Source organism: Brachybacterium equifaecis (assembly GCF_023509525.1).
Lineage (GTDB): Bacteria > Actinomycetota > Actinomycetes > Actinomycetales > Dermabacteraceae > Brachybacterium > Brachybacterium equifaecis.
In genome coordinates this window covers 1-111,728 of sequence record NZ_JAKNCJ010000007.1, presented here as the reverse complement: position 1 = coordinate 111,728, position 111,728 = coordinate 1, and the positions used below count along the sequence as shown (strand labels likewise).

The following is a 111,728-nucleotide window of genomic DNA, read 5'->3' as shown; positions in this document are numbered from 1 at the left end:
CGAGCATCGCGGAGGAGATCAACAACCGGCCCCGCCGCCGACTCGGCTTCCTCTCACCGAAAGAAGCCTTCACCCGCCTCCTCGCCGGCGAACCCCATGTTGCTACGACGCCTTGACGCCACCGAGGCCGATGAACTCTCGACCCGCATAGCGTCGCGTCCAGATCCCCATCTCCAGGGCATCGAGGGCGAGATCAGTCCGCAGAGACTTCAACACCTGCCAGCCGACGACCCGGCGGGAGAACATGTCGACGACGATCGCGGCATACACCCAGCCCGAGAACGTGCGGCAGTAGGTGATGTCCGCGACCCACAGCTGGTCCGGCGCGGTCGCAGAGAAGTTCCGCTGCACCAGGTCAGGATGCGATTCCGGGCCACGGCCAGGGATCGTCGTCCGCGGGCCCTTCGCGCGAGTTACTCCGCGCAGGCCCTCGGCGCGCATCAGTCTCTCGACCGTGCACCTCGCGACAGGGATGCCCTCTCGATGGAGCTGAGCATGCACTCTCCTCGCGCCATACGCGCCGAAATTCTCCGCATGGACGCGTCGAATTTCGACAGCCAGACGTGCTTCGCGGACAGCTCGCTTCGACGGCTGCCGGGAGTTGAATGCGTAGTAGGTGCTCGGTGCGATCCGCGTTCCCGCGTCCGTCAGCGTTCTGCAGATCGGCTCGATACCGAACTCGTGCTTGTAGTGATCGATGAACTTCACGATCAGCGCTGTGGGCGGTCGAGCTCCGCCGCGAAAAAAGCCGAAGCCGACTTCAGGATCGCATTCGCCCGACGCAGTTCACGGTTCTCCTTCTCCAGCTCCAACAGGCGCTGGGACTCGCTGCTCGTCGTACCCGGGCGAAGACCGTCATCAATCTGGACTAGGCGGACCCGGGTTCGCAGAGTCTCCGGGTGGATCCCAAGGTGCTCGCCGACGCGCTTGAACGCCCCGGCCCTGGTCGCGGGGTCCTTCCGGGCCTCCACAGTCATCCTCGTTGCTCGCTCCCGAATCTCATCGGGGTACTCCCTCGGTGCTGCCATGTCTCTCATCCTCCCGTGGGATCAGAGCCTCCACCAAACCCGGGGCGATACACCTGTCCCGCTGGAGCGCGGCCGACCTGCGGGCACTGGCATACACGTTGAACAATCGCCCCGGGAAGCCTCTCGGGTAGAAGACGCCCACAGAGGTCTTCCACGAGCATCTAGAATCACTGGATCAAGCCGGTGTTGCATCGATCGATTGAACCCGCCCTGACGGGCGCGGGCGACCTCAGAGCCCACCTCCGGACTCCTGGAGATAGCAAGATATCGGCCACAGAGTCACAACATTCGCCTCGCGTCCTTACACGATCGATTCCAGGACCAAGCGCCCACTTGACCCCCTCCCGGCAACACGAACCCGGTTGCCCACACTCAAGCATCGCCGGCAGTGGGCTAAAGTGAGCTGCATGACCAGGACCATCCTCACACAACTAACGTTACTCATCGCTTTCATCGCAGGCGTTTTCTTGGCCGGTGACATACGGGAAGTCTTTTCATCCGCCGCCAACACAATCATCGTGATCGCGGCCCTCGTGTTGACAGTAGCTTCGGCTGTTTGCGAAATAGTAGGAACCGCCCAAGATCTCCCCCGGACATTTAAAGGGAGAAAGAGGGATGCAAAAATTCTCAAATACATGACTCGCCTCTTGAGCACAAACGAGCAATGTGTCATTTCTTCAAATGACTTGAGTTGGGTAAAGAATGAAGCCGAAATTGCCCTAATCAATAAAGCGCGAGATGGATCTCTACATCTCCTGATGCCCGCACCAAATAGCCTGAGCAAAACCCTCACATCCCAGGGCGCCGTCGCATATTATTACGGCACTGACGGAAATAGGTTTCGCAGCCGATTTACACTCATTAACCCGGGTCGGTCCGATGCGCGTGTCGCAATCGGGTACGGAACCAAAGACGCGCATCGCATCCAAATCATCCAAGCTAAAGACAATCCCGCCCTGCACCTCGTTGAGGACCTTTACGACTTCATTAAGCGGACTCAGAGTTAGGGTCTTCCTCATGCCGCAAAAGATTACGTTTTTCTCCCGGAAAACGCAGGAGGACCTGAATCGCGAGTGGGACAAGATTGCACCAATAAGGGACTCGCAAGTAGCCGCGGAGGCCGACCGTTCATTCAATGAGGTCCTCGAACCTTGGATCCTCAATCGCCTGAACTCCGCAAACACAGTACTTGATGCGGGCTGCGGTACCGGTCGGCTCACGAAGAGCCTTCGAAAGCTTGCAACTGCGGTAACCGGGATCGACCCAAGCGAGGAGAGTGTGAAGATCGCCCGACGGAACGACCCTACGGGCACCTATGAAGTTTCAACAATAGAGAACTGGGCGGCCTCCCGGCATGATCCTCGTTTTGACCTGGTTGTCGCGAATATGGTCCTTATGGATGCGCTTCACTTAGACGAGGTGTGTGCCTCGATAGCAACGCTCGCACGCGGGGGTCGTCTAGTAGCAACCATCACACACCCGGCGTTTTGGCCCATTTACTGGGACTACGCGAGCGCCGCCGAATTCAATTACTCGAAAGAACTAATAGTGCAGGCTCCATTCAAAACCAGCTCACTCGATTACTCAATGAACACAACCCACATCCATCGACCCCTTGAGACATATCTGGAGACATTCAGGAGCAGTGGACTTCGACTCACACGCCTCGACGAGCTTCGCGGGCCGGAGACAGTATCCACTTTCCCCTTCCCGCGATTCATCGGAATGGAGGCCGTGGTCGAGGCCCGATAACCACCCCGCTACCTAAATATATGTGCAACAGGTTTTTGAAAGAGCTCCGCGCTCCGCGTTACCTACCGAGCGTGCAAGCCCGGGGCACACCCCTCGAGATCCATTATTTTCTCCTAATCCACGGACCACCGCCAGAGCCAAGCTTTAGTTCGTAATGGCGTTGTCGACGCTGGCGCGGAGCCGTGAGCCCGGGGGTGGTCGCCGCGGGCAGAGTGGGGCCGGAGGTAGTTGTAGTGATGGGCCCGGTGCTGTCAAGGCGTCGAAGCAACATGGGCTTCGCGGCGCGGCGACGAGCGAATTCCTCTTTCGCTGAGAAATACCCGAGGCGGCGATGGGTCCGGTTGCTGATCACCTCCGCCATGCTCGTGACGTAGGGCTAGCTGTAGTCGGACATGACGTTGTCGACGCAGGTGCGGAGTGTGCGGCCGGGGGCTGGTCGCCGGCGGTGGTGCGGCGTCGATGGTACTTGTCGTGATGGATCCAGATCGTGATCGCCTCGCCGCGATGCAGCGCCGCCAACGATCCGGGCGAAGTCACTCGCACGGTGGGTCACGGACCGGGTCTCCTCCGGCGGAAGAATCGCTTCAACACCACCCATTGTGCCGGCCGGGAGCCGATCCATTCATCCCCTGATCGGCGACAACCACGCCATGACCAGCCACATCACCAGCGGGTCGGCCTCGAGCGGAGCTGAGCACCTGGCCACCCCAACTCATTCGGCCAGGCCCGGAGAAACCCAACTCGAGCCGTACCTCCGCCGGTATCCTCGTGAGGGTTGGCCTGCCTGGGCCATAGAGCGAGGGAGGACCAGCGTGGCTCAGCCGTGGGTGTCCGCAGACGACATCGCCGCCCACCTCGGGGTCACCAAAGACACCGTCTACACCTAGATCGCCGAGAAGGCCATGCCCGCCCACAAGGTCGGACGCCTCTGGAAGTTCAGAGCCAGCGAGATCGACGGCTGGGGGCGACGAGGCGGCGCTGCCGCCGACCCCGAACCCTCCCCGCCAGGGTGAACGCGTCGCTCACTTCGAGCCGCCGCTGACACTTGTCGGCGGCACCCCATATCCTGATCCACTGCCCGACACTGGAAGGAGGCACCAGATGAGCATCGCGTCTCAGGAACATGACCGATACGCCCTGTCCTTCACGAGCGGTGCCCTCCTGACTCGGGAGGCGGTGATCGCCGCGCCGCTCTTCCTGGAAGCTCGTGACTGGGGTCTGGTTCGAGACCAGCTCCGCTCAGAGAACTTGCTCCAGGCGCGAACCGCCTCCTCCGGATTCCGGTTGGCGCGCGAGGTCGCGCAGCGATTAGCGGCGCTCACGGACCCGGAGCTGGAGTTGCTGCGAGACGCTAGCCCCAGTGAACGTGGGCACCTGATGTGGGTCGCCGCTTGCCGACGCTACGCGCTCATCGGCGACTTCGCGGAAGAGGCCGTGCGCGAGCGCTTCCTCCTGCTCACTCCCACCTTGGGCTACGAAGACTTCGACAGCTTCGTTCGTGGGAAGGCACTGTGGCACCCTGAGCTCGCAGAGGTGAAGGACTCGACGTTGCAGAAACTGCGGTCGACCGTGTTCCGCATGCTGACCGAGGCTGGACTGCTTGCAGGCGGCGAGATCGTCAACGCGGCGCCATCAGAGCGTGTCCGGGACGCACTCGACGCTCAGTTACCAAGTGACCTCCGCTACCTTCCAGCCCGTGACAGCAAGGAGGTCTCGTTGTGACGCCCCATGAACTTTCCCGCCAGGAGGAGCATCTGTTTGCGGTGCTCAGTGGCGAGCGCTTCCTGAAGATGGAGGGCTTGTCCAACGAGGTCCCGTTCTTCATCTATCCCTACGAGCCGGAGCACGCGCTTGATGTGGCCAAGGCGAAGAAGCGAGTCAAGAACCGTCTGGCCGGCAAGGGCATCGAGGTACGCGAGATCAACCTCTACGATCTGTCGGTGGACGTACTCAAGGAGCGCGGCGACTGGGACGAAGTGCTTGAGGTCGAACCCGAGCTCGACAAGGCCGAGTTCACCGAGATGTTGCAGTCCATGCTCAACCCGCAGCAGCACCTGGCTCCCGCGATCCGGGGGCGGCTGGCTGATGGCGAGTTCGACATCGTGTTCTTGACCGGGATCGGCGAGGTCTTCCCCTACATCCGATCCCACAACGTGCTCAACAACTTGCAGAGCGTTGTGGTGGGCCGGCCGATGCTCATGTTCTTCCCCGGCCGCTACGAGCAGTCCGACACTCTCGGCTCATCGCTGGTGCTGTTCGGCAGGTTGAAGGACGACCAGTATTACCGCGCCAAGAACATTCTGGAACAGGAACCGTGACCGTTATGCAGCTCACCGAGATTTTCGCCAAGGACGTCCAGCGACCCATCGAGGGCGTCATCAAGGCCGACGACGTTGCGCACCTGGGCACCGAGGTCGACGAGTACGTCCTGACCAACGAGGCCGCCAAGGGGCTGGAGTTGCTGCTGGAGGCGTACACGAATTACACCAACGCGAACGGCGTGTGGATTTCGGGCTTCTTCGGCTCCGGTAAGTCGCACCTCTTGAAGATGCTCGCGCACCTCCTCGGCGATGTGGAGGGTGACGACTTCCCTCGCGCGCGTGTTTCGGAGAGCTTCCGCGCCAAGGCGACGGATGCGTTCTTGCCGCCGTTGCTTGACAAGGCTGACCGCATCCCGGCGAAGAGTCTTCTGTTCAACATCGACCAGAAGGCAACTCTGATCAGCAAGGATCAGACCGACGCGCTGCTGCGGGTGTTCGTGAAGGTGTTCGACGAGTCCCGTGGCTACTACGGCGATCAGGGTCACATCTCCCGGTTCGAGCGACAGTTGGAGGACGAGGGCCAGCTCGTCGCTTTCAAGGACGCCTTCTTGGCGGTGTCGGGTCGAGACTGGGTTGAGCGTCGGCCGAGCTTCGGGCTTCCGACCGTGCGCCGTCAGGTCAACGAGGCGTACGCGCAGATCACTGGGGTGGACGCGGCGACCGTGCCCGACATCCTGAAGACCTATCAGGACACCTACTCGGTGTCGATCGAGGACTTCGCCGACGAGGTGCGCGCATGGCTGGATAAGCAGTCGGCCGGCTACCGGCTCAACTTCTTCGTCGATGAGGTCGGGCAGTTCATCGGCTCCAACACTCACCTGATGCTGAACCTTCAGACGATCGCCGAGTCGCTGAACACGAAGTGCGGCGGACGGGCCTGGGTGTTCGTTACCTCGCAAGAAGACATGGACAAGGTGGTCGGCGACCGCACCAAGCAGCAGGGCAACGACTTCTCGAAGATTCAGGCCCGGTTCAAGACGCGCGTGAAGCTCACCTCCGCCGACGTGGAAGAAGTCATCCGCAAGCGCCTGCTGGAGAAGAACGACAAGGGCACTCAGGTGCTCGACGCGGTCTACGCGCAAGAGTCAGCGAACTTCAAGACACTGTTCGACTTCGTTGATGGCGCCAAGACCTACCGAAACTTCACCGACGAAGCCCACTTCGTCGGCACCTACCCGTTCGTGAGCTATCAATTCCCGCTGTTCCAGGCCGCGATCGAGGGTATCTCTGATCACAACGTGTTCGAGGGCCGCAACAGCTCTGTCGGTGAACGCTCCATGCTCGGCGTCGTCCAGCAGGTCGCTAAGGACATCGGCGATGTCGAGATCGGGTCGCTGGCAACCTTCGACGCCATGTTCGCTGGCATCCGCGCGTCGTTGAAGTCCGCAGCACAGCGTTCGATCGACCGCGCCGAGCGTGATCTCCCCGACAGCGGCTCACCGGTCACCGAGCTCGCGGTGCGGCTACTCAAGGCGCTCTTCCTGGTCAAGTACGTCGAGAGCTTCCAGGCCACTCCGCGCAACCTGACCGTGTTGGTTTACGACCGGTTCGGGCTCGATCTGCCAGCGCTGTCCAAGCAGGTCCAGGAAGCGCTGACGCTGCTGGAGACGCAGACCTACGTGCAGCGCAACGGCAACGTCTACGAGTACCTGACCAACGAAGAGCAGGTGATCGAGGAAGAGATCAAGAACGTCGAGATCGACTCCTCCGAGGTCTCCACCCGGCTGAACAAGATTCTGTCCGGCGATGTCGTCAAGACCTCCAAGCTCCGCTACGCCAAGAACGGGCAGGACTTCCCGTTCGGGTACAAGCTCGACGACCAGGCATTCGGCCAGCAACGTGAACTCTCGCTGCACTTCATCACGCCCGAGTACCCGTACGGTCCGGAAGAGGTTCGGATGCACTCGGCAGGCAAGAACGAGCTTCGTGTCATCCTCGCGCCCGACGATCGGGTGCTGGCCGACCTTCGGCTGCTCATCAAGACCGAGAAATACACCAAGCGCAAGCAGACCAGCTCGCTGTCACCGGTCGAGGAGCAGATTCTGCGCGCCAAGGCGACTCAGAACGCTCAGCGGGAGAAGGAACTTGTCGAGCGCATCCGACGGGCCGTTGGACGTGCCGATCTCGTGATCAATGCCGCCGACCTCACCGTGGCGTCGCAGGATGCGATCACGCGGATCACTGACGGGTTCCAAGACCTCATCGCCCGGACCTACACCCAACTGAGCCTCCTTGACGGGCGCACCTACTCCGAGCAGCAGGTTGCCGGGTTCGCGAACCCTGACCAGTCCGGAATGATCGACGACGACTCGATCCATGCGCTCGCAGCACCAGCAGACGAGGTGCTGTCGTACCTGCTGCAGCGTGGCCGGCTCGGCGAGCAGGTCACGGTCAAGAAGATCGTCGAACACCTCCAGGCCAAACCTTACGGCTGGGACCTGGCCTCCATCGAATGCGTCACAGCCTGGCTGGTCGGCACCTCGAAGATCACCCTCACCGTCGACTCGAACATCCTCAAGCGCAGCGAAGTGGCTTCCGCACTTCGCAACACGCAGAAGCACTTCCACGCCGTCGTCGCTCCGCAGAAGACATTCGACCAGCGCAAGATTGCGGCACTGCGCGCGTTCTGCACGGACTTCTTCGACGAACCTGCCGTGCCGAAAGACCCACTCGAACTTGCCCGGCACACCAGCGAACGCCTCCGGGCAAAGTGCGAGGAACTCAAGGCGCGAATGAGTGGCTCGAAGTACCCATTCGTGGCTCAGCTCGAAGCGCCGATCGCGCTGCTGGAGTCCGTCGTTGGCAAACCCGACGACTGGTACCTGACCGACTTCGCTATCGCCGACGATCTACTCGATGCCAAGAGCGACCTCATCGACCCGATCCAGGCATTCCTCGGCGGTGCCCAGCGCAAGATTTACGACGAGGCAACCGAGCTGCTCGTCAGCAACGCGAGCAACCTGAACTACCTGCCCTCCGGCAGCAGCCAGGAAGTGGCGCAGCTTCTCGCAGACCCGCAGGCCTTCCGCGGCAACCGGATGACCAAGCTCAAGGCCGCCACCGTCGACCTCCAAGCCCGCATCCACGAGGCGCTCGCGGCGAACCGCGACGAAGCACTCTTAGAGATCGACTCCCGATGGGCACCGCTCCAGACCAGCACGATCTATCTCGAAGCAACCGGCGAAGCGCAGCATGGCGCGACACAGAAGGTCAGCGCGGTCCTCGACCGGATCGACCGAGAAGACCAGATCGCAGTCGTCCGCGAGATCGCGAACACCTTCGAGGAATTCATCTACCCGGCCATCCTTGACCAGCTCGCCGCTTCCCCGCGCAGCGCCGAGGCGGACGGCGGCGATGAACCCGCCCCTGCACCGGCCAAGAAGCAGACTGTCTCGGTCAAGAGCATCAACGCTCAAGGAATCCACGGCGTCCTTGAAACAGAGGACGACGTCGATCGCTACCTCGACGCGCTGCGCACGGCCCTGATCCAGGCCCTCAACGACGACAAGCGCATCGCGCTGTAGGAGACAAGACGCATGGAAATCGCACCGCTGAAGAGCTTCGCCACCTGGGCCAGACGCGAACTCATCACTCAGGTCAGCGCCCGCCTGACCGCCGTGCTCGCACCCGCATCGCCGGAGCGAGTCGAGAACCAGCGCGCCGTGACCATACTCGAACGCGACATCGCGGCGGCCGGCGGCGGAGCCAAGGGCAAGAACGCGATCGCCGACAAGGTCGCCTACACCTGGTTCAACCGCATCATCGCCCTCCGCTTCATGGACGCCAACGGCTACACCGGCATCGGGGTCGTCTCGCCAGCCCACGGCCAGCAGACCGGACAACCAGAGATACTCGCCGACGCCAAGCGGGGCAGCATCGACCCTGCTGTCGTCAGCAACAAGCGCACCCTCGACGCCATCACTGGCCTCCTCGACGGAACCCGCCCCAGCACAGACGCCCATGGTGAGGCCTACACCCTGCTACTCGCCGAGTACTGCCGCTACTGGAACCGCTCAATGCCGTTCATGTTCGAGCGCGAGGGCGACTACACCGAACTCCTCATCCCCGCCAACCTTCTCGCCGCAGACTCCATCCTCAGCAAGGCCGCATCGACGTTCACAGCAGCAGCCTGCCGCGACGTTGAGGTCATCGGCTGGCTCTACCAGTTCTACATCTCCGAACGGAAAGACGAAGTCTTTGCCGGGTTCAAGAAAGGCAAGAAGGCCGGCGCCGCTGAGATTCCCGCCGCGACCCAACTCTTCACCCCACACTGGATCGTCCGATACCTCGTAGAGAACTCCGTTGGCCGCCTCTGGATGCTCAACCACCCGTCCTCTCGGCTCATCGAGCAGATGGACTACTACATCGCCCCTCTTAACGAGGAGACAGACTTCCTCACGATCAGCAGCCCCGAGGAATTGAGAATCATCGACCCGGCCTGCGGCTCTGGTCACATGCTCACCTACGCCTTCGACCTCTTCTACGCGATCTACGAAGAAGAGGGCTACGCGCCCTCCGAGATTCCCGAACTGATCCTTACCCACAACCTCTACGGCACCGAGATCGACCCGCGTGCAGGTACCCTCGCAGCTTTCGCACTTACGATGAAGGCACGGGCCAAGCAGCGTACGTTTCTTGGTAAGCAGGTCAAGCCCAACATCTGCGTGCTCGAACCGATCTCGTTCAGCCCTGACGAGCTGGATTACCTCGTCACCGAGGATGGCGACAAGCACGCAGAGGGACTGTTCTGGAACCAGTTCGCTGAGGCCGACACCCTCGGGTCGCTCATTGAGCCTGACCCCTATCTGACAGTACGGCTCGCACGCCACCTCTCCACGCTCCACGCCCGCGGCGACCTACTTCGCGCCGACGCGCTCGACTGGGCCAAGCGCGTCATCGATCAAGCTGAGTACCTGAGCCAACGGCATCTTGTCGTGGTCGCGAACCCTCCGTACATGGGCTCATCCAACATGGCCGGTCTCCTAGAGGACTTTATCCAGCGCATTATGCCTGACGCCAAAGCCGATCTCTTCGCGACCTTCATCCAAAGAGCGCAGACGCTCGCCGTTCGCGGCGGCATCGTCTCGATGATCGCAAAACAAAACTGGCTCTTTCGCCCGGCCTTCGCTGCGCTTCGCAGCAAGCTCTTGGCAGCTCACCAACTTGAGCAAGTTCTTCACTTTGGAGCCGGGGCTTTCGACAGCCTGAGCGGCGAAGTTGCCTCGACTGCGGCGTTCGTCTTGAGACTTCACGACTCGGGTCGAGAGTGTTGGTTCGCCCGGCTCGTCGATGGTGAGAATGAGGCGGCGAAGGAGCTCGCGCTGCTTGGAGCCATCACGGCATCGCGCAGGGTGTTCCGTCGTAGGCTCAGCGATTTTCTCGCGATCCCTGGCGCTCCAGTTTGTTACTGGATGTCAGAGGCGGGGCTCAAAGCTCTTGCCTCAGGTCCGCATCTGGGAGACGTGCTCAACCCCAGGGAGGGGATGGCTACGGGGAACAATGCTCGATACCTGCGCTTCTGGTGGGAAGTCGCAGCGTCTGCCACGAACCGGTGGGCAGAGAGCCGTGAATCCGGGAAGGAGAGCAAAAAACGCTGGTTCCCCTACAACAAGGGAGGCGGTCCAAGGCGTTGGTATGGTCACGATGAGTTCGTCGTCGACTGGTACAACGACGGAGCCGAGCTCCAGACGACCCTCCACCCGAGTGGCTCGCGTGTATGGGCGCACAATTTCAACCTTGAGTTCATCTTCAGGGAAGCCGTCTCGTGGTCCTCAATCACGAGTCGTGGTCTTGCTCTGCGGTACTACCCGCCAGGATTTCTCTTCGACGCAACCGGCCTGTGCGCGTACCCGCGCTCCGAGCGAGAGGCAATGTTTGCGGCGCTGGCCCTTGTCAACACCAAGTACGGGTCAGAGTTCGCGGACCTTCTGAACCCGACTCATCACTTCAAGGCAGGTGACTTTGCTCGGCTTCCACTTCCGAACGTCGATCCTCAGCAAATTGAGCGTCGGGCCACTGACGCGATCGAGATCGCCAGAGAAGACTGGCTGACGCAGGAGACCGCGCCAGGATTCACTGCTCTTCCGTCCGAATTTAGCCCAGGCACGCTGGAGTCGTGGATTGATCGCTGTCGTTCGCTGGGGCAGCAGCGTACTGCAAACCTTCTTTCGATCGAGCAGCAAATCCAAGACGCCATTGGTGAGGCCTTAGGCGAGGCGAGCGAGGGTACCGCGTCCGTGGCGCGTTCCAGTATTACGCTCCTCGGCAACGCGGAATACGCATTCGCGACTGCCGATGATCCCGAACGTGCGGCTCGGCGCGAACTCGTTGTTGATCTGGTTTCGTTCGCGGTCGGCTGCATGTTCGGTAGGTATAGCCTTGACCGCCCGGGGCTCATCCTCGCCGACCAGGGGACGACGGTACAGGACTACCTCGCGCAGATATCCTCACCGACGTTCACCCCGGACGAGGACAACGTGATCCCGATCGTGGATGGCGATTGGTTCGAGGACGACATCGTCGAACGTTTCCGCCGATTCCTACGCACGACGTTTGGTGAGCGGCACTTCGAGGAGAACCTACGCTGCGTCACCGAATCGCTCGGCGTGAGGAGTCTACGTGACTACTTCGTGAAGGCGTTCTACAAGGATCACGTCCAGCGGTACAAGAAGCGCCCGATCTACTGGCTGTTCTCCAGCCCGAAGGGATCGTTCAACGCGCTGATCTACATGCACCGCTACACGCCGTCCACGGTCTCAACGGTGCTGAACGAGTACCTGCGTGAGTTCGAGTCGAAGCTGGAGGCGAACCTCCAGCACCAGGAGCGTCTCGCCGCCGGGGAGGGTACGCCTCGCGAGAAGGCAGCGGCGCTGAAGGAAGCCGAGCGGCTCCGCAAGGTGCTGGTGGAACTCAGCGAGTACGAACATGACGTGCTCTACCCGCTGGCGTCTCAGCAGATCGCCATCGACCTCGATGACGGGGTGAAGGCCAACTACCCGAAGTTCTACCCGGCCCTCAAGAAGATCGCAAGTTTGGACGCGACCGATGACTGAGATCGCTCGAAGCAGCGGGGAGGCAGAGCGAGACTTGCTCGCTCGCGCCTTAGAGGTGATCGAGAAGGGGCAGGCTGCGGCTGCTCGTCAAGCCAACCTGGCCCTGACGCTGACCTTCTGGCGGCTCGGCCGCCTCGTTGGCGAGGAGCTGCTCGGCTCGGAGCGAGCCGCCTACGGGGAGCAGATTGTCGTGTCGCTGGGACGACAGTTAGTGGAGCAGTACGGGCGCTCGTACGAGGAGAAGAACCTCCGCCGCATGATCCAGTTTGCCCAGCAGTTCCCGGACGAGCAGATTGTCGTCTCGCTGGGACGACAATTGAGCTGGACGCATTTCCGGGCGCTGCTTCCCCTGAAGACCCCCGAGGCCAGAGCCTTCTACGTGCAGGAGGCCGTGAGCCAGGGGCTGAGCGTCCGCGGCCTGCGGCAACTAATCGCGCGGAAGGGCTACGAGCGCCGCGAGATCGCCAACGCGCAAATCGTTGGCGAGAGCGCTGTCCCGCGAGATGTGTTTCGCGACCCCTACCTGCTGGACTTCCTCGGCCTGGAAGACACGTTCCTCGAACGCGACCTTGAAGCCGCGATCATCCGGGACATGGAGGCATTCCTGCTCGAAGCGGGGAACGGCTTCGCCTTCGTCGAACGACAGAAGCGAATGATCATTGACGACGATGACTACCATCTCGACCTGCTCTTCTTCAGTCGGCCTCTGCGACGCCTCGTCGCCGTCGAACTGAAGATCGGCAAGTTCAAGGCCGCTTACGAGGGCCAGATGAAGCTCTATCTGAAGTGGCTCGACCGCCACGAACGCAGGGAGGGAGAGGAACCGCCGATCGGCCTGATTCTCTGCACTGCGGCGAGCCGCGAGCAGATCGAACTACTGGAGATGCATAAGGACGGAATCGCGGTGGCGGAGTACTGGACGGCGCTGCCGCCGAAAGCTGAGCTTCAGGCCCGAATCCAGCAGGTTTATGAGGCAGCAGCCGAGCGCGTCGCAAGTCGCGAGCTCGAAGCTTCCTCAGAACGGGAGGACGCGGAATGAGTTCGCTCAGTGCTGTCCTGCCATACTTGGAGCAGAGGTTCGAGTCAGAGCGCCTGGTGTTCTGGCACGACGCTGACGGCGAGTACGCCGTCGAGCTCGACGCGCTTGATCTCAAGGGTGTGACCACTGTGCGAGTGGAGAACAACGAGTACGCGTTGAAGAGCCGAGTGCTCCACGACGAGCCGGTGGGCAAGTTTCTCCTGTACCGAGGCGCTCCTGTGCCTCCGGGCATTGGCAACTGGTTGCTTGATCTTGAGTTGGCCTATGGGGTCTTCACCGCTGACCGGACCGCGCTCGTGAGCCAAGACCTTGGTCTCAGCGGTAGCGGGATCGACGAGGTGGTGCGAGAGCACGAGAAGTTCTTCCGAGCCGTCAAGCGAGTCCAGAGCCTCAAATCCCTCCTCGCGACCAACGATGACGCCGACAGGTTGCGAGCGAAGATGTCAGCAGTGGTGCTTGGCCAGCGCGAGCACAGCATGCTGGAGCTCACGCGTGCGTTGCTGATCGAGAACGCGCGGGGCGCGCACACCAAGTACGCCGCGCTGGTCGAGCAGGGTCTCGATGGCTTCCACTGGGCCGGTGTTGCCAAGATTTACGGCTACGAAGCAAGTGAGCCCAGCGTCGATGACTTCGTGCTGTGGATGTTCCGCCAGGCGATCAACGGGTTTGCGTCCGACACGCCCGGAGCCCTGCGCAATATCCAGCTTGACTTCTCGAGTCTGCGCAACGACCGACGCAGCGCCGATGCGCTCGCCACGTTGGCTCGGCGCGCAGCTGAAAGTCTCGACTACGCCAACACCATCGAGGATGCCGAACTGGCTGAGCTTGTGGGAAACGATCTTTTCGAGGACGTGGAGCGCAAGATCATCAGCGCGCTGGTGCACGCGATCGTCGAGCGGACAATGAGCGCACGCGAGGTGTCCGAGGTCATCCGTTCTCGACAGAGCAGCGTCTGGGTTGATGGCTACCGGGAACTCTACGCGGCGCTCGCCGCTGCCTCTGACCTGTTGAGTGATCTCGCGACTGCGAGGTTCGAGATCGCGTCGTTCGATGACGGACTCGACCGGTACCGCAAGCACTGGTTCCGCATCGACCAGCTGTACCGACAGTTTCACTTTGCCGCCCGCACAACCGAGTATGCAGGCCCGCTCGAAGCGCTCCGGGTCGAGGTGGAGAAGCACTACGCGAACCGATACCTCTACGAGCTAGGCAACGCCTGGCAGCAGCAGGTCGATGCCGTGTCTGACTGGCGATCAGTCGCACTCCGCCCGCAGGCAAGGTTCTTCACCGATCACGTCAAGCCCATCATCAGAAAGGGCAGCCGGAAGGCCGTCGTCATCATCTCTGATGCGCTGCGCTACGAGGTCGCCGACGAACTGGGTTCACGTATCCGTCAGGAAGACCGCTTCGACGCGGAGCTCGACGCGATGCTCGGCGTGCTACCGAGCTATACCCAACTCGGCATGGCCGCCCTGCTTCCGCACAAGACGCTTGCCCACTCACGCGATGGTGACCCGGTGCTCGTCGACAGCCAGCGTTCCGACGGGACGGCGAACCGCAACAAGGTGCTGGCTCCGGTGGACGGGTTCGCGATCCAGGCTGAGGACGTTCTCGCGATGCCGCGCGGCGAGCTGCGCGAACTCTACGGAGCGCACCAAGTGCTGTACGTGTACCACGACCGGATCGACGCCGCAGGCGACAAGGCCCGCACCGAACGTCAGGTGTTCGAGGCCGCCAACGACGCGCTGCGCGAACTGGTCGACCTCATCAAACGCCTCACCAATGCGAACGCCACGAATATCCTCGTGACCGCCGACCACGGCTTCCTCTACCAGGACACCGCGCTTGCCGACGCCTCCTACCTCTCGACCAAGCCGCAGGGCGACGAACTTGTCGTGACGAACCGCCGGTACGTGCTCGGCCGAGGGCTCAAGGATGATCCCGCGTTCCGAAAGTTCGAGCCTGAACAGCTCGGGCTCAGCAGCGACCTTGAGGTGCAGCTTCCCAAGTCGATCCATCGACTCAAGCTGCCGGGCGCGGGCTCCCGGTTCGTTCACGGCGGTGCCGCGCTCCAGGAAATCGTCGTGCCGGTGCTCACCGTCAACAAGAAGCGCAAGAGCGACACTCGGCCCGTCAACGTCGAGGTGCTGCCCGAGACGGACAAGATCACCACCGGCCAGCTCGTCGTGAAGCTCTTCCAGTCCGAGCCGGTTGGCGAGAAGGTCCAGGCTCGCACGCTACGCGGCGGCCTCTACGTCGGCGAGACCCTGATCTCGAATCAGCCCGAGCTGCTCTTCGACCAACCCTCCGATGACAAGCGCGACCGCTACCAGAGTGCACGGATGCTCCTCAGCCAGGACGCCAACGAGTTCAACAACCGCACGGTCGAGTTCCGGCTCGAAGAGCAGATACCCAACACCACCCAGTGGCGCGTCTACCAGCGGGCTCAGTACCTGCTCAAGCGCTCGTTCACATCGGACTTCGATTTCTAGAGGAAGCAGCAGCCATGACGGACACCGAGAGCCACTCCGGCGAGGAACGCAACACCGAGTCAGCCACACCGCAGCAGAGCGATCTTGACTACAAAATCAACCTGCTGTTCGGTGGCTCCGTCGTCCGCAAAGACCTCGTGAAGGCCGTCAAGGGCAACGCGATCGTCCCCTCCTACGTGTTGGAGTACCTGCTTGGCCAATACGCCGCCTCCGACGACGAGGCAACGATCCAGGCCGGTATCGATGCGGTGCGCAAGATTCTCGCCGATCACTACGTGCACCGCAACGAGTCGGAACTGGTGAAGTCCACCATCCGTGAGAAGGGTCGCCACCGGATCATCGACAAGGTGATCGTGACGCTGAACGACAAGCAGGACGTGTACCAGGCCTCGTTCGCCAACCTCGGGCTCACCGGCGTCATCGTCGAACCTGCAACAGTGAAGGCGAACCCAAAGCTGCTGGTCGGCGGCGTCTGGTGCATCTGCGACATCGAGTACTTCCACAGCGACGACGCCCGCGTCGTGCCCTGGATTCTGGGGAGCCTGAAGCCCATCCAGATGTCGAGCTTCGACTACGAGGGCTACCTCGCGTCGCGCAAGGGGTTCAACACCGAAGAGTGGATCGATCTGCTGATCCAGTCCATCGGGTTCAACCCTGAGATGTTCGGACGACGGGCCAAGCTGCTGCAACTCGTCCGTCTCATCCCGTTCGTCGAGCGGAACTACAACCTGGTCGAGCTGGGACCGAAGGGCACCGGCAAGTCACACATCTACTCCGAGTTCTCACCCCACGGCATGCTGATCTCCGGTGGCGAGGTCACCGTTCCGAAGCTCTTCGTGAACAACGCCAACGGTCGCATCGGCCTTGTCGGCTACTGGGACGTGGTGGCCTTCGACGAGTTCGCCGGCAAGAAGAAGCGCACCGACAAGGCGCTCGTCGACATCATGAAGAACTACATGGCGAACAAGTCATTCTCCCGCGGCGTCGAGACACTCGGAGCTGAAGCGTCGATGGTGTTCGTGGGCAACACCTCGCACAACGTGCCCTACATGCTCAAGCACTCTGACCTGTTCGACGAGCTACCGGAGGCCTATCACGACTCCGCCTACCTCGACCGGCTCCACTTCTACATCCCCGGCTGGGAGGTAGACACGATCCGCAGCGAGATGTTCTCCTCCGGGTACGGCTTCGTCGTCGACTACATCGCCGAAGTGCTGCGATCCATGCGGAACACCGACTACTCCGACCGCTACCAGCCGCACTTCACGCTCGGCTCAGACATCTCCACACGAGACCGCGACGGCATCCACAAGACCTTCTCCGGCCTGATGAAGCTCATCTACCCAGGCGGCGAGGCCACGCAAGAGGAGATCGAGGAACTGCTGCGCTTCGCCGTCGAAGGACGTAAGCGCGTCAAGGACCAGATTCTTCGGATCGACACCACAATGGCCGCCGTCAACTTCGGCTACTCCGACAAATCAGGCACCTGGAGTGGAGTCACCACACTGGAAGAGGACGAGTATCCCGACCACTACGAGGCTCGCCATCTCGAGGCCAAGGGGAAAGTAGGGTCGTCGGCGGAGCCTGGGTCCGCGCAAGCAGAGGTCGCAGTTGCGACTCCAGTTGCTCCCGAGGTGGCGGCGTCCTTGTTCGAAGGGCACCGCGAGTTCCAGGAGAACCAGCGTGGGGTGTCGTACGAAACGCTGCTCATGCCCTACCTGCGCGATGCCACCAGCATCACCATCGTTGACCCCTACATCCGGCTACCGCACCAGGGACGCAACCTCGTTGACCTGTTGGCTCTGCTGGCAGCGGCAAAAGACCCTGCCGACGAGATCGCGGTAACGCTGGTGACCAAGGAAGACCGCAGCGAATACGCACAGCAGCACCTCCTCATGCTCCGGGACATCCAGGACAGCACCGCAGCCGTCGGTATCAAGTTCACCGTCATGTGGGACGAAACCATCCACGACCGATCGATCCGCACGAACCACGGCTGGAAGCTCGTTCTGGGACGTGGTCTCGACATCTTCCAGAAGGGCTCCGGCGGCCAGTTCGACCTCGGCTCCCGCCGCCAGGAGTTCCGCCAAGTATTCGCATTCGGCATCACTTACATCAAGGAGGGGTGAACAGTATCGGGCCGCGCCCTGCCGCTCGCCAGTATTCCCGTCGGCCATCCTTGAATCAAGCATTCAGAGCTGGCCGTCGCGCCGCCCCGATTTGTCGGTCTCACCTCCCAGACGTTCGCGCAGAGCGACCTTCTGGACCCCGCTCTTCGTCGCCACGACCAGACCGAGCTTCTTCGCCATCACGGGGTGGTTGTCGCTGAGGCTACGGAAGATGGCGGTGGACCTGACCCGCGTGGCCAGCTCCTGGAGGAGCACCAGCTCGAACGGGGCGACCTCGGTCCAATCGACCACACGTCGGTACCCGACGACCGCGCGGGCCTTGGTCATCTTCGCGAACTCCATGAGCTCCTTGTCGCCCGCCTTCATCGTCGAGCAGGAACCGAAATAGATGACCCGGCCGGCGCAGAGGCCCTTCAGGGCTTCCCCCAGCTCTGCGAGAGTGACCTCATCGCCGCCGAGGTGGATGGTCTCTCGATCTCCGTGCATTGCGAGGTAGAGGATTCCGAAGTTCTGGTACCTGTCTTCCTGCCACTTGTCCAGGTAGTACCCGAAGTCTCCTACCGTCGCGACATCCCTGTGGATCGACTGCGCGATCTCGAGGCTCTCGAGGAGCTCCAGCAGCGGGCGCACGCTGAGCCGGCTCTGCAGGTCATCGCTCCACTCGCCCTCCAGGCAGAAGATGCCGGGGAGTTCCCGATCGGTGCTGTTCATGGGCGCTCATCCGTTCTGAAGGGGGAGGTCAAAGGTCCATCTGGGTTCGGGCCATTATGTCTCATCAGGAGCAACTCGCCTCACCGTCGCTGACGGCGTCGAATAGTCCTACCCCTCCCGTACTCTCGGAGAGCCCCGGCGCTGGGCCGGATTCGGCTGGCCCAGCGCTTCCAACAGGCGACCCGTAGAGGCGCGCCCTCGCATTCATCTCCCGAAGGACCCCCGTGGAACCCGACACCGACGTCGCCCAGCAGCTCATCGCGCAAGCACGAACGCTCCATGAACGCATCGAACGTGTGCTGAGCGATCGTCACGCGATCACGCAGAAGGCCCAGCGCGCAGCCGAAGCACTCCTCCCCCCAGGGAGTCCCCGCTCTCCGTCGGACTTCACCTGGAGCTTCCTCACCCCCGAGGATGAGTCAGGCGTCGCCGCGCTGCGCCGTGATCAGGCACAGCCCAGCCCCACGCCCGAATCCGCCGTATGGATGGAGGCGATGCGCACGTCCCTCCCCACCGCGATCAGTGACGCAGAGCCGAAGCCACGAGGATTCCTCGATCGCATCCTCGGCGGGCGCCCTCATGCCCAGGTCCAAGCGGCCGCCCTCACCTTCCTCCAGAACGAGATCGCGACGTCGCAGCACCCCGACGCTGCCCGCGCCTTGCAGCTCCCCTTCGAGGTTCCCGTCTCCCGCCCCGCTAGCGCCGCCGAGCTGTGCCGCACCATCGAGGTCGCAAGCCCCACGCGCACGCATGCCGTAGTCGCGCTTTCGTCTGAGCTCACCCTCCGCATCCGCTCTGCCCTGATCACTCTGCTGAGCGCCGAAGTACGCACGGAAGATGCCACCGCCGCAGCGGATCTGGCGGCCCGAGCCGTCCTGGTCGCCGATACGCAGCGCGCCCTCGCCGACATCGACATGGACCACTTCCGCAGCCAGATCACTGGGCGCTTCCCCACGAGCGCGCTGGCCGGCGCAGGGATCCGCACCGTCGCGGACATCCTCGCCACCGGCACGCACAGACTCGGCACCATCAACGGCATCAGCAACGCCATGGCGACCACACTCATTCGCGAGGCCCAGGGACTCCAGGCCCGGGCACGTGAGCAGGCCCAGATCGACCTCACTCGCCTGGAGGATCCGGCGATCCAGCATCTGGCCGCCCTGCTCCATGATGTACAGCGCCTCGAACTGATCCACCGCGACGATGCCGAGGATCTCCACTTTGCTCACGAGCTCGGTGCCGTACCAATGCCTTCCGCCTCGAGAACAGACCCCCGGGACCTCTTCGCTCCCGAACTCGGGTCCTCCCCCTCGCTCATCATCGCGGGCAGTGGGGGAGTTGCGCGCGGCGCAGCTCAGCGGCTCATCGACATCGCCGATCGGATAGAGCGGAACCACCGCGGCGAACACCTCGACGAGACCGCCCGTGCGCGTCTCTCCGCTGATCCCACTCAGGACCTCGCGGAGAACACCGCGCTCTACGTCGCCCAGCTCAGCGCGATGGGCTTTGAGAAGCGGATCGTCACGAACACCCACGGCGATCTTCCCGAGCCGCTCATCCGCCTCATCGAGGACGTCGACCTCGACACCACCCTGCTCACGCTGCCGAGCCTGCGGCGCTACCAGCAGTTCGCCGCCCGCTTCGCGCTCCTGCAGAAGCGCGTCATCATCGGTGACGAGATGGGACTCGGCAAGACCGTCGAGGCGCTCGCCGCGATCACCCACCTCCACAAGCAAGGGCAGGACCGCACGCTCGTGATCTGCCCTGCGTCCGTGCTCACCAACTGGATGCGCGAAATCGGCTCGAAGACGCAGCTGCCTGCGTTCCGGCTCCACGGTCCCGGGCGCGATGAGGCGGTGCGGCAGTGGCAGGCCACGGGCGGCGTCGGCATCACGACCTTCGCGACCCTCGGTGCGCTGCTGCGCAACGGTGAGTTCACCACGCTGCACACCGTCGTGGTCGATGAGGCGCACAAGATCAAGAATCCCGCCGCCCAGCGCACGAAGGCCGCGCAGAGTCAGATCGGCCGAGCTGAGCACGCCATCCTCATGACCGGCACCCCACTGGAGAACCGGCTCGAGGAGTTCCGCACTCTGCTCGGGTACATGAACCCTGATCTCGCGCGCTCCGCCGAGGGCCTTCTTCCCGCGGCCTTCCGTCGGCACATCGCTCCGGCCTATCTGCGCAGGAACCAGGAGGACGTCCTGCGCGAGCTGCCTGATCTCGTGGAGGTCGAGGACTGGGTCGAGTTCTCCGACGTCGACCGTCAGCACTACGAGAGCGCCGTCGCGAGCGGGAACTTCATGGGGATGCGTCAGGCGGCGATGCGCGGAGGCCTGCGCTCCCTGAAGATCGAGCAGCTCATCGACATCTGCGAAGAGGCCATCCAGAACGATCGCAAGGTCCTCGTCTTCTCGTACTTCCGCGCAGCTCTGGACTCTCTCGTCGGGCTCCTGCCCGGCCCGGTTTTCGGCCCGCTGACCGGCTCCGTCAGCCCCGAGCAACGCCAGATGCTGGTCGACGAATTCAGCTCCCAGCCCGGGGGTGCAGTCCTCGTCAGCCAGATCGAAGCCGGCGGCGAGGGCCTGAACATTCAGTCCGCGTCCGTCGTCGTCATCTGCGAGCCCCAGATCAAGCCCTCCCTCGAGGTGCAGGCCATCGCGCGCGCCTACCGGATGGGCCAGCAGCGCTCCGTGCAGGTGCACCGGCTGCTCTCCGTAGAGGGTGTGGACTCCCGCATCGTCGAGCTCCTCGCGCAGAAGACCGCCGTGTTCGACGACTACGCACGCGAGTCGGCCACGAAGGACGGCCACGGCTCTGCCATCCAGACCGACGAGATCAGCCTGCAGAAGACTCTCGTCGCCGAGGAGCGCAAGCGTCTCGGTCTCGCCGGCGCCGACCCCTCACCCGGCGATGGTGCCGCCGACCAGGTATCGGCGGAGGACTCCAGTACGCCGATTGCGGTGCCTCCTGCTTCCGCGCCGACGGTCGAGTCCGTGTCGGAGGCCTCGGCTTCTGCAGAACCCGTCGAGCCGTCGCCCGCGCCCTCGGCCGATGCCGCTCCGCGCCACGGGCGCCGGGCCGCGGTCAGCAGCACCTCCGCATCTTCCCGAGGGTCGGGGTACACCGTGATCGACCTCGAGACCACGGGTCTCTCTCCGGGTCGCCACCACCGCGTGCTCGAGCTCGGCGTCGTGCAGGTCTCCCCCACCGGGGAGATCGAGGACGAGTGGTCCACGCTCCTGAACCCGGGCCGGGACATTCCGAACTCCCACATCCACGGCATCACCGCGAGCGACGTCGCCGCCGCGCCCTCGTTCCACGAGATCCTTCCCCGCCTTGCGGCAGCCGCCGATGGTCGCGTGCTCGTCGCACACAACGCCCCCTTCGATATGCGCTTCCTGAGCGCCGAGCTGACCCGCGCCGGCCGCGTTCCCCTCGAGCCTCTGCCGAGCTTGTGCACGATGCACTGGTCGGGCACCTTCTTGGAGGCTCCCTCACGCAAACTCGTCGACTGCTGCGGCGCGGCGGGGATCGATCTGAGGGACGCTCACTCCGCCGGAGGTGACGCCCGCGCGACTGCCGCACTCCTCAGGCACTACCTGGGTCTGCTCGACGGTTCTCCTCTCCCGTGGCAGGAGATCCTCGAGGACGCGCAGCGCTTCACCTGGCCGGCGCTGGGCGTTGCGGGCGATGGGGTGGCCCTGCTGCACCGCGAGCAGGCCCGATCTGTGGCCCCGGCCGGTTGGCTCGAGCGGATGACATCCTCCATCCCGCGCGCCGCCGGACTGAACGCGGAGTCGTATCTGGCCGTCCTCGAGCGCGCCCTGCTCGATGGCGTGCTCAGCCACCACGAGAAGGAGGAGCTGGTCTCGCTTGCCTCAGAGCTCGGCCTCTCCCGCGATCAGGCGCTCGAGCTGCACGCCTCCTACCTCGACGCCCTGGCCGAGGTCGTCCTCGCCGATGGCGTGGTCACCGATGAGGAGCGCGAGGAGATGGACCGCACGGCGGCCGCGCTCGGCCTCACCGACTCCGATATCGACCGGGCGCTGAGCCGGGCCGAGTCGAACCGCGCCCAAGGCATCACCCCAGGCCGTGAGAGCATCCGCACCGCAGGCATCACCCTCGAGCCGGGCGACCGCATCGTCTTCACCGGCTCCATGCAGCGCGACCGCGAGCAGTGGGAGGCCGACGCTCGCCGCCTCGGGCTCGACCCCGGTGGCGTCACCAAGAAGACCAAGCTCGTCGTCGCGGGCGATCCCGACTCCCTGTCGGGCAAGGCCGCGAAGGCGCGCACGTATGGCATCCCGATCGTGACGGAGGGGGCGTTCGCGCGGATGCTCGAGGGAGGGATCCTGCCGGGGTCGTCGGCGGTGCGGTGATGGGGGGCCGGACGGGAAGCGGCGGGGTCGGCCCGTCGGCCCTCCCCCGTCGGCCCCTCACACGCTTCCCCCGGGCCCAATGTCCTTGTCCCCCACCCGACCCCACCGCTACCCTGGACCCCACTGACAGGGTCGTTACTCCGCGGAGGCGAGACCTGACCGCACTCACGTAGAGGTGAGCCGTCATGTCCTCCGCATCCCCCTCGGCGAGCGCCGTCGCTCCGGCCGAGTCCCCCAGGTCCCTCAAGGAGCGCGCCGGCGCTCCGTTCAAGCAGCTCCAGAAGATCGGCAAGGCGTTCATGCTGCCGATCGCGATCCTTCCCGCCGCCGGTCTCCTCCTCGGCGTCGGCGGGGCGCTGTCGAACCCCACCACCGTCGCCACCTACCCGGTGCTCGACAACCCGGTCCTGCAGGGCCTGTTCACGGTGCTGGCAGACGCCGGCTCCGTGGTCTTCGCGAACCTCGCTCTGCTGCTGTCGATCGGCCTGTGCATCGGCCTGGCGAAGCGGGACAAGGGCACCGCGGCCCTCGCCGGCATCGTCGGCTACCTCGTGATGACCGGCACCACCGCCTCGCTGCTGACCATCTTCGACCCCGAGGGTGCCGCCATCGACACGGGGATCGTCGGCGCGCTGGTGATCGGCGCGGTCGCTGTGTGGCTGCACAACCGGTACCACAACATCCAGCTCCCGCAGATCCTCGGCTTCTTCGGCGGATCCCGCTTCGTGCCGATCATCGTCTCGCTGATCGCGATCCCGATCGGCGCACTGTTCTTTCTCATCTGGCCGCCGTTCCAGCACCTTCTGGTCTCCGCGGGCGAGGGCATCGCCGGGCTCGGCGCGTTCGGTACGTTCCTCTACGGGTTCCTGCTGCGGCTCTCCGGGGCCGTCGGCCTGCACCACATGATCTACCCGATGTTCTGGTACACCCCGCTCGGCGGCACCGAGGTCGTCGCAGGCCAGAGCGTCTCCGGCGCCCAGGCCATCTTCTTCGCGCAGCTCGCCGACCCCACCCACCAGGGGCTCTACACCGAGGGCACGAAGTACTTCGCGGGCCGCTTCGACACCATGATGTTCGGCCTGCCGGGCGCATGCCTGGCGATGTACCACTGCGTGCCGAAGGGCCGCCGGAAGAAGTTCGCGGGTCTGTTCCTCGGCGTCGCGCTGACCTCGTTCATCACGGGCATCACCGAGCCCATCGAGTACATGTTCCTGTTCGTCGCGCCGCTGCTGTACGTGTTCCACGCGTTCCTCGACGGCCTGTCGTTCCTCATCGCCGACCTCCTGCAGATCCGCATCGGCAACACGTTCTCCGGCGGCGCCATCGACTTCACCCTCTTCGGCATCCTCCAGGGCCAGGACAAGACCCACTGGATGTACGTGATCCCCGTGGGCCTGATCTGGTTCGGCCTGTACTACGTGGCCTTCCGCTTCTTCATCACCCGCTTCAACCTCGCGACCCCCGGCCGAGGCGCGGAGGCCGACGCGGAGGACGAGGCAGCGACCTCCGCCGCCCCTGCGGCCGCTGCCGCCCCGAGCCTTGCGTCGTCGGCCGCGGTGAAGGGCTCCAAGCAGGAGGTCCTCGAGCAGGAGTCGGTGCAGATCATCGAGGCCCTCGGCGGCGCGGAGAACCTCGAGGACGTCGACGCCTGCATCACCCGCCTGCGCGTCTCGGTGCACGACCCCGCGAAGGTCGACAAGGCCCGGCTGCGCCAGCTCGGCGCGGTCGACGTCTTCGAGGTCGCCGGCGGCGTCCAGGCCGTCTACGGCGGCAAGGCCGTGCTCTACAAGAGCATCATCAACGAGAAGATCGGGCACGACGACTGACCCTCGCGCGCCCCGCGATCATCACCCCGCCCCCTCGGCGGACCCCCGGAGAAGGAGCAAACATGTTCGGATTCAAGCGCCGCGGCGCAGCAGCCACTGACAGCGGCCAGGAGGCAGCGGCCACGGCAGGAGAGGCGGCGCAGGTCGCCGTCCTCTCCCCCGTCACGGGCACGCTGGTGCCGCTCGCAGACGTGCCCGATCCCGTCTTCTCCGGGGGTCTCGTCGGCCCCGGCTTCGCCGTCGACCCCGCGAGCGGGGAGTTCCATGCCCCGGTCTCCGGGACCGTCACGATGCTCCCGGAGACCCTCCACGCGGTCGGCATCCGCCATGACAGCGGCGCCGAGGTGCTCGTGCACGTGGGCGTGGACTCCGTGACGCTGAAGGGCGCGGGCTTCACGGCCCTGTGCGCGCAGGGCCAGCGGATCGAGGCCGGGGATCCGATCCTGCGCGTGGACCTCGAGCAGGTGCGCGCGCAGATCCCGTCGGTCCTCACGCCCGTGATCATCACGTCGGCCGACGGATTCACGCTGCTCGGCCCGGATCTCGGCGCTCCAGCGGGGTCGGCGGTCATGACCCTGCGGCCCGAGTGAGCGGGCCCGGCGTGAGTGGACCCGGAATGCGCGAGCCCGGCGTGGGCGGAGAAACGCGGTGGGTCGTCCAGCAGGTCCACAACAACAACATCGTGCTCGCGCTCGATGCCGCCGGCAGGTCGGTGGTGATCCAGGGCAGCGGCGTCGGCTTCGGTGCCCGCCGCGGCACCCTCGTCGATGCCGGAAAGGTGGAGGCGGTGTTCGTGCCGCTCGAGGGCGTCGCCCCGGAGGCCGCCGCCGGGACCCTCGCCGACATCCCCGCGGAGGAGGTCGCCTGCGCCCGGCGCATCGTCGAGGCGGCCGACCTTCTCCTCGGCCTCGAGCGGGCCGAGGTGCTTCTGCTGCCGATCGCCGACCACCTCCACCAGGCGGTGCGGCGAGCCAGGCTCGGGATCCAGGTCGACATCCCGCTGGTCTGGGAGGTGCGCAGCCTCTACCCCGTCGAGTTCACCGCCGGGCAGCGGGCGCTGGATCTCGTGGCGAGCGACCTCGGCGTGCGCCTGCCTGCGAGCGAGGCGACGGCGTTCGCCCTCCACTTCGTCAGCTCCTCCTTCACGGGCGCCGCGATCGAGCGCACTGTGCGGATGACGCAGCTGCTCTCGCAGATCTTCGACGTCATTGACGCGCACCGCCGGGAGCCCCTCGATCGCGAGGGCCAGGCCGCCGCGCGCTTCACCACGCACCTGCGCTACCTCTTCGTGCGTCTGGCCGACGGGCGGCCCGTGCCGCTCGCCCCGCCGCTCGTGCGCGCGGCGCTCGAGGAGTCGGTGCCGGGGGTGATGGCCGCGGCAGGCGCGATCTCCCGCCTGCTCACCACCGAGTGGGACAGCCCCGTGAGCCCCGACGAGACCCTGTACATCGGCCTGCACGTGCACCGCCTCCTCGAGGACGCCGCCCTCGAGCCCCGGTGACCGCCTACCCGTCCTCGCCCTGAAGGAGCATCCATGCATCCCCTCATCCAGCCCCTCGCCAGCACGCTGATCGTCTCCTGCCAGGCCTACCCCGGCGAGCCCATGCGCGACCCGCGCACCATGGCGCAGGTCGCCGCGGCGGTGGAGGAAGGAGGGGCCTCGGCCGTGCGCGCGCAGGGCCTCGAGGACATCGCGCAGGTGAAGGCCGCAGTCTCCGTGCCCGTGATCGGCATCTGGAAGGACGGCGACGCGGGCGTGTTTATCACCCCCACCCTCGAGCACTGCCTCGCCGTGATCGACGCGGGCGCCGACATCCTCGCGCTGGATGGCACGCAGCGCCCCCGGCCCGACGGGCTGAGCTTCGCGCAGACGGTGGAGAAGATCCGCGCGCGCTGGGACGGGCCGATCATGGCCGACACCGACAGCGTCGCCTCCGCCCTGCTCGCCGCGGAGCTCGGCGTGGACCTCATCGGCACGACCCTCGCCGGGTACACCGCGAAGCGGCCGACCACAGACGGGCCGGACCTCGAGCTGCTGCGGGAGCTCGCGGGGAGCCTGCCGGAGGGGTCGGCACTGATCGCCGAGGGCCGCGTGCACACGCCGGCGCAGGCCGCGGCCTGCCGGGAGGCCGGGGCCTTCGCGGTGGTCGTCGGCACCGCGATCACGCACCCCACGTCGATCACGCGGTGGTTCGATGCGGCGGTGCGGGGGGTGTGATGAGCGGGGGCGAGGAGCTGCGCTCGTCAGGAGATACTGGGCTTGCGCAATGCGGCGCGTCCAGTGCCCTGATCGGCACCTGATAGGGAGCTCCGCGGATCGCCTACGACTCACATCCATCGACGCAAGGACGCTCCGATGACCACTCAGCTGGAAGCACTGATCACGCAGATCTCGAAGATCCCGGACAGCGAGTTCGCAGAGTACCGCGGGGGCTGGCCCGATCAGATCGGCACCGCTCTCGTGGATGCCGTGTTCTCTATCCGCGCGAAGTACGACGCGAAGAACGAGGCTCTCGGTGTCCTTGGCCGCACGCGCACGCTCATCAAGGCTCACCCAGAGGTCGCGGACGACCTCCAAGCGCTGGTCGATCTCGGAGCCGGCGAGATCGAGTCCTTCATGACCAGTGCAGTCAGTTCCGGTCGCAGGAAGAGCGCGTGCGTCGTCGAGGCTGCACAGAACCTTCTCGACCTCACGCCGCAGGTGCGCACCGCCTCCGATATCACCGAGGGCGTTGAGGATCTCGATGCGCGAGTCCGCGACGTGCGACGCGCGTATAGGCGCGTACATGGACTCGGCGGAGTCACCGCGGAGTACTTCACGATGCTCCTGGGCATCCCGGGAGTGAAGCCGGACCGAATGATCCTGGAGTTCGTCAACCGGTCGCTGCGAACGGCCGGGCTCAAGCGCGTGGATACGGCTCGTGCACGTGCGCTCGTCGAAGAAGCGTTCGAGGCCATCGGGCGCGGCGACAGCCTCACCCACTTCGATCACGCCATCTGGCGCACGAAGGGCGAGCTCGTCCCCACCGACTGAGCGCTTGTGATGTCGTAGGCGGCCCCGGTGGCCCAAGCTACCGATTGCCGGTCCCCCACCCCTCACTCCAGGGGTGGACGTCGCACTGATCGTGCAGCGCCTGGAGCATTTAACAGCGCCTTGAGGGCGGAAAGGGCCTATCCCGTAGCAGATCGCCACATTTGCCTCATGCCGAGCACACCGACCCGCCTGCCGGAAGACATCTACGCCGCGGCGAGCGCCATCGCCCCGGGCCACGGCCGCACCCCTGCCCAGCAGATCGCCCATTGGGCCCGCATCGGCCGCGAGTTCGAGCGGGTCCCCCTGCGCCATGTCGAGTCCGTTCTCACCGGAACCCGCTCGTACGACGATCTCACCGACCGCGAGCAGGCCATCGCGCGCGCCGAGATCGACAAGCGCATGGAGGAGACCCGCGCGTCCCTCGATCTCGAGGCGGAGTTCCTGGCACAAGGCATCACCTCGTGGGTGTCCACGGACGAGCACGGGAACGTGGAGATGCAAGGGCCGGATCATGAGGGATAGAGGCCCCACCGCCGCACCTATTCGTCGGCCCGCCTACTCCCCCTGCCCCGCCGCCCCCCGCACCCACGCCAGCACGATCTCCCGCGCCCGGTCCGCCAGGGCCGGGCCGTCGAGCCCGAGCACGCCGTGGCAGGTGCCCGGCATCATGCACAGCTCCGTCGGCACCCCCGCCGCAGAGAGCCGCCGCGCGAACTCGATGTCCTCATCGCGCAGCGGATCGCACTGGTTGGCGAGGATGCGCGTGAACGGATGGCCCTCGAGGGTCTCCCGTCGCGCAGGCGCGGCGTAGGCGTCGGCCCCTCGGCCGCCGAGCACGGCCGCCCAGGACGCCTTCGCGCTCTCCCGGTTCCACACGGGGTAGTCGCCGTTGCGCATGGACTCCGTGTCGAGCCGGTCATCGAGCACCGGCTCGATGAGGATGACCTCGTCCGGCACCAGATCCTCGTGATCCAGAGTCCACAGCGTGAGTCCCTCGGCGAGGTTCCCGCCCGCCGAATCCCCGTAGATGATGCACCGCGCCCACGACCGCTCCGCCGTCAGCCAGCGCCACGCCGCCAGGCAGTCCTCGCGCGCCGCGGGTGCCGGGTGCTCGGGAGCGAGCCGGTAGTCGGGGCTGACGACCACCGCGCCGCTCGCCGCGGCCAGCTGCGCGTTCCACGCGTCGTCGAAGGCCGCGCGACCGGCGACGAACCCCCCGCCGTGGATCGACAGAATCGCGGTGGCGGCCCCTGTGCTCGACCCTGTGTTCGACCCGGCGCTCAGCGCGGCACTCGGCGCGTGCACGCGCAGCTCCAGCGCTCCTCCCGGCCCGTCGATCCAGCGCACCGTGCGGACGATCCCTTCCGGAAGCGCCGCATCCCCGGCGAGCGCCGCATCCCCCGCGGCCCGCATCGCCGCGGCATCCCAGGTCGTCTGCGCCGGGACCTGCGCCGCTGCCTCGCGGATCTCCGGATCGAGCGCCGTCATCGTCGTCGGCCCGTCATCGCCGTCCCGCCTCTCAGCCCTTCGCCGCGTCCTTCTCAGCCTCCACGGCGAGCTGCGCGAGGCCCTTGTCGAAGTCCTTCGCGAGCATCTTCTCCATGGGGAACACCTTGTAGAACAGACGACCGAACAGGCCCTGCTCTCCGGTCATCGTCCAGGTGAGGTCGCTGCCGCCGCCCGCGGCGGGGGCAACATCGATCGTGACCTGGTTGGTGGCCTTGAAGGGCTTGGTGAAGGAGAGCGCGATTCCCGCGCCGCGCTCGTCGGCCCGGATCATGCGCATCGTGCCGGCGCCGGCCTTCTTGTCGCCCTCCCACGTGTACTTCGCGCCCATGCCGCGCGCGGGGCCCTCGTAGGTGCGGCGCATGTTCTCGTCCAGGCCCTCCCACGGGGACCAGCGCTCCCACTCGTGGAAGTCGTGCAGCAGCGGCACGACCTGCTCGGGCGCGGCGGAGGTATGGGCGGAGCGGGAGATGCTGAATGTCGACATGGGCGGAATCCTACGGCGGCCGGCCGCCGCAGAACGAGCCGCCCTCAGCGCGGCGCGACCCCGTCGGCGATCGCCCGGCGCTGCTTCTCGAGCCACTCGCGGAAGCTCGTCGGCGGCTCCCCCAGGTCGCGGAAGAACGCGGTGGTGTCGGTGACATCGCCGAGGCGGTCCATCGAGCCCATGATGCCGAGCACCCGAGTCATCCGCCCGCCCATGAACAGGCGGTTGATGGTGCGCATGAACGGCAGCGGCATCACCCGCACCTTCACCTGGTGCGGGGGCGTGCTGGTCACGGCGCTCGCGTAGGCGACGGCGGCTTCGCGCAGGGTCATCTCCTCGGTGCCGGCGACGTCATAGGTCTTCCCGGCCGTCTCCGGCAGACCGAACGCACGGGAAGCGGCGGCCATGATGTCGTCGGCCGCGATCGGGCGCACCGGAAGGGCCTGCTTGCCGAGCATCGTGACCCCTCCGCCGCGCACGAACTGCGGAAGGGTCTCGTCGATGAACCCGATCCGGAAGACGGTCGCGGGCACCGGGCCCGCGAGCAGCAGCTCGGCACCGCGGGACTTCGCCTCCTCCCACGGATGCTCGGCGTACGCGGGCTGGGAGTACATGCCGGTCAGCAGCAGGATCTGCTGCACTCCGGCGAGCTGGGCGGCCGCGGCGACGTCCGCGACGCCGGTCTCCTCGACGGCGTTCGCGCGGTCCGTGTCGGAGCCGCCGTTCAGCGCGAGCAGCACCCCATCGACGTCCGCGAGCGCGGCCGTCAGGGTGGAGGGCTCGGTGACGTCTCCCTGCACGACCTCGACCCCGGCGGGCAGCTGCGCGGTCTCCGGCGAGCGCACGACGGCGCGCACGGTGTGGCCGTCGGCCAGGAGGCGGGTGACGGCGTGTCCGCCGAGGTATCCGGTGGCGCCGAGGACGGCGATGCGGGCCATGGGGGCTCCTTCAGGACGTCGGGGCTCGTCCTGCGAGAGTACGGAGACTATCGGGGCAGACCCTGGATAGCGCACTGCTCCAACGGTCGACCTCCGTTGTCACTCCAGGTTGACGAAGACCGCCTGCCCGTCGCCGCGCAGCGTGCCGCGGCTGGCCAGATCCGCCCCGTTCACGTCGCCGCTGAGGTCGAGCACGGCGACGACCGTCGAGGCGTCGATGACGGCGCCGTCCGGCGGGGTGAAGGAGAAGGCGAACGGCTCGGTGAGGGTCATGTAGGTGGTGCCCTCCTCGTTGGCGAACACGCCCGTGTACGTCGGCGCGTACTCGTAGAAGGTCACCCCGTCGATCACGGCGGTCTCGCCGGTGGCGACGGCGTCGGACCAGGTGCCGCGCTCTCCGAGCGGCTGTCCTTGATCGTCGGGCGGAGTGGAGGTCAGCGTGAGCCCGCTCCACGGCATCCAGATCGAGAGCAGGCCGTGCTCGGCCGTCACGGGCTCTTGGATGTCGTACCCCTGCGTGGCGACGATGCCGTACTGCCCGAGGATCCGGTGCACGCCGTCCTCGGGGTGGTGGTACTGGAAGATCCCCCCGAGCGCCTCGGTCCCGGTGGGCTGGGAGACGGCGAAGGCGGGCGCGGCGGTCGACACGATGGCGACGGGCGCGCTCCAGGCGGCGGCGCGGAGGACTGAATGGCGGGAGGCGAGAGGCACGGCGGGACTCCAGGATGCGAAGGGAGCGCAGCCGTCATTCACGGGAGGCCGCCGCACGGCGCGGTGCGCGCGCTCTGGAGAGGCCTGCGCCGACCATCCTGCGTGCGCGGGGCGCACCTGCGGTGGCGCGATGCGTCGGAGAGTAGTCCTATCCACTCGCCGTCCCCGGCTCTTTCGCCGGGAAGGTCCGGGTCCCAGAGCGCGAGGTCACAGGCACGCAGTCCCCGTCGGCCCAGGCGCCCCGGCGAACCGCCCGCGAGGTTCCACGCTCCGAGTCGGCGCACTCACGTTCCACTGGTGGAACGTCAGTGCGCCAAGTCCCGTCCGTCAGGCGCGCCGGGCTGACAGCACGACGGCGAGCGCGGCGTGGGGCTGTCCACAACCTCTTGGGAAAATCCCAATACCACTCTAGGGTGGGGGCATGAGCACCATCGCTGCCCGCGCGAAGGCCGCCGTCGCCGCGTCCCCGCGCACCCAGTCCGAGATCGCCTCCGCCATCGGCATGACTCCCGATGCGTTCTCGCGCGCCCTCAACGGCCATCGCGGATTCGGGGCGCTCGAACTGGCGGAGCTCGCCCGCGAGCTCGGGGCAGATCTCCACGAGCTGATCACGGGGGAGCCAGACCCCTCCGCCTTCGTCGTCTCCGCGCGCCACAGCTATGACCCGGGCAGCCGGACGCGCGCTGTCGACTCGCTGGCCGGCGACACGTCCGTCCTCGAGGACATCCGCCTGCTCTACCGCCAGGCGGGCGATGTCGCGCCGACGCCGTCGCTCCCCGCTGATCCTGCCGGCATGCGTGCTGCTCTGGGCGGCGGGTTCGCCCGCCCCTTCATGGAGCGGGTGGAGAAGCTCAGCATCGACGTCATCCGCATCGGCGAGATCGGCACGGCGTGGTCCGGCGAGATCTTCGGCCGCAAGGTCATCGTTCTGCCGACCAGCGGGAACTGGTTCTGGCAGAACTGGAGCATCGCCCATGAGCTGGGACATCTCATCCTCGGCCACCAGGGCGTCGCACCGGGCAGCGTCGCGAACGACCAGTGCGAAGCGGCGGCGAGCGCGTTCGCCGCGGAGCTGCTCGTTCCCGAGACCGCTGTGCGCGAGGTCTGCGCCGGAGATCCCTCGCTGCAGGGGGTGGCGAGGTATCTCTGGGACGCAGGCATCTCCACGAAGACGCTGGCTGCCCGGCTGAGCACCCTCGCCATCACTCCCGGCGATGCCCTGTCGGAGCTGCTCGACGGCACCACGCAGAAGGCCCTTCGCCGCCATGCCGGCCTCCAGCACGAATGGTTCGAGCCCGACCCGATCACAGCACGGATGGAGGCGGCTGCTCAGCGGCACTTCCCGGCGTGGCTGATCAACGCGCACGCCGCTCGGGTGCTCGCCGGGGAGCTCGACACGGGCTCCCTGGCGTGGATGACGGGAATCTCCCCGGAGCAGATGGACATCGGCGACGCCCCGCCCGAAAGGGAGCTGTCCGGCGCCGAGCTCGCCGACCTGTTCGGCTGACCCATGGCGCTCATCGTCCTGGCAGACACCACGGCGCTGATCAACCTCTTCCTCTGCGGCCGGATGGAGGTCCTCCAGGCGCTGACCGGCGGAAATGCATTCTGGACGAGCACCCTGCGCAGGGAGTGCCTCCATCGCGAGCTGGTCGGCACTGATCCGGGCGAGCTCCGCCTGGACGGACTCGTGGCCGCCGCCGACGCGATCCTCGGTGAGCCCATCGCTCCCGAGGAGGACGAGCACCGGCCGATCCGCGATCTCCGCCAGCAGATGGCGCGCCCGGGTGAGCATCCTGACCAGCACCTCGGAGAGGCCGAGGTCATCGTCGTGGTGCAGAAGCGCCGCTGGGACGCCATCTTCGTGACCGACGACGGGGGCGCCCGACGTTTCGCCGCGGGCTCACCTCGGTGCATCGACTCCTGGGACCTGCTCAAGGCGGCCCAGCGCCGGGGCATCCTTCTCGAACGGGATCTCTGGAAGGCCCGGACCGATCTGAAGCACCACGGCCGCCTCGGAGCCAAAAGCGCCTTCATCCGGCCCGATGCGTTCCGGGAGTGGCTTGCGCAGTAGGGGCGCTCCGTCTCCACGCTCGGGGCAGAGCCGGTCAGTGATCTGGGCCCCCTCGCACCAGCGGCGTCCGTACCCGGTGCTCAGCCCCCCACCCCCCGCCTGAGTCGGCGCACTCACGTTCCACTGGTGGAACGTGAGTGCGCCAACTGGGTGGGCACGCCGGCCGACGGGCCTCAGCTGGGCCCCCGGCAGGACGCCGGCAGCCCCCGGGCAGCCCCCTGACACGCCCCCAGCAGGCTTCCCGGAGGGTTGACCTATACCCCCAAGGGGTATACAGTCGGCAGTGAACCGATACCCCTATAGGGTATCTACACCACACGAGGAGGCCGACATGGCAACGAGCGAGTACACCGTCACCGGAATGACCTGCGGGCACTGCGAGATGTCCGTGCGCGAGGAGGTCGGCGAGGTCGCCGGCGTGAGCGACGTGCAGGTCAGCCACGAGACCGGCCGTCTCACCGTCACCTCCGACGCCCCCGTCGACGGCGCCGCAGTGATCGCCGCGGTCGAGGAGGCCGGCTACACGGCAGCGCGCGCCTGATCGCAGGCGCCCCTGCCCGGGGCGGCGCGCCGCACGCAGCCGTCGGCCGCCGCCCTCTCCGCTCCCCCAGGAAGGACCCCCTCGTGAGCACTGAGACCGCACGCATCGCCGATGCCGGCATCGAGCTCGAGATCACCGGCATGACCTGCGCATCCTGCGCCAACCGCATCGAGCGCAAGCTCAACAAGCTCGACGGCGTCGCCGCCACCGTGAACTACGCGACCGAGAAGGCGAAGGTCTCCGTGCCCGAGGGGTACGACCCCCAGCAGCTCATCGACCAGGTCGAGGCCGCCGGCTACGGCGCGGCGCTGCCCGCCCCGCCGCGCCGGGCCGCTGCCGACGGCTCCGCCGAGAGCGATGCCGCCGACGGCCCTCCTGCCGACCCCGAGCTCGCCTCCCTGCGCCAGCGCCTCATCATCTCCGCGATCCTCACGATCCCCGTGATCGCGATGGCGATGATCCCGGCGCTGCAGTTCACGTACTGGCAGTGGGCTTCGCTCGCCCTCGCCGCGCCCGTGATCGTGTGGGGCGCGTGGCCGTTCCACAGGGCCGCCTGGACGAACCTCCGCCACGGCACGGCCACCATGGACACGCTCATCTCGATGGGCACCACCGCCGCGTTCCTGTGGTCCCTCTACGCCCTGTTCCTCGGCACCGCCGGGATGCCCGGCATGACCCACCCCTTCGAGCTGACGATCGCGCCGTCCGACGGAGCCGGGAACATCTACCTCGAGGTCGGCGCCGGGGTCACCCTGTTCATCCTCGCCGGGCGCTACTTCGAGAAGCGCTCCAAGCGCCAGGCCGGGGCCGCGCTGCGCGCGCTCCTCGAGCTCGGCGCGAAGGAGGTCGCGGTGATGCGCGACGGCGCCGAGGTGAGGATCCCCGTCGAGGAGCTCGCGGTGGGCGACGAGTTCATCGTCCGCCCCGGCGAGAAGATCGCGACCGACGGCACCATCGTCTCCGGCACCTCCGCCGTGGACGCCTCGATGCTCACCGGCGAGTCCGTGCCGGTGGAGGTCGGTGAGGGTGACGCCGTCACCGGTGCGACCGTCAACGCCGGCGGCCGTCTGCTCGTCCGCGCGACCCGCGTCGGCTCCGACACCCAGCTCGCGCAGATGGCGCGCATGGTGGAGGACGCCCAGACCGGCAAGGCCGAGGTGCAGCGCCTCGCGGACCGCATCTCCGGCATCTTCGTGCCGATCGTGCTGGTCATCGCGATCCTGACACTGGCAGGATGGCTCCTGCTGGGCTTCCCTGCAGCCATGGCGTTCACCGCCGCCGTCGCCGTGCTCGTCATCGCCTGCCCCTGCGCGCTCGGGCTCGCCACGCCGACCGCGCTGCTCGTCGGCACCGGCCGCGGCGCCCAGATGGGCATCCTCATCAAGGGCCCGGAGGTGCTGGAGAGCACCCGCGCCATCGACACCGTCGTGCTCGACAAGACCGGCACCGTCACCACCGGCCGCATGGAGCTCGTGGACGTGATCCCCGAGCCCGGCACCGACCGCGCGGAACTGCTGCGCCTGGTCGGCGCCCTCGAGGACTCCTCCGAGCACCCGATCGCCCGCGCCATCGCCCGCGGCGCCGCAGAGGCCGTCGGCACTCTCCCCTCCCCCTCGCACTTCGCGAACCTCGAGGGCAGTGGCGTGCGCGGCACCGTCGAGGGCCGCGAGGTGCTCGTCGGCCGCGAGACGCTCCTGGCGCGAGAGGGCATGGGACTCAGCCCCGAGCTCTCCGCCGCGAAGGCGGACGCGGAGAAGCAGGGACGCACCGTCGTCACTGCCGGCTGGGACGGCGCCGCCCGCGGCATCCTCGTCATCGCCGACACCGTCAAGCCCACGAGCGCCGCCGCGATCGCCGCGATCAAGGAGCTCGGCCTCACCCCCGTGCTCCTGACCGGCGACAACGAGGCCGTGGCCCGTCAGATCGCCGCCGAGGTCGGGATCGAGGAGGTCATCGCCGAGGTGCTGCCCGCGCAGAAGGTCGAGGTAATCACCCGCCTGCAGGAGCAGGGCCGCACCGTCGCGATGGTCGGCGACGGCGTGAACGACGCCCCCGCTCTCGCCCAGGCCGACCTCGGCCTCGCGATGGGCACGGGCACCGACGTCGCCATCGAGGCCAGCGACATCACGCTCGTGCGGGGCGATCTGCGCAGCGCGGTGGACGCGATCCGGCTGTCCCGCCGCACGCTGTCCACGATCAAGGGCAACCTGTTCTGGGCGTTCGCGTATAACGTTGCGGCCATCCCGCTCGCGGCGCTGGGCCTGCTGAACCCGATGCTCGCCGGAGCCGCCATGGCGTTCTCCAGCGTGTTCGTGGTCGGCAACAGCCTGCGCCTGCGCGGGTTCCGCTCGATCGCGAAGGACTGACCCGATGGAACACGGCCCCACCCCCGACGCCGCCGCGGCAGCGGTCGAGCCCGCCCGTGCGGCGGATACCGCCGCGGACCCGCACTCCGGGCACCACGGCTACATCCAGGACAAGACCCGCTACCTCAATCGCCTGAAGCGCATCGAGGGGCAGGCCCGCGGCATCTCCCGGATGGTCGAGGAGGACACCTACTGCATCGACATCCTCACGCAGATCTCCGCGCTCACCAGTGCGCTCGAGAACGTGGCGCTGGGACTGCTGGACGACCACCTGCGCCACTGCGTGCTCGACGCCGCGAAGAACGGCGGCGAGGAGGCCGAGCGCAAGCTCACCGAGGCCTCTGAGGCCGTGAAGCGCCTGGTCAAGTCGTGAGCGCCGAGGCGAGCGCAGCGGCAGGGGCGGGCGCGGCGGAGGCGAGCGCGGCGAGGACGGGCGCGGCAGCGGCCCCGGCAGCGGGTCCGGCCCCCGGGTACACCGTGATCGACCTCGAGACCACGGGCCTCTCCCCGGCGAAGGGGCACCGCGCGGTCGAGATCGCCGTCGTGCAGCTCTCGGCGCGCGGGGAGATCGAGGACGAGTGGACGACCCTGCTCCACCCCGGCCGGGACCTCGCGAACTCGCACGTCCACGGCATCACCGCGGCCGACGTCGCCGGCGCTCCGCGCTTCGCGGACATCGCCCCGGCGCTCGTCGCCGCGGTCTCCGGGCGCATGCTCGTCGCACACAACGCCCCCTTCGACCTGCGGTTCCTCGAGGCGGAGCTGCGCAGCGCGGGCATCGCGCTCGAGCGCCTGCCGCTGCGGGGCCTGTGCACGATGCGGTGGTCCTCCGTGTTCCTGGAGGACGCGGCCTCCCGGTCCCTCGCCGACTGCTGCACCGCCACCGGCATCCCCCTCGAGGCCCCGCACTCGGCGCTCGGCGACGCGCACGCCTCCGCCGCGCTGCTGCGCCGCTACCTGCGCGTCCTCGGCGACGCGCCCCGACTGCCTTGGCAAGAGGACGCCGCCCGCTCCCTCGACTACCCGTGGCCGACGGGTCTGCGGCCGAGCACGGCGCGGCTCCTGGAGCGCACCACGGCCCGGGCCGTGCGCCCCGACTCGTGGCTTGAGCAGATCGTCTCGCGACTGCCCCGGACTGCGGACTCCCGGGTCGACTCCTATCTCGCGACCCTCGAGGAGGCTCTGCTCGACGGCGCCCTCGGAGACGACGAGAAGGACGAGCTGGTGGCGGTCGCGCGCGACTGCGGGCTCTCCCGCAGGGCGGTGCTGGACCTGCACGCGACCTACCTGTGGGCGATCGCGGAGATCGCCGAGGCCGACGGCGTCATCACCGCCTCCGAGCGCGCGGACCTCGATCGGATCGCCGCGCTGCTGGGCCTGGCGCACGTCGACGTCGACCAGGCCCTCGCGGACGCCCGCGCGGCCCATCTCGCGGGCATGACCCCTGCGCAGGAGGCGCTCCAGGAGGCGGGCCCGGCCGACTGACCGTCGGCCCGTCGGCCCCGCCGGAAGGTACCGCGCGGGAGCTTCCCGGAGCGGGCCGGATAGCGCCGGTGCACAGTCCGTCGGCGTGCCACCATGAGCCATGCGCTCCGCCGACATGCCCGACATGCCCGACTCCTCCCCTTCCGGCTCCTCCCGCGGGCTGTCCCGCCGCGCGTTCTTCACGGCGACGGGCGCGGGCGCGCTCGGGCTGTACGTGTCGAGCGCCGTCGGCGCGCCCCAGGCGATCGCCGAGATCAGCGCGCCCGGGGTGCTGCCCGGCCGGGCGATCGCGAAGTACGCCCAGCCGCTGCTCTGCCCGTCGGACATGCCGAAGTCGAGCACGTCGGGCGGGATCGACCAGTACGACCTCGCGATCCGCCAGTTCAGCCAGCAGATCCTGCCGCCCGGCATGCCCGCGACCACCGTGTGGAGCTACGGGCCGACCTCGGGCCGGGCCAAGGACTTCGTCTCCCCGGCCCTCACCATCCGCGCGAAGCGGGGCCGCCCCGCCCGGATCCGCTGGCGCAACCAGCTCACCGACGCTTCCGGCAACTACCTGCCGCACCTGTTCGCGGTGGACCCCACGCTGCACTGGGCGAACCCCGGCAAGGAGCCCGGCGCCGGCGGCATCGCCACCACCGACGTGCGCCCGGACTTCACCGGCCGCCGCTACGTGCCGCCGGCCCAGTTCACGGACCCCGCCACCCAGTTCACCGACTACACCGGCCCCGTGCCGATCGTGCCGCACCTGCACGGTGCGCGCGGAGTGGGCGACGAGTCCGACGGCTACTCGGAGGCATGGTTCCTGCCGGACGCGAAGAACATCCCCGCGGGCTTCGCGCGCCACGGCCGCTGGTTCGATTTCCTCGCCGCGAAGGCGAAGGCCGCATACGGTGCGACCTGGGACAACGCCTCGGTGCAGTACCACTACCCGAACACGAACCGGGCCTCCACGCTGTGGATCCACGACCACGCCCTCGGCCTCACCCGCCTGAACGTCTACGCCGGATTCGCCGGGTTCTACCTCATCGGCGACATTGCCTCGAGCGAGAAGCCGCGAGCCGTCGGCGGAGCTCTGCCCGCGATCATCCCGGCCGACGTCCTGCCCGCCTACGAGCTGAACCTCGCCATCCAGGACCGCGCCTTCCGGGAGGACGGCCGCCTGTTCTACCCCGAGGGCCGCGAGTACTTCGACCCCGACTACCACGGGCCCTGGTACCCCGAGGGAGCGGGCATCCCGCCCACCTGGATCCCCGAGTTCTTCGGCAACACGATCGTCGTCAACGGCCGCACCTGGCCGAAGCACACCGTGGAGCGGCGCCGCTACACGGTGCGCCTGCTGAACGCGTGCGGCTCCCGCACGCTGTACGTCGACTTCTCCTCGATCCCCGGGATCAAGGTCAGCGCCGTCGGCAGCGAGCAGGGCTACCTGCGCGCCCCGCTGGACGTCATGGCCCAGCCCGGCTGGCGCAAGGGCCGCCTCGTGCTCGCGCCCGCCGAGCGCATCGACCTCGTGGTCGACTTCCGCAACGTGCCCGCGGGCCGGCACGTGCTGAAGAACGTCGGCCCCGACGGGTTCTTCGGCGGCGGCGTGCCGGGCGTCGACTTCCCGCGCGCGGACCCGGAGACGACCGGGAACATCATGGCGTTCGACGTCCAATGGGGATATCCGCTGGACATCACCACCCCGCCCGAGCTGCTCGCCCTGCCGGCCCTGCCCGCGCCGAAGGCGCCCGCGCGCAACCGCCGGCTCGCGACGACGATGCACTTCCACCACCTCTCGACCGACGACACCCCGCTGAACCCGCCGTTCCTCGCGTCGGCCACGATGATGGGCGTCATCCACGGGGCGCCCGGCGGGATGGTGCACATCCAGGAGCTCATGTGGTCCGACCCGATCACCGAGAACCCCGGCGTGGGCGAGACCGAGGACTGGGTCATCTACAACATCCCCCAGGAGGTCGGGATCCCCCACCCGATCCACGTGCACGAGGCGCCCTTCGAGGTGATGGAGCGCGGCACCTTCACCTACCGGTACACCGACGACTACACGATGGGCACGCTCACGCACACCGGCGCGCTGCCGCTGATCCCCGGCGAGAACGGCCGCAAGGACACCTCGTTCGTGTACCCCGGGCAGTACATGCGCATCCGCATGACGTTCGAGAAGGCCGGGCAGTACATGTGGCACTGCCACCTGCTCGAGCACGAGGACAACGAGATGATGCGGCCGTTCCGGGTCGGCCCCGCGCAGGCCGGCGAGCCGGCGCCGCTCCCGGCGACGGATGTGCCCCACCACGGGCACATGCGGCCTGCCGAGGTCGCGGGCGCGGCGGCTGCCGACGGGACGATGCCGGAGGGGACGTTGGCGGACGGGACGATGGCGGAGGGCGGCGACGCGGAGGGCTGAACCGGCCCGGAAGCCGCCCCACGACCGCCGCCGCCCGAGGGGACCAGCAAAGAGCTCGGTGTGAGAGCCGGTGACGTGGACCAGTCCTCGTCACCGGCTCTCACACCGAGGTTTCTGCTGCTCAGCGACGAGCAGCCCCACGGGGAGCGGCGATAATGGCGCGTGACCTCCTCGCCCGGCGCCCCGGCCCCCGTCCCTGCAGCCGCAGCCGCAGCCGCAGCCATCCCGGCCCTCGCAGCCGCACCCGGAGCCGCATCCGCAGCCACACCCCCAGCTGCACCCGCCCCCGCAGCGTCGCCGGCCCCGGCACCTTCTGCCCTGCCGTGGCTGGCCGCGCTCGGCGTGGTCCTCATGTGGGCCTCGAGCTTCATCGTGATCCGCAGCGCCGGGAACCACTTCACGCCCGGGGCGATGGCGCTGCTGCGGCTGGGCTCCGCCTCTATCGCGCTGCTCGCTCTGCTGGCGGCGCGGAGGGTGCGCCTGCCCCGCAGCCCGCGGATCCTCGCGGGAGTGCTGGCATGGGGCATCGCCTGGGGCGCTGTCTACACGTTCGTGCTGAACTCCGCGGAGATGCACATCGACGCGGCCACCGCCGCGATGCTCGTGAACATCGCGCCCCTGATCGTCGCGGTCGCCTCGACGAAGCTGCTCGGCGAGAGGCTCACCGGGCGCCTCATCGCGGGTCTGCTGATCTCCTTCAGCGGGGTCGCGCTGATCGCCGCGACCACGTCCACCGGCCGACTCTCCGGGGTGGGCGTCGTGCTGGGCGTGCTCGCGGCGCTGCTGTACGCCGGCAGCGTCCTCGCGCAGAAGCCGCTGCTCGCGCACATCGACTCGGTCTCCATGACGGCCATCGGGTTCTGGGCGGCGACGCTCGTATGCCTGCCGTTCGCGGGCGAGCTCGCCTCCGGGCTGAGCACCGCTCCGGCCGGCGCGATCGCCGCCGTGGTGTACATGGGGGTGCTGCCCACCGCGGGCGCGTTCCTGCTGTGGGGCTACGCGCTCACGCATCTGGGGGCGGGGGTCCTGAGCTCCTCCTCGCTGGTGGTCCCGGCCGTCACCCTCGTGCTGGCGTGGGTGCTGCTCGCGGAGGTGCCCCCGCCGCTCGCGGCCGCCGGGGGCGCACTGTGCCTGGTCGGCGCGGGATTCTCGATCCTGCCGAACGTCTGGCGGGCGCTGCGGCGGGGGTGAGGAGGCTCGGGTGCGGCAGCTCGGGTGACGTAGCTCGGGTGAAGTGGCTCGGGAACAGCGAAGAGGCCGCCTCCCGATGGGAGGCGGCCTCGTGCTGATCTGTGGAGACTAGGGGGGTCGAACCCCTGACCTGAAGCTTGCAAAGCTACCGCTCTACCAACTGAGCTAAGTCCCCGTGATGCCGCGAGCAACACCTGAATTATCGGTTCAGGAGCGAGGCGAAGCCTCGGTGACCTTCTCCGCTTCGGCCCAGAGATCGTTCTCGAGCTTGTCGCTCTCGACCTTGCGCCAGATGAACAGACCGGCGACAGCGCTGCTGGCGAGCAGTGCTCCGTATCCGAGAAGCTTCTTCATCAGATCCTCCGATCGTCCACGAGTGGGCCTAACTGGACTTGAACCAGTGACCTCTGTCTTATCAGGACAGCGCTCTAACCGACTGAGCTATAGGCCCGTGCACCGACGAGCATGCGGGTCGCCCCGTCTGCCTGCCGACGCTCAAGACTACCCAGCCCCGGCACCGCGCGTCCAACCGGACAGGGCGGCTGTACGGCACGTCACAGCAGGTGCGGGGCAGGGCGGACGCGAAGGCTGCGGCTGGTGCGGGGGTCCGGACCGGTGCGGCGGCCGCATCCAGTCGAGCTCCAGCCCGGCTCCGCACCGGCGAGCAGCAAAGACGTCGGTGTCAGGGCCGGTCACGTGCACTGGTGCACGTGACCGGCCCTGACACCGAGCTTTCTGCCGCGGAAGGGCCGGCGAGCAGCGGAATGCGGGATACGGGAACCGCGCGCAGCGGCATGCGGCGGCCCGGTGCGGCGGAGGCCCCGGCACCGGACGCGAGCAGGCCCCAGACACAGTTGCGGCCCGCTCTCGTACCTTTCGGCGATGCGAAAGGTACGAGAGCGGGCCGCAGCGGTGGGTCGGCGGGGGCGATTGCCGCCCGCCCGCCGGGTCAGTCGTCGGTGAAGGTCATCTTCACGCCGCCGAGAAGGGCCGCGACCATGTTGTAGAGCAGGGCCAGCAGCGTGCCGAGCGCCGTGATGATCACGATGTCCACCACCGCGATGATCGTGGCGTAGCTGATCATCTTGGAGAACTGGAGGTACTCGAGGAACGAGAGCGGCTCGCCGGAGTTCATGTCCTTGCCGATCTGGTCGATGCGGTCCCACAGGCCGATCGCATCCACGATGTTCCACAGCAGCGCGGTCGCGACCACCGTGGCGATGCCGATGGCGATGGCGACCAGGAACGAGATCTTCAGGACCGACAGCGGGTCGATCCGCGAGAGCGTGAGGCGGATCCGACGGGTCCCGCCCGTACGACCCGCCGCGCCCGCAGCGCCGCCGGGGGCACCAGCCGCCCCGGCTGCAGCGCCGGCGCCCGCCGCCGCGGCATCGCCGGTCACGGTCGCGCCGCGGCCCGTCGACGTGATCGGGGTGCGGCTCGCTCCGCGGGACGCCCCCGAACCGCCTGCAGATCCAGCGCCGCGGGAGGCACCCGAACCGCCCGCAGCGCCCGTGCCGAGCGCGGCACCCGCCGCACCAGCACCGACTCCCGCAGCTCCCGCCCCGGCCCCGGCGGCGGCCGCCGTGCGCGAGGACGAGGACGTGCGCGAAGTCGAGGCCTCAGCCCCGCGGCCCGTGCCGGCGGCGCCGACTCGGCTGGAGACCGAGGTGCGCGCGGCGGAGATGCGCTCCTTCACGGCGTCCATGCGGGAGGTCGGCGCGGTCTCCCGCGACGCGCCCGGGCTCGGAGCGGCAGCATCCACGCGCCCGGTCCTGCTGGTGCCCGCACCCTCGCCATCGGCGCTCACGCCGCGCGCGCCCGCGCCACTCGCACCGGCACCGCCACTCGCGCCCGCGCCAGCACCCGAGCCGGCTCCGGTCCCAGCAGACTCCGGAGTCTCCTCGCGGGGGGCATCGCTCTTGCTGTCAGTCACGGGTCACTCCTTGGGGAAGTCGTCGCCGCGGGCGGCGGCGTCGTCCGAGTCGTCCGCGGACTCCACAGAGCCTAGAGCATCGCCTGCGCCCTGCTCGGGAGCGCCGTCGGCCTCGTCATCGACATCGAGATCGGTGCGGATCCGGTCGGGATCGACCCCGCCGATGTCCTCGCCGCCGGCGACCTCCGCCGCGACGTGCGCGCCGTCGACGCTGCGCGCGCCCTCGGCATCCGCGCCGCCGTCGCCAGAGCCACCACCCTCAGCACCGTCGGCCGCGTCCTCGTCCACCGCGGACTCGGCGCTCACGGCGACGAGCACGATGCGGTCGCCCTTGTCGGGCTTCGCGAAGACGACGCCCATCGTGGTGCGGCCCTTGACGGGGATCCCGGCGACGCGCGAGCGCACCACCTTGCCCTTCTCCATCACCACGAGCAGCTCGTCGGTCTCCTCGACGACCGCCGCGCCGACGAGGTGCCCGCGGTCGTCCGGCAGCTTCGCCACGCGGATGCCGAGGCCGCCGCGGCCCTGGAGGCGGTACTCGTCGATGTCGGACCGCTTGGCGAAGCCGCCGTCGGTCACGGTGACGACGAACGTGCCCGGGCGCACGACGTCCAGGGCGAGCAGCTCGTCGTCGTGGCGGAACTTCATGCCGGTGACGCCGCTGGTGGCGCGGCCCATCGGGCGCAGCACGTCATCGGAGGCGGGCATGCGCACGGACTGGCCGTTGCGGGAGACGAGCAGCAGGTGGTCGTCGCTGTTGACGACGCGCGCGCCGATCAGCTCGTCGGTCGTCGGGCCGTCCTCGGTCTCGACCTCGCGCAGGTTCACGGCGATGATGCCGCCGGCGCGGGAGGAGTCGAAGGCGGTCAGCGCGGTCTTCTTCACGAGGCCTCGGCGGGTCGCGAGCACCAGGTATTCGGCGTCCTCGTACGAGGAGATCGCGAGCACCGAGGCGATGCGCTCCTCGGGCTGGAAGGCGAGCAGGTTCGCGACATGCTGGCCCTTCGCATCGCGCGGCGCCTCGGGGATCTCATAGCCCTTGGCACGGTAGACGCGGCCCTGGGTGGTGAAGAACAGCAGCCACTGGTGCGTGGTGGTGGTGAAGAAGTGCTCGACCACGTCGTCCGTGCGCAGCGAAGCCCCGCGCACGCCCTTGCCGCCGCGCTTCTGGGCGCGGTACTGGTCGGTGCGGGTGCGCTTGACGTACCCGCCCTTGGTGATCGTGACGACCACATCCTCCTCGGGGATGAGGTCCTCCATCGACATGTCGCCGTCGAAGGGCAGGATCTGGGTGCGTCGGTCGTCGCCGTAGCGGCCGACGATCTCCGCGAGCTCCGTGGAGACGATTTCGCGCTGGCGCGCGTCGGAGGCGAGGATCGCCTTGTACTCCTCGATCATCGCCTGCAGGCGATCGTGCTCCTCGATGATCTTCTGGCGCTCCAGGGCCGCCAGGCGCCGCAGCTGCATGGCGAGGATGGCGTTGGCCTGGACCTCGTCGATGTCCAGCAGCTCCATCAGACCCGTGCGGGCCTGGTCGGCGTCCGGGGAGCGGCGGATCAGGGCGATGACCTCGTCGAGGGCATCGAGCGCCTTGAGGTAGCCGCGGTAGATGTGGATCTGGCGCTCGGCCTCGTCCAGCAGGTACTGGGTGCGGCGCACGATCACTTCGATCTGGTGCTTGACCCACTCGCGCACGAACGTGTCGATCGCGAGGGTGCGGGGCACGCCGTTCACGAGCGCGAGCATGTTCGCGGAGAAGTTCTCCTGCAGCTGCGTCTGCTTGTAGAGGTTGTTCAGGACGACCTTCGCCACGGCGTCGCGCTTCAGGGTGAGCACGAGGCGCTGGCCGGTGCGGCCGGAGGTCTCGTCGTTGATGTCGGCGATGCCGGTGAGGCGGCCGAGCTTCACGAGCTCGGCGATCTTGCGCGCGAGGGTGTCGGGGTTGACCTGGTACGGGAGCTCGGTGACCACGAGCGACATGCGCCCGTTGATCTCCTCGGTGGAGACGACCGCGCGCTGCGTGATCGAGCCGCGGCCCGTGCGGTAGGCCTCCTCGATGCCCTTGGTGCCGAGGATCGTCGCGCCCGAGGGGAAGTCCGGGCCCTTGATGCGCGCGAGGCATGCATCCAGCAGCTCCTCCTTCGTCGCCTCGTAGTTCGTCAGGAACCACTGGGCGGCGTCGGCCACCTCGCGCAGGTTGTGCGGGGGGATGTTCGTGGCCATGCCGACGGCGATGCCCGCCGAGCCGTTGACCAGCAGGTTCGGGAAGCGCGCGGGGAGGATGACGGGCTCCTGGAGGGTGCCGTCGTAGTTGTCGCGCATGTCGACGGTGTTCTTGTCGATGTCGCGCACGAGCTCCATCGCCAGCGGCGCCATCTTGCACTCGGTGTAGCGGGACGCGGCCGCGCCGTCATCGCCCGCGGAGCCGAAGTTGCCCTGGCCGAGGATCAGCGGGTAGCGCATGTTCCAGGGCTGCACGAGGCGCACCATGGCGTCGTAGATCGCGGAGTCGCCGTGGGGGTGGTAGCCGCCCATGACGTCGCCGACGACCTTCGCGCACTTGGAGAAGGAGCGCTCGGGGCGGTAGCCGCCGTCGTACATCGCGTAGACGATGCGGCGGTGCACGGGCTTGAGGCCGTCGCGCACGTCGGGCAGGGCGCGGTCCACGATCACGCTCATCGCGTAGTCGAGGAAGGAGCGCTGCATCTCCTGGTTCAGGTCGACCTGGGTGATGAGGTCGGCCTCGCCCTCGTCGATCGGGTCGACGAGCGTGATCACGCGTTCGGCGGCCTCGCTCGCCTCGATGGGGGTGGGGCCGTCGGCATCGGGGGTGTCGGGAGTGCCGGGGTCCTGAGGGGTGTCGCTCATGAGGGAACGCCTTTCTCGGGCGAGATGTCAGCTGCGGAAGGGGGAACGGCGGGCCGCTGCCTCAGATGTCGAGGAAGCGGACGTCCTTCGCGTTCTCCTGGATGAAGCGGCGGCGGGACTCGACGTCATCGCCCATGAGCACCGAGAAGACGGTGTCGGCGTCGGCCGCCTCGTCGACGGTGACCTGCTTGAGAGTGCGGGAGGCGCGGTCCATGGTGGTGGACTGCAGCTCCTTCCAGTCCATCTCGCCCAGGCCCTTGTAGCGCTGGATGCCGTTGTCCTTGGGGATGCGCTTGCCGGCGGCGCGGCCCTCGCGCAGGCGCTCGTCGCGCTCGTCGTCGCTGAACACGTAGTCGTGCGGGGCGTTGGACCACTTCAGGCGGTACAGCGGCGGCATCGCGATGAACACGTGGCCGAGCTCGATGAGCGGGCGCATGTAGCGGAACAGCAGCGTCAGCAGCAGGGTGCAGATGTGCTGGCCGTCGACGTCGGCATCGGCCATCAGCACGATCTTGTGGTACCGCAGCTTCGTGGCGTCGAAGTCCTCGCCGATCCCGGTGCCGAACGCCGTGATCAGCGAGCGCACCTCCATGTTGTCCAGCGCGCGGTCGAGACGCGCCTTCTCGACGTTCAGGATCTTGCCGCGGATGGGGAGGATCGCCTGGGTGCGCGGATCGCGGCCCTGCACGGCGGAGCCGCCGGCCGAGTCGCCCTCGACGATGAAGATCTCGGAGTCCGCAGGGTTGCGCGAAGAGCAGTCGCGCAGCTTGCCGGGCATGCCGCCGGTCTCCAGCGGCGACTTCCGCCGGGTCGCATCGCGCGCCTTGCGGGCCGCCTCGCGGGCGAGCGCGGCCGACTGGGCCTTGCGCACGATGTCGCGCGCCTCGCTGGGGTGGGACTCGAACCAGTCGTTCATCTGGTCGGTCATCACCTTGGAGACGAAGGTGCGGGCGATGGTGTTGCCGAGCTTCGTCTTGGTCTGGCCCTCGAACTGGGGCTCGCCGAGCTTCACCGAGATGACGGCCGTCAGGCCCTCGCGGATGTCGTCGCCCGTGAGGTTCGCATCCTTGTCCTTGAGGATGTTCTGCGCCTTCGCGTACCGGTTCACCACGCCCGTCAGCGCCGAGCGGAAGCCCTCCTCGTGGGTACCGCCCTCGTGGGTGTTGATCGTGTTCGCGTAGGTGTGCACGGACTCGGTGTACGCCCCGGTCCACTGCATCGCGATCTCCACCGAGATCATCGAGGAGCGGTCCTCGGCCTCGATGTCGATGATGTCGGGGTGGACGACCTCGGCGCGCTTCGCGGCATTGATGTGCGCGACGAAATCCTTGAGGCCGTTCTTGTAGAGGTAGGTGACGCGGGCGAAGCCCTCGGGGGTCGTGATGAGGGTGCCGACGGGCGCCTGCTTCGGGCCCTTCTCGCCCTCCGCGCCGCCGTCCGACGGCTGCTCGGCCTGCTCGCGGCTCGCCTTCTCGGCCGCGCGCTCGACGTCGATCTCCTCGTCGTCCTCCTCCGGCTCCGCGGCGGGGCGCTCGTCGGTGACGGTGATGCTCAGGCCCTTGTTGAGGAAGGCCATCTGCTGGAAGCGCTTGCGCAGCGTCTCGAAGTCGTAGGTCGTGGTCTCGAAGATCTCGGGATCGGCCCAGAAGGTGATCGTGGTGCCGGTCTCGTCGGTCTCCTCGCCCTTCTCGAGCGGTGCCTGCGGCACGCCGCGCGAGTAGGCCTGGCGCCACACATGGCCCTGACGGCGGATCTCGACCTCCATGCGCGAGGACAGCGCGTTCACCACGGAGGAGCCGACGCCGTGCAGGCCGCCGGAGACCGCGTAGCCGCCACCGCCGAACTTGCCGCCGGCGTGCAGCACGGTGAGGACCAGCTCGACCGCGGGCTTGTTCTCGGTGGGGTGCATGTCCACGGGGATGCCGCGAGCGTGGTCGACGACCCGCACGCCGCCGTCGGCGCGCACGGTGACCTCGATCGAGTCGCCGTGGCCGGCGAGCGCCTCGTCGACGGAGTTGTCGACGATCTCCCACACCAGGTGGTGCAGGCCGCGCTCACCGGTGGAGCCGATGTACATGCCGGGGCGCTTGCGCACCGCCTCGAGGCCCTCGAGGACGGTGATGTCGCTGGCCTCGTAGTGCTCGGGGGCGTGCGCGGCGTTCTCCGCTGCCGACGGCGCGGGATGCGGTGCGGCGCTGTCGCTGGGATCGGGGGTGGTCGCGGTGGTGGCGCTGTCGCTCACGCGGGTTCGCTCCTCGGCTAGGGATCCCGGTGCACCAGGGCGCCTGCCGCGAGGCGGCGCATCCCAGCTCCGGGGGAGACATGCGGAGCGGCCGGACACTCGCGGGCGCGCCGCGAGGCGCACTGACCGCTCCCGCACGCGCGGGCCGTGCCGGCCGAACGCATCCATTCTAGCGTCTCCCAGGGCCTTTTTCACGCACCGCGGCCCTGGAAACGCGGGGGCTGCGCCACAGAATCGGCTCTGAGCGCCCTTCTGCGGCCTCTCGGACGCTCCGGGAGAGGGGCCGACGGGGGTGGATCCTCATCCCGGACTCCTGGAGCCTCTGGGGGCCTCTGACGGGACGGCGCCGGGCGCTTCGAGCGGGCGGCCGACGGGGCGGAGGGAGCCCGCCTCAGCCGTAGGTGTCGCGCGGCCCTCGCCAGGTGACGGTGCGCCGGCCCTTCTTCCAGGTGCGCTGCGCGGCGGCCGGGCCGGTCACGCGCAGCTCGGAGATGACGTGCGCGCCCACGTGCTCCTCGATGCGGGAGATGAGCTGCGGGGAGATCATCCGCATCTGGGTGGCCCAGGCGGAGGAGCTCGCGGAGACCACGAGCACCCCGTCGTCCAGCGACACGGGGCGGCAATGCGCGGAGACCTGCTCGCCGACGATCTCGTCCCACTCCTCGAGCACGCGCCCGGAGTTCATCCCCTCCGTCCAGCCGAGATCGCCGAGCACGCGCTTCATCACGTTCATCAGCCCCTGCGGATCGCGCGGGTCCGGGCGGGCGCCGGAGTATCCCGGGGCCCTGCCCGAGCGGTCGCGCGCGTCCCTGGCCTGCATCTTCGCCGAGATCGGGAAGAGCCCGCGGTCGCGAGCGGCCGCGCGCGAGCGGTTCACCGTGCGCCGCGCGAGCTCGAAGCTGTCGGCCCCGCGCGGGAGCTCCGGCGGGTCGTAGAGGACGTCGGCAGCCCCGGTCGCGACGGCGTGACTGCCGGGAACGGCGAGGGGCCAGGGATCCGCGGGCGGCTGCGCAGCGCCGTCGTCGGCACCTGCCCCGGGGTCGGCACCTGCCCCGCGATCGGCGGCGTCGGCCCCTCCGGTCGCCGCGCGGGATCCGGACGCTGCATGGGATCCGGGCACCGTCCCCTGCGCTCGCCCCTGCCAGGTGCCGAGGTCGTACGGGTTCGCTCCTGCGCTGTACGGGTTCGCGCTCACCAGGTGCCCGCCGCGCCCGAGCTCGTCGCGCCCGGCGCCGGGATCCCGGCGCCCCCTGCCGCGAGAGAGCCGGCTGAGCCCTCCCGCGGGGTCGCGCTGCCGAGCTCGACGTCGACCACCTGGATCGCCCCGGCGAGGGAGGCGGGGATGTCGGAGTCGTTGGCGGTGGTGATGATGACCTGGCGGGCGCCGGAGATGATCCGGCCGAGGCGCTCGCGGCGGTGCACGTCGAGCTCGCTGAAGACGTCGTCGAGCACGAGGATCGGCTCCCCGTCGCCGAGGTCCCCCTCCTCCAGGCGCAGCAGATCGTAGGAGCCGAGCCGCAGGGCGAGCGCGAGGGACCAGCTCTCGCCGTGGCTCGCGTACCCCTTGGCGGGGGAGTCGTGCAGGCGGATCTCCAGGTCATCGCGGTGCGGGCCGACGAGGGTCACTCCGCGGTCGATCTCGTCGCCGCGCACGGCGGCGGCTTCGGCGAGCAGGGCGTCGTGGAGCGCGCGCAGGCTCGGCAGCTCGCCCTCGGCCGGGCCGATCGCATCGATCACGGCGGAGCGGTAGGCGATGTCGGCCGGGGAGTCGACGGCGCCGCGGTCGGCGGGAAGGAGATCCAGGGCCTCCTCGGCCCCCGCATCCGTCGCGACCCGCAGGTAGGAGTAGCCCACGTGCGGGCGCAGCCGGTTCACGAGGTGCAGGCGAGCGCGCAGGAGCTCGGCGCCGAGGCGGGCGAGCTGCCCGTCCCAGACCTCGAGGGTGCTGGCCGCGGTCTCCTCGGGATCGAGGCCCCCCACACCCCGTCCGAAGCCGCCGCGGCGCATCGTGCGCATCTGCTTGAGCAGGCCGCTGCGCTGCTTCACCACGCGGTCGTAGTCGGCCTTGACGCCTGCGAAGCGCGGGGCGATGAGGAACAGCAGCTCGTCGAGGAAGCGCCGACGGCCCTCGGGATCAGCCTTCACGAGCCCCAGATCCTCGGGGGCGAACAGCACGGCCCGCACCTCACCGAGCAGGTCCCGCAGCCGGTTCAGGTTCTGCCCCTGCACCCTGGCGCGGTTCGACTTGCCGGGGGTGAGCTGCAGGTCGACCTGCAGGGGACGGCCTGCGCGCACGAACGAGGCGCGGATGATCGCCGTGCTCTGTCCGCGGCGCACGAGCGCGGCGTCGTGGGGGACGCGGTGGCTGGACAGGGTCGCGAGGTACCAGAGCGACTCGACGATGTTGGTCTTGCCCTGCCCGTTCGGCCCGACGAGCACGGTGATCCCCGGCGCGAACGGCAGCTCGAGCTGCGCGTAGGAGCGGAAGTCCGTGAGGGCGAGAGAGGTCAGATGCACGCGGGGGTCACCGCCCCCGGTCAGATCCGCATCGGCATGATCAGGTACTTGTAGTCGCCGTCCACGGCGCCCTCGAGGGACTCCTGGCCGCTCATCACCGAGGGCTTGATCGAGTCGGTGAACGTCAGCCGCGCGAAGTCGGTGCCGAGCGCCCCGAGCCCGTCGAGCAGGAAGCCCGAGTTGTAGCCGACCACGAGCTCCTCGCCGTCGAGCTGCGCCTCGATCGCCTCGGAGGCCTGGGCGTCGTCGCCGGCGCCGGCCTCGAGGGTCACGCCGCCGTCGACGAAGGAGAGCCGCACGGGGGTGTTGCGCTCGGCGACCAGGGAGACGCGCTTGACGGCCTCGATGAGCGGGGCGGTGGCGATGACCGCCGCGATCGGGCTCTGCGCGGGGAAGAGCCGGCGCACGGGCGGGTAGTCGCCGTCGACCAGGGTGGAGGTGGTGCGGCGGCCGCCGGCCTCGAAGCCGATGAGGTTCGCGCCGGACTCCTCGGACAGGGCGATCTGCACGCTGCCGCCGCCGGAGAGCGAGCGGGCGACCTCCTGGAGGGTGCGGCCGCGCACGAGAGCGGTGATCTCGAGGTCGGGGCGCGAGGGCTGCCAGGTGAGCTCGCGCATCGCGAGTCGGTAGCGGTCGGTCGCCATCAGGGTCATCTTCTCGCCGACGATCTCCACGCGCACGCCGGTGAGCAGCGGGAGGGTGTCGTCCTTCGAGGCGGCGACGGTGACCTGGGAGATGGCCTCGGCGAAGAGGTCGGCCTGCACGGTGCCGGCGACGGGCGGCATCTCGGGCAGCTGCGGGTACTCCTCGACGGGGAGGGTGGCGAGGCTGAAGGCCGCGCTGCCGCAGGTCACGTCGAGCTTGGTGCCGTTCAGGGCCACCGAGACGGTCTTGTGGGGGAGGGCGCGGACGATGTCCGAGAGCATGCGTCCCTGGACGAGGACCTCGCCGGCCTGCTCGACCTCGGCGGCGATCGTGATCTGGGCGCTGACCTCGTAGTCGAAGGTCGACAGCTGCAGCTCTCCCGAGGGGCTCGCGACGATGCGCACGCCCTGGAGGATCGGCATCGCCGGCCTGACGGGGAGGGTCCGGGTGGCCCAGGAGACGGCATCCGCCAGGACGCCGCGATCAAGGTGGAACTTCACCGTTGCCACTCCTTCGAAGGTGGTCGAGCTCGGTCTGCGCGCCTCTCGCGGGCGGCTCCCGACCGAGGCCGGGCGCACCGGCGCCGAGGGGTCGCGCAGGGTAGGACCGCAAGGGTATCCGCTCTGAGGCCTCTCATGCGACACGCCGAATTACACGCTTGACATTCTCCTGGTGAGGGGCCCTGAGACCCTCCCCGATGCCACATCCCCACCTCCAGGCCCTCTCCGGACCACCCGCCGGGCGCTCCCTGCCCCTCCAGCCCTCGACTTCTCCACACACACAGCGGCGAAAGAACAGGAAACCTCTTCTTCACGGCTGTTGATCCTGTGGAGAACGTGCATCACTGCAGGTCACAGACGAGACAGGAGGAGTGAGCGCATCGTGGACGGCAGCGGGGCGATGGTGGGATCACTGTGTATGAACGCGGTGCAGCGGCAGTGAGGGGACGCAGATCGATGCACATCGGCTCGTGCGCAGGCTTGCAGTGCTCCACATTATCCACAGAGTTGTTCACAATGGGGATGACGTGCAGAGATACAGGGATGTCATTCTCGGAGCGCCTCGATGGCCCCTCCTCCTCGCCCTCGCTCGTGCAGCTGACCCGCGAGAGCGGCCGCTCCGCTCAGGCCGGGGAGTGCGGGCTGCTCGAGCGGATGCGGGCGGTGAGCTCGGTGACCTGGTTGTAGATCGCCTGCCGCTCCTTCATCAGCTCGGCGATCTTCTTGTTCGCATGCATGACGGTGGTGTGATCGCGCCCGCCGAACTCGTCCCCGATGCGGATCAGCGGCATGTCGGTCAGCTCGCGGCACAGGTACATCGCGATCTGGCGGGCGTTGACGAGCACGCGGGTGCGGGCGCTGCCGGTGATCTGCTCGACCGTCAGCCCGAAGTAGGCGGAGGTCTGGGCGATGATCGTCGCTGCGGTCACCTCTCCCGCGTCGTCATGGGCGAGGAGGTCCTTGAGCACGCTCTCGGCGAGCGAGACGTCCATCGGCTGGCGGGACAGGGAGTGCAGCGCCTGCACGCGGATCAGGGCGCCCTCGAGCTCGCGGATGTTCGAGGAGATGCGCGAGGCGATGTACTCCAGGACGTCGCGCGGGACCTCCTGGGTGCCCTCCATCGCGACCTTCTTGCGCAGGATCGCGATGCGGGTCTCCAGATCCGGCGGCTGGACGTCGGTCATCAGGCCCATCTCGAAGCGCGAGCGCATGCGGTCCTCGAAGCCGCCGAGCTGCTTGGGAGGCAGGTCCGAGGTGATGACGATCTGCTTGTTCTGGTTGTGCAGCGTGTTGAACGTGTGGAAGAAGGCCTCCATCGTCTCCGGCGCGCGCTGCAGGAACTGGATGTCGTCGATGAGCAGCACGTCGATGTCGCGGTAGCGGCGGTGGAAGTCCTGCGCCTTGCCGAATTGGCCGGACTGGATGGAGTTGATGAAGTCGTTGGTGAACTCCTCGGAGTTCACGTACCGCACCTCGATGCCCGGGTAGAGGGACTGCGCGTAGTGGCCGACCGCGTGGAGCAGGTGGGTCTTGCCGAGGCCCGAGCCGCCGTAGATGAACAGGGGGTTGTAGGCGCGCGCGGGCGCCTCGGCGACCGCGGAGGCCGCGGCCTGCGCGAAGCGGTTCGAGGCGCCGATGACGAAGGTGTCGAAGGTGTACTTCGCGTTCAGCCGCGACTCGGAGCCGAGCGTGCTCTCGGCGCCGTCCTCGCCCTGGGGCTGCGGGCGCATCCGCCCGGGCACGAAGGGGCTGCGCGCGGGGGCCGACGGGCCGGAGCCCGCCTCGTCCTCCCCGAACCAGGCGGCCGCTTCGGCGCGCTCGCGCTCGACCTCGGTCGGCGCGGCGCTGCGGTCCTCGATGAACGGGCTGCCGTCGCGGTCGCCGTCGGCAGGGGGGCCGGAGAGGGAGCCCGGCTCCGAGGAGCGCTCGCGACCGGAGGGGCGGTCCCGCTCCGGGAGCTGCGAGGGGGCCGACGGGCGCTCGCGATCCGGCAGGGTAGCCGAGGTCCCGGCCGGCCGCGCCGAGTTGTCCACATCTGCATCCACAGCGGGGGATCGCGGCGCCGAGCCGCTCCCTGCGGCGCCGGGGGCAGGGGCCGGGCGCGCGGATTCACGGTCGGATGAGGGCTCGTCGTCCTCGAAGAGGGACTCGTCCACGGTCACCGCGAAGCGCGTCTCCCTGCCTGCGGCCTCGGAGATCGCCTGCTTCAGCGCCCCCGCGATCCGCTGCTCGAAAAGGTCCTTCGCCCAGGTGGAGGGCGCGGCGATGAGCGCGGTGTCGGCCACGATCGCCATCAGCCGGGAGAGGGTCAGGAAGGCCATGGCGCGCTCGCTGACGGTCTCGTCGCGGCGCAGGATGCGCACGGTCTCGTCCCACGTGGCGTCGTAGTCGATGGCAGAATCGTCCATGGGGCTCTCCGGATCGGTGGCGGCTTGTCCACGCAGTTTTCCACAAGCGCGGCGCTCATGGGGACCCCTCGCCCGACGCTGTGCACAGGGCCGCGCTCCGTCGGCCCTCGCGGCCGGTCCCGGGAGTGCGCTGGCGCACCCCCGGGGGTGAGAACCCCGCCACAGTCCGCTCTCCAGGGCCTCGCTCCATTGACCTGCGCTCCCGCCGCTCCTAAGATCGATCAGTCGCCGCTGTGCCTTCCCCCGGATGCGGAGTCGCGCGAATCCACTGGTCGCACCGAACGCGGGTCGGGCCATGGATTCAGCAAGCGCCCTCTTCCTGTGATCGTGCAGCCGACCCCATTGCCACCGCGTTATGGCACGTCCAGTGCCGCGATCGAGGAGAACCGATGTCCAAGCGCACGTTCCAGCCGAACAACCGCCGCCGCGCCCGCAAGCACGGCTTCCGCGCACGCATGCGCACCCGCGCAGGCCGCGCCATCATCAACGCTCGCCGCGCGAAGGGCCGCACCGAGCTGTCGGCCTGAGCCGCCGCCCGTTCGCGGAGCGCGCGATGACGGAGCCGGGAGCATGACCTGGTCCCGGCACCGGCTGCGCACTCCGGAGCAGTTCCGCACCGCCACGCGGCGCGGAGCGCGCGCCGCACGATCCCACGTGGTCGCCCACCTCGTCATCCGCACGGATGGGGAGCCCGGGCCCCGCGTGGGATTCGTCGTATCCAAGAAGGTCGGCAACTCCGTGGTGCGCAACCGCGTGGCCCGGCGGCTGCGGGAGATCTTCCGCAGCGAGCTGGCCTCCCTCCCCGCCGGGAGCGATGTAGTGCTGCGCGCCCTGCCGGGCATCCAGGATCTCCCCTTCTCCGCACTGGAGGAGGAGGTCAGGGGCGCCATGCGCTCGGCCGCCCGCAAGGCGGAGCAGCGCAGCGCAGCAGGGACTCCGAGCGCTGGGTCGACGAATGCAGTGCAGTCGAGCACTCGGGCGTCGATATCCGGGCAGGAAGGCGCTGGGCGGGAGAGCTCTGGGCCGACGAATGCCGGGCAGAGCACCACGGCCGCGCGGGAGCGTTCGGCCGCGCAGAAGCCCGGGGCCTCGTGAGCAGCCGTCGGCCGCACGGGCGCCCCGCGCTGCGCACGCTCCCGCGGCGCCTGCTGATGCTCCCCATCCGGGCGTACCAGGTGGGCATCTCGCCCTACACCCCGCCGGCCTGCCGCTTCGACCCCGTCTGCTCGCAGTACGGGATGGATGCGCTGCACCGGCACGGGGCCGTCAAGGGAGTGCTCCTGACGGCCTGGCGCATCCTGCGCTGCAACCCCTTCACCCGGGGCGGGATCGATCCGGTCCCCGCCCCCGGGATGTGGACGGACCCACGTCCCGATCGCCGTTCTCGAGCGGGGGGATGAGCCCTCCAGGGCCTACCCTTGACCGAGACCCCGACCCGCAGTCGTCGCATCGCATGAGCGTCATGCGCCTACGGACGACAGGAAGACCAGGCCGATGAACATCCTCTATCCCATCGAGTGGGCCGTCGCATGGATCATGGTGCAGTTCCATGCCCTGCTGTCCCTGTTCATGGACCCCGACTCCGGCTGGACCTGGCTGCTGTCGATCGTCGGCCTCACGGTCGTGGTCCGCACGCTGATCACGCCGCTGTTCATCCGCCAGATCCGCTCCTCGCGGGCCATGCAGGCGGTCGCCCCGCAGCTGCAGGCCGTGCAGAAGAAGTACAAGGGCAAGACCGATCAGGCCTCCAAGCAGGCGATGGGCGAGGAGACCTTGGCGGTCTACCGCGAGGCCGGCGCCAGCCCCCTGAGCTCCTGCCTGCCGATCCTGCTGCAGATGCCGATCTTCTTCGGCCTGTTCCGCGTGCTGTTCAACCAGCTTCCCAAGGCCGCGAACGGCGAGGCCTTCGGCCCGCTGACCGTCGATCTCGCCTCCAGCGCGTACCACGGCGTGCTCGTCAACGGCGCGACGATCGCCGACACCTTCCTGGCCCCGGGCGAGGGCGGCTGGTCGACCCGCATCATCTCCGGCATCATCATCGCGCTGATGTGCGCGACGACGTTCATCACCCAGAAGGAGCTGACGATGCGGAACATGCCGCCGTCGGCCCTGGAGGGCCCGATGGCGAGCACGCAGAAGATGATGCTCTACATGCTCCCGTTCATCTACGTGATCACGGGACCGGGCATGCCGATCGGCGTGCTCGTCTACTGGCTCACCACGAGCGTGTGGACCATGCTCCAGCAGGCCATCGTCGTGTGGACGTACCCGACGCCGGGCTCGCCCGCCGAGGATCAGCGCCACGCCCGCATCAACGCCAAGCGCGAGCGCCAGGGCCTAGAGCCCATCGACTTCACGCCGAAGAAGCCGGTCGTCCCCGTGGAGGAGGCGCCCATCCGCGTGCAGACGAAGACGGCCAAGGGCGGCCGCAAGCTCACCGACCAGGAGCGCCTGGAGGCGGCCCGCGAGGCGCGGCGCGCCGCGCAGGCCGAGCGCGAAGCGGCCCGGAAGGCCGCGGGCGGCTCGAGCGCCGCTTCCGCCCCCAAGGGCCGCGGCGCCAAGGGCGCCAAGGGCTCCGGCCCCCGCTCCAGCTGAACCCCTCGCCCGCCTGCCCGCTTTCCGCGGGCAGGCGGGCACCGCTTCCCGCTTCTCTTCACCGCATCTTTTCACCCACCCTCGATCAGCCCGCCTGAGCGCAGTCGCCGGGCCCGCGCGGACGTCGCGCGGCACTCCCCGGCCGGGCCCAATCCCAAGGAGAACGATCATGAGCGAGACCCATCCCGAGTCCCTGACCCCCCGCGAGGAGGAGGCCGAGCAGACCCTCCCCGAGCAGACCGCGGAGGCGGCCCGCGAGGCCGGAGCCCCCGTGGCAGAGGCCGGCGCCGAGGACGAGGGCCGACTGCCCGTCGCCCCCGCTGGGACCGGCGAGGACGCCGACGCTCCCGTCGGCCCGACGTGCGACGAGGCGCAGGCAGGCGACGCGGAGGGCGAGGACGCCGCTCCGGCGAAGACCCGCGAGGAGCGCATCAAGGAGCTCGAGGAGGAGGGCGACATCGCAGCCGACTACCTCGAGGAGCTCCTGGACATCGCCGATCTCGATGGCGACATCGACATCGACGTGGACGGCGACCGCGCCTCCGTCGAGATCCGCGGCGCGACGCAGCTCGCGAAGCTCAACGAGCCCCGCGGCGAGCTGCTCGACGCGCTCCAGGAGCTGACCCGCCTGGCCGTGCAGTCCAGCACCGGCAGCCGCTCGCGCCTCATGCTCGATATCGGCGGCTACCGGGCGCAGCACAAGGGCTCCCTCGAGCAGCTCGCCGAGGACGCGGTGAACTCCGTGAAGCAGGACGGCGAGCCCGTGGCCCTGCGCCCCATGAACCCGTTCGAGCGCAAGGTCGTCCATGACGTCGCCAAGCAGGCGGGACTGCGCTCGGAGTCCGAGGGCGATGGCAAGGACCGCCACGTCGTCATCCACCCCGCGTCCTGACACGGGCGCACGGCATCGCGATGAGCTCCACCACCCTTCCCTCCCCTGAGGCCGCCCGGGCCGCGGCACCGCCCCTGCCGGAGGGCCTGCGGCCGCTCGCGGAGCGCCTGTTCGGCGACCGCCTGGCTCTGGCCGAGCAGTTCGTCGGCCTGCTCGCCACTGCCGGCGTGGAGCGCGGGCTGATCGGCCCGCGCGAGGTGGACCGGCTCTGGGAGCGGCACCTGATCAACTGCGCGCTGATGGAGGAGGCCCTGCCCGCGGATGCGCGGTCGCTGGCCGACGTCGGCTCCGGGGCCGGGCTGCCCGGCGTGGTCCTCGCGATCATGCGCCCGGACCTGCGCATCACGCTGATCGAGACCATGCAGCGTCGGGCGCTGTGGCTCGAGGAGGTGCGGGAGGAGCTGGGCCTGGAGTACGACGTCCTGCGCTCGCGCGCGGAGGAGCTGCACGGCGAGGAGTCCTTCGACGTGGTGACCGCGCGCGCCGTCGCCGCGCTCGGCAAGCTCGCGACCTGGACCCTGCCCCTCGTGCGCGAGGGCGGGGAGCTGATCGCGATGAAGGGCAGCTCCGCGGCCGAGGAGATCGACGCCGCGGCGAAGGCGCTGCGGCGCCTGGGAGGCGTGGATCCCCAGGTCCAGGTGCTCGGGGCCGGCGACGTGGAGGTTCCCACTACAGTGGTCAGGGTGCGGCGGCGCAGCGCCTCAGGACGCGGCAGCGCCGACCGGACGACGATGGGAGACGGACGTGGCTGAGACTCGCAAGGGATCGACGGCGCCCGCCGGGGCCGGAGCCTCGCTCGAGGACACCCCGCTGATGCGGCAGCTCACCCGCGACCATGCCCGCCGCCGCGAACTGGAGGGACTCGTGTTCGACGCCCCGCAGAGCACGCGCATCATCACGATCGCGAACCAGAAGGGCGGCGTCGGCAAGACGTCGACCACCGTGAACCTCGCCGCCGCGCTCGCCATGGGCGGCCTGAGCGTGCTGGTCATCGACATGGACCCGCAGGGCAACGCCTCCACGGCGCTCGGCATCGATCATCACGCCGACGTGCCCAGCATGTACGAGGTGCTCGTGGAGTCGCAGCCGCTGGGCGAGGTGATCCAGCGCGTTGAGGAGGTCGAGACCCTCTGGTGCGCGCCGGCGACGATCGACCTGTCGGGAGCGGAGATCGAGCTGGTCTCGATGGTCGCCCGCGAGAACCGCCTGCGCGGAGCGGTGCGGGACTTCCTGGCCTCCGCCGAGGGCGCCGAGGGGGAGGGCCCGCGGCATCTGGACTACGTGCTGATCGACTGCCCGCCGAGCCTCGGGCTGCTGACGGTGAACTCGCTGGTCGCAGCCCGCGAGGTGCTCATCCCGATCCAGGCCGAGTACTACGCGCTCGAGGGGCTGACGCTGCTGCTGCGCAACATCGACCTGATGCGCCAGCACCTGAACCCCGAGCTCGTGGTCTCCTCGATCCTGCTGACGATGTACGACGCCCGCACGCGGCTCGCGGCGCAGGTGGCCGAGGATGTGCGCACGCACTTCCCTGAGCAGACCTTCGCCACGACGATCCCGCGCTCCGTGCGGATATCCGAGGCGCCGAGCTACGGGCAGACCGTGCTCTCGTACGATCCGACCAGCAGCGGTGCGCTCGCGTACCGCGCGGCCGCGAAGGAGCTGACCGAGCGCCCCGTGGCGTGAGGCCCGCACGCACCACCCTGACCGATGGATGACGGCGCGAGGATGCGCCGAGGCCCTTGCGGCCGAATCGAATGCTGAGCAGTGAGGACGGACATGACGCAGAAGCGTGGACTCGGGCGCGGACTCGGCGCTCTCATCCCCGGGGGCTCCCCCCAGCCCGCCCCGGCGGAGGAGGGCCTGCGCACGCGCAGCCACCCCCGGACCGCCCCGGAGCCGGGTGAGCCCGGAGCCTCGGTGCGCCCGGTCGACATGTTCTTCTCCGGAGACCCCGTGGAGCCCGCGGCCGACGCGCGTGAGGACGCCCGCGAGGGCGCTGCCGGGCGCTCGCGCCCCGCGCGCACCGACATCGCGAGCGACATGGCCCGCTCCGTGCGCGAGCGCCGCGCTGCGGGGAAGGCTCCCGCGGCGAAGGCACCGGCGTCGAAGGCTCAGGCCGCGAAGCCCGCCGCGGAGAAGAAGGCACCCGCTGCGAAGACGTCGGCTGCGAAGTCGTCCGCGGTGACGTCCGATGCAGGGACGTCCGATGCAGGGACGGCGCCGAGCGCGAGCGCGCCCCTGGAGCAGGCTGCTCCTGCTGCGGAGACCGCGGCTGCGCGCGAGAACAGCCCCGTGGTGGACGTCGGCCCCGCAGAGCGGTTCCCGGCGCGCGAGGAGCCCACCCGCGACCCGCAGAGCCCCGAGAGCGCGCAGGGCGCCGCGCAGGTCCCCGAGGAGGCGACCCAGGACGGTGCAGCGCTCGGCACCGCCGCTGCGGCTCCCGCGCCGGAGGAGGCGGCCGACGAGGCCGCTGACGACGCCCCGGCGGCGGCGTCCTCCACGGAGCTGCTCCCGGTGCCGGGTGCGGAGTTCGCGGAGATCCCGATCCAGGAGATCCGCGAGAACCCGCGGAACCCCCGCACGATGTTCAACGACGAGGAGCTCGACGAGCTCGCGTTCTCGCTGCGCGAAGTGGGCGTCCTGCAGCCCGTGGTCGTGCGCCCCATCCCCGCGACGGACGCCGGGGAGTCCTTCGAGCTCGTCATGGGCGAGCGGCGCTGGCGGGCCGCGCGCCGCGCCGGGCTCGCGTCGATCCCCGCGATCATCCGCGAGACCAGCGATGACGACCTCCTGCGCGATGCGCTGCTGGAGAACCTGCACCGCTCGCAGCTGAACCCCCTGGAGGAGGCCGCCGCGTACCAGCAGCTCCTCGAGGATTTCGGATGCACCCAGGACGAGCTCGCCGAGCGCATCGGCCGCTCGCGCCCCCAGATCTCGAACACCCTGCGCCTGATGCGCCTGCCGGCGCTCCTGCAGCGGCGTCTGGCGAGCGGGGCCATCTCCGCGGGCCATGCGCGCGCTCTGCTGACCGTCGACGATTCACGGCTGCAGGAGGAGCTCGCCCAGCGGATCGTCGCGGAGGGCCTCTCCGTGCGCGCCGTGGAGCGTCTGGTCTCCCGCGGCATGGAGCCTGCCGGTACGCGCCCCGCTCCCCGGCGGACGACGTACAACCCGCGCGTCGTCGATCTGACCAGCCGCCTGGCGAACCAGCTCGAGACACCCGTGAAGATCGATCTGGGCAAGCGGAAGGGGCGCATCACGCTCGAGTTCACGAACCTCGAGGACCTGGAGCGCCTGATCGGCCGCCTGGGCATCGAGGAGGGCGCTGAGGGCTCCGCGCAGGAGTGACCCCGCGCCGCTGAGGCGAAAGCGGATGTCTATGCATAGATATGCATAGACATCCGCTTTTCTGTGTGCGTGCACACCGGGGGTGTGCGCGCAGGGAGGACAGCGGCACCGGAGCGCACGGTGTTGTCCACAGTGGGGATGACTCTGTGCGGTGCTGCGTCTGCGGAGTCGCGTGTGCGAAGGCCGGTGCGCTTTGACATGACGCGTGACGGGTCGGGGTGCGGCGGGGCTGTCGACGGGCGTCGCGAGCTGCCCCCGGCATCCGCGTCCTCGGGAGAGGCTACGGGTCCACCCCTCCCCGGGCCGTGAGACTGACGTGGTCGGCGCGTGGATAGCGGCTCGGTGATGCTCCTCCGGTTGCGCTGCGCTGCGCTGCGCTGCACTCGAGGTTGGGCTCCGCGTGGAGTCGCACGGCGGAGTCCATTGGGAGCGCTGGTGCACGCTGGTGGGGCCGTTTCACGTGGAACGCTCGAACCACGGGGGCGGAGCGGCGCAGCCCCCTCCCCCGGGGAGCGGCACTGCAACGGCACTGCACGAGGAAGGCGAATGCGCTCCCACCAGTCGAATGGGGAAGGGTGGAGGTGCGAGGAGCGAGGTGCGAGGAGTCGTATGCCGGCCCCCGATCTCAGCTTCTCGAGCACCCCAACCCTAGGTTTCACGTGGAACATGCCATCCGCGGGGCGCATCCCGGTGATGTGCGCAGTCCCCTGGGGTGGCAGCACCGTGGTGAATGCTGGCAGCGACCACCCCATGTCTGTGGTCAGATCCGCGTGTGCTGCCCTTGCAAGGACGGGCTTGCTAGGCGGCCTGGCGTGGCAGCTCCCGCTTCAGGCAGAGGTGGAGCAACAAGGGACGGGAAACGATGGATTCCCCCGCGGAGTGGATCTGCATCCCAGCTTCCGCTCCTAGATGTTTCACGTGGAACAGCCGCGTTCACTCAGAGCCCACAAGGCACATCTCGAAAGCCGGCGTTCTGGGGCTCAATCGAGGGCGTTGCGGCAACCAATGAAGGTACTGGTGGGCGCGTCAGGACTGACAGCCGGCAGCTGTGACGGGTACGCGAGGTTTTACGTGAAACAGCAGGGCGGGCCAGCGCGTTCGGCTGTTGATCCTCTTCGCGATGGACGCAGGCGGTGCGGCTTCACGTGAAACCAACGCACGCAGACGCGGATCTTGAAGTGTGGGCATGCTGCGCCGTGGATAGTTGGGTGATGCCTCCCCTCGCGAGGTTCACGCTGACCTACTGCCGGAGGATGTTTGAGCTATCGCAGGTAGCTCCCAAGGTCCCTCGCTGGAGCGCTACAAGCGGTTTGGCCCTCGTTTCACGTGAAACGGCGTCCTCAGAGGTCGGCTCCGATGGCGAGATCAGGCTCAGAGTGCTGCCACCACAGCCGTGTGATGACGTTTCACGTGAAACAGCTGCCAGTAGCGGCCCACGGAGTCATGTGCTCCACGCCCGCGGTGTGTCTGCGTGCGCGTGCGCTCCGGAGGGCAGCCACGGCAGGGGTCGGACGTGCCGAACCTGAAGAGATGATGTTCGTACGACCCGTGGACCTTGTGACCGTCAGCCCGGGCCGGCGGGATCGCAAACGCACTGTTTCACGTGAAACAGCCATGCTTCCGGGGCCTTGTGAATGGAGTTGGGCCCGGGCTCACCGGTCCTGTGGGCAGCGATTCCGTGACCGTATGGGTCAGTTGTGGCTGCCGGGGCCGGGTGCTTCATGGAGACGTACAGAGGCTGACCGCTGTACGGCGCGCGCATGAGGCGTACATGGATCAGGGACGGCACAGTTGTGAATGCGCGGCTCTGTCGATTCTGAAGCTTGCCAGGACGGAGCCGCCGTCCGCTGCGGAGACGGGAAGGCGGAGTGGACGCCGTTTCACGTGAAACGCGTAGCCGACGCCGCTCCGTGCGCGTGGCTGAGAACACGCCTGGCGACTCTGGGACGCCGCTAGTGCGTGGAGATCGGCACCGGGTCGCCGTTTCACGTGGAACATCTCAGTAGGCGGTCGTTCCAAGTGGCGTCCACGAGAGCGCGAATCGATGAGAGTGGACTCTCGGCGCAGCGCGGTTGCTGCTGCGGTGCTCTTGCGTACAGGGAGCGTCTGTGTACAGGGAGCGTCGCTCGCTCGATCGAGGCTGCGGGAACCCAATGGCACTGAGCTCAAGCTCGTGGCGTACCCCAGCCCGTGCCGGGCCCCAGCGCGTGCCGCCCCCTAGCTCGCGCGATCCGCGTGGGCTTGCCTACGTCACGCTGACCGCTCGAGGCCTCCACCTCAGGCGAACCAGCTGGCTTCACGTGGAACAGCTGGCTTCACGTGCAACCGCCGGTGCCACGCGAACCATTCACGGACAGGATGGGCAGCGAACCCCTCAGTCGTGCACATGAGCGGTGGTGGGCAGGCGCCGCAGGGGCGCTGGGCTCGCCGCCGACCGACCGGACCGGGGCTCCGCCCATGCGGAGGAATGCGACGGCACTCCCGGCACTGCGCGAGAGACGGATGTCAGCGCCTAGTCGCGCGCTACCCAGGATCTCCAGCGTGAGCGAGGTGCTCGCTACCGGCCGAGGAGAGGCAGGACGGAGTTCACGTCACGAATGGACGCACTCGGGCCTTCTGCGGTGGGGCCAGGTTTCACGTGGAACGGACGGACGGGAGAGCCGGCGGGTCTGTGGGTATAGGACTCCGGGCGCGTACTGCCTCGCCCCGCGCGGAACGGGCAGCGTCCCCTCTGCCAGCCCAGGTCGGGCAGCGCGCGACGCTCGACGGAAGACCGCCTCAGCACCCTCGTCCGTCCAGGGGCCCTCGTCTACCCCCCCCCAGACCCTGGCGCGCCACCCCGCGGTCGGGGAATGAAGCCCGGACGCGGAGCAGGCCCAGGGACAGGAACGGGTGGGGCGGAGCCCATCGCCGGTTCGGCAGCGGCTCCCCGTCAGCACCCGCGCCCCGGTTCCGCGGCAGGCAGGATGAGGGAGCCGGCGAGCACCGGAGGCGCGGAATGCACAGTGTGCATTCCGGTGTGGAAATCAGCGTGCTGGCGGATGGGGGTGTTCTCACATTCAGGCACGGAAGATGAATCGCGAGAGGGACGCTCGATGTGATCTGCGCCACGGAGTGAGTAAAGCCGCAGGTCAGGGCCGCGAGACGGTCCACTGCGGCCGATCTCTATGGTAGGCATCCACATCCACGAGTGGGGATAACGTTGGGGATATCTGTGGATCGCAAGTGCAGAACCGCGGCCCCGAGTGTGGATAACTTGCCTGGCGGCAGCGATCCTGCAGGTAGAGGAGAGACGCTATCCCTGCGCGTCAGTGTGGACATCTCCGGCGGCCGCACGGAACCCCGCCCCGAGCTGCTCCTCCACCTGGAACTTCGCGAGCGCTCCTTCGATGCGCGCGACGACGCGCCACGTGCCGCTGAGCTCCACCCGGTTCCCCATCGCGTCCTGCGTCGTCCATGGGTCCGCAGCGCTCTCCCTGCGGCCGTCGGCCTCGATCTCCTCCCCGGTGCGCAGCCGGGCGCTTTCCGCGGGCTCCAGGCGGATCCAGGTCGGCAGCGCAGTGACATCGAATCGCTCGAGCAGGGCGTCGTCGGCCGCATCGAGCACGAGGGCGCGCAGGGACCCTCCCCAGCGACGCTGCAGCTCCCGCAGGAGCTGAGGCGCCGGGACGGAGGGCAGCGCCCAGGGAGCGGCGACGACGGCCACCACCGGAGGCGTGAGGATCTCTCGATCCTCACCCACCTCCGGAGGCGGGAGAACCTCTCGATCCCCGCGCTCCTCCGATGGCGTCAGGACCTCTCGATCCTCACGCTCCCCGGAGGCCGGCGGAGCGCTCGGCAGCTCAGGCTTCCCGGGCACCGGCGGTCGCGGCCTGCTCGGGGAGGTCGGCCTGCAGCGCGAGCCAGCGCTCCGCATCCAGCGCCGCCTGGCAGCCGGATCCCGCGGCGGTGATCGCCTGGCGGTAGGTGTGGTCGACGACGTCGCCGCACGCGAAGACGCCCTCCACCGACGTGCGGGTGCTGCGGCCCTGCACGGAGATGTAGCCCTCCTCGTCGAGGTCGAGCTTGCCCTGGAACAGCGTGGAGCGCGGTTCATGCCCGATCGCCTCGAACACGGCGGACGTCGGCAGCTCGCGCTCCTCGCCCGTGACCGTGTCCCGCAGCGTCACGGACTCCACCTGGTCGGCACCGTTGATCGCGACGATCTCGGAGTTCCAGGCGATGGTGAGCTTGGGATCGTTCTCGGCGCGGCGCACCATGATCTTGGAGGCGCGCAGCACGTCGCGTCGGTGCACGAGCGTGACCTTCTTGCCGAAGCGCGTCAGGAACGTCGCCTCCTCGACCGCGCTGTCACCGCCGCCGACGACGACGATCTCCTTGTCCTTGAAGAAGAAGCCGTCGCAGGTCGCGCACCAGCTCACACCGCGCCCCGAGAGGCGCTTCTCGTCCTCGATGCCCAGCTCCCGGTAGGCGGAGCCGGTCGCGAGGATGAGCGCCTTCGCCCGGTACACGGTGCCGTCGTCCAGGGTCGCGGTCTTCACCTCGCCCTCGAGCTGCACATCGACCACGTCCTCGAAGAGGATCTCGGCGCCGAAGCGCTCGGCCTGCGCCTGCATGGTGGCCATGAGCTCCGGGCCCATGATGCCGTCGGTGAAGCCCGGGAAGTTCTCGACCTCGGTGGTGTTCATCAGCGCGCCGCCGGCGTCCAGCGCCCCGGCGAGCACGATCGGCTTCATCTCGGCGCGCGCGGCGTAGATCGCCGCCGTGTACCCGGCGGGACCCGAGCCGATGATGACGAGCTCGTGCACGATGCCGTCGGCCGGCTCCGTCTGAGCGGGGGTCTCGAGGGTCTCCTCCGCGGGCTCGGTGAGCGTCACGGCGGTGACATCGCCGAGGAGATTCAGGGCCTGGATCGGCTGGTTCACGGGTGGTTCCTTCCATCGGACCGGCGGTCGTGAGGCCGGTGCGGGCGTGGTGCGGGTCGGTGGTGCGGGCGGGTCAGGAGGGGCGATCCGGTCGGAGTGCGGCGGGAAGGCCGGGCTCCGCGGATCGGACGGGCCGGGCGGGTCGGACGGTGCGGGAGAGGCGGGATGTGCGCGGCGGCGGGGTGATCAGATCCCGCCGATAGTCGCGGAGCCCGCCCAGGCCCGTGAGTCCGCGGGAGGCGTCGCAGATCCGCAGGAGGGCTGGACGACCGTGACGTTCACGAGACCGCCGCCGGCGCGCAGGGCGTCGCGCTCGTTCGGCGCGTGGACGATCAGCCAGTACCGGCCGCGATCCGCACCCCATTCGATCTCCTCCATCACCAGCGGCGTATCCGTGAACCCCTGGGCCTGCAGACAGCGGTTCACGTCGAAGTTCGCGGGAGCCTGCAGAGTGCTCCCCGAGTCGATCAGCCGCTGCACCTCGGTCCCGAGCGTCGTCTCCGTGACAACGGGCAGGCCCGAGGCGTTCTTCCCGGGTGTGTTCACGTTCTCGATCGAGGCGGCGCTCGTCCCCCGGGAGATGTCCGACGTCGACTGGCTCAGCGCGAACGCGAGCAGCAGGCCCGCGAGCGCCGCGCCGAGCAGGGCGATGCCCACATGGATCGCGCGGAACCCCTCCTCCGCAGATCGGGAGGAGGGGCGCCGGTGGCGGATCCCGGGAGCGCTCATTCGGCCCGCAGCTCCGCGATGCGCGCGCGGAATCCCGACTTCTCCGCATCCGAGGGGAGCTCGGGGATCACGAGGACCACGCTGGAGGCCTCCACGGGGGCGGGCGGCGCCAGACGCACCTCGCCCTCCCCGGCGAAGGCGCCCGTGGCGAGCTGCGCGCCGCGCGAGCCGTCGGGGTTCAGCGCATACAGCTCCATCACGCCGCCCTGGCCGCCGGCCGTGGTGACGGTCAGCGCCGTCAGGGTGCTCGGCCCCGCGAACGAGATCCGCAGCGCATTGTTGGCCTTCAGGCCCCCGTACTGGGCGGTCTTGTAGATGCGCGTCGACCAGCGCGTGGCGGGGTCGCCGTCGGTCACCGCGGCCGAGTCCTCCGGGTGGTCGGGATCCCCGCCGTCGGCCAGGACCTCCACCGCGCTGATCGTCGGCGCCGGGGCGGCCGCGGGGGCCGCCTCGCTCGGGGCGACCGACGCGCCTGCGTCCGCGGCGGCGCTGGGGTTCGCGGGGGCGCTCGTCGCGGCGTTCTCGCTCTGGACGGGGCCGTCGGCCCCCTGCCGCATGACGGAGGTGACGGAGGTGACCGCGAAGACCAGCGCCAGGATCACCAGGAGCGCCGCCCCCAGCAGGATCCACTGGGCGATGCGGCTGCGCTCCGCGGGCTCCGCCGGGGTGCGGGCGAAGGCGCTGCCGGGATCGTCGCTGTTCAGAGCCACGGCGACGACGTCGCGCGCGAGCGCCCCCCGGCTGAAGGACTCCCCGGCGGCGGGCGCCGCGGTGACGGAGCGCCCACGACCGGGCACGACGATCGGACCCGCGGGCGCGGCCAGCGCGGACTCCTCCGCGACGGCGGAGAGCTTCTCGGTGCGGGGCTCCGCGTCGCGCGCGGCGGCGGAAGTGGAGGTGGAGGTGCTGCGGGCACCGTCAGCCGCACGGTCGCGGTCACGCGCGCTGGCCCCGTCGTCGGGGTGCTCCGCGTCCGGGGTGCTCGCGGAACGGGGGCCGGCCGTCCGGCCCGGAGCGGCGGCGGCCGCGAGGCCCGGGGCCAGTGCGGCGCCGGACACCGCAGCGGGGGCAGCGCCGGCGGCGGCAGCGGCGGTCTCGGGTGAGGCGGGCTGGGGAGCAGCCGCCGGGGCCGAGGGGGCCGACGAGGCCGACGGGGCCTGCGCGAGCGCAGATTCCGGCCCATCGGCCGCCGGGGTCGGCTGGGGGTGGGGCTCGGTCTGGGTCCGGGTCTGGGGCTCCGGCTGCGACTGGGGCTCGGGCTGGATCCGGGGCTCCGCCTCCGCGGCAGGCGACGGCGTCGGCTCCGGCGCGGGAGCCGGGGCGATGCTCAGGCTCGCAGGGAAGGCGGAGGGCCGACGGTGCTGGTCGAGCTCGAGCTCGCTGACGAACTCGGCGGCCGCGTGCGTGGTCCCTGGGACGGTCGCCTCGCTCCCCAGCACCTCGTAGGGATCGGTGGGCTCGGACGCGGCTTCCTGATCGGAAGCGCGCGCGGGCGTCTGATCCGGGGTCGTCTCCGGCGCAGCAGTCGCAGGCGCAGCGACGGGCGCCGAGGCGGCAGCGGTGGCCGCGCTGGCCGCGGCCGGGGCGGCCTCGACCGCGTCCGGGGCTGTCTGATCGACCGACGTCGGGGCAGCGGGCTCCGGTGCCGACGAGGCAGGAGCAGAGGCAGCGGCGGGCGCAGCAGCCGCACTCGCCTCACCTGCCGCACCGGTCGCGCCCTCCCTGCCTTCGAGCCGCGCCGCGCGCCGGTGGGCGCTCTCGGCGTCGTAGGCCTCGAGGGTCACCGGGATCGACTGCCAGGGCCCCAGCTCCGCGATGAGATCCCGGGTGGTCAGCGGGACGTCGTCCTCCGTGTCGTTGAGGGTCGAGGCGCAGAGCTGGTCGAGCTCGGCGGGGATCCGCCAGTCCACGACGTGCGAGGGCCGCGGCACCCGGCCGCGGGCGTCGGGCCGCGGGGCGGCACCGGTCAGACCCCGGTACAGCAGCGCCACGAGCGCGGTGGTGTCGAGGAAGGAGGCGATCTTGCCGGAGGGCTCCGCATCGGGATGCGAGGCCGCCTCGACGCCCGCGCCGAGCACGCTCACCTCTCCGCTGGCCGTGTCCACGAAGACGCGGTTGGAGTCCAGGTGCTGGTGGCGCAGCCCCCGGCGGCGTGCGGCCTCGAGCGCGGTCGCGGCCTCGCCCACGATGGAGCGCGCGGTCTCGGCGCGCAGGGCGCCCTGAGCGAAGAGCGCCGCGAGCGGCGGGGCCGACGGCGCCGGGTACTCGACGACCGTCAGCGGCTCCGCGTCCTCGTCGTCCTCCCCGAGCACGAGCACCTCGCGCACGGGCAGGAGGCGCGGGTTGTCCAGGAGCGCAGTGCGGCGGGCGGCGTCGGCCGTCTCGAGCGCCATCTCCCCGCGCACGAGGAAGAGCGTGACGACCTCTCCGGTGCGGGCGATGCGGGCGCGATGCCAGGAGGCTCCCTCGGCGACCCCGCCCAGCGGGATCTGCGCATCGAGGGTCCAGCGGCTGGCCACCGCCTCCTCATGGGATCGTTCGCTCACGTCATGTCCTTCCGCTGGGGTCCCGCCGGTCTCATCGTACGGGGGCGCTCGCGCCGCGTCGCCGGGCGAGGCGGGAGGCGAGCTCCCGCAGCTCCTGCACTCGCAGCGCCCACGCGATGCCCGCGAACACGGCGGTCATCAGCACGCCGACGATCCCGCCGAGCACGACGGTCAGGACCCGGTGGATCCACATCGCCTCGCCCATCAGGTGCACGGCGACCGCGCCCACCAGGATCGCGCCGATGGCGGCGATCGCCAGTCGGGCGAGCACTCCCGCAGCCTCGAGGCGGGAGGGCATCTGCGCGCCGAGCCGCGCCGCGCGGCGGCGCAGCAGGTGCTGGCCGAAGAGCCAGCCGAGCACGCTGCCCAGAGAGGACGCGAGCGCGACGCATGCCGCCGCCCAGTGCGGGTCCACGAAGGCGAGGATCGGCAGCATCGCGAGCAGCGGCACGGCCGAGGTCGGCAGCTGCATGAGGAACGGGGCGCGCGCATCCTCGTAGGCGTAGAACGCGCGCTTGGTGAGGTAGTTCGCGGCGAACGGCACCAGGCCCAGCATGTAGCCGATCAGCACCCAGCCGTTGGCGCGCGCGCCCAGGGGGCTCACTCCGCCGCTGACCACCCACATCACGGGCCCGGCGAGGACGATGATGACCGCGGTGGCCAGCATCATCGGCACGGCGAGCACCCGGTCCGTCTCCGCGTAGCGCGCCATCACGGCCGTGTGGTCGCCCTCGTGCGCGCTGCGGGAGAGGCTCGGGAAGGCGGCGGTCACCAGGGCCACGCCGATGATCCCCTGCGGGATCATGAAGACGAGGTAGGTCCAGTCGAGCGAGAGCAGCCCGGGGAACTGGGCCGCGAGCTGCGGCTGGTCGTGCAGGCGCTCGGCCTCCTGGACCGCGCCGCCGACGGCCCAGCGGCCCGCCCACATACCCACCTGGGCGATCGCGAGCATGGCGAGGGTCCACAGGCCGATCTTCCCCAGTCGGCCGAGGCCCAGGCCGCGGAATCCCCAGGCGAAGCGGAGCCGCAGCCCCAGCTTGCGCACGAAGAACCCCAGGAACAGGGACTGCACCATCGCGCCGCCCACGCAGATCCCCGCGAGCGCGAGGACGGGCCCCATGGTCCAGGCGCTCATCTCCCCGAGAGGGCCCCAGATCAGCAGGAAGACGACGGCGCCGATGATGCCGACCAGGTTGTTGAGCGCGGGGGCCCACTGGTACGGGCCGAAGGAGTCGTGCGCGTTCAGGAGCTGGCCGAGCATCGCGTACAGCGCCATGAACATGATCTGCGGCATCAGCCAGAACCCGAACTGGGTGGCGAGCGCAGCCGTCTGGGGCGGGAGCGCGCCGTTGGTGATGAGCAGCAGCAGCGGCACGGCCAGCATGCTCACCGCGGTGAGCCCCGCGGAGGCGACCACCAAGAGCGTCAGCAGGCGGGAGGTGAAGTCGCTGCCGCGATCGGGCTGCTTGGCGGCGCGCACGATCGCCGGCACGAGGATCGCGTTCAGCGTGCCGCCGCCCACGAGGATCCAGATCGTGTTGGGCAGGACGTTCGCGGCGGAGAAGGTGTTCGCGACAGCCGACGTGAGGCCGACGAAGATCATGCCGAACAGGTAGTTGCGCGCGAAGCCGAGCAGGCGCGAGACCAGCGAGCCCGAGGCCATCAGCGCGCTCGCCCGGAGCAGGCGGCCGCGCCCGCTCGACCGGGGCGCGGCCGCCGCAGGGGCACCGGCCTCCGGCGCGGCTGCCGGTCCCGCAGCGGAGGCGGGAACCACCGCTGCAGCCGGAGCGCTCGCCTCCGGCTGCGCACCTGCGGGCGCCGCGGCTGCTGGCACCGCTGCCTGCGCCGCCGCTGCCGCCGTCGGCCGCGGGGCAGCGCCCTCCCGACGGTGCCGGGGGGTGTGCTGGGCGCGGAGGGGACGGGTCATCGGGTGGGATCCTCGGGAGTTCGCGGGTCGGAGTGCTGCGGGGAGCCGAGGAGCTCGAGCTCCTCGGGAGGGGGCTCGGGGCCGCGCTCGGCAGGGGCGCGCTTGGCGGAGCCGTTCCGGCGCGCCCGCACCACCCCGATGCCCATGAGGGCGGCCATGGCGAGCACGAGCGCCATCGTCGCCCAGTTCTCCCAGGCCGGGTTGACGCTGAGCGGCACCTCGACGGGAGCGGTGATCTGCTCCCCGCTCGAGGACTGCAGCACCGTGGTGAGGGTGACGGTGCCGTTCGCGAGCGCGCTGATCGGCACCACGATCTCGCTCTGCCCCCGCGCCGGGACCTGCACGAGCGGCGGCTCCCCGATGTCGACGATCGGCCGGTCGGCCTTCACCCGCACCTGCACGGTGATGGCGGTGTCGAGCTGATTGGAGACGGTGATGGGGACGCCCGCCGAGTCCGAGACCAGGTTGTAGCCGGAGGCGGGAACGACCGTGATCGCCCCGCGCATCGCCTCGAACTGCGCGGCGGCGGCGTCGGCCCGTGACTGCGCCGTCGCGGTGTCGGTCGCGAGGGCGATGGAAGAGGTGGTCAGCAGCAGGTCGTGCGGACCGTCGAGCTGCTGGGGGTCGTCCATGACGGAGCCGAGGGTGTCGAGCTCCCCGAGCGAGCCCTGCAGGCGGCGCAGCAGCTCCGGGCTCGCGTGCGCGTCGAGATCCGGCTGGGCGAGGGGGACGACCGAGCCGTCGCTCTGCACGGCCACGGGGCGCACGGCTCCGGCGTCGATGCGGCCCCGCCCGTAGAGCAGGGACGGATCCGCCTCGGTGTCGGTGGTGAGGCGCTCGGTGCCTGCGGCATCGAGCAGATCCGCCACGGGCGCGGGCTGCAGCCACGGCGCCTGGCCGAAGGAGTCCAGCAGCGCCCCGATCGCCGCGGAGTCGGAGTCCGGCACGATCTCCGGCATCAGCAGCACCTGGCGCGAGGCCGTGACCTGCTGCGAGGAGATGACGGCCGTCTCGGCGAGGATCTCCTGGCGGATCTTCTCGACGTCCTCCCCGGAGCGCAGCGCGGAGGCGCGCGTGGAGAGCTGGGAGTCCGGCACGAGGACCGGCACGGGGGTCTCGCGCCCCGTCGTCGCGATCGCCGAGGGCGTCACCGTGCCCGCCTCCTCGTCCCCCAGGCTCGCCGACGGCAGCACGAGGACGTCGGCCCCCGAATCCGCGCCCTCCGCGAGCGCGGTCGTCGAGGCCTGGGTCGACGGCACCACGACGGCCGTCCCGGCGGGGGTGATCCCCGAGCGCGCCCACGCCCGGTCGGCGCGCTCCTGGAGGGCCGTCATCAGGGTCGTGGTGCCGGCGGCGCGCATCGCGGTGACGTCGGCCCGGGCGAAGGGCATGCCGAGCACGGTGCGGCCCTGGCCGGAGAGCGCGAGCTGCGCCGCGAGCTCCGCGGCGGCCGGGGGCTCCGCGTACTCCGGGGCGACCCCGAGGCCGGCGTCGGCCGACGGGGACGGCGCGCCGCCGCCGTCGCTCGCTGCCCCGGCGGCGGGATCGGCCGGATCGGCGGGCGCGGCGCCCGGCGCCTGCGCCGCGGCGTCCACGGCGAGGCTCGGCGGGTCCAGCAGGGCCGGGTCCAGCAGCCAGTCGACGTCGGGCCGCTCGGAGAGCACCCGCAGCGCGGCGAGGCGCCCGTGGGCCTCCGAGTCGGCGAACGCCTCGGGATCCGCGACCACGGAGCCGGGGTCGGCCGCCGCGACCGGCAGGAGCACGGAGGTGCGCACGAGCGAGTCGACGCCGTCGGACCCGTCGGGCCGCCACACCGTGAACGTGCGCAGAGAGGCCAGCGGCGCGGTGCCCTCCGCCGCGGTCACGGAGATGCGCCGCACGCCCCACAGGTAGTCGACCGCGGGGAAGCCGAGCTGCTCGGGCGTCGCGGAGACGGTGAGGGTCACGGACGCCCCCGGCGCGAGGGTCCCGCCCGCGGTCGCGACCGCTGCGGGCTCCCCCCGCTCATCGGGTGCGGTGGCCGCGGACCAGCTCGCCAGGGCGCCGCGATCGGTGACGCGGTCGGTGCGCGCGCGCAGCTCGATCCGCGGATCGGTCATGGGGGCGTCGCCCGCGTTCGTCAGCCGCACCACGAGCGTGAGCGCAGAGCCCGGGGTGAGGGCGACGGCGCCCGCGTCCAGGAGGTCCAGGCTCACGCCGTTCACCTCCGGCGGGGCCGCGGGAGCCAGAGGCCCAGCAGGAGCAGCGGGCGCGGCGGGGGCCGACGGCGCCGCGGGCGCGAGGGCCGACGGGCTCGCCACGGCAGGCAGCGGCAGACCGAGCAGCAGCGCCGCGAGCAGAAGGATCGGCAGGACCAGGAGCCGCCCCCGCCCCGGAGCGTGCGCAGCGGGGCCCGCGGCGGCGCGCGCGGGCGCGAGGAGGGCGAGCATGATGACACTGTATGCGCCCGGCTACCGTAGAGCCTCGCAGGCACCCGAGCGACAGGACCCACGTGACCGACGCATCTACCGCACAGCCGCCGCACGACGGCGCGGCCGCAGCCGCGCGCCTCGAAACGGCCCGCACCCGCGCCACCTCGATGTTCCGGGCGCTGCCGGAGCCGATCCACGAGCTCGGTCGGCTGTTCGAGGAGGCGGGCCAGGAGCTGGCGCTCGTCGGCGGGCCGGTGCGCGATGCGGTGCTCGGCCGCTCCAGCGCCGACCTCGACTTCACGACCTCCGCGCGCCCCGACGCCACCGAGGCGATCCTGCGCCGGTGGACCGGCGGCGGCGCGATCTGGGACATGGGGCGCGAGTTCGGCACCCTCGGCGGCTCGCGCGACGGGCTGAAGGTCGAAATCACGACCTACCGCACGGAGTCCTACGATCCCGCGAGCCGCAAGCCCCAGGTGGCGTTCGGCGACACCCTCGAGGGCGATCTCTCGCGCCGGGACTTCACCGTCAACGCGATGGCGGTGCGGCTGCCCTCCCTCGAGCTCGTCGACCCCTTCGACGGCCTCGCCGATCTCGCCGGCGCGCTGCTGCGCACCCCCGTCGCGCCCGCGCAGTCCTTCGACGACGACCCGCTGCGCATGATGCGGGCGGTGCGCTTCGTCTCCCAGCTCGGCTTCTCGATCGAGCCCGCGACCGCCGCGGCGATCGCTGCGCTCGCCGACCGCATCGCGATCGTCTCCGCGGAGCGGGTGCACGACGAGCTCGTCAAGCTCATGGTCGGCGCCCATCCTCGGCGCGCGCTCGAGCTGATGGTGGACCTGGGGCTCGCCGCCCAGGTGCTGCCGGAGCTGCCTGCCCTCCAGCTCGAGCTCGACGAGCATCACCGCCACAAGGACGTCTACCAGCACTCCCTCACCGTGCTCGACCAGGCGATCGACCTCGAGAGCCCCGCCGGATCGGGCGGCCCCTGCGAGGCGCCCGACCTCGTGCTGCGCCTGGCCGCCCTCCTCCATGACATCGGGAAGCCCGCCACTCGCCGCTTCGAGGACGGCGGGGTCGTCACCTTCCGGTTCCACGAGACCGTGGGCGCGCGCATGGCCGCGAAGCGCCTGAAGGCGCTCGCGTTCGACAAGGAGACGATCAAGGCGGTCTCGCGGCTCGTGGAGCTGCACCTGCGCTTCCACGGCTACGCCGACGCCGAGTGGACCGACTCGGCCGTGCGGCGCTACGTCACCGACGCCGGCCCTCTCCTGCAGCAGCTCCATCGCCTCACCCGGGCCGACGTCACCACGCGCAACCGGCGCAAGGCCTCGGGCCTCGCCCGCGCCTACGACGAGCTCGAGGCGCGGATCGACGAGCTCGCCGCGAAGGAGGAGATCGGCCGCATCCGGCCCGACCTCGACGGCAACCGGATCATGGCGCTGCTCGACCTGCCGCCCGGCCGCGCCGTGGGCGAGGCCTACGCCTTCCTCCTCGAGGAGCGCATGGAGCACGGCCCCCTCGGCGAGGAGGAGGCGGAGCGCCGCCTGCGGCAGTGGTGGGCGGACCGCTCCGAGGAGTGAGCGCGCCGGGAGCGGCCCGAGCGTGACCCGTGAGCGAGCGGCGGCGCGTGTGATGGACGCCGCCGAAGCGTTCCCCTGCACAGGATCGATGCCGATACTGGGGGACTGCGGAGCGTGCGCCCCACGCCCCGCGCCGCCCGTCGGCGCCCTCGAGCGCGCCGCGGTGCGGACTTCTCACCCCACCAGGAGCACCAGTGAGCGAATCCCGAGGATCCGGCCGCCGATCGTCCAGCGCAGGCGGCAGCGGCTCCGGCCCGCGCCGCGCAGCAGGCGCGCGCCGCACCGGCAAGCGCGCCGCCGAGCCCAAGGGCACCAGCCGCACTCCGGCTCCGAAGACGCCGGGCGCGACCCCGCCCGCCGCCCCGGGCGGTGCCGCAGGCGCAGGTGCGGGCGCTGCGAAGCCCGCCGCCGCCTCGGGCGCCGCGCGCTCTCGCAGCGCGAAGCCTCTCGCCTCGGGCGCTGCTGCCTCGGGCGCCGGTGCCCAGAAGGCGGCCGCGGCGACGTCGGCCGCCTCCGCGTCCCCGAAGGGGCGCGCCGGGAAGGCGACGCGCGCTGCGAAGCCGGCCGCCGCCGGAGCCGCGGGAGCGTCGGCCGCCGCGAAGCGCCCTGCCGCCGCGAGCCTGCTGAACTACCCGCGCGCCGGCAAGAAGGGGTTCTGGCGCTGGCTGCCCTCGTGGCGCATGCTCGCCGGCGCCTTCGCGCTGATGATCCTCGCCGGCATGGCCGGCTTCGCCTGGCTGTACGCGAGCACCGCGGTGCCCGAGGCCGACCAGGTCGCCACCGCGCAGACCTCCCGCGTCATGTTCGCCGACGGCACCACCGAGATGGGCCAGTTCTCCCAGGTCAACCGCACGATCATCCCGAACGACGAGATCCCGGAGACGGTCAAGGAAGCGGTCATCGCGAGCGAGGACTCCACCTTCTACGAGAACCGCGGCATCTCCCCGCGCGGCATCATCCGCGCCATGTGGAACAACCTGCGCGGCGGCGCCCGCCAGGGCGGCTCCACCATCACCCAGCAGTACGTCGAGCGCTACTACACGGGCACCACCACCGACTACGTCGGCAAGGTGCGCGAGATGATCATGGCGCTGAAGATCGACCAGGAGCTGTCGAAGGACGAGATCCTCTCGCGCTACCTGAACACCATCTACTTCGGCCGCGGCGCGTACGGCGTGCAGGCCGCCTCCCAGGCCTACTTCGGCAAGGACGCGAAGGACCTCACCGAGGCCGAGGCGGCGCTGCTGGTCGCCGTGATCCCGGCGCCGTCGGCCTACGACCCCGCCGTCGACCCCGAGACCGCGACCGCGAAGTGGGACCGCGTCATCACCCGCGAGGTCAATGAGACCGGCGCGCTCACCGCCGCCGAGGCCGACGCCCTCGCCTTCCCCGAGACCGTCCCCGCCGCCCAGAAGAACTTCCTCCAGGGCACCAACGGCTACCTGATGACGATGGTGAAGAAGGAGCTGATCGCCCAGGGCTACACCGAGGACGAGATCAACACCGGCGGCTTCACGATCATCTCCACGATCGATGCCCGCACGCAGGACATCACCGTGAAGACCATCGACGGCCTCGCCGCTGAGGGACGCCCCGAGGCGAACCGCATCGGCACCGCGACGATCGACCCGTCCACCGGCGCGATCCGCGCCGTCTACGGCGGCCCCGACTACGTCACCCAGAGCTACAACGACGCCGTCGAAGCGCGCATGCAGGCCGGCTCGATCTTCAAGACCTTCGCGCTCGTCGGCGCCCTCGAGGAGGGCTACGGCCTGAACTCGCGCTGGGGCGGCGACTCGCCCGAGCAGTTCCAGGGCTGGACGGTCAAGAACTTCAACGACACCTCCTACGGGACCGTCACCCTCGCCGAGGCGACCACGGACTCCGTGAACACCGCCTACGCCGAGCTCAACATCGAGATGGGCCCGGAGAAGACCCGCGACACCGCGATCAAGCTCGGTCTCCCGGATAACACCCCGGGCCTGGATGCGATGGCGAACAACGTGCTCGGCAGCGCGTCCCCGACCGTCATGGAGATGGCCGAGGTCTACGCGACGATCGCCGCGAAGGGCGTCCACCACGAGTCCTACATCGTGCAGTCGATGACCGCGCCCGACGGCGCCGTCGAGTACGAGCACCAGGACTCGGCGCAGCAGGTGCTCGACGAGAAGGTCGCCATCAACGCGACCGTCGCGCTGCAGGGACCGCCCACCGAGGGCTCCGCCCGCAGCCTCGTGCGCGTCATGGACGGCCGCGAGGTCGCCGGCAAGACCGGCACCTCGGAGCAGTTCCGCTCGGCGTGGTTCGTGGGCTTCACCCCGCAGCTCGTGACCGCGGTGGGCATGTTCCAGCCGACGGCCGACGGCACCGGCGAGGACCCCCTGACGCCCTTCGGCGGCGTGCCGTACATGACGGGCGGCCAGTGGCCCACCCGCATCTGGGGCCAGATCATGTCCCAGACCCTCGAGGGCCAGGAGCAGATCGACTTCCCCGCCGCCGTGCGTCTGGACAAGCAGAAGAGCGGCACGCGGAGCAGCGCCACCACGCGCGCCCCCTCGCGCACCACCCGCGCGCCCGCCACCACGCAGGCGCCGACCACGCAGGCGCCGACCACACAGGCGCCTCCGGCCACCACCGAGGCACCTGCTGAGCCCGCCCCGGCTCCGGCTCCGGTGGAGCCCGCGCCGGCCGAGACCCAGGCCCCGGCGGAGACCCAGGCGCCTGCGGAGGGCGGGGCGAGCACGGGCGGCCAGCAGAGCCCCGGACAGCCGGCGGAGCAGCCGACTCCTGCCCAGACCACCTCGCCCTGAGCGGGGTCGCTGAAGGGGCTGTGCGCGGAGGCCCGTGCGCTGCCCGGACCCTGCGACAGCGGGTGCTGGGGCGTCGGCCCGTCGGCCCTGGAGCCGGACGGCCCCGTCGGCCCGTCGGCCCTGGCGTCGGGCGGACGGGGCTGTGATCCCCTGCGCACGTCGACCGGGACCCTGGCGGGTGCGGCGGCGTGCGGATACACTCGACCGGTCCGACCCATGCCCGCCCGGCGATCCCGCGGGGCGATGGGGCGGGCGGCATGAACCCTCCTGCCACGGAAGGACCGTGGCCGTTGAGTCCACAGGAGGTGGGTAACCGAACATGCGCAAGTACGAGATGGTCGTGATTCTCGACCCGTCGATCGACGAGCGGACCGTGACCAGCACTTTCGAGAAGCTGGTGCAGGTCATCCCCGCCGAGGGCGGCACCGTCGACAAGGTCGACGTCTGGGGCAAGCGGAAGTTCTCCTACGAGATCCAGAAGAAGACCGAGGGCATCTACATCGTCCTCTCCTTCACCGCGAACTCCGCCACCGCCAAGGAGCTCGATCGCCAGCTGGGGCTGAATGAGTCCGTGCTCCGCACGAAGCTCATGCGCCTCGACGCCGAGTGATCTGATCCCTTCATAGCTATTCCCGTCTCACCACGGACCCCAGGAGCAGAACATGGCCAATGACACCCTCATCACAGTGGTCGGCAACCTGACCAGTGACCCCGAGCTGCGCTTCACGCAGTCGGGCGTGGCGGTGGCCTCGTTCACCGTCGCCTCCACTCCGCGTCAGTTCAACCGCCAGACCAACCAGTGGGAGGACCAGGAGGCCCTGTTCCTGCGCTGCTCGATCTGGCGCGACGCCGCGGAGAACGTGGCCGAGTCCCTCGAGAAGGGCACCCGCGTGGTCGTCCAGGGGCGCCTCAAGCAGCGCTCCTACACCGATCGCGAAGGCGCCCAGCGCACCAGCATCGAGCTGGACGTCGAGGAGGTCGGCCCCTCGCTCCGCTACGCCACCGCAAAGCCCACCAAGGTGCAGCGCGGCGGCGGCGGAGGATTCGGCGGCGGCCAGGGCGGCGGAAACCAGGGCGGCCAGGGCAACCAGGCCGGCGGGTTCTCCGGCGGCCAGGGCCAGGGCGGCTACGGCGGCGGCCAGGGCGGTCAGGGGGGCGGCTTCGGCGGCTCCCAGGGCGGCCAGGCCAGCCAGGCCGGCGGCCAGGATCCGTGGGCAGGTGGAGGCAACCAGGGCGGGTACGACGACCCGCCGTTCTGATCGGCAGATCGTCCTGCACGCCCGCGGCGCCCGCGCGCCGCACACTCATCATCAACCCATCCCGGGGTGAGACCCGGGCTCCGACATAGGAAAAAGGAGCACCACGATGGCCAAGCCTGTTCTTCGCAAGCCGAAGAAGAAGCAGAACCCGCTGAAGGCAGCGGGTGTCGAGAGCATCGACTACAAGGACGCAGCCCTGCTGCGGAAGTTCGTCTCCGATCGCGGCAAGATCCGCGCTCGTCGGGTCACCGGCGTGTCCGTCCAGGAGCAGCGCAAGATCGCGAAGGCCGTGAAGAACGCCCGCGAGATCGCCCTCCTGCCGTACTCGACCTCCGGTCGCTGAGCGAGGAAGGGAAGCACATGACCACCAAGCTCATCCTCACCAACGAGGTCTCCGGCCTCGGCACCGCAGGCGATGTCGTCGAGGTCAAGGACGGCTACGCGCGCAACTTCCTGATGCCCCGCGGTCTCGCGACCGCGTGGACCAAGGGCGGCCAGCGCCAGCTCGACCAGATCCGTGCGGCGCGCGGCAAGCGCGCCATCGCGAACCTCGAGGACGCGCAGGCGCTGAAGGCTCAGCTCGAGTCCAAGCCGATCGTCGTCACCGAGCGCGCGGGCGAGAACGGTCGCCTCTTCGGCACCGTGACCTCCACCGAGGTCGCCACCGCCGTCAAGGCAGTGTTCGAGAAGGACATCGACCGCCGCGCGGTCGAGTTCGTCAGCCCGATCAAGTCGCTGGGCGAGCACAAGGCCACCGTGCGTCTGCACGATGACCTGTTCGCCAACCTGACCATCCAGGTCGTCGCCGCGAAGGGCGCCGCGAAGTGACCTTCTGAGGTCCCTCCGCTGCTCCTCGCAGCTGGTTGCGCGAAAGCGCCGCCGCAGGCTGCGCGTGACGCAGCCGGACGCGCACTGCGCGGTCGGCAGCGAGCACCGCAGCCGCACATCAGCCGCCCCGTGCCGGAGAGATCCGGTGCGGGGCGGCTGCTGTTTGGCGGGGGCGGGGGGTGCGTCGGGGTGGGGTGCGGGTCGGGTGGGGTGGGGCCGGGATGGGGTTCCGGTCGCGCGCTAGCTCGCCTGCTCTCTCCTTCGCCCCCCAGCCCTCTGTCCTCAGGCCCCAGCAGAAACCTCGCTGTGAGAGCCGGTGACGTGGACCACTCCTCGTGACCGGCTCTCACACCGAGGAATCTGCTGACAGCGGTGGCGGAGTCGGGCCTGTGTCTGCCCTCGGCGCCGTCCCCAGCCAGCTCGCGCCCGGACTGCCGCCTTCAGCCCGGCGTGCCAGACACCGGGTCCCGGATGCACTGAGCTGACGTCGCGAGACTGGATCGTGCCCGGGCGGCGCACCCCCGATTCCCCCAGGCTCCGATCCCGCGCCCCTCGGCCTCCCCGCCCCTCCCAATCCCCGCCGCCGCATCCGGATCCTCGATCCCTCCCCATCACGCGGTTCTCCCCATCCGCGCAGGGACCAGTTCCCCGCTCCTGGAGGTGCGGGAAAGCTCCGTGCATGGACTCGAACACCGCTCTTCCCGCCCCGGCCCGGCGGAGCACCCTGCCCCGCACCCCAGTGTCTGTGGCGCAGGCGGGTGAGGATCACCGGGACGGGGTCACGCGCGCGGTGCAGGTGTGGAGCACGAATGACCTCACCCGCGCTGGGTTCTCCCGGCACCAGCGGGAGAACCTCGTGCGCACAGGAGCCCTGATCAGGCTCGGACGCTCCTGGTACGGCACTCGGAGCACCCCGCCGGAGGTCTGCCGAGCTCTCGTGACCGGTGCCCGCCTGACCTGCACGTCAGCGCTCGCGCTGCATGGGGTGTGGGTGCCTCTGGACCGTCGCCTGCACCTCGCGGCACTGCGCGCTCGACCCTGGTCTGCCGGGCCGTCGGGGACCGTCCATCATCGCTACCGGGAGACCTGGCCAGCGCCCTCTCCGATCCTGCCGCTGGAGGAAGCTGTCCGGGATGCGTGCGGCTGTCTCGGGGTGGAGAGCCTCGCGGTCGTGCTCGAATCGGTTCTGCACCTGAGGCTGCTCTCCACCGCGGAGGTGGAGGCGCTCATCGAGATCCTTCCCGACAAGAAGCGCAGAGCACTCGGCAGCCTCAGCATCGCAGCGCAGTCCGGCACCGAGACGATGGTGCGCCGGCACCTGAGACGTCTCGGGGTGACGGTGCAGGAGCAGGTCCAGCTGCTGCCGGGAGAGTTCGTCGATCTGCTGGTGGGCGAGCGACTCGTGATCGAGTGCGACAGCCGCGCTCACCACACGGGGCGGCATGCCTACCAGAGCGATCGCCGCCGCGATCGGGAGCTGGTGCGCCTCGGGTTCGCAGTTGTTCGCCTGACCTGGGAGGACGTCGTGCTGGACTGGGGCTCGACGTCGCGGATGCTGGACACGATGGTCCGGGAAGGGCGGCATCGGTCCGCCCGTCAGCGCTGCCCGGACGGATCCCGGCCGAGACGCCGCCTCGGAGGTGCTCCCGCCGCTTCGGCCCGCGCTGCGCTCGGTCGCTAGGCCGGGCGGGTTGCTGGATGGACGAGGTGCAGGGTGAGCTCAGTTCCCGACAGACGGGGTGCAGGACGGGCTCAGTTCCAGACAGACGGGGTGCAGGGCTCACGGGTGCGGGGCTCACGGGTCCAGAGCTGAAAGATGCAGCCGAGGCACGTCCCACCCAGACTGTTCCAGCAGAAACATCGCTGTGAGAGCCGGTGACGAGGACTGGTCCACGCCACCGGCCCTCACACCGAGGTTTTTGCGAGCGGCGGTCGGAACTGCGGTCGGAATTGCGGCTGGAACGGTGGCTGGATCGGTGGCCGGAGGTGCGGAAGGAACTGCGGCCGCAGGCCCGGGCATCTGCCCGAATCCCTTCCGGAGCCGCGCCCTCGGCGTTAGCGTGGTCACATGGACTCTCAGCCACTGCCCCGAGCCATCACGACCGTCTCCGCTCTCGCCCTCGTCCTCGCCGCGTCGGCCTGCGGGACCTCAGGATCCACCGATCCGAGCACGGCTGCCGCCACACCTTCTGAGGCGACAGCGACCAGCACCCCCCTCCCGACCGCCAGCGCCGCCCCCTCCGGCGAGGCGACCGCGACCCCCGCCGAGACCTCGAGCAGTGCGTCGGCGAGCAGCTCTGCCGCACCGTCTCGAGGCCCGCTTCCCGGTGGCGGGGAGCCGCCTGCCGACGCTCTGACCGGCAACGGCGTCGAGCTCGGGATGCCGTATGCGCCGATGATGCTGCTGGCGTTCCACGAGACGCCCGGCCTGTTCGAGGGCACCGGCGCGCAGGCCAGCATCAGCGCCGAGAACCTCCAGATCGGCCTCCAGCAGGCGCAGGACTCCATCCCGCAGCCCGACGGACTGGACCTCGGCGACGTGGTCTGCGACAGCGGTCTCTCCTTCGCGGACCGCACCTGGGCCTCGTGCACCGTGAGCGGCACGAACGGCGCCTGGTTCGTCCACCCCGTCTACCTCGACGCGGGGGGCACCCCGGCCGTGCTCGTCACCGAGTACCCGCTCGCGGACGATCTGACCCGGCTGCTGAGCACTCCCGGCAGCCTGATGACCTGGGGCCCCAGCGCGGGCGCGCCCGAGGCCAGTGGCGACGTGCAGGGCGCGGTGCAGGTGGCGATCGACGGACTCGGCGAGCCGATCAGCCTCACCTCGTGCGACGGAGCGCTGCTTCCGGACGAGGGTTCGTTCCCCCGTTGCAACGGGACGCTCCAGGACAGCGATCAGTCGGTGGACGTGATCCTCCTGCAGTCCATCTCCACCGGCAGCGGCGACCCGGTCGACCTGCTCTGGTACGCAGCGGTGAGCTGACGGGCCCGTGCGGCGGGGGCCGACGGGAGGCTGACGGGGCGGCTGCGACCGCCCCTGACGGGCGCGATCGCCTCGCGTCTGCGACCCGCACCTGCCGCGCGCGACCCCCGCGCCCCTGCCGCGTGCGATCCGCTCGCGCGCAGGGCCCGGGTCGGCCCGCGCCCGTCGGACGCAATACCATGCGCGAATGAGCACATCCTCCTCACATCCCCAGCCGCATCCCCCGGCATCCCCGGCCGGCGGCGCCATCGCGCCCGACGACAGCCGCCTCGCCCGTTCCCTCAGCCATGGCCAGATCGCCATGATCGCGATGGGTTCCGCGCTCGGCACCGGCCTCTTCCTCGGCTCCGGCGAGGCCATCGGCTACGCCGGACCCGCCGTGATCCTCGCCTTCGCGATCGGCTCCGTGATCGCCGCGACCATCGCCCTGGCGATGGGCGAGATGGCCTCGCGCCATCCCGTGCGCGGCGGCTTCGGCACGCTCGCCGCCCACTACCTGTCCCCGTACTGGGGCTACCTGAGCCGCTGGCTCTACTGGATCGTCACCGTCGGCGTGACCGCCGCCGAGGTCTTCGCCTGCGGCCTCTACCTCAGCTACTGGCTGCCGATCCCCGTGTGGGCGGGCATCCTGATCTTCGCCGCGGTCATCCTCGGCATCAACCTCTCGGCGGTCGGCTCCTTCGGCGCCATCGAGTTCATCCTGTCGAGCGTCAAGGTCATCGCCGTCGTGGTGTTCATCCTCGTCGGCCTGTTCCTCGTCTTCGTCGGCACCGACGGCGCGCCCGCCCCGGGTCTCGCGGGGCTGACGGCCGACGGCGGCTTCGCGCCGAACGGCTGGGCAGCGGTGTGGATCGCGCTCAGCGTGGTGATGTTCAGCTTCGGCGGCATCGAGCTGCTGTCGATCACCGCGGCCGAGGCGAAGGATCCGGCGCGCTCGATCAAGACCGCCGCGCGCACCACGATCGTGCGCCTCGCGTTCTTCTACGTGCTGTGCATCGGCATCGTGATCTGCCTGGTGCCGTGGCGCCAGGCGGCCGCGGCCGGCGGCGACGTCGAGACGTCGCCGTTCGTGATGGTCTTCGACCAGGTCGGCGTGCCTGCCGCCGCGAGCATCACCAACGCGGTCGTGCTGATCGCGGCGCTCAGCGCCGCCAACGCGAACCTGTACGCGGGCTCGCGCATGCTGCACTCGCTGTCGGTCGATCGCCTCGCCCCGGCGTTCCTCTCGCGCACCACGCGCGGCGGGGTGCCGACGGCGGGCATCGCGATCAGCCTGGTCGGCGTGCTCGTCGCCGCGACGCTGCAGTTCACCGGCGTGGGCGGCGTGTTCGGCTACCTCATGAGCGTGGTCGTGTTCGCCGTGATCACCGTGTGGGCGCTGATCCTCGTCAGCTACATCGTGTTCCGGCGCCGAGGTATCACCGGTGCGACGTTCCGCATGCCCGGCGGGATCGCCTCGGCGGTCGTCGGCCTCATCGGCCTCGCGGCCGTGTTCGCCACCGTGTTCGTGCGCGAGTCGATGATGCTGGCCGCCGTGTTCGGCATCGGCGCGGTCATCGTCGCGACGATCCTGTACTTCGCGGTCGTGCGCAGCCGCGTCGACCGCCGGGACATCGAGGCCGCCTTCGCGGAGGCCGACGCGATGCGCGAGGGATCGGCAGGCGTTCGCGCCTGAGCGGCGACGCCCCGGGCGCCCGGGGCCGACGGCTGGGACGGAGATGATCGGGGCCTGAGTGGCGTTGCTTACGCCCAGGTCATCTCCGTTTGGGTCGGAGCGTGACGGCGTGTAGCCTGGGACTCGCTTCAGCCTCGGTGATCTCGAATCCCGGTGCCGGAGCCACGCGCAAGTGGCGGAATTGGTAGACGCGCACGGTTCAGGTCCGTGTGTTCGAAAGGACGTGGGGGTTCAAGTCCCCCCTTGCGCACCAGCTGGAACAGCAGGTCAGAGCCCCTTCCCGGAGAGATCCGGGGAGGGGCTCTGCCGTTGTGCGCGGCATCGCCCGGTGCGGGGGCGCGGGGACGCGGGCTGGGCATGCGGTCCGGGCAGGGCGCGGACCGGGCGCGGGGCCCCTTGGCCCGCTCTCGTACCCTTGGCGCGCGCGAAGGGTACGAGAGCGGGTCGGGAGCGGTGCGCGCGGGTCGGGCGCGGTGTGCGCGGGCCGGGCGCGCTGGGCACGGGTTCGGAGCGCCGGGCGCGGTGTGCGGGGCGCGGGCCCCGCACGGGAGCGTGCCGGCCGTCGGCCCCTCGAGCTGGCGCCTCGGCCCTCACCCCTCGGGCGCCGCCCGCAGCTCCCGCGGCAGCTGCTCGAGCAGCTGCAGCCACAGCTCCGAGCCCGTCGGGAACGCAGGGATCGCATGGCGCAGCACGTGCACGGGCACCTGGCCGACGATCGCGACGGTCGCCGCGTGCAGCTGCTCGGCGGCGTCGGGCCCCGCGAAGGTCGCCCCGAGCACCAGTCGGCTCTCGCGGTCGACGACGAGGATCGCGGTGCCGGTCACGTGGTCTCGCAGCAGGCTCGTGCCCGCGGCGCCCCCGTAGGGGACCTGCGAGACCACGACATCGTGCCCGGCGTCCCGCGCCTGCTGCGCGGTGAGGCCGACGCTCGCCACCTGGGGCGCGGTGAACACGACCTGCGGCACGGCGGCGACCGCCGGCGGCGCGGGCTCCTCCGCCTCGCCGAGGGCGCGGGCCCGCAGGCGCGCGCCCAGCACGCGGGCGGAGTGCTTGCCGCGGTGGGTGAGCATGGGGCCGCCGTCGGCATCGCCGACCGCGTGCAGCCACTCCGGCAGATGCCCGCCGCTGACATCGTCTGCCGTGAGGCCGATGCTCTCCAGCCCGGCGTCCTCGAGCCGCGGGCGGCGGCCGGTCGCGACGAGCACCTCGTCGGCCCGCAGCTCCTCCCGGTCACCGCGCCCCTCCTCGGCCCGGAGTCCCTCGTCGGCCCGGAGTCCCTCGTCGGTCCGGCGCTCCTCGTCGGCCCGGAGTCCCTCGTCGGCCCGGCGCTCGCCGTCGGCCCGACGCTCCTGCGCGTCGCCCTCGCCGCGCGTCTCGATCTCGAGCCGCACCTCGCCGCCGTGGATCCGGCCGAGCCCCGTGTCCTGCGCGCCCGCGCGCGACGCGGCCGCGACGTCGGCCCCGAAGCGGATCTCCACCCCGGCCTCGCGCAGGGAGTCCGCGACGGCAGCGGCGGCGTCCGGCTCCATGCCGCGCAGCAGCGCATCCCCGCGCACCAGCATCGTCACCTCCGCGCCGAGGGCCGACATCCAGGTGGCCGCCTCGCACGCGACGACTCCGCCGCCGATGATCGCGAGGCGCGCCGGGACCTCGATCGCGCCCGTCGCATCCCGCGAGGTCCAGGGCAGCACCTCTCGCAGGGGCTCCGGGATCGCGGCCTCGCTGCCGGTCGCGAGGACGACGGCCCGACGGGCGCGCAGCGTGGTGACGGCGCCGTCGGCCGCGGTGACAGCGACGGTGCGCTCCCCGGAGATGCGCCCGCGCCCGCGCACCACGTCGATGCCGGCGCCCTCGGCCCAGGAGACCTGGCCGGCATCGTCGTAGTCCGAGACCCAGCTGTCGCGCCGGGCGAGCAGGGCCTTGCGGTCGATGCCCGTGGGCACCACGCCAGGGAGATCGGTCGTGATGCCGGCGATGTCGATCGGCCGCAGCAGCGCCTTCGAGGGGATGCAGGCGTAGTACGAGCACTCGCCGCCGAGCAGGTGCTCCTCGACGATCGCGGCGGTGAGGTCGGAGTCCTCGGTCGCATACTGCGCGAGGTTCTCGCCGACGGGCCCGCCGCCGATCACGATGACGTCGTACTCGCGGGCAGAAGGGGGGTGCTGGTCGGTCATGGGTTCAGTGTGCGGGCCGGGGCTGGGAGGAGCTGAGCGACCGGCGGGATCCGCGGCGCGCCCCGGAGTCCGGTCCCCGCCTCCCTCGCGCCGCTCTCGCGCTCAGCGCCGGAACGCCACCAGCGCCTCGCTGAGCAGATCCAGGAGTACGCTCAGGCACCCGCTGGAGGAGCCCGGCTCCCGCGGGCCGCCCGCGAAGCGCTCCTGGCGCAGGAAATCCTCCAGGGGATCCTCGTCGAAGAACCCGCCAGCGGCGCCGTTCTCCTCGGTCCCAGGGGTCGCGCTCGTGGCCTCGTCTCCCGGGCCGGTCATCACGGTGCGTCCTGCGCCGCCAGAACCGCGACCAGGAAGTCCGCGTCCGCGCCCGCCGGATGCAGCTGCCAGGTCGAAAACCGCGCCTCGACCTGCCAGCCCGTGGCCTCAGCGTCAGCCAGGAACTCCTCGAAGCCGTATCCGCGACCAGCGGCGAAGCCGACGACGAACCGCCCGCCGCCCGCCATGTGCGCGCGCACGCGCTCGAGCGCAGGCCTGCGCTCAGCGCCCGCGAGGAACGTCATCACGTTGCCCGCGCACACGGCGAGGTCGAACTGCAGGCGGTCGCCGTCTTCCGCCGGCAGATGCAGCGCGGCGAGGTTCCCGACGCGCCACCGCGCTGCCGGGTGGTCGGTGCGCGCCACCTCGATCAGGTGCGGGTCCAGGTCCACGCCGACCACGTCATGTCCGCGCGCCGCGAGATATCCGCCCACGCGCCCCGTCCCGCAGCCCGCATCGAGGATCCGGGCGTCCCGATCCGCCATCGCATCGAGGAGCCGGGCCTCCCCGTCGAGGTCGCGGCCCTCGTCGGCGAAACGGCGCCAGCGCGCGGCGTACTGCTGGGGGTGCTCCGGGTTCGCGCGCACAGCCGCGAGCCACACGTTCTCCTCGGGTCCGCTCATGTGTTCAGTGTGCGGGGCGGGGCTGGGAGAACGAGGGCCGGGAGTCCCGGGCGGTCGGTACTGTGCTGACCATGATCGAGCACCGCCCGCTGCAGGCCCGCCCATGAGCGCCGAGACCGACGCCGACGTCCTCGTCATCGGCTCGCTGAACACTGACCTCGTCATCCGCGCTCCGCGCCATCCGCTGCCCGGGGAGACGCTGCACGCCTCCGCGGTCTCCACGCTCCCCGGCGGCAAGGGCGCCAACCAGGCGCTCGCCGCCGCCCGCGCAGGCGCGCGCACCGCGATGATCGGAGCCGTCGGCACCGACGAGAACGCGCAGGTCGCCCTGTCCCTGCTGCGCGAGAGCGGTGTGGATCTGCGCGGTGTGGACGCGCTCGAGGGGCCGACGGGCCTCGCCGTCGTGACGGTCTCCGACGACGCGGAGAACTCGATCCTCGTGGTCTCCGGCGCGAACGCGGAGGTGGGCGCCGACCGGGTGCGCGCACATGCCGAGCAGATCGCCGCCGCGCCCGTCGTCGTGCTGCAGGGAGAGATCCCGCGGGAGGGCATCGAGGAGGCCGCTCGGCACTGCACGGGCCGACTGATCCTCAACCTCGCCCCGGTGATCGCGGTCGATCCGGCGGTGATCCTCGCGGCCGATCCGCTCGTGGTGAACGAGCACGAGGCCGCGCTCGTGCTGGAGCAGCTCACCACCGGCCAGGACGCCCCCGCCGAGGAGCCGCGCCGACTCGTGCAGCGGCTGCGCGCAGCAGGCGTCCGCTCAGTGGTGCTGACCCTCGGCGCCGAGGGGTCCCTCCTCAGCGAGGGCGAGCCGGGCGTTCTTGTCGCGGTCCCGGCCGCCCCGATCGACGCGGTCGACACCACGGGCGCGGGCGATGCGTTCACCGGCGCGCTCGCCGCGGGTCTCGCCGCTGGGCAGGGCCTGCGGGAGGCCGCTCGCCGCGCCTCCCGGTTCGCCGCCTTCAGCGCCCAGCGGCTCGGCGCGCAGAGCTCGTATTCGCGCTCCGGGGACGAGCTGCCTGCGCTGCCGGGTCCGGCGGAGGGCTGACGGCGGCGCAGGTCGGTCGTGCAGGACGGGGGTGCACCCCGCTCGGTTCAGCCGTCGAAGCGGCCGAGCGTGCCGATCTCGTCGCCCGACTCGTCCATCACGCTCATCGTGTCCCCGTCGACCTCCGCGGAGCGGGCGTCGGAGAGCCAGGGGTCCACATCGGGGCACGCCATCTCGGTGCCGCCGAGCTCCGAGAACGTCACTGTCGATCCGTCGGCCGACCATGTGCCGGACAGCGAGTTGCAGCCGTCGTGGCCCTCGAGCGCGCCGTCTGTCGAGAGCATGAGGTGGGGTTCCTGCGCGGCAGGCGAGCCCCAGGAGGAGCCTGCGAGGTCCGTCCCCTCCTCAGCGCTCGAGGTGCTCCCGCATCCGGCCAGCGCCAGCAGCGCGGCGGCGGCAAGGGGGACAAGTCGGGTGGTGCGGAGTGCTGACGGCATGATCGGCTCGCTCTCACCGGGCTCGCGCCTGCGCGTCGCGGAAGGTCGTCGGAACTGCGTGCCGGGAGCCTACGCGCCACCGCGGCGGGAGGGAAGGCTTCACGCCCCACCGGGCACCCAGCGCCCCGCTGGATGATGGAGGGGTGAGCCCCGCCGATCCCGCCCCCGCCGCCCCTTCCGTCCCCGCCGCGCCAGCCGCAGCCCCCGCCCCGTCGGCCGACGATCCCGCGATCCGCATCCGCGACGCCCACCTCCACAACCTCCGCCACGTCGACGTCGATCTGCCGCGCGGGAAGCTCGTCGCGTTCACGGGCGTCTCGGGCTCGGGGAAGTCCTCGCTCGCCTTCGGCACGATCCACGGCGAGTCCCAGCGCCGCTACCTCGAGTCGATCGCCCCGTTCGCCCGGCGCCTCATCGGCAGCGCCGTCGACCCGCGGGTGGAGGCTCTGGACGGGATGCCGCCGACGGTCGCCCTCGAGCAGCGCACGAGCGGCGGCGGTGCGCGTTCGAGCGTCGGCACGCTGACGACGGTCTCCAACGGCATCCGTCTGCTGTTCTCGCGCGCAGGCGACCATCCGGCCGACGTCCTCACGCGCGGCTCCGCCCTGCACGGCGGGCGGCTGCTCGCCGAGATGTTCAGCCCCAACACTCCCGAGGGCATGTGCCCGCGCTGCCACGGCGCGGGCGTCATCCACGAGCCCACCGAGCGCTCGATGGTGCCCGATCCGTCCCTCTCGATCCTCGACGGCGCGATCGCCGCGTGGCCCGGGGCGTGGGCGGGCAAGAATTTCCGCGACATCCTCTCCGAGCTCGGCATCGTCGACATGCACGCCCCCTGGCGCGACATCCCGCAGGACGTGCGCGACTGGATCCTGTTCACCGACGAGCAGCCGGTGGTGACCGTGAAGCCCGTGCGCGGCGTCGATCAGGTGCAGCGGGACTACCAGGGCAAGTGGCAGTCGGCCGCGCGCTACCTGCGGAAGTCCGTGGAGAACTCCGCTGCCCCGAGCACGCGCGAGCGCGCCCTGCGCTACCTCGACACCTTCGTCTGCCCCCTCTGCGAGGGGCACCGCCTGCACCCCGACGCGCTGCGCGTCACCTACCTCGGTCAGCGGATCTACGAGCTGAACGCCCTGCCCGCCGAGGACCTCCTCTCCGTCCTGCAGGAGCGGGCGAGCGCGCTCGCCGGCCCGCTCGCGCAGGACCTCAGCCCTGAGGCGGAGGCCGAGCGGATCCTCCTGCCGAGCGTGCTCCCGGTGCTGGAGGCGATGGTCGGTCTCGGCCTCGGCCACCTGAGCATGGACCGCCCCGCGGGCACACTCTCCACCGGCGAGCTGCAGCGCCTGCGCCTGGCCGCGCAGCTGCGCTCAGGGCTGTTCGGCGTGGCGTACGTGCTCGATGAGCCCTCCGCCGGTCTCCACGCGAGCGAGAAGGGCGTGCTGCTGGACCTCTTCGACCGCTTCCTCGCCGAGGGGAACTCGGTGCTGCTGGTCGAGCACGACATGCGGCTCGTGGAGGCGGCCGACTGGGTGATCGACGTCGGCCCCGGCGCGGGCGTCGACGGCGGAAAGATCTTGCACTCCGGGCCCGTCGCCGCCCTCGCGCAGGCCGAGGGGTCCGTGACCGCCCGCTATCTCGGAGCGCCCCTGCCGGACCTCGTCACCGCCGAGGAGGCCCGCACCCCGACCGGCACCCTCGCCCTGCGCGGGATCACCGCCCGCACGATCCGCGGCGCCGACCTCGACCTGCCGCTGGGAAGCCTCACGGCCATCACGGGCGTCTCCGGATCGGGGAAGACGACGCTGCTCAGCGAGGTGCTCGCGCCCGTGCTCGCCGCGCGCGTGCGCACGAGCATCGGGGACGAGGAGGCCGACGAGGAGCGCGCAGCCCCCGTCGGCCCCGACGGAGAAGCCGCCCCCCTGGTCCGCTCCGTCGACGGCGCAGACGCCATCGACCGCCTGGTGCGGATCTCGCAGAAGCCCATCGGGCGCACGCCCCGCTCGTGCCTGGCCACCTACACCGGACTGTTCGGCCGCGTGCGGAAGCTGTTCGCCGGCACTGCGGAGGCGAAGCGGCGCGGCTGGGGCGTCGGCCGGTTCTCCTACAACGTCGCAGAGGGCCGCTGCCCCACCTGCCAGGGCGAAGGGCAGATCGAGGTCGAGCTGATCTTCCTGCCCGGAAGCTTCGCCGAGTGCCCCGACTGCCACGGCGACCGCTACACGCCCGAGACCCTCGAAGTCACCTGGAACGGGCTCACGATCGCCGACGTGCTGCGCCTGTCGGCGCGCGAGGCGCTCGCCGTCTTCGCGGACGAGCCGCCCGTGCTGCGGGCCCTCACGGCGCTCGACGCGATCGGGCTCGGCTACCTGACCCTCGGCCAGAGCGCCACGGAGCTCTCCGGCGGGGAGGCGCAGCGCATCAAGCTCGCCACCGAGCTGCAGCGCACCGCGCGCGGGCACACCGTCTACCTCATGGACGAGCCGACCACCGGCCTCCACCCGGCCGATATCGACCTGCTGGTCACGGAGCTGAGCCGCCTCGTCGATCAGGGCGGCACCGTGGTCATCGTCGAGCACGACCTGCGCGTCATCGCCCGCGCCGACCACGTGATCGACATGGGCCCGGGCGCCGGGGATCGCGGCGGGCGGATCCTCGTCGCCGGGGCTCCGGCCGACGTCGCCCGCTGCGCGGAGTCCGCGACGGGACGCTGGCTCGCGGGAGGACAGGGATAAGCCGATGCGGACGACCGGGTCCGGCTGTACCGTCGGTCGCACCGCCCGCCGTGAGGAGCCCACCATGTCCCGCTTCCCCCGCCTCGAGAACACCGTCGTCGATACGACCGACGCCCGCGCCGCCGCCGAGTTCTACCGGCAGCTCCTCGGCCTCCAGTACCGCCCCGGCGACGAGCCGCCCGCCGAGGAGGCCGACGAGGCCGACTGGCTCGTCCTCCTCACGCCCGCGGGGCAGCGGATCCTCGCCTTCCAGCAGGTCGAGCAGCTCGCGCGCACCACCTGGCCGGACCCCGCGGTGCCGATGCAGATGCACCTGTGCTTCACGGTCGACGACCACGCGGATCTCGACGCCCAGAAGGAGCGGGCCGAGGCGCTCGGCGCGACGCACCTGCTGCACCGCACCGACGAGCCCCGCGAGGAGCTGTACGTCATGGCCGATCTCGACGGGCACCCGTTCTGCCTGTACTCGCAGGTCACGGCATCGGAGATCCAGGAATCGGAGATCTGAGGAGGCGAGATCCTTGCCCACTGCGCTCCTGCTCACCGGCCACGGGCCCTACGCCGATCCCTGGCATCCGTTCGCCGAGACTAGCTCCGCTCTCGCGGAGGTCGCGACGGAGAGCGGACTCGTGCCGGTCATCCGCACGGACGTCGACGCGGCCCTCGCCGAACTGCGCATCGGCCCTCTGCCCGCCCTGATCATCGCGAACCTCGGCCGGCCCGACGACGGCACCGCCCTCAGCGCGGACGCCCGGGCGGGCCTGCAGCGGATGCTCCGGGATGTCCCGCTGCTCGCCCTGCACGCCGCGGCGAACGCCTTCCCCGACGAGCCGGCCTGGGAGGCTCGCCTCGGAGGGCGCTGGGTCCCGGACGTCAGCGGGCACCCGCCTCTCGACCGCTTCGCCGCGCATCGCGTCGGCGCGCTCCCCGCGGGCCCCGGGACTGTCGAGGGGGCAGCTGCCGCGCTCCCCGCGGGCCCGGATCTGCCCTCGCGGATCGCCGTCGAGGACGAGCGCTACCTGCATCTTCGCCTCGCCGAGGACCGGCACGTCCTCTACGCGCACCAGGACGACGACGGCGCGCCCGCCCCCACGATCTGGGTGCGCGGCGGGGGCGGCGCAGCGCCGCGCACCGCCTACGACGCGCTCGGGCACGACCTGCGCTCCTACGACAGTGCCGAGCACCGGCGCGCGCTGAGGGCGCTGCTCGGATGGCTCACGGGATAGCTGCACCCCGTGCCACTATCGGACATGCATAATGTGACTCGACCCGAGGAGTCCGTGCATGCAACTGAGCGAGCTGTCCGCAGCGAGCGGCGTCAGTGCCGCGAGCATCAAGTACTACCGCCGCGAGGGGATCCTCCCTCCCGGGGAGCGCATCACCCAGACGCTCTCCTCTTACGGCCAGCCGCACCTGGACCGGCTCGCGCTGGTGCGCGCGCTGCGCGAGCAGGCCGACGCCTCCATCGCCGACGTGCGCACCCTCGCCGCCGTCCTCGACGATCCCTCGCGCCCCCTCGTGGATGCGCTCGAGATCGTCCAGGCGATCGCGCTCGGCCTGGATCTGGACAGCCTCCGCGCCCCGATCGCACCGGATGAGGATCCCCGCGTCGCGCAGATGATCGAGGTGCTGGGCTGGCCCGACGTCGCCACCGCCACGCGCCGCGCCCTGGATCAGCTGCTGCGCCAGACGCGCGAGCAGGGCATCGTGCTGGACCTCGAGGGCCTGCTGCGGTTCGCGCGCCCCCTGGAGTCGATCGCGCTCGCCGACCTCGAGGACATCAGCCTCGACCGCTGGTCGGCGGCCGGCGCGGGAGACGAGGGCGAGGGCGGCGGAGGCGCCGCCGAGGAGCCGGCCTCGGACGACGTCGTCGCCAAGGGCGCGCTGCTGGGATCCCTCGCCTTCACCCAGCTGACGATGCTCCTGCGCGGGCTCGCGCACGCCTCGCACAGCATCCGCGGCACCGTGCAGGAGGGTGCACAGGAGGCCGCCTCCGCGTCGGAGTGACAGGCTCGTCAGAGCAGTTTCGGGAATCGATTGTCAAGAGCGGGTAAAGCGGTCCATACTTCTGCACATGACCACGAAGACCCGGGCCCTCGGCCGCCGCAGCCTCCTCCTCACTCCTCTCGTCGGTGCGGGCCTGATGCTCGGCACCGGGACCGCTCTCGCCGCCGGTCCGACCCTGCGCTCCGGCGCCCGGGGCGGCGACGTCCAGCGCCTCCAGCAGCGCCTGCTGGACCTCAAGTACTGGCACTCGGGGGCCGACGGCAAGTTCGGCGCCTCCACCGTCCAGGCCGTCTACGCCCTGCAGAAGGCGGCGGGTCTCGGGACCGACGGCGTCGTCGGCCCGAAGACCTGGGCCGCGCTCGACCGCGGCGTGCAGCCCGCCCGCCGCATCACCTCCGGCACCGGCATCGAGGTCAGCGTGGGCCGGAACCTGCTGATCGCCACCGTCGACGGCGCGATTGCGTACATCCTCAACACCTCGACCGCGAGCGGCCAGCGCTACAAGTCCCGCGGCACCTGGAAGACCGCCCGCACCCCGGGCGGCGACTTCCGCGTGTACCGCCGCGTCAGAGGCTGGGAGACCGGCGAGCTCGGCCGCATGTACCGCCCCGCGTACTTCAACGGCGGCTACGCGATCCACGGCTCCGGCTCGATCCCGCCCTACGGCGCCTCCCACGGCTGCGCCCGCGTCTCCACCGGCGCGATGGACATGATCTACGGCTCCGGCGTGGTGGACAACGGAGATCGCGTCCTGGTCTACTGACCCGCCGCTGCGCAGCCCGGGCCCGTCGGCCCGCCTGACGGCTCCTCGCGCCCGCCCTCCCGCACCGGGAGGGCGGGCGCGACTGCGTGAATCGTCCAGCGGGGCTCACCGTTCAGCGGGGTTCGCAGCCCCGCGGGGTTCAGCGTCCAGCGGGCGGGACAGGGGCCCGGCCCCCTCTCCTCACGGCGCGGTACGGTTCTCGCAGGGGGCGCTGCGAATCCGCGCCCCGTCCCGCCGCCACGGAAGAGAGAGCAACGATGCTGATCGGTGTCCCCAAGGAGATCAAGAACAACGAGCGCCGCGTCGGCATGAGCGCCGCCGGAGTGAACGAGCTGGTGCGCGCGGGCCACCAGGTGATGGTCGAGCAGGGCGCGGGCGCCGGCTCGGGCATCGCCGACGAGGACTACACGGGCGCGGGCGCCGAGATCGTCGCCGATGCCGCCGAGGTGTGGAACCGCGCCGACATGGTCGTGAAGGTCAAGGAGCCCATCGAGTCCGAGTACGGGTACCTCCGCAAGGACCTGGTGCTGTTCACCTACCTGCACCTCGCGGCCGACGAGCCCCTGACCCGCGCGATCCTCGACTCGGGCGTCACCGCGATCGCGTACGAGACCGTGCAGCTCGAGGACCGCTCCCTGCCCCTGCTCGCGCCGATGAGCGCGATCGCCGGGCGCCTCGCCACGCAGGTCGCTGCGTACCACCTGATGTCGCCGCTGGGCGGCTCCGGCGTGCTGATGGGCGGCGTCCCCGGCACCGCCGAGGCGAACGTGCTGGTCATCGGCGGCGGCGTCGTCGGCGAGCAGTCGGCGATCATGGCCCGCGGCCTCCACGCGAACGTGACCGTCATGGACGTGAACCTCGCGCGCCTGCACCAGATCGCCACGGTGCACGACGGCGGGATCCTCACGCGCTACAACACCCAGCTCGACCTCGCCGAGCAGATCGCGAAGGCCGACGTCGTCGTCGGCTCCGTGCTCATCCCGGGCAAGCGCGCCCCGAAGCTCGTGACCGACGAGATGGTCTCCACCATGAAGAAGGGCTCGGTCCTCGTGGATGTCGCGATCGACCAGGGCGGCTGCTTCGAGGGCTCGCGCCCCACCACGCACGACGATCCGACCTTCGCGGTCCACGACACGATCTACTACTGCGTGGCGAACATGCCCGGCAGCGTCCCGGTCACCGCGACGGCCGCGCTCAGCAGCGCCACCCTGCCGTACGTGCTGCAGCTGGCCTCGAAGGGCTGGCGCGAGGCGATCGCCGCGAGCCCCGCTCTCGCCCGCGGCCTGAACGCCCACGCCGGCTCCCTCACCTACGCGGGCGTCGGCGAGGCGCACGGGATCGAGGTCGTCGGCCTGGAGACCGTGCTGGCCGCCGTCTGACCCCTGCCGCGCCCGGCCTGCCCGGTGCGCACGAGAACCGCCCCAAACGTTGCGAGCATCCGGGGCGGTTCTCGTGGTGCGGGGGAGCGGCTCAGCGCCCCTCGGCCACCAGATCCTGGTAGTCCGGGTGCTTCTCGATCCAGGTGCGCACGAACGGGCAGCTCGGGATGACCGTCTTCCCCTCGGCGCGGAGCGCGTCGAGCGCGTGGCGCACGAGGGCGCTGCCGACGCCCTGCCCCTCGAAGTCGGTGAAGACCTCGGTGTGGGGGATGTTCACGGTCTCGCCGCGCTCCTGGTAGTCCATGAAGCCGGCGGCGCGGCCGTCGACCTCGGCCTCGAAGCGATGGTTCTCCAGATCGCGGGTGACGACGACGTCTGCCATGGGAGCCTCCTGGGCTGCGGTGATGCGCGAGGCGGCGGGCCGACGGGAGCGCGGGCGCTGCGATCGCGGGATGCCTCCACGGTGCCACCCTCGCCTGGGTGCTGCAAGGGTGCGGGCTGGACCGGTCGCGGCCGTGACCGGGGTTGCGGCCGGGTCGGGGCGGTCCGCGGGCGGGACCGGGCTCTCGGGATGGGCCGCTAGCGTGGCCGCATGGAACCGATCCTGCGCCAGTCGTACGCCGCCGCCGTGCCGGAGCTATCGGTGGACTGGAGCGCGGAGCGGCCGCCGCGGCCCGCGCTCGTGCAGCTGCAGGGGGATCTCGCGCGGGAGCTCGGCTTCGATCCGGAGCAGCTGCGCACTGCCGACGGGATCCGCCTGCTGACCGGGGATCTTTCCGCTGGAAAGCATGACAGCGGAGCGACGGAGGATCGCCCACGGGTGACGACTGCCCAGGTCTACGCCGGATTCCAGTTCGGCCAGCCGTCCTCGGTGCTCGGCGACGGCCGCGCCGTGCTGCTCGGCGACCTCGTGGACCGTGCGGGCCGCACCCGCGATCTGCACCTCAAGGGCTCGGGCCGCACGCCCTTCTCCCGCGGGGGCGATGGCAAGGCGCCGCTCGGTCCGATGCTGCGCGAGCTGCTGGTGGGGGAGGCGATGCACGCTCTCGGCATCCCCACCACCCGCGCGCTCGCCGTCATCGCGACCGGCGAGCAGGTGCAGCGCCGCCGTCCCGGCGGGGATCCTGGGGCGATCCTGGTGCGCACGGCGGCGAGCCACCTGCGGGTCGGCACCTTCCAGTACGCCGCCTGGCACCACGGTCCGGAGGTGCTCGGGGCGCTGACGGACTACGCGATCTCCCGGCATTGGCCGGAGGCGGCTGGGGCTGAGCGGCCGGCGCTCGAGCTCCTGCGCAGCGTCATCGGCGCCCAGGCCCGGCTCGTGGCGCAGTGGATGCTGGTGGGCTTCGTGCACGGCGTGATGAACACCGACAACATGACCATCAGCGGCGAGACCATCGACTACGGTCCCTGCGCGTTCCTCGACGCGTACCGGGCGGACGCTGTGTTCAGCTCGATCGACCACGGCGGCCGGTACGCCTACGGCAACCAGCCGCAGATCGCCCTGTGGAACCTCGCCCGGTTCGCCGAGACGCTGCTGCCGCTCATCGATCCGGATGACCCGGATCGCGCCGTCGACCTGGCGACGGAGGCGCTGGAGACGTTCACCCCGCTCTATGAGGAGGCGTGGGCCCGCGGTATGGCGGCGAAGGTCGGCGTGACGCTGCCGGAGGGCGCGGGTGCGCAGGAGACCGCCCGAGCCCTGGTGGAGATCCGCGCCCTCGCGCAGGAACTGCTCGGGATCCTGGAGGCCGAAGGGGCGGACTTCACCGGGTCCTTCCGCGCTCTCGCCGACGGGGGCGCCGCAGGTCTACGCGCTCGGCTCTCGGGCGCTGAGCAGGCCGCCGTCTCGAGCGCCGCGCAGGCAGCCGTCTCGGACGCTGCGCAGCTCGCCGACTCGGACGCTGCGCCCCCGGCGCTCGATGCCTGGTGCGGGCGCCGCGATGCCCTGCGCGCGGGATCCAGCGACGCGCAGCGGGCCGCGGCCGATGCCGCGATGCTCCGCGCGAACCCCGTGCACATCCCGCGGAACCGCCCCCTGCAGGCTGCCCTCGACGCCGCCGAGGACGGGGACCTCGCGCCGTTCACGCGCATGCTCGAGGCTGTGACCAGCCCCTTCGAGCACCGCGCGCACCTCGCCGACCTCGCAGGACCCGGCGCTGCAGAGGGTCCGGGCGCTCCGGATGCGGGGGAGTTCGTCACCTACTGCGGGACTTGAGCTAGCACGCGCCCGTACCGCCCGGCGGGCCCCGCGTCCCCACCGGAACTGCCTGAGGGTGCCGGCCGGCCGCCGGGGCCGCTGCGGGCGCCGGCTCGCTACCCTCGGAGCATGAGCGACCCGAGCCCCGCCCCCGCCCCGAACCCTTACGGCTTCCCGCCGGTGACCCGCCTCAGCGCAGGGCCCGTCCAGATCGACGCCTCCGCGGTGCGCTGGTTCCCCCACGTTCCGGGCCCGTCGGACCGCGTGGTGCTGCTCCTGCACGGGCTCGGCAGTCACGAAGAGGACCTCATCGGCCTCGCCCCTGCGCTCCCGCGGGGGCTCGTCTACGGGGCCCTGCGCGGAGTGTTCGCGTGCGGCGGCGGATACGCGTGGCTGAACCCGCCGCCGCTGGTCCCGGCCGATTCCGCGATGCTCGAGGAGTCGGCGTCAGCGCTCGAAGCGTGGATCGCCGGGCTCGAGGGCCGACCTGCGGGCGAGGGGGTCGCCCGCCCCGGCGCCCGGGTCGTCGGCGCGATCGGCTTCTCCCAGGGTGCGATGCTCGCCCTGCAGCTGCTGCGCAGGGACCCGTCGGCCCTCGAGTGGGCGGTGCAGCTCTCGGGCGCACCGTTCCCCGAGCCCATGCCGGGCGATGCTGCGCTCGCTGCTGCGCAGGTGCCGGCGCTGTGGGGGCACGGCGCCCTGGATCCGCTGTTCGAACCGGAGCGCGAGGACCAGGTGCGCGAATGGATGCGCGCGCATACGACACTCACCGAGGAGCTCTCCCCGTACCTCGGCCACGGCATCGACGAGCAGGTGCTCGCGGCCGTGGTGCGGTTCGTCGAGGCGCGGCTGCGCGAGGGCGGGCCGGCGCAGCGGGACCCGCTCGAGGACGGCGAGCGGCCGACGGGCCTCTGAGTGCCCGGCGGCCCCCTCAGCTGAGCGCCGTCAGCTCACGGCCTTCAGCCCCACGACCCCGCCGATGATCATCGCCAGGAACAGGATCTTCGCGAGGCTCGCGGGCTCGGTGCCCGTGACCATGGCGTAGAGGACCGTGAGGGAGGCGCCGATCGCCACCCACACCGCGTATGCGGTGCCCGTGGGCTGGTCGCGCATGGCCCAGGCGAGCCCGCCCATGCTGAGCGCGCAGGCGACGAAGAACGTGATGCTCGGCCAGAGCCGGGTGAAGCCCTCGGACTTCCCCAGGGCGGTCGCCCAGACCGCTTCGAACATCCCCGAGATGATCAGGATGAGCCAGGACATGACATGCCTCCTCGGGCCGTCTTGTCGCTGTCCGGGTACGGCGCCCCTCGTCCGGGAGCCCTCGCCGAGGGCTTCGCCTCCAGGCTTGCACGCGCGCCGAGGGCGAGCAAGGGCAGATGGATCACCACGGATCCGCCTGCTCTGCCCGCCCTCGGAGCGCCCTGCGGCGGCGGGTCGGCCTTCGTCAGCCCTCGACGCCCTCGGCGGCCTCGAAGTCCTCGGTGCCGGGCGCGCCGCCGGCGATGTTGAACTGCCAGGTGATGCCGTAGCGGTCCTTCACCTGTCCGTAGACGTCGCCCCAGATCTGCTTCTGCAGGGGCATCACGACGGTGCCGTCCTCGGCGAGGGTGGCGAACGCCTTCTTCGTCAGCTCCGCGTCATCGCCCATGAGGGAGAGGGTGACGCTGTTGCCCTCGACGATGCCGTCGGGGCTCTTGCCCTCGATGGTGTCCGAGACGTACAGCTTGATGACGTCGGAGACCTCGAGCGAGCCGTGCTTGATCTTGTCGCTCGCCTCGTGGCCCTCGGGGACCGCGTGGAACTCGCCGAAGGTGGCGAACTTCGGCTCGGCGCCGAGGGCCTTGCCGTAGAGCTCGAACGCCTCGCGGGAGGTGCCGGGGAAGTTCAGGTAGGGGTGCAGGCCGGAAGCCATGGGGTTCTCCTTCGTGGATGGGGACGGGCCGATGCCCAGCTCGTGATCGAGGTGAGCATAGACCCGCCCGCCGACATCACGGGGTGGGAGTGCCGCCGTTGACGTTCAGGGTCTCGCCGATCACGTAGCTGGACTCGGCCGAGGCCAGGAAGACGTACGCCGGGGCGAGCTCGGCGGGCTGGCCCGCGCGGCCGAGCGGCGTCTGCTTGCCGAACTCGGGGAGGTCCTCCTTCGGCTGGCCGTCGCTGACCTGCAGCGGAGTCCAGATCGGGCCGGGAGCGACCGCGTTCACGCGGATGCCCTTCGGGGCGAGCTGCTGGCCGAGGCCCTTGGTGAAGTTGTTGATCGCGGCCTTGGTGGACGCGTAGTCCAGCAGGTTCGGCGAGGGGTTGTACGCCTGGATCGAGGTGGAGTTGATGATCGAGGCGCCGGGCTTCAGGTGCTTCAGCGCCGCCTTCGTGATGCGGAACATCGCGATGATGTTGACGTCGAAGGTGGTGGTGAGCTGCTCGTCGGTGAGGTCCTCGAGGGAGTCGATGGAGATCTGCTTGCCCGCGTTGTTCACCAGGATGTCGAGGCTGCCGAGGGCCTTCACGGCCGCGTCCGGGAGCTGCTCGCAGAAGGCGCGATCGGCGAGGTCGCCCGGGATCAGGTGCACCGACTGCTCGGTGCTCTCCTCGATCACGGACTTCACCCACTGGGCGTCCTCCTCCTCGGCGGGGAGGTAGTTCAGGGCGACGTCGGCGCCCTCGCGGGCGAAGGCGATCGCGACGGCCGCGCCGATGCCGGAGTCGCCGCCGGTGACGAGCGCCTTGCGGCCCTCCAGGCGACCGGTGCCGCGGTAGGACTTCTGCCCGCGGTCGGAGCGGGGCTCGAGCTCGGCGTCGAGGCCCGGCTCGGGCTGGTCCTGCTCGGGCGGGGTGATCTCGGGGTAGCGCGTCACCGGGTTCTGCACGGTGAGCTGGTCGGTGCTCTCCTGGTCCGCGTGGTCCTTGGGATCTGCGCTGACCTCGCTGCTGGGCTTCGCGGTGCCGGTGTTCTTCGCGTCGTTCATGGGGGTCCTCTCTCAGGGCGGCTGGGAAGCCGATGCGGTCTGCCGGACCGCGTTCTGCCAGGTCCGGGCCTGGATCCATCGTCCCGGCCGGAGATCAGAGGACGCCGAGAGGAGCATCCGAGATCCCTCCCAGTCGGGTGCGATGCCGGGCGCAGTCGGATGCGGCTGGTGGAATACTTGAACCGTAAATCACGTTGAACCGGGCATGAGAGCATTCGGATTCCTGAGCTTCGGCCACTACGGCTCTGGTCGCGGTCCGGGTGACCCCGACGCGCGCCAGGCCCTGCATGACGCCGTCGAGATCGCGCAGGGCGCGGACGAGATCGGCGTGAACGGTGCCTACTTCCGCGTCCACCACTTCGCCCGCCAGGCCGCCTCGCCCGTGCCGCTGCTGGCCACGATCGCCGCCCGGACGCAGCGCATCGAGGTCGGCACCGGGGTCATCGACATGCGGTAGCGCATGTCAGGTTTGTGACACTCCTGAAGGAACTGTCGCCGCCCCGGTACAATTCGAGTATGAGCGAAACGAGAGCAGTCGATCCTGACCTCCAGCAAGTACGCGTGGAGATCGATTCCCTCGATCGCCAGATCATTCAGCTCATCGCACAACGGCAAAAATGGGTGGTGAGGGCTAGCTCACTGAAGAAGGACGAGTCGGCTGTGCGCGCCCCCGACCGCGTCGAGCAGGTCATCACCAAGGCCAGGACTCTGGCTAGTGACGCACAAGCATCCCCTGATGTCGTTGAAGCCACCTATCGAGCGATGATCGACGCATTCATTAGCCTTGAGCTCGACCATCATCGAAATCACTAGCCACACCCTTTTGGAGCAGAACCCCCGTGATCAGAAGATCGCGGGGGTTCTGTCATGGCTGCCGCACGCGCTCCTCGCGCTTGCCCTCGGGAATTGTGCTCACCTACTTCCGCCAGCGTGGCCACTTCGGCATCCCGCGACCCTTCCACGTCTCCACGAGGCCGACCAGCCAGCGGGCTGAGGCGAAGAGGGCGTAGCCGGCCCCGGCGAGGCCAGCGCCGACCACGATCCAGCGCCCGATGCCGAGCCACACGCTGCCGTCCACGTCCAGCGCCCACTGAGCGCCTGTGATGAGCCCGCTGATGCCCATCCAGAGGCCGGCGACGACCACCGCCACCGGCAGGAGGGCGAGGCACATCGAGGCCGCGGCGCTCCAGAGTTGGCGCGCCTCGACCTTCGCCGTGGCGGCGACGATCCGCTCGGCCCGCTCGTTCGCGGCATCGAGGTTCGCGGTCATCGTGGCCGAGGCCTCCCCGGCGACCTGCTCGACGGCCTTCTGGACGCGCTCCTCGGTGCGCTTCTCGATCCGCTGCACGGCACCGCCGACCCTGCTCACGAGCGCCCGGTTCTCGTCAGCCTGCGCCTTGAGCTTCTCAATCGCCGAAACCGTAGCCGCGCGATTCTTCTGCGACTCCGCGATCAAGCTCTGAGAGGCGGCGCTCAGCCTCTTCCCGTCGAGACTCTGCGCGAACTCGCCGAGCGTGCTCGCGATCTCGTTCTGCCTGCTCGCGATACTCGCGATCTTCTCGGACACGTCGCTGGAGGGCGAGGAGGTCGACGGCGGGGCCGTGATCCGCTCCAGCCGCCTCGTCGTCTCCTCGTCCATGACCTTCACGAATCCCGTGAGCTTCTTCTGCTGCTCGGCCACCCGGTCGAGCCTCGCGGTCTGCGCCTCGACGGCGGCGAGGATCGAGGTCAACACCTCCATCGTCTCCGGACTGCCGAGCTGCTGCCGCTGCTCGTCCTGCGCGTTCCGCTGCTTCAACCTGTCGAGCGCTGCGCTCATGTTCCTGCTCCCTCTGCTGCTGGTGGTAGTCGAAGAACGCCTGCGCGCCCTCCGGGGTGAAGTCCGCCGAGAGGGCGCTCGTGCGCTTACGGCGCTCGGCACGCCCGGACTCGCCGCGGCGGTCCTCGATGTAGAGAGTCCACGTCTCCTTGCCGACGTTCTTGCCCCGCTTGCTCACGGCGGTGTGCAGGCGCATCCGCGGCACCCGCTCGTCGTCGTCGCCGAGCTGCTGGTTCTGTTCCGCGATCACCGCTTCGAGACCGGCCTTGTTTACCGCGCGGGGATCGGCCAGGGCGGCGCTCATCCGGTCGCCCATCTCCCGGTCGAGCCCGCCCTCGGCGAAGTCCTCGCGGCGCAGCTCCCAGTCCTTCGGCGCATGCTCCAGCCGCTTCACGACCGAGAGGCCATGCTCGCGCATCAGCTCGTCGTTCGCCGACTGCACGCCGCGCTGGTTCCCGGCCTTGCGGTCGTGGAACGTACGGTAGTCCGAGAGTGCCTTCCCGGTCCGGCTGTTGTGGTTGATCACCAGGATGTGGTTGTGGGCCTTACCCCCGCGACCGTCCGTATGCGTCACCACGAGGCAGTCCGAATCCGGGTGCATCTTTTTCGCGAGCAGGTATCCAAGATCGTTCACCCGCTGCACGTCCTCCGGGTTCTTCGGGTCGAACTCCTCATCGCTGAAGCTCTGCCGGTAGTGGAGGGCTTCGATATCGCGCTTCGTGTTCTGCGTGAGCGCGCGGGCACGCGCCGAGAACGCACCCGGGCCGCCCGGCACGTCGCACGTGACCGCGACCCCGCGCTCGTCCTCCTTGCCCCGGATGTAGCGCTCCGTGTCCGCGGCGCTGGCGCTCGGGCTGTAGTGCGTGGTGCTCACGATGCCGTCCGATCCCCGAGCAGTGCGCGGACCTCGCGCAGCAACTCGATCAGCTCGGGCACGTCCGCCGACAGCGACACCGCCTCACCGGCCCGCGCGCGGCGGTCCAGGTCGTTGACGTTGATCGCCAGCGGACGCACCTGCGCGGCCAGCTCGCGGGTGTCCGCCGAGGCCTGCACGCGCGTCTCGACCCCGAGCAGGTGTGCGGCCACGGCGGCGTCCAGCTCCTCGCTCCGAGCGGCGTGCAGGGCATCGCGCACGACGCTCCGCACCCACGTGCTCGGAGCCAGCCCGAGTCGCTTCGCACGAGTGCGAAGCGCCCCGAGTGTGGCGTCATCGAAGCGGGTATCGAGCCGCCCGCCGCTGCCACGACGACGCTTCGCGTCGCCGTGACTCTGCCGCACAGCCGCCGCATCAGCCCGACCGGTGTTCACCTGGGAGTCGGCCTGCTGCTCCACCTGTACGCCAGAGTGGCAAGCAGTAGGCTCGTCCGACACTTCGCTGGCGCTCGTGCCGGCCTTGCCTGCTTGCGAGGGGCCTCCGGCCCCCTCGACCCCCGGGGAGAGCAGATACTGATCGGCGCTCATGCGGCACCTCCCGCGAGCGGCACCGGCGGCGCGCTGAAGACGACGCCGCGCGCGGCCAGCGCCGCGGTGCTGTCGTCGAGGCGACGCTGCGCCGAGGTCACGAGCCCCGTATCCGGCGACCGAACCGCGACGGCATCGAGCACCACGTCCAACGTCTCGGCGTGCGTCAACTCGGCGTCAGTCTCGGCCTTGTCGTAGCCAAGCCACACCGTCTCCCGGTTCACGTTCCCGTTCCGGTCCGCACCCGGGAGCCAGATGGTGCGCTTGTACGGCTCGACCTCACCGACCCGGCTGACCGAGTAGTGCGGCTCGCCGTCGATCTTCCGAGCCTCGATCATCAACGTGATGCGACGCACGACCTGGTCGAGGGAATCGCCCGTCGAGCGCTTCCCCGGGATGAAGAACCCGAACTCGACCGGATCGACCGACACCGCGATGAGGATCAGGCGCGGGGCCGCGTCCGGCTTGTTGTAGTAGCGCGCCGAGATCGGCCCGCCCTGCCGAGGATCGAGCAGCTGGAGGAAGTCGGCCCACTCCATGACTCGCGAGCTGGGCTCGTTCATCATGAAGATCGGCTCGCCGTTGTAAGCGTCCGGACCGTTCTTCGCCGTGGCGCGGAAGACCGGCCAGCCCAGCCGCGCCGACAGCTCTGCGGCGACCGACTCGACAAGGTAGCTCTTGCCCTGATCGCTCGCGCCCATCGCCCAGATGACCGTCTTCTGGAAGACCCCCGCCCGGAGCTTCTCGACCTCGAACAGCATCTCGCGCTTGGCGCGGTTCTTCAGCGCCAGGTTCACCTTGGCCTCGTTGCGCGTGTAGATGTCCATCAGGGTCTTGTCCCTCAGGATTTCCAGCTCATCGACCTCACCGTCGAGCACCTTCTGCACGAGCGTGTCGCCCAGCTCGTTCCACTCCTTCATCGGGACCGCGGCCTTACGGCCGATCACGGCGCGGCGAGCCCAGGCGTCGCGGTGCTCGGCCTCGATCTCGGCGTAGTCCTTCCCGCGGAGGGTGACGACCTCCTCGACGCCGTACTGGTGCTTGTCCGGGTCCTTCGCGTGGATCAGGTACGACCATACGTTCTCGATCCGGCCGCCGCGGGGCGGACCCTTGACGACGCTCTTGTCGCCGAACCCGAACACCTGATCCATCGCGGTGCACTGGAGCTTGCCCTCGACCTTGCGCCCGGGGCTCTGCTGAATCACCACGTGCACGTGATTGTCCTTGGGGCACCCGTCCGCCAGCACGTCCTTGTCGTGCTTGATGATCCAGAACCCCTGGCAGTCGCCTCCCGCGACCGCGTAGCGGCGCAGGATCTCCTCGCCGATCGCTCGCACATCGCCCGAGAGGATCAGGGCCACGTCCCAGCCCGGCCAGAACTCCGGCTTGAGCTGCTGCGTGAACGTCACATACGCCGACGGCTTGCGACCACTGGGACCGCTCGGCTTCTTCTGTGCAGCGCTCACCGCGACCACCGCCCGGAGTGCGCGCCATTACGAGGGCGGCGCCTCAAATGGCGCGCGTAATGGCGCGCGTCGGAAGCCCTGCTGAAGCCGCTGCGACGGGCGTCGAAACGCCTCGCGGAACGGCTCTGAAACCCCTGCTGACCAGGCACGTTGTAGCACGGGGGGCTATCGGCAAGCTTGAGCCCCCCGCGCGTAGGAACACACGCTGCGCGCCATCTGGTAGCAAGAGTCCGGGAACTCTTTGAGGGAACGACACACTGTAGGCTCCCGCCCTCGTGCGCTGCGCGCACTCGGTTGGGGGTCAGGGTGGTGGAGCGGGGCATGCGATCACGCATCAGCGACCACCGCCTTGCGGTAGCGCTTGATGACGGCCTGATGCGTGACGCCGAGGGCGTCGCCGATCTTCGCCCAGGTCACGCCTTCGGCGCGGGCGTCGGCGGCGGCCAGCTCGACCACCTCATCGAGGACCGAGCGGAGCACACCGAGGTCATAGAGCTTTGCCTCGGTGTCAGCGAGGGAGGGGTCGCCCTGACGCCAGCGAAAGCCGGTCAGATGATCGAAGGCAGCGGAGTTCGCGCTCATCAGCGACCACCGCCCATCACGGAAGCGACGGCGGCGCGCTGGCGCGGGGTCAGCGGCGTGAGAGCCAGACGCTCACCAGCCAGGCGACCGGCGGCGCGAGCGGCGGCGATGACAGGATCGTGGCCGTCTGCCTGCGGAGAAGGAGTGGAGCCCTGATCGAGGCCAGGGCGGTCGAGCGCGGATGCGCGGGGAACGTCGATAACGACAGACATCGGAAGTCCTCAGACATGAGTATCTTCCGGTTCCCCGCCACGGTAATTGGGCTGTTTGACCGGCTACTCATCCGGGAGCAGAACCCCGCGCTTCTAAGTCGCGGCCCCGGTGGGATCTTCTTGTCTGCAACCATTCTCCCATGACTCGACTCACCATTGCAATGACGAGTCGAACATGGGTCAGTCGCGTCTCGGCTCTATCCGAATGAGATCGGGGTCGAACTTCACGTGACCAGGCGCGATGGGCTCGATGGTCACCGTCACCAGCTCGTCCAGGAGCATTCGGCGACGGTCCACGTCCAGAGCCTTCCACTTCGATTCGACCACCTCGCGGCGCTCCGCGGTGCCGACCGGCTCGTCCACGTCCGCGAGCAACTTCGCCGCCACCGACACCGAACGGTCGAGCAGCTCCGCGTCGATCTCATCGATGCGGGCCTTCACGTCGTTGATCGCCGCCGTGATCTCCAGGACCGGCTGATGGATGTCACGCAGCAGCGGGCTCAGCTCCTTCACCCGCTCGACCAGGGCGTTCCGCTCCGTCAGCAACTCCTCGTGATCTGGCCCATCGTCCTCCTGCGGCATCACGAGGTTGTGCACATCCACCGAGGACAAGCGGGTGAGCACCGCCTCGGTCACCATCGCATCGACGGGCTCGCGCTGGCGGGTGAGATGGAACTGCTCGCCGCAGCGATACGTCGGCTGCTTGCGGCTGTTCGTCCCTGAGACGAGCGTCGCACCGCACTTCCCGCACAGCCCAATCGTGGACAGGAGGTACTTCGGCTGGTTGCCCTGCCTCGCAGACCTCCGCACGTTGTCCTCCAGCTTCGCCACGGCGGCCCGCCACGTCTGCTCGCCGACGATGGGCGGGAACATCTCGCCCTGCACCGGGTACAGCTCGCCCGAGGCGTAGTGCTTGATGTACCCCGCGTAGAGCGGGTTCGCCAGGAGGTAGCGCACGGCATCGACGGAGAACTCCGACCCGCGGGCGGTGAGATGACCGGCACCGTTCAGATCCTCGCGGATTCGCCGGATCGACAGCGACGGCTCGCCGAGGAACGCGGCGAAGGCCCGCCGGACGGCGTCGGCCTCCTCCGGGATCAGCTCGCCCTCTCGCGTCCACCCGAACGCCTTCCAGGCGCTCGTCGGGATGCCCTCGAAGCGTCGGCGCTCGTTCGACCTGATCTGACGCTCCGCCTTACGCCTGGCCTCGAACCGGGCCAGTGCCGCGAGCATCGTCGCTCGGAACTCGCCGTCCGCCGTGGACAGGTCGATCTCCCCGTCCACGGTGACGACGCGCAGGCCGAGATCGATCAGCGTGTTGAGGTCCTTCGTGCTGCGCAGCAGCCGGTCCATGTCCACGGCGACGACCATCGAGAACCGGCCCGCGCGGGCGTCGTTCAGCATCTCGGCCCAGCGGGTGCCAGCGCGGCGCTTCTTCGTCGCCGACACCGCGTTGTCCTCGTAGACCTCGACGACGTTCCAGTCCTTGGCCTCGGCCAGCGCTCTGATCTTCCTCAGCTGCGTATCGACCGTCCAGCGGTCGCCCTTGCGATCCATGGAGGCGCGGACGTACGCGGCCACCTCGTTCGTCTTGCTCAGCGCTACCAGTTCGACCATGCAACCAAGCTTACGCCTACGAGTGTTGCAACTGCGACATGCGCTACGAGAACCCCCTCTACCTCGCCGAGGAGCTGGCGGCGCTGGATCTCCTCGCCGACCAGCGGCTCGCGATCGGCATCAGCCGCGGATCCCCCGAGCCGGCGCTGCGCGGCTGGGAGGCCTTCGGCTACACCGGCTCCGCCGACCCCCGGGGCGCCGACATCGCCCGGCCGAAGTTCGACCGGTTCATGCGCGCCGTGCGCGGAGAGCCGATGGTCGACGCCGACCCGCGCCAGTTCGGCGCCGGAGCGCGCCTGCGCGTCGAGCCGCACTCGCCGGGACTGGCCGACCGCATCTGGTGGGGGGCGGGCTCCCGCGAGACGGCCGAATGGGCCGGCCGCGAGGGCGTGAACCTCATGAGCTCCACGCTCCTGACCGAGGAGACCGGAGCGAGCTTCGCCGATCTGCAGGCCGAGCAGCTCCAGCGCTTCCGGGATGCCTGGACCGAGGCGGGCCATCAGCGCGCGCCCCGCACGAGCGTCTCGCGCAGCGTGTTCCCGATCGTCAGCGCCGAGGACCAGGCGCTGTACGGGCAGCTGCAGCGGGAGGGGAAGGACCAGGTCGGTGTCATCGACGGGTTCCGCAGCACCTTCGGCAAGACCTACGTCGGCGAGCCCGACCGCCTGGTCGAGGAGCTGCGCGCGGACGCCGCGGTGATGTCGGCCGACACCCTCATGCTCACGATCCCCGCGCACCTCGGCCCGGAGATCAACCTGCGCCTGCTGAGCGGGTTCGCGCAGCACGTCGCGCCCGCGCTCGGCTGGAAGCCGAACACCGAGGGCCCGGTGCAGGGTCAGCCGATCGGCTGAGCCGCGGGGAGCGGCCGACGCGCTGGAGCGGCCGCCCCACGGATTGCGTCGGCGGGTCGGCCCTGGGCGTCAGCCCTGTGCTCCCCTTGCGTCCCGTGCGCTCATTCTGCGGCGTGCGCGCTCTGCTCCCGCGCGAGCGCCAGCGCCTCCCGCTCCGAGATCCCCAGCGCAGAGGCGAGCGCCTGGACGTCCCGGAACTCGGGCTCCACGCGCTGCACCGCCCCGCTCGCATCGCGGGCGATCTTCACCTGCACTGGATGGCCCTGCACGCTGACCTGCTCGAACGTGCGCGTGCGGACCTGCCGCTCCACGCGATGACGACGCACGCCGAGCGATCCTGACAGCGTCATGATGCGCTCGCCGAGGCGCTCGGAGTCGCTCTCCCGCACCAGGGCGTGCATGGTGAGGGCGGGCCGCCCGTGCTTCATCACGATGGGGGTCAGCCAGGCATCGAGCGCCCCCTCCGCGAGCAGCGCGGTGATCACGCCCGGCCAGAGGCGGGGATCGAGGTCATCCACGTTCGCCTCCAGCTGGACGGCTGCAGCCGGGGTGTCGTGCGCGTTGGCCCCGGCGCGCGGGGAGCGCGGTCGGTCCACGGCGCTCGCGGCCGACGGCGCCGGGGCCGCCGCGCCACCCCTGGACTCCGCTGCGGCCAGGGTTGCGGCCAGGGCTGCGGCGCCCGCCCCCGTCGCGGCTCCCATCTCGTGCCGACGGCCGACGATCACGCGCACCACATTGGGCCGGCCCGGGGTGTCCTTCGTGCCGGCGCCGACGCCCACTGCCTCGGTGAGCAGCGCCGGCTGCGGGCCAGCGGTACTGGCGAGCGCGCGGATCAGGGCGACGCCTGTGGGAGTCGCGAGCTCCCCGATCCCCGGCGCGACGCCTGCGGGAACGGGCCGGGAAGGTGCGGCGTGCGGCCCGCCGACCGCGTGCGCGGGAAGATGCGCATCGTCGTGCGGGTGGTCGTGCTCGTGGTCGTGGTCGTGCTCGTGCGGGTGCGTCCCCTCCGCGTCGCCCGTCCGGTGCGAGTGGGCGCTCTTCCCGCTCTCTCTCTCCGCATGGGCATGGGCATGGGCATGGGCATGCGTGTGCCAATGCGCCTGCCCCGCTTCTGCGTGCGCATGCGAGTGCCCGTGCCCACGCGCCGGGAGCATCTCGCCGGCGACCGTCGGCCAGCCGATCGCGAGTCGCGCGACCGCCGGCACCGGCACGGGGATGTCGCCGTGGGCGGCGCGGATCCGCCCGGATCCCACTGCGATCACGCTGCCCGCCCCCTCTTCGATTCCGAGCTGCCGCCAGGCCTCGCAGGCGCCGATGACGTCGGCAAGGGAGTCCAGAGATCCGACCTCGTGGAAGTGCACCTGGTCGGCGGGGATCCCGTGGGCGTGAGCCTCAGCTTCCGCGAGCAGAGAGAAGGCGGCGAGCGCCAGCTCGACGGTGCGCGCGGGGACGTCCTCCCGCGTCCGAGCCTGCTCGAGGAGCGCCCGGATCGAAGACCACGTGCGGTGCGGGGGGTTGTCCACGAGCACCTCGACGTCGACCTTCACGGCCTGCTGGCCGCAGCGGTCCACCCGCTGCTGGTGGAAGCGCACTGAGCCCGGGATCAGCGCTTCGAGCACAGCCTGGACGCCGTCAAGATCGGCGCCCGCGTCCACCAGCGCCGCCAGCAGCATGTCCCCGGCGATGCCGGCGGTGGCATCGATCCAGGCAGTGCGTCCCGGCAGGTCAGCGGCGGCGGGCGTGGTCACTGAGGCAGTCGTAGGCTCCATGGCCCGAGCGTATCCCCGTCCCTCCAGACGCCGCCCCCCCCCTCCCGCCAGCCCTCCCGCCAGCCCGCCCGCTAGCTGTTGCTGGCCATGAGGTTGTTGACGCTCGCGCCGTGACGACGCGCTCCAAGTTTGGGTGCGGTCGAGTGCTACAGTGAACATGTTCAGTGAACGTGTTCAGTTAAGGATGGCGAATGACACC

General features: G+C 70.0%; 88 protein-coding genes, 3 tRNA genes, 3 pseudogenes, 1 riboswitch and 1 other annotated feature. Of the genes and pseudogenes, 55 read left to right on the top strand and 39 right to left on the bottom strand.

The genetic code is table 11. The annotated features are described in order from the left end of the window. Positions 1-116: pseudogene (locus Bequi_RS14455) on the top strand (IS30 family transposase); the annotation flags it as partial. Here the strand turns inward: Bequi_RS14455 and Bequi_RS11820 are convergent. Beyond that, positions 103-708: an IS3 family transposase gene (locus Bequi_RS11820; RefSeq protein WP_249738135.1), complete on the bottom strand. Its 606-nt coding sequence runs from the start codon at positions 706-708 to the stop codon at positions 103-105. The pseudogene Bequi_RS14455 and the gene Bequi_RS11820 overlap by 14 nt on opposite strands. Further along, positions 622-750: a sequence feature (AL1L pseudoknot), on the bottom strand. It overlaps the preceding gene by 87 nt. After that, on the bottom strand, positions 711-1,028 hold the full coding sequence (locus Bequi_RS11815; RefSeq protein ID WP_249738134.1) for a transposase: 318 nt from the start codon (positions 1,026-1,028) through the stop codon (positions 711-713). Its footprint overlaps the feature before it by 40 nt. Before the next feature lie 407 nt (positions 1,029-1,435). On the opposite strand from Bequi_RS11815, the gene Bequi_RS11805 reads away from it, so the two are divergent. From Bequi_RS11805 to brxL, 9 genes are all read left to right on the top strand, one after another. After that, positions 1,436-2,035 (top strand): hypothetical protein, encoded by a 600-nt coding sequence (locus Bequi_RS11805; RefSeq protein ID WP_249738133.1) that lies wholly within the window; start codon positions 1,436-1,438, stop codon positions 2,033-2,035. Positions 2,036-2,045: 10 nt separating this feature from the next. Next, a complete protein-coding gene (locus tag Bequi_RS11800; RefSeq protein ID WP_249738132.1) occupies positions 2,046-2,780 on the top strand; it encodes a class I SAM-dependent methyltransferase in 735 nt (244 codons plus the stop codon). A 1,101-nt stretch (positions 2,781-3,881) separates the two neighbouring features. Then, positions 3,882-4,502: a DUF1819 family protein gene (locus tag Bequi_RS11790; RefSeq protein ID WP_249738131.1), complete on the top strand. Its 621-nt coding sequence runs from the start codon at positions 3,882-3,884 to the stop codon at positions 4,500-4,502. After that, positions 4,499-5,098, top strand: coding sequence for a DUF1788 domain-containing protein (locus Bequi_RS11785; RefSeq protein ID WP_249738130.1), 600 nt, complete (start codon positions 4,499-4,501; stop codon positions 5,096-5,098). The genes Bequi_RS11790 and Bequi_RS11785 overlap by 4 nt, the downstream gene beginning before the upstream one ends. 5 nt (positions 5,099-5,103) lie before the next feature. Then, positions 5,104-8,625 (top strand): BREX system P-loop protein BrxC, encoded by a 3,522-nt coding sequence (gene brxC, locus Bequi_RS11780; protein ID WP_249738141.1) that lies wholly within the window; start codon positions 5,104-5,106, stop codon positions 8,623-8,625. 12 nt (positions 8,626-8,637) lie between these two features. After that, entirely contained in the window at positions 8,638-12,153 is a 3,516-nt protein-coding gene (pglX, locus tag Bequi_RS11775; protein ID WP_249738129.1) for a BREX-1 system adenine-specific DNA-methyltransferase PglX, read from the top strand. Then, a complete protein-coding gene (locus Bequi_RS11770; RefSeq protein WP_249738128.1) occupies positions 12,146-13,192 on the top strand; it encodes a PDDEXK nuclease domain-containing protein in 1,047 nt (348 codons plus the stop codon). Before pglX ends, Bequi_RS11770 begins: the two co-directional genes overlap by 8 nt. Continuing rightward, complete coding sequence (pglZ, locus tag Bequi_RS11765) at positions 13,189-15,684, top strand: BREX-1 system phosphatase PglZ type A (RefSeq protein WP_249738127.1); 2,496 nt, start codon at positions 13,189-13,191, stop codon at positions 15,682-15,684. Before Bequi_RS11770 ends, pglZ begins: the two co-directional genes overlap by 4 nt. Positions 15,685-15,698: 14 nt before the next feature. Beyond that, the gene (gene brxL, locus Bequi_RS11760) at positions 15,699-17,813 is read left to right on the top strand and encodes a BREX system Lon protease-like protein BrxL (protein ID WP_249738126.1); all 2,115 of its coding nucleotides are present in this window, start codon (positions 15,699-15,701) and stop codon (positions 17,811-17,813) included. Positions 17,814-17,876: 63 nt separating this feature from the next. Here brxL and Bequi_RS11755 read toward each other — a convergent pair whose 3' ends face one another. Next, positions 17,877-18,524 carry a DUF6642 family protein gene (locus Bequi_RS11755; RefSeq protein ID WP_249738125.1) on the bottom strand — a complete coding sequence of 216 codons (648 nt, stop codon included), beginning with the start codon at positions 18,522-18,524 and terminating at the stop codon, positions 17,877-17,879. A 224-nt stretch (positions 18,525-18,748) separates the two neighbouring features. Between Bequi_RS11755 and Bequi_RS11750 the strand changes: the two genes are divergently transcribed. The 7 genes from Bequi_RS11750 (at position 18,749) to Bequi_RS11720 (ending at position 28,288) form a co-directional block, all read left to right on the top strand. Beyond that, positions 18,749-22,906 (top strand): SNF2-related protein, encoded by a 4,158-nt coding sequence (locus tag Bequi_RS11750; protein ID WP_249738124.1) that lies wholly within the window; start codon positions 18,749-18,751, stop codon positions 22,904-22,906. Between the two features lie 185 nt (positions 22,907-23,091). Next, positions 23,092-24,732 carry a PTS transporter subunit EIIC gene (locus tag Bequi_RS11745; protein ID WP_249738123.1) on the top strand — a complete coding sequence of 547 codons (1,641 nt, stop codon included), beginning with the start codon at positions 23,092-23,094 and terminating at the stop codon, positions 24,730-24,732. Positions 24,733-24,794: 62 nt separating this feature from the next. Continuing rightward, a complete protein-coding gene (locus Bequi_RS11740; RefSeq protein ID WP_249738122.1) occupies positions 24,795-25,322 on the top strand; it encodes a PTS sugar transporter subunit IIA in 528 nt (175 codons plus the stop codon). A 26-nt stretch (positions 25,323-25,348) separates the two neighbouring features. Next, positions 25,349-26,233 carry a PRD domain-containing protein gene (locus Bequi_RS11735; RefSeq protein ID WP_249738121.1) on the top strand — a complete coding sequence of 295 codons (885 nt, stop codon included), beginning with the start codon at positions 25,349-25,351 and terminating at the stop codon, positions 26,231-26,233. A 33-nt stretch (positions 26,234-26,266) separates the two neighbouring features. Then, a complete protein-coding gene (locus Bequi_RS11730) occupies positions 26,267-26,950 on the top strand; it encodes an N-acetylmannosamine-6-phosphate 2-epimerase (RefSeq protein WP_249738120.1) in 684 nt (227 codons plus the stop codon). Positions 26,951-27,088: 138 nt separating this feature from the next. After that, positions 27,089-27,766 (top strand): hypothetical protein, encoded by a 678-nt coding sequence (locus Bequi_RS11725; RefSeq protein ID WP_249738119.1) that lies wholly within the window; start codon positions 27,089-27,091, stop codon positions 27,764-27,766. Positions 27,767-27,934: 168 nt separating this feature from the next. Continuing rightward, positions 27,935-28,288 (top strand): ParD-like family protein, encoded by a 354-nt coding sequence (locus Bequi_RS11720; protein ID WP_249738118.1) that lies wholly within the window; start codon positions 27,935-27,937, stop codon positions 28,286-28,288. A gap of 33 nt (positions 28,289-28,321) precedes the next feature. Here Bequi_RS11720 and Bequi_RS11715 read toward each other — a convergent pair whose 3' ends face one another. From Bequi_RS11715 to Bequi_RS11700, 4 genes are all read right to left on the bottom strand, one after another. Then, positions 28,322-29,254 (bottom strand): alpha/beta hydrolase, encoded by a 933-nt coding sequence (locus Bequi_RS11715; RefSeq protein WP_249738117.1) that lies wholly within the window; start codon positions 29,252-29,254, stop codon positions 28,322-28,324. A 31-nt stretch (positions 29,255-29,285) separates the two neighbouring features. After that, positions 29,286-29,759, bottom strand: a complete 474-nt coding sequence (locus Bequi_RS11710; protein WP_249738116.1) for an SRPBCC family protein — start codon at positions 29,757-29,759, stop codon at positions 29,286-29,288. A gap of 44 nt (positions 29,760-29,803) precedes the next feature. Further along, complete coding sequence (locus Bequi_RS11705; RefSeq protein WP_249738115.1) at positions 29,804-30,697, bottom strand: SDR family oxidoreductase; 894 nt, start codon at positions 30,695-30,697, stop codon at positions 29,804-29,806. 99 nt (positions 30,698-30,796) lie between these two features. Continuing rightward, positions 30,797-31,408 (bottom strand): hypothetical protein, encoded by a 612-nt coding sequence (locus Bequi_RS11700; protein WP_249738114.1) that lies wholly within the window; start codon positions 31,406-31,408, stop codon positions 30,797-30,799. A 421-nt stretch (positions 31,409-31,829) separates the two neighbouring features. Here Bequi_RS11700 and Bequi_RS11695 point away from each other — a divergent pair, with 421 nt between their 5' ends. The 8 genes from Bequi_RS11695 to Bequi_RS11660 all read left to right on the top strand — a co-directional run bounded on the left by Bequi_RS11695 (position 31,830) and on the right by Bequi_RS11660 (position 41,475). After that, complete coding sequence (locus tag Bequi_RS11695; RefSeq protein WP_249738113.1) at positions 31,830-32,915, top strand: ImmA/IrrE family metallo-endopeptidase; 1,086 nt, start codon at positions 31,830-31,832, stop codon at positions 32,913-32,915. A gap of 3 nt (positions 32,916-32,918) precedes the next feature. Further along, positions 32,919-33,482 (top strand): hypothetical protein, encoded by a 564-nt coding sequence (locus Bequi_RS11690; protein ID WP_249738112.1) that lies wholly within the window; start codon positions 32,919-32,921, stop codon positions 33,480-33,482. Positions 33,483-33,813: 331 nt separating this feature from the next. Further along, a complete protein-coding gene (locus Bequi_RS11685) occupies positions 33,814-34,023 on the top strand; it encodes a heavy-metal-associated domain-containing protein (protein WP_249738111.1) in 210 nt (69 codons plus the stop codon). Between the two features lie 83 nt (positions 34,024-34,106). Continuing rightward, a complete protein-coding gene (locus tag Bequi_RS11680; RefSeq protein ID WP_488212285.1) occupies positions 34,107-36,389 on the top strand; it encodes a heavy metal translocating P-type ATPase in 2,283 nt (760 codons plus the stop codon). Positions 36,390-36,393: 4 nt separating this feature from the next. After that, positions 36,394-36,762: a metal-sensitive transcriptional regulator gene (locus Bequi_RS11675; protein ID WP_249738110.1), complete on the top strand. Its 369-nt coding sequence runs from the start codon at positions 36,394-36,396 to the stop codon at positions 36,760-36,762. Continuing rightward, the gene (locus Bequi_RS11670; protein ID WP_249738109.1) at positions 36,759-37,874 is read left to right on the top strand and encodes a 3'-5' exonuclease; all 1,116 of its coding nucleotides are present in this window, start codon (positions 36,759-36,761) and stop codon (positions 37,872-37,874) included. Before Bequi_RS11675 ends, Bequi_RS11670 begins: the two co-directional genes overlap by 4 nt. A gap of 100 nt (positions 37,875-37,974) precedes the next feature. Continuing rightward, on the top strand, positions 37,975-40,284 hold the full coding sequence (locus Bequi_RS11665; protein WP_249738108.1) for a multicopper oxidase family protein: 2,310 nt from the start codon (positions 37,975-37,977) through the stop codon (positions 40,282-40,284). A 162-nt stretch (positions 40,285-40,446) separates the two neighbouring features. Further along, a complete protein-coding gene (locus tag Bequi_RS11660) occupies positions 40,447-41,475 on the top strand; it encodes a DMT family transporter (RefSeq protein WP_249738107.1) in 1,029 nt (342 codons plus the stop codon). 102 nt (positions 41,476-41,577) lie between these two features. Here the strand turns inward: Bequi_RS11660 and Bequi_RS11655 are convergent. The 10 genes from Bequi_RS11655 to dnaA all read right to left on the bottom strand — a co-directional run bounded on the left by Bequi_RS11655 (position 41,578) and on the right by dnaA (position 54,591). Continuing rightward, positions 41,578-41,650, bottom strand: a tRNA-Ala gene (locus Bequi_RS11655). A gap of 32 nt (positions 41,651-41,682) precedes the next feature. Continuing rightward, positions 41,683-41,829, bottom strand: a complete 147-nt coding sequence (locus Bequi_RS11650; RefSeq protein ID WP_249738106.1) for a DLW-39 family protein — start codon at positions 41,827-41,829, stop codon at positions 41,683-41,685. Positions 41,830-41,852: 23 nt separating this feature from the next. Beyond that, a tRNA-Ile gene (locus Bequi_RS11645) sits at positions 41,853-41,926 on the bottom strand. Positions 41,927-42,424: 498 nt separating this feature from the next. Continuing rightward, positions 42,425-43,411 carry a DUF3566 domain-containing protein gene (locus Bequi_RS11640; protein ID WP_249738105.1) on the bottom strand — a complete coding sequence of 329 codons (987 nt, stop codon included), beginning with the start codon at positions 43,409-43,411 and terminating at the stop codon, positions 42,425-42,427. A gap of 3 nt (positions 43,412-43,414) precedes the next feature. After that, entirely contained in the window at positions 43,415-46,279 is a 2,865-nt protein-coding gene (gene gyrA / locus Bequi_RS11635) for a DNA gyrase subunit A (protein WP_249738104.1), read from the bottom strand. 61 nt (positions 46,280-46,340) lie between these two features. Beyond that, positions 46,341-48,521, bottom strand: a complete 2,181-nt coding sequence (gene gyrB, locus Bequi_RS11630) for a DNA topoisomerase (ATP-hydrolyzing) subunit B (RefSeq protein WP_347272003.1) — start codon at positions 48,519-48,521, stop codon at positions 46,341-46,343. A 391-nt stretch (positions 48,522-48,912) separates the two neighbouring features. After that, positions 48,913-49,716, bottom strand: a complete 804-nt coding sequence (locus Bequi_RS14410) for a DciA family protein (RefSeq protein ID WP_249738103.1) — start codon at positions 49,714-49,716, stop codon at positions 48,913-48,915. Further along, the gene (recF, locus tag Bequi_RS11620; protein ID WP_249738102.1) at positions 49,713-51,038 is read right to left on the bottom strand and encodes a DNA replication/repair protein RecF; all 1,326 of its coding nucleotides are present in this window, start codon (positions 51,036-51,038) and stop codon (positions 49,713-49,715) included. Before recF ends, Bequi_RS14410 begins: the two co-directional genes overlap by 4 nt. Positions 51,039-51,058: 20 nt before the next feature. Next, entirely contained in the window at positions 51,059-52,183 is a 1,125-nt protein-coding gene (gene dnaN, locus Bequi_RS11615) for a DNA polymerase III subunit beta (RefSeq protein ID WP_249738101.1), read from the bottom strand. 623 nt (positions 52,184-52,806) lie between these two features. Next, the gene (dnaA, locus tag Bequi_RS11610; protein WP_249738100.1) at positions 52,807-54,591 is read right to left on the bottom strand and encodes a chromosomal replication initiator protein DnaA; all 1,785 of its coding nucleotides are present in this window, start codon (positions 54,589-54,591) and stop codon (positions 52,807-52,809) included. Between the two features lie 389 nt (positions 54,592-54,980). On the opposite strand from dnaA, the gene rpmH reads away from it, so the two are divergent. From rpmH to Bequi_RS11570, 8 genes are all read left to right on the top strand, one after another. Continuing rightward, the gene (gene rpmH, locus Bequi_RS11605; protein WP_249738099.1) at positions 54,981-55,118 is read left to right on the top strand and encodes a 50S ribosomal protein L34; all 138 of its coding nucleotides are present in this window, start codon (positions 54,981-54,983) and stop codon (positions 55,116-55,118) included. A gap of 43 nt (positions 55,119-55,161) precedes the next feature. Then, positions 55,162-55,686, top strand: coding sequence for a ribonuclease P protein component (gene rnpA / locus Bequi_RS11600; protein WP_249738098.1), 525 nt, complete (start codon positions 55,162-55,164; stop codon positions 55,684-55,686). After that, positions 55,683-55,991 carry a membrane protein insertion efficiency factor YidD gene (gene yidD, locus Bequi_RS11595; RefSeq protein WP_249738097.1) on the top strand — a complete coding sequence of 103 codons (309 nt, stop codon included), beginning with the start codon at positions 55,683-55,685 and terminating at the stop codon, positions 55,989-55,991. The genes rnpA and yidD overlap by 4 nt, the downstream gene beginning before the upstream one ends. 94 nt (positions 55,992-56,085) lie before the next feature. Next, positions 56,086-57,186 carry a membrane protein insertase YidC gene (yidC, locus tag Bequi_RS11590; RefSeq protein WP_249738096.1) on the top strand — a complete coding sequence of 367 codons (1,101 nt, stop codon included), beginning with the start codon at positions 56,086-56,088 and terminating at the stop codon, positions 57,184-57,186. A 169-nt stretch (positions 57,187-57,355) separates the two neighbouring features. Next, the gene (locus Bequi_RS11585) at positions 57,356-58,078 is read left to right on the top strand and encodes a Jag family protein (RefSeq protein ID WP_249738095.1); all 723 of its coding nucleotides are present in this window, start codon (positions 57,356-57,358) and stop codon (positions 58,076-58,078) included. Positions 58,079-58,098: 20 nt separating this feature from the next. Continuing rightward, positions 58,099-58,830 carry a 16S rRNA (guanine(527)-N(7))-methyltransferase RsmG gene (rsmG, locus tag Bequi_RS11580; RefSeq protein ID WP_249738094.1) on the top strand — a complete coding sequence of 244 codons (732 nt, stop codon included), beginning with the start codon at positions 58,099-58,101 and terminating at the stop codon, positions 58,828-58,830. 61 nt (positions 58,831-58,891) lie between these two features. Further along, positions 58,892-59,764 carry a ParA family protein gene (locus Bequi_RS11575; protein WP_249738138.1) on the top strand — a complete coding sequence of 291 codons (873 nt, stop codon included), beginning with the start codon at positions 58,892-58,894 and terminating at the stop codon, positions 59,762-59,764. A 93-nt stretch (positions 59,765-59,857) separates the two neighbouring features. Continuing rightward, on the top strand, positions 59,858-61,429 hold the full coding sequence (locus Bequi_RS11570; protein ID WP_249738093.1) for a ParB/RepB/Spo0J family partition protein: 1,572 nt from the start codon (positions 59,858-59,860) through the stop codon (positions 61,427-61,429). A 3,295-nt stretch (positions 61,430-64,724) separates the two neighbouring features. On the opposite strand, the gene Bequi_RS11565 is transcribed toward Bequi_RS11570, so the two are convergent. From Bequi_RS11565 to Bequi_RS11540, 6 genes are all read right to left on the bottom strand, one after another. Next, positions 64,725-65,171, bottom strand: a complete 447-nt coding sequence (locus Bequi_RS11565) for a hypothetical protein (RefSeq protein WP_249738092.1) — start codon at positions 65,169-65,171, stop codon at positions 64,725-64,727. Between the two features lie 100 nt (positions 65,172-65,271). After that, on the bottom strand, positions 65,272-66,354 hold the full coding sequence (trxB, locus tag Bequi_RS11560) for a thioredoxin-disulfide reductase (protein WP_430623118.1): 1,083 nt from the start codon (positions 66,352-66,354) through the stop codon (positions 65,272-65,274). Positions 66,355-66,540: 186 nt separating this feature from the next. Beyond that, positions 66,541-67,083, bottom strand: a complete 543-nt coding sequence (locus Bequi_RS11555) for a hypothetical protein (protein ID WP_249738091.1) — start codon at positions 67,081-67,083, stop codon at positions 66,541-66,543. Continuing rightward, positions 67,080-69,629, bottom strand: coding sequence for a hypothetical protein (locus Bequi_RS11550; RefSeq protein ID WP_249738090.1), 2,550 nt, complete (start codon positions 69,627-69,629; stop codon positions 67,080-67,082). Before Bequi_RS11550 ends, Bequi_RS11555 begins: the two co-directional genes overlap by 4 nt. A gap of 31 nt (positions 69,630-69,660) precedes the next feature. Then, positions 69,661-71,556 (bottom strand): murein biosynthesis integral membrane protein MurJ, encoded by a 1,896-nt coding sequence (murJ, locus tag Bequi_RS11545; RefSeq protein ID WP_249738089.1) that lies wholly within the window; start codon positions 71,554-71,556, stop codon positions 69,661-69,663. Beyond that, positions 71,553-73,985, bottom strand: a complete 2,433-nt coding sequence (locus Bequi_RS11540; protein WP_249738088.1) for a DUF6049 family protein — start codon at positions 73,983-73,985, stop codon at positions 71,553-71,555. Before Bequi_RS11540 ends, murJ begins: the two co-directional genes overlap by 4 nt. Positions 73,986-74,134: 149 nt before the next feature. Between Bequi_RS11540 and Bequi_RS11535 the strand changes: the two genes are divergently transcribed. The 10 genes from Bequi_RS11535 (at position 74,135) to Bequi_RS11490 (ending at position 85,361) form a co-directional block, all read left to right on the top strand. Continuing rightward, positions 74,135-75,550, top strand: coding sequence for a CCA tRNA nucleotidyltransferase (locus Bequi_RS11535; RefSeq protein WP_249738136.1), 1,416 nt, complete (start codon positions 74,135-74,137; stop codon positions 75,548-75,550). Positions 75,551-75,744: 194 nt separating this feature from the next. Continuing rightward, complete coding sequence (locus Bequi_RS11530) at positions 75,745-78,360, top strand: transglycosylase domain-containing protein (RefSeq protein WP_249738087.1); 2,616 nt, start codon at positions 75,745-75,747, stop codon at positions 78,358-78,360. 319 nt (positions 78,361-78,679) lie between these two features. Beyond that, positions 78,680-78,970 (top strand): 30S ribosomal protein S6, encoded by a 291-nt coding sequence (gene rpsF, locus Bequi_RS11525; protein WP_249738086.1) that lies wholly within the window; start codon positions 78,680-78,682, stop codon positions 78,968-78,970. 52 nt (positions 78,971-79,022) lie between these two features. Continuing rightward, positions 79,023-79,619 (top strand): single-stranded DNA-binding protein, encoded by a 597-nt coding sequence (locus Bequi_RS11520; RefSeq protein WP_249738085.1) that lies wholly within the window; start codon positions 79,023-79,025, stop codon positions 79,617-79,619. Between the two features lie 106 nt (positions 79,620-79,725). Further along, positions 79,726-79,962 carry a 30S ribosomal protein S18 gene (rpsR, locus tag Bequi_RS11515; protein ID WP_249738084.1) on the top strand — a complete coding sequence of 79 codons (237 nt, stop codon included), beginning with the start codon at positions 79,726-79,728 and terminating at the stop codon, positions 79,960-79,962. A gap of 17 nt (positions 79,963-79,979) precedes the next feature. After that, on the top strand, positions 79,980-80,447 hold the full coding sequence (gene rplI / locus Bequi_RS11510) for a 50S ribosomal protein L9 (RefSeq protein ID WP_249738083.1): 468 nt from the start codon (positions 79,980-79,982) through the stop codon (positions 80,445-80,447). A gap of 679 nt (positions 80,448-81,126) precedes the next feature. Then, the gene (locus Bequi_RS11505; RefSeq protein ID WP_249738082.1) at positions 81,127-82,128 is read left to right on the top strand and encodes an endonuclease domain-containing protein; all 1,002 of its coding nucleotides are present in this window, start codon (positions 81,127-81,129) and stop codon (positions 82,126-82,128) included. A gap of 387 nt (positions 82,129-82,515) precedes the next feature. Continuing rightward, positions 82,516-83,433: a hypothetical protein gene (locus tag Bequi_RS11500; RefSeq protein ID WP_249738081.1), complete on the top strand. Its 918-nt coding sequence runs from the start codon at positions 82,516-82,518 to the stop codon at positions 83,431-83,433. A gap of 187 nt (positions 83,434-83,620) precedes the next feature. Then, a complete protein-coding gene (locus tag Bequi_RS11495; protein WP_249738080.1) occupies positions 83,621-85,108 on the top strand; it encodes an amino acid permease in 1,488 nt (495 codons plus the stop codon). A 166-nt stretch (positions 85,109-85,274) separates the two neighbouring features. Further along, positions 85,275-85,361, top strand: a tRNA-Leu gene (locus tag Bequi_RS11490). A gap of 337 nt (positions 85,362-85,698) precedes the next feature. On the opposite strand, the gene Bequi_RS11485 is transcribed toward Bequi_RS11490, so the two are convergent. From Bequi_RS11485 to Bequi_RS11475, 3 genes are all read right to left on the bottom strand, one after another. Then, entirely contained in the window at positions 85,699-87,282 is a 1,584-nt protein-coding gene (locus tag Bequi_RS11485; protein ID WP_249738079.1) for a dihydrolipoyl dehydrogenase family protein, read from the bottom strand. 102 nt (positions 87,283-87,384) lie between these two features. After that, positions 87,385-87,594: a hypothetical protein gene (locus Bequi_RS11480; protein ID WP_249738078.1), complete on the bottom strand. Its 210-nt coding sequence runs from the start codon at positions 87,592-87,594 to the stop codon at positions 87,385-87,387. Next, positions 87,594-88,217, bottom strand: a complete 624-nt coding sequence (locus tag Bequi_RS11475; RefSeq protein WP_249738077.1) for a class I SAM-dependent DNA methyltransferase — start codon at positions 88,215-88,217, stop codon at positions 87,594-87,596. The genes Bequi_RS11480 and Bequi_RS11475 overlap by 1 nt, the downstream gene beginning before the upstream one ends. A 103-nt stretch (positions 88,218-88,320) precedes the next feature. Here Bequi_RS11475 and Bequi_RS11470 point away from each other — a divergent pair, with 103 nt between their 5' ends. Continuing rightward, complete coding sequence (locus Bequi_RS11470; protein WP_249738076.1) at positions 88,321-89,268, top strand: ribokinase; 948 nt, start codon at positions 88,321-88,323, stop codon at positions 89,266-89,268. Between the two features lie 47 nt (positions 89,269-89,315). On the opposite strand, the gene Bequi_RS11465 is transcribed toward Bequi_RS11470, so the two are convergent. Further along, positions 89,316-89,705 (bottom strand): META domain-containing protein, encoded by a 390-nt coding sequence (locus Bequi_RS11465; RefSeq protein ID WP_249738075.1) that lies wholly within the window; start codon positions 89,703-89,705, stop codon positions 89,316-89,318. A 143-nt stretch (positions 89,706-89,848) separates the two neighbouring features. Here Bequi_RS11465 and Bequi_RS11460 point away from each other — a divergent pair, with 143 nt between their 5' ends. The 6 genes from Bequi_RS11460 to ald all read left to right on the top strand — a co-directional run bounded on the left by Bequi_RS11460 (position 89,849) and on the right by ald (position 96,586). Further along, entirely contained in the window at positions 89,849-92,437 is a 2,589-nt protein-coding gene (locus Bequi_RS11460) for an excinuclease ABC subunit UvrA (RefSeq protein ID WP_249738074.1), read from the top strand. Positions 92,438-92,501: 64 nt separating this feature from the next. Next, a complete protein-coding gene (locus tag Bequi_RS11455) occupies positions 92,502-92,945 on the top strand; it encodes a VOC family protein (RefSeq protein ID WP_249738073.1) in 444 nt (147 codons plus the stop codon). Positions 92,946-92,958: 13 nt separating this feature from the next. Then, the gene (locus Bequi_RS11450; RefSeq protein ID WP_249738072.1) at positions 92,959-93,663 is read left to right on the top strand and encodes a ThuA domain-containing protein; all 705 of its coding nucleotides are present in this window, start codon (positions 92,959-92,961) and stop codon (positions 93,661-93,663) included. Positions 93,664-93,721: 58 nt separating this feature from the next. Continuing rightward, positions 93,722-94,444, top strand: a complete 723-nt coding sequence (locus Bequi_RS11445) for a MerR family transcriptional regulator (RefSeq protein WP_249738071.1) — start codon at positions 93,722-93,724, stop codon at positions 94,442-94,444. Between the two features lie 67 nt (positions 94,445-94,511). Then, entirely contained in the window at positions 94,512-95,207 is a 696-nt protein-coding gene (locus tag Bequi_RS11440) for a L,D-transpeptidase family protein (RefSeq protein ID WP_249738070.1), read from the top strand. A 257-nt stretch (positions 95,208-95,464) separates the two neighbouring features. Then, positions 95,465-96,586 (top strand): alanine dehydrogenase, encoded by a 1,122-nt coding sequence (gene ald / locus Bequi_RS11435; RefSeq protein ID WP_249738069.1) that lies wholly within the window; start codon positions 95,465-95,467, stop codon positions 96,584-96,586. A 91-nt stretch (positions 96,587-96,677) separates the two neighbouring features. Here ald and Bequi_RS11430 read toward each other — a convergent pair whose 3' ends face one another. Continuing rightward, the gene (locus Bequi_RS11430) at positions 96,678-96,968 is read right to left on the bottom strand and encodes a GNAT family N-acetyltransferase (protein ID WP_249738068.1); all 291 of its coding nucleotides are present in this window, start codon (positions 96,966-96,968) and stop codon (positions 96,678-96,680) included. A gap of 210 nt (positions 96,969-97,178) precedes the next feature. On the opposite strand from Bequi_RS11430, the gene Bequi_RS11425 reads away from it, so the two are divergent. Beyond that, a complete protein-coding gene (locus Bequi_RS11425) occupies positions 97,179-98,804 on the top strand; it encodes a protein adenylyltransferase SelO (RefSeq protein WP_249738067.1) in 1,626 nt (541 codons plus the stop codon). A gap of 111 nt (positions 98,805-98,915) precedes the next feature. Then, complete coding sequence (locus Bequi_RS11420) at positions 98,916-99,701, top strand: alpha/beta hydrolase (RefSeq protein ID WP_249738066.1); 786 nt, start codon at positions 98,916-98,918, stop codon at positions 99,699-99,701. Positions 99,702-99,731: 30 nt separating this feature from the next. Here Bequi_RS11420 and Bequi_RS11415 read toward each other — a convergent pair whose 3' ends face one another. The 3 genes from Bequi_RS11415 to Bequi_RS11405 form a co-directional block, all read right to left on the bottom strand. Then, positions 99,732-100,046, bottom strand: coding sequence for a DMT family transporter (locus Bequi_RS11415; protein ID WP_249738065.1), 315 nt, complete (start codon positions 100,044-100,046; stop codon positions 99,732-99,734). A 10-nt stretch (positions 100,047-100,056) separates the two neighbouring features. After that, positions 100,057-100,123: riboswitch (guanidine-III (ykkC-III) riboswitch) on the bottom strand. 107 nt (positions 100,124-100,230) lie between these two features. Continuing rightward, entirely contained in the window at positions 100,231-100,698 is a 468-nt protein-coding gene (locus Bequi_RS11410) for a VOC family protein (RefSeq protein WP_249738064.1), read from the bottom strand. Positions 100,699-100,774: 76 nt separating this feature from the next. Continuing rightward, entirely contained in the window at positions 100,775-101,752 is a 978-nt protein-coding gene (locus Bequi_RS11405; protein ID WP_249738063.1) for an SDR family oxidoreductase, read from the bottom strand. Positions 101,753-101,957: 205 nt separating this feature from the next. On the opposite strand from Bequi_RS11405, the gene Bequi_RS11400 reads away from it, so the two are divergent. Both Bequi_RS11400 and Bequi_RS11395 read left to right on the top strand, forming a co-directional pair. Next, the gene (locus Bequi_RS11400) at positions 101,958-102,209 is read left to right on the top strand and encodes an LLM class flavin-dependent oxidoreductase (RefSeq protein WP_249738062.1); all 252 of its coding nucleotides are present in this window, start codon (positions 101,958-101,960) and stop codon (positions 102,207-102,209) included. Positions 102,210-102,268: 59 nt separating this feature from the next. After that, a complete protein-coding gene (locus tag Bequi_RS11395) occupies positions 102,269-102,565 on the top strand; it encodes a chorismate mutase (RefSeq protein WP_249738061.1) in 297 nt (98 codons plus the stop codon). Between the two features lie 103 nt (positions 102,566-102,668). Here Bequi_RS11395 and Bequi_RS14450 read toward each other — a convergent pair whose 3' ends face one another. The 7 genes and pseudogenes from Bequi_RS14450 to Bequi_RS11360 form a co-directional block, all read right to left on the bottom strand. Next, positions 102,669-103,571 (bottom strand): hypothetical protein, encoded by a 903-nt coding sequence (locus Bequi_RS14450; RefSeq protein WP_430623117.1) that lies wholly within the window; start codon positions 103,569-103,571, stop codon positions 102,669-102,671. Between the two features lie 412 nt (positions 103,572-103,983). Further along, positions 103,984-104,346: pseudogene (locus Bequi_RS14445) on the bottom strand (relaxase/mobilization nuclease domain-containing protein); the annotation flags it as partial. Positions 104,347-104,441: 95 nt separating this feature from the next. Then, on the bottom strand, positions 104,442-105,032 hold the full coding sequence (locus tag Bequi_RS11380) for a hypothetical protein (RefSeq protein WP_249738058.1): 591 nt from the start codon (positions 105,030-105,032) through the stop codon (positions 104,442-104,444). After that, the gene (locus Bequi_RS11375; RefSeq protein ID WP_249738057.1) at positions 105,029-106,498 is read right to left on the bottom strand and encodes a Rep family protein; all 1,470 of its coding nucleotides are present in this window, start codon (positions 106,496-106,498) and stop codon (positions 105,029-105,031) included. The genes Bequi_RS11380 and Bequi_RS11375 overlap by 4 nt, the downstream gene beginning before the upstream one ends. A 334-nt stretch (positions 106,499-106,832) precedes the next feature. After that, positions 106,833-107,080: pseudogene (locus Bequi_RS11370) on the bottom strand (helix-turn-helix domain-containing protein). Continuing rightward, positions 107,080-107,292 carry a hypothetical protein gene (locus Bequi_RS11365; protein ID WP_249738055.1) on the bottom strand — a complete coding sequence of 71 codons (213 nt, stop codon included), beginning with the start codon at positions 107,290-107,292 and terminating at the stop codon, positions 107,080-107,082. Before Bequi_RS11365 ends, Bequi_RS11370 begins: the two are co-directional and overlap by 1 nt. A 180-nt stretch (positions 107,293-107,472) precedes the next feature. Next, complete coding sequence (locus Bequi_RS11360) at positions 107,473-108,909, bottom strand: recombinase family protein (protein WP_249738054.1); 1,437 nt, start codon at positions 108,907-108,909, stop codon at positions 107,473-107,475. Between the two features lie 38 nt (positions 108,910-108,947). Here Bequi_RS11360 and Bequi_RS11355 point away from each other — a divergent pair, with 38 nt between their 5' ends. Then, positions 108,948-109,760, top strand: a complete 813-nt coding sequence (locus Bequi_RS11355) for an LLM class flavin-dependent oxidoreductase (RefSeq protein ID WP_249738053.1) — start codon at positions 108,948-108,950, stop codon at positions 109,758-109,760. Positions 109,761-109,861: 101 nt separating this feature from the next. On the opposite strand, the gene larC is transcribed toward Bequi_RS11355, so the two are convergent. Continuing rightward, complete coding sequence (larC, locus tag Bequi_RS11350) at positions 109,862-111,529, bottom strand: nickel pincer cofactor biosynthesis protein LarC (RefSeq protein ID WP_249738052.1); 1,668 nt, start codon at positions 111,527-111,529, stop codon at positions 109,862-109,864. Positions 111,530-111,728: the final 199 nt, after the last annotated feature.

Excerpts from the sequence above, each read along its gene's own strand:
- rpsR (WP_249738084.1), top strand. The coding sequence starts at position 79,726 with ATGGCCAAGCCTGTTCTTCGCAAGCCGAAGAAGAAGCAGAACCCGCTG.
- Bequi_RS11505 (WP_249738082.1), top strand. The coding sequence starts at position 81,127 with ATGGACTCGAACACCGCTCTTCCCGCCCCGGCCCGGCGGAGCACCCTG.
- rplI (WP_249738083.1), top strand. The coding sequence starts at position 79,980 with ATGACCACCAAGCTCATCCTCACCAACGAGGTCTCCGGCCTCGGCACC.
- Bequi_RS11805 (WP_249738133.1), top strand. The coding sequence starts at position 1,436 with ATGACCAGGACCATCCTCACACAACTAACGTTACTCATCGCTTTCATC.
- Bequi_RS11720 (WP_249738118.1), top strand. The coding sequence starts at position 27,935 with ATGCCGAGCACACCGACCCGCCTGCCGGAAGACATCTACGCCGCGGCG.
- Bequi_RS11695 (WP_249738113.1), top strand. The coding sequence starts at position 31,830 with ATGAGCACCATCGCTGCCCGCGCGAAGGCCGCCGTCGCCGCGTCCCCG.
- brxL (WP_249738126.1), top strand. The coding sequence starts at position 15,699 with ATGACGGACACCGAGAGCCACTCCGGCGAGGAACGCAACACCGAGTCA.
- Bequi_RS11485 (WP_249738079.1), bottom strand. The coding sequence starts at position 87,282 with ATGACCGACCAGCACCCCCCTTCTGCCCGCGAGTACGACGTCATCGTG.
- Bequi_RS11360 (WP_249738054.1), bottom strand. The coding sequence starts at position 108,909 with ATGGTCGAACTGGTAGCGCTGAGCAAGACGAACGAGGTGGCCGCGTAC.
- Bequi_RS11675 (WP_249738110.1), top strand. The coding sequence starts at position 36,394 with ATGGAACACGGCCCCACCCCCGACGCCGCCGCGGCAGCGGTCGAGCCC.
- Bequi_RS11800 (WP_249738132.1), top strand. The coding sequence starts at position 2,046 with ATGCCGCAAAAGATTACGTTTTTCTCCCGGAAAACGCAGGAGGACCTG.
- Bequi_RS11420 (WP_249738066.1), top strand. The coding sequence starts at position 98,916 with ATGAGCGACCCGAGCCCCGCCCCCGCCCCGAACCCTTACGGCTTCCCG.
- Bequi_RS11500 (WP_249738081.1), top strand. The coding sequence starts at position 82,516 with ATGGACTCTCAGCCACTGCCCCGAGCCATCACGACCGTCTCCGCTCTC.
- Bequi_RS11395 (WP_249738061.1), top strand. The coding sequence starts at position 102,269 with ATGAGCGAAACGAGAGCAGTCGATCCTGACCTCCAGCAAGTACGCGTG.
- Bequi_RS11365 (WP_249738055.1), bottom strand. The coding sequence starts at position 107,292 with ATGTCTGTCGTTATCGACGTTCCCCGCGCATCCGCGCTCGACCGCCCT.
- yidC (WP_249738096.1), top strand. The coding sequence starts at position 56,086 with ATGAACATCCTCTATCCCATCGAGTGGGCCGTCGCATGGATCATGGTG.
- Bequi_RS11535 (WP_249738136.1), top strand. The coding sequence starts at position 74,135 with ATGTTCCGGGCGCTGCCGGAGCCGATCCACGAGCTCGGTCGGCTGTTC.
- Bequi_RS11725 (WP_249738119.1), top strand. The coding sequence starts at position 27,089 with ATGACCACTCAGCTGGAAGCACTGATCACGCAGATCTCGAAGATCCCG.
- Bequi_RS14450 (WP_430623117.1), bottom strand. The coding sequence starts at position 103,571 with ATGAGCGCAGCGCTCGACAGGTTGAAGCAGCGGAACGCGCAGGACGAG.
- pglZ (WP_249738127.1), top strand. The coding sequence starts at position 13,189 with ATGAGTTCGCTCAGTGCTGTCCTGCCATACTTGGAGCAGAGGTTCGAG.
- Bequi_RS11475 (WP_249738077.1), bottom strand. The coding sequence starts at position 88,217 with ATGAGCGGACCCGAGGAGAACGTGTGGCTCGCGGCTGTGCGCGCGAAC.
- Bequi_RS11790 (WP_249738131.1), top strand. The coding sequence starts at position 3,882 with ATGAGCATCGCGTCTCAGGAACATGACCGATACGCCCTGTCCTTCACG.
- Bequi_RS11400 (WP_249738062.1), top strand. The coding sequence starts at position 101,958 with ATGAGAGCATTCGGATTCCTGAGCTTCGGCCACTACGGCTCTGGTCGC.
- Bequi_RS11445 (WP_249738071.1), top strand. The coding sequence starts at position 93,722 with ATGCAACTGAGCGAGCTGTCCGCAGCGAGCGGCGTCAGTGCCGCGAGC.
- Bequi_RS11380 (WP_249738058.1), bottom strand. The coding sequence starts at position 105,032 with ATGAGCGCCGATCAGTATCTGCTCTCCCCGGGGGTCGAGGGGGCCGGA.
- rnpA (WP_249738098.1), top strand. The coding sequence starts at position 55,162 with ATGACCTGGTCCCGGCACCGGCTGCGCACTCCGGAGCAGTTCCGCACC.
- murJ (WP_249738089.1), bottom strand. The coding sequence starts at position 71,556 with ATGACCCGTCCCCTCCGCGCCCAGCACACCCCCCGGCACCGTCGGGAG.
- rpmH (WP_249738099.1), top strand. The coding sequence starts at position 54,981 with ATGTCCAAGCGCACGTTCCAGCCGAACAACCGCCGCCGCGCCCGCAAG.
- Bequi_RS11715 (WP_249738117.1), bottom strand. The coding sequence starts at position 29,254 with ATGACGGCGCTCGATCCGGAGATCCGCGAGGCAGCGGCGCAGGTCCCG.
- Bequi_RS11470 (WP_249738076.1), top strand. The coding sequence starts at position 88,321 with ATGAGCGCCGAGACCGACGCCGACGTCCTCGTCATCGGCTCGCTGAAC.
- rpsF (WP_249738086.1), top strand. The coding sequence starts at position 78,680 with ATGCGCAAGTACGAGATGGTCGTGATTCTCGACCCGTCGATCGACGAG.
- Bequi_RS11690 (WP_249738112.1), top strand. The coding sequence starts at position 32,919 with ATGGCGCTCATCGTCCTGGCAGACACCACGGCGCTGATCAACCTCTTC.
- Bequi_RS11745 (WP_249738123.1), top strand. The coding sequence starts at position 23,092 with ATGTCCTCCGCATCCCCCTCGGCGAGCGCCGTCGCTCCGGCCGAGTCC.
- Bequi_RS11410 (WP_249738064.1), bottom strand. The coding sequence starts at position 100,698 with ATGGCTTCCGGCCTGCACCCCTACCTGAACTTCCCCGGCACCTCCCGC.
- Bequi_RS11465 (WP_249738075.1), bottom strand. The coding sequence starts at position 89,705 with ATGCCGTCAGCACTCCGCACCACCCGACTTGTCCCCCTTGCCGCCGCC.
- Bequi_RS11585 (WP_249738095.1), top strand. The coding sequence starts at position 57,356 with ATGAGCGAGACCCATCCCGAGTCCCTGACCCCCCGCGAGGAGGAGGCC.
- Bequi_RS11730 (WP_249738120.1), top strand. The coding sequence starts at position 26,267 with ATGCATCCCCTCATCCAGCCCCTCGCCAGCACGCTGATCGTCTCCTGC.
- larC (WP_249738052.1), bottom strand. The coding sequence starts at position 111,529 with ATGGAGCCTACGACTGCCTCAGTGACCACGCCCGCCGCCGCTGACCTG.
- Bequi_RS11440 (WP_249738070.1), top strand. The coding sequence starts at position 94,512 with ATGACCACGAAGACCCGGGCCCTCGGCCGCCGCAGCCTCCTCCTCACT.
- Bequi_RS11755 (WP_249738125.1), bottom strand. The coding sequence starts at position 18,524 with ATGAACAGCACCGATCGGGAACTCCCCGGCATCTTCTGCCTGGAGGGC.
- Bequi_RS11430 (WP_249738068.1), bottom strand. The coding sequence starts at position 96,968 with ATGGCAGACGTCGTCGTCACCCGCGATCTGGAGAACCATCGCTTCGAG.
- dnaA (WP_249738100.1), bottom strand. The coding sequence starts at position 54,591 with ATGGACGATTCTGCCATCGACTACGACGCCACGTGGGACGAGACCGTG.
- Bequi_RS11415 (WP_249738065.1), bottom strand. The coding sequence starts at position 100,046 with ATGTCCTGGCTCATCCTGATCATCTCGGGGATGTTCGAAGCGGTCTGG.
- Bequi_RS11685 (WP_249738111.1), top strand. The coding sequence starts at position 33,814 with ATGGCAACGAGCGAGTACACCGTCACCGGAATGACCTGCGGGCACTGC.
- Bequi_RS11540 (WP_249738088.1), bottom strand. The coding sequence starts at position 73,985 with ATGCTCGCCCTCCTCGCGCCCGCGCGCGCCGCCGCGGGCCCCGCTGCG.
- rsmG (WP_249738094.1), top strand. The coding sequence starts at position 58,099 with ATGAGCTCCACCACCCTTCCCTCCCCTGAGGCCGCCCGGGCCGCGGCA.
- pglX (WP_249738129.1), top strand. The coding sequence starts at position 8,638 with ATGGAAATCGCACCGCTGAAGAGCTTCGCCACCTGGGCCAGACGCGAA.
- Bequi_RS11710 (WP_249738116.1), bottom strand. The coding sequence starts at position 29,759 with ATGTCGACATTCAGCATCTCCCGCTCCGCCCATACCTCCGCCGCGCCC.
- gyrA (WP_249738104.1), bottom strand. The coding sequence starts at position 46,279 with ATGAGCGACACCCCTCAGGACCCCGGCACTCCCGACACCCCCGATGCC.
- Bequi_RS11455 (WP_249738073.1), top strand. The coding sequence starts at position 92,502 with ATGTCCCGCTTCCCCCGCCTCGAGAACACCGTCGTCGATACGACCGAC.
- brxC (WP_249738141.1), top strand. The coding sequence starts at position 5,104 with ATGCAGCTCACCGAGATTTTCGCCAAGGACGTCCAGCGACCCATCGAG.
- Bequi_RS11425 (WP_249738067.1), top strand. The coding sequence starts at position 97,179 with ATGGAACCGATCCTGCGCCAGTCGTACGCCGCCGCCGTGCCGGAGCTA.
- ald (WP_249738069.1), top strand. The coding sequence starts at position 95,465 with ATGCTGATCGGTGTCCCCAAGGAGATCAAGAACAACGAGCGCCGCGTC.
- Bequi_RS11650 (WP_249738106.1), bottom strand. The coding sequence starts at position 41,829 with ATGAAGAAGCTTCTCGGATACGGAGCACTGCTCGCCAGCAGCGCTGTC.
- Bequi_RS11570 (WP_249738093.1), top strand. The coding sequence starts at position 59,858 with ATGACGCAGAAGCGTGGACTCGGGCGCGGACTCGGCGCTCTCATCCCC.
- Bequi_RS11495 (WP_249738080.1), top strand. The coding sequence starts at position 83,621 with ATGAGCACATCCTCCTCACATCCCCAGCCGCATCCCCCGGCATCCCCG.
- Bequi_RS11405 (WP_249738063.1), bottom strand. The coding sequence starts at position 101,752 with ATGAACGACGCGAAGAACACCGGCACCGCGAAGCCCAGCAGCGAGGTC.
- Bequi_RS11735 (WP_249738121.1), top strand. The coding sequence starts at position 25,349 with ATGCGCGAGCCCGGCGTGGGCGGAGAAACGCGGTGGGTCGTCCAGCAG.
- Bequi_RS11815 (WP_249738134.1), bottom strand. The coding sequence starts at position 1,028 with ATGGCAGCACCGAGGGAGTACCCCGATGAGATTCGGGAGCGAGCAACG.
- Bequi_RS11665 (WP_249738108.1), top strand. The coding sequence starts at position 37,975 with ATGCGCTCCGCCGACATGCCCGACATGCCCGACTCCTCCCCTTCCGGC.
- Bequi_RS11770 (WP_249738128.1), top strand. The coding sequence starts at position 12,146 with ATGACTGAGATCGCTCGAAGCAGCGGGGAGGCAGAGCGAGACTTGCTC.
- Bequi_RS11575 (WP_249738138.1), top strand. The coding sequence starts at position 58,892 with ATGCGGCAGCTCACCCGCGACCATGCCCGCCGCCGCGAACTGGAGGGA.
- Bequi_RS11355 (WP_249738053.1), top strand. The coding sequence starts at position 108,948 with ATGCGCTACGAGAACCCCCTCTACCTCGCCGAGGAGCTGGCGGCGCTG.
- Bequi_RS11705 (WP_249738115.1), bottom strand. The coding sequence starts at position 30,697 with ATGGCCCGCATCGCCGTCCTCGGCGCCACCGGATACCTCGGCGGACAC.
- Bequi_RS11480 (WP_249738078.1), bottom strand. The coding sequence starts at position 87,594 with ATGACCGGCCCGGGAGACGAGGCCACGAGCGCGACCCCTGGGACCGAG.
- Bequi_RS11740 (WP_249738122.1), top strand. The coding sequence starts at position 24,795 with ATGTTCGGATTCAAGCGCCGCGGCGCAGCAGCCACTGACAGCGGCCAG.
- Bequi_RS11520 (WP_249738085.1), top strand. The coding sequence starts at position 79,023 with ATGGCCAATGACACCCTCATCACAGTGGTCGGCAACCTGACCAGTGAC.
- Bequi_RS11555 (WP_249738091.1), bottom strand. The coding sequence starts at position 67,083 with ATGAGCGCTCCCGGGATCCGCCACCGGCGCCCCTCCTCCCGATCTGCG.